121 protein-coding genes, 1 other RNA gene, 2 pseudogenes and 2 other annotated features (2 of these 126 cut by a window edge) are annotated in these 113,170 nt (G+C 46.1%); of the genes and pseudogenes, 21 read left to right on the plus strand and 103 right to left on the minus strand.

What is annotated here, in order from left to right; translation table 11 throughout:
* The 6 genes in view from yqeK to MHH91_RS13440 are tightly spaced (at most 19 nt apart) and all read right to left on the minus strand, a layout consistent with a single transcriptional unit that may run on beyond the window.
* Positions 1-116: the start of a bis(5'-nucleosyl)-tetraphosphatase (symmetrical) YqeK gene (yqeK, locus tag MHH91_RS13415; RefSeq protein ID WP_014470705.1), read on the minus strand. It extends 445 nt beyond the left edge of the window; the window shows 116 of its 561 coding nt (coding positions 1-116); it begins with the start codon at positions 114-116; the stop codon falls past the left edge of the window.
* A complete protein-coding gene (locus tag MHH91_RS13420; RefSeq protein WP_014470706.1) occupies positions 106-675 on the minus strand; it encodes a nicotinate-nucleotide adenylyltransferase in 570 nt (189 codons plus the stop codon). Before MHH91_RS13420 ends, yqeK begins: the two co-directional genes overlap by 11 nt.
* 10 nt (positions 676-685) lie before the next feature.
* Positions 686-976, minus strand: a complete 291-nt coding sequence (gene yhbY / locus MHH91_RS13425) for a ribosome assembly RNA-binding protein YhbY (RefSeq protein WP_014470707.1) — start codon at positions 974-976, stop codon at positions 686-688.
* On the minus strand, positions 970-1,812 hold the full coding sequence (gene aroE / locus MHH91_RS13430; protein ID WP_014470708.1) for a shikimate dehydrogenase: 843 nt from the start codon (positions 1,810-1,812) through the stop codon (positions 970-972). Before aroE ends, yhbY begins: the two co-directional genes overlap by 7 nt.
* A 19-nt stretch (positions 1,813-1,831) precedes the next feature.
* Positions 1,832-2,932 (minus strand): ribosome biogenesis GTPase YqeH, encoded by a 1,101-nt coding sequence (gene yqeH, locus MHH91_RS13435; RefSeq protein WP_014470709.1) that lies wholly within the window; start codon positions 2,930-2,932, stop codon positions 1,832-1,834.
* 2 nt (positions 2,933-2,934) lie between these two features.
* Positions 2,935-3,453, minus strand: a complete 519-nt coding sequence (locus tag MHH91_RS13440) for a YqeG family HAD IIIA-type phosphatase (RefSeq protein ID WP_014470710.1) — start codon at positions 3,451-3,453, stop codon at positions 2,935-2,937.
* A 358-nt stretch (positions 3,454-3,811) separates the two neighbouring features.
* Between MHH91_RS13440 and MHH91_RS13445 the strand changes: the two genes are divergently transcribed.
* The gene (locus tag MHH91_RS13445) at positions 3,812-3,952 is read left to right on the plus strand and encodes a sporulation histidine kinase inhibitor Sda (protein ID WP_003152850.1); all 141 of its coding nucleotides are present in this window, start codon (positions 3,812-3,814) and stop codon (positions 3,950-3,952) included.
* Positions 3,953-4,087: 135 nt separating this feature from the next.
* On the opposite strand, the gene MHH91_RS13450 is transcribed toward MHH91_RS13445, so the two are convergent.
* The 4 genes from MHH91_RS13450 to MHH91_RS13465 all read right to left on the minus strand — a co-directional run bounded on the left by MHH91_RS13450 (position 4,088) and on the right by MHH91_RS13465 (position 6,697).
* Positions 4,088-4,219 (minus strand): hypothetical protein, encoded by a 132-nt coding sequence (locus MHH91_RS13450; protein ID WP_014470711.1) that lies wholly within the window; start codon positions 4,217-4,219, stop codon positions 4,088-4,090.
* A 75-nt stretch (positions 4,220-4,294) separates the two neighbouring features.
* Positions 4,295-5,026 carry an SGNH/GDSL hydrolase family protein gene (locus MHH91_RS13455; protein ID WP_038462936.1) on the minus strand — a complete coding sequence of 244 codons (732 nt, stop codon included), beginning with the start codon at positions 5,024-5,026 and terminating at the stop codon, positions 4,295-4,297.
* A 69-nt stretch (positions 5,027-5,095) separates the two neighbouring features.
* A complete protein-coding gene (locus MHH91_RS13460; protein WP_014470713.1) occupies positions 5,096-5,830 on the minus strand; it encodes a polysaccharide deacetylase family protein in 735 nt (244 codons plus the stop codon).
* Between the two features lie 114 nt (positions 5,831-5,944).
* Positions 5,945-6,697 (minus strand): peptidoglycan recognition protein family protein, encoded by a 753-nt coding sequence (locus tag MHH91_RS13465; protein WP_014470714.1) that lies wholly within the window; start codon positions 6,695-6,697, stop codon positions 5,945-5,947.
* A 111-nt stretch (positions 6,698-6,808) separates the two neighbouring features.
* Between MHH91_RS13465 and MHH91_RS13470 the strand changes: the two genes are divergently transcribed.
* Complete coding sequence (locus MHH91_RS13470; RefSeq protein WP_014470715.1) at positions 6,809-7,435, plus strand: TVP38/TMEM64 family protein; 627 nt, start codon at positions 6,809-6,811, stop codon at positions 7,433-7,435.
* Positions 7,436-7,450: 15 nt separating this feature from the next.
* On the opposite strand, the gene MHH91_RS13475 is transcribed toward MHH91_RS13470, so the two are convergent.
* Together MHH91_RS13475 and MHH91_RS13480 are read right to left on the minus strand one after the other, a co-directional pair.
* Positions 7,451-7,966: a GNAT family N-acetyltransferase gene (locus MHH91_RS13475; protein ID WP_014470716.1), complete on the minus strand. Its 516-nt coding sequence runs from the start codon at positions 7,964-7,966 to the stop codon at positions 7,451-7,453.
* On the minus strand, positions 7,897-9,147 hold the full coding sequence (locus tag MHH91_RS13480) for an MFS transporter (protein ID WP_014470717.1): 1,251 nt from the start codon (positions 9,145-9,147) through the stop codon (positions 7,897-7,899). Before MHH91_RS13480 ends, MHH91_RS13475 begins: the two co-directional genes overlap by 70 nt.
* Before the next feature lie 455 nt (positions 9,148-9,602).
* Between MHH91_RS13480 and sigK the strand changes: the two genes are divergently transcribed.
* From sigK to MHH91_RS13500, 4 genes and pseudogenes are all read left to right on the plus strand, one after another.
* Positions 9,603-10,331: an RNA polymerase sporulation sigma factor SigK gene (gene sigK / locus MHH91_RS13485; protein WP_014472115.1), complete on the plus strand. Its 729-nt coding sequence runs from the start codon at positions 9,603-9,605 to the stop codon at positions 10,329-10,331.
* A 422-nt stretch (positions 10,332-10,753) separates the two neighbouring features.
* Entirely contained in the window at positions 10,754-11,596 is an 843-nt protein-coding gene (locus MHH91_RS13490) for a sialate O-acetylesterase (protein ID WP_014470721.1), read from the plus strand.
* Complete coding sequence (locus MHH91_RS13495; protein WP_038462939.1) at positions 11,593-12,120, plus strand: PadR family transcriptional regulator; 528 nt, start codon at positions 11,593-11,595, stop codon at positions 12,118-12,120. The genes MHH91_RS13490 and MHH91_RS13495 overlap by 4 nt, the downstream gene beginning before the upstream one ends.
* A 340-nt stretch (positions 12,121-12,460) precedes the next feature.
* Positions 12,461-12,670, plus strand: a pseudogene (locus MHH91_RS13500) (sigma factor-like helix-turn-helix DNA-binding protein); the annotation flags it as partial.
* Between the two features lie 280 nt (positions 12,671-12,950).
* On the opposite strand, the gene MHH91_RS13505 reads toward MHH91_RS13500, so the two are convergent.
* The 8 genes and pseudogenes from MHH91_RS13505 to MHH91_RS13535 all read right to left on the minus strand — a co-directional run bounded on the left by MHH91_RS13505 (position 12,951) and on the right by MHH91_RS13535 (position 18,778).
* On the minus strand, positions 12,951-13,487 hold the full coding sequence (locus MHH91_RS13505) for an ATP-binding protein (RefSeq protein WP_014470724.1): 537 nt from the start codon (positions 13,485-13,487) through the stop codon (positions 12,951-12,953).
* Positions 13,488-13,959: 472 nt separating this feature from the next.
* Positions 13,960-14,160: a hypothetical protein gene (locus tag MHH91_RS13510; RefSeq protein WP_014470725.1), complete on the minus strand. Its 201-nt coding sequence runs from the start codon at positions 14,158-14,160 to the stop codon at positions 13,960-13,962.
* A 98-nt stretch (positions 14,161-14,258) separates the two neighbouring features.
* On the minus strand, positions 14,259-15,635 hold the full coding sequence (tet, locus tag MHH91_RS13515; protein ID WP_014472119.1) for a Tet(L)/Tet(K)/Tet(45) family tetracycline efflux MFS transporter: 1,377 nt from the start codon (positions 15,633-15,635) through the stop codon (positions 14,259-14,261).
* A 33-nt stretch (positions 15,636-15,668) separates the two neighbouring features.
* Entirely contained in the window at positions 15,669-15,731 is a 63-nt protein-coding gene (locus MHH91_RS20845; RefSeq protein WP_151907782.1) for a tetracycline resistance efflux system leader peptide, read from the minus strand.
* A 169-nt stretch (positions 15,732-15,900) separates the two neighbouring features.
* Positions 15,901-16,095 (minus strand): annotated as a pseudogene (locus tag MHH91_RS13520) (hypothetical protein); the annotation flags it as partial.
* Between the two features lie 196 nt (positions 16,096-16,291).
* Positions 16,292-16,792, minus strand: a complete 501-nt coding sequence (locus MHH91_RS13525) for a DinB family protein (protein ID WP_014470728.1) — start codon at positions 16,790-16,792, stop codon at positions 16,292-16,294.
* Positions 16,793-17,127: 335 nt separating this feature from the next.
* Positions 17,128-17,931: a Cof-type HAD-IIB family hydrolase gene (locus tag MHH91_RS13530; protein ID WP_014470729.1), complete on the minus strand. Its 804-nt coding sequence runs from the start codon at positions 17,929-17,931 to the stop codon at positions 17,128-17,130.
* Between the two features lie 34 nt (positions 17,932-17,965).
* Entirely contained in the window at positions 17,966-18,778 is an 813-nt protein-coding gene (locus MHH91_RS13535) for a Cof-type HAD-IIB family hydrolase (protein ID WP_014470730.1), read from the minus strand.
* A 202-nt stretch (positions 18,779-18,980) separates the two neighbouring features.
* Here MHH91_RS13535 and MHH91_RS13540 point away from each other — a divergent pair, with 202 nt between their 5' ends.
* On the plus strand, positions 18,981-19,697 hold the full coding sequence (locus MHH91_RS13540; protein ID WP_014472122.1) for a MurR/RpiR family transcriptional regulator: 717 nt from the start codon (positions 18,981-18,983) through the stop codon (positions 19,695-19,697).
* A 134-nt stretch (positions 19,698-19,831) separates the two neighbouring features.
* On the opposite strand, the gene manA is transcribed toward MHH91_RS13540, so the two are convergent.
* The 6 genes from manA to MHH91_RS13570 form a co-directional block, all read right to left on the minus strand.
* Positions 19,832-20,779: a mannose-6-phosphate isomerase, class I gene (gene manA, locus MHH91_RS13545; protein ID WP_014470732.1), complete on the minus strand. Its 948-nt coding sequence runs from the start codon at positions 20,777-20,779 to the stop codon at positions 19,832-19,834.
* 14 nt (positions 20,780-20,793) lie between these two features.
* Entirely contained in the window at positions 20,794-22,749 is a 1,956-nt protein-coding gene (locus tag MHH91_RS13550; RefSeq protein WP_014470733.1) for a fructose-specific PTS transporter subunit EIIC, read from the minus strand.
* A gap of 152 nt (positions 22,750-22,901) precedes the next feature.
* A complete protein-coding gene (locus tag MHH91_RS13555; RefSeq protein WP_014472123.1) occupies positions 22,902-24,854 on the minus strand; it encodes a BglG family transcription antiterminator in 1,953 nt (650 codons plus the stop codon).
* A gap of 216 nt (positions 24,855-25,070) precedes the next feature.
* The gene (locus MHH91_RS13560; protein ID WP_014472125.1) at positions 25,071-25,988 is read right to left on the minus strand and encodes an MBL fold metallo-hydrolase; all 918 of its coding nucleotides are present in this window, start codon (positions 25,986-25,988) and stop codon (positions 25,071-25,073) included.
* A gap of 46 nt (positions 25,989-26,034) precedes the next feature.
* Positions 26,035-26,517 (minus strand): Cys-tRNA(Pro) deacylase, encoded by a 483-nt coding sequence (gene ybaK / locus MHH91_RS13565; protein ID WP_014470736.1) that lies wholly within the window; start codon positions 26,515-26,517, stop codon positions 26,035-26,037.
* Positions 26,518-26,910: 393 nt separating this feature from the next.
* Positions 26,911-27,810 (minus strand): LysR family transcriptional regulator, encoded by a 900-nt coding sequence (locus MHH91_RS13570; protein WP_014470737.1) that lies wholly within the window; start codon positions 27,808-27,810, stop codon positions 26,911-26,913.
* Positions 27,811-27,933: 123 nt separating this feature from the next.
* Here MHH91_RS13570 and MHH91_RS13575 point away from each other — a divergent pair, with 123 nt between their 5' ends.
* Positions 27,934-29,139, plus strand: coding sequence for an MFS transporter (locus MHH91_RS13575; RefSeq protein ID WP_014470738.1), 1,206 nt, complete (start codon positions 27,934-27,936; stop codon positions 29,137-29,139).
* Between the two features lie 155 nt (positions 29,140-29,294).
* Here MHH91_RS13575 and MHH91_RS13580 read toward each other — a convergent pair whose 3' ends face one another.
* The 7 genes from MHH91_RS13580 to MHH91_RS13610 all read right to left on the minus strand — a co-directional run bounded on the left by MHH91_RS13580 (position 29,295) and on the right by MHH91_RS13610 (position 36,256).
* Positions 29,295-32,456: a bifunctional cytochrome P450/NADPH--P450 reductase gene (locus MHH91_RS13580; protein WP_014470739.1), complete on the minus strand. Its 3,162-nt coding sequence runs from the start codon at positions 32,454-32,456 to the stop codon at positions 29,295-29,297.
* A gap of 27 nt (positions 32,457-32,483) precedes the next feature.
* The gene (locus MHH91_RS13585) at positions 32,484-33,050 is read right to left on the minus strand and encodes a TetR/AcrR family transcriptional regulator (protein ID WP_014472129.1); all 567 of its coding nucleotides are present in this window, start codon (positions 33,048-33,050) and stop codon (positions 32,484-32,486) included.
* A 205-nt stretch (positions 33,051-33,255) separates the two neighbouring features.
* Positions 33,256-33,795: a class I SAM-dependent methyltransferase gene (locus MHH91_RS13590; protein ID WP_014470741.1), complete on the minus strand. Its 540-nt coding sequence runs from the start codon at positions 33,793-33,795 to the stop codon at positions 33,256-33,258.
* 172 nt (positions 33,796-33,967) lie between these two features.
* Positions 33,968-34,123, minus strand: coding sequence for a hypothetical protein (locus MHH91_RS13595; protein ID WP_007408227.1), 156 nt, complete (start codon positions 34,121-34,123; stop codon positions 33,968-33,970).
* Between the two features lie 169 nt (positions 34,124-34,292).
* Positions 34,293-34,433, minus strand: coding sequence for a YrzI family small protein (locus tag MHH91_RS13600; protein ID WP_003152787.1), 141 nt, complete (start codon positions 34,431-34,433; stop codon positions 34,293-34,295).
* 389 nt (positions 34,434-34,822) lie between these two features.
* A complete protein-coding gene (locus MHH91_RS13605) occupies positions 34,823-35,623 on the minus strand; it encodes a formate/nitrite transporter family protein (protein WP_014470742.1) in 801 nt (266 codons plus the stop codon).
* Positions 35,624-35,887: 264 nt separating this feature from the next.
* Positions 35,888-36,256, minus strand: a complete 369-nt coding sequence (locus MHH91_RS13610) for a DUF2294 domain-containing protein (RefSeq protein WP_014470743.1) — start codon at positions 36,254-36,256, stop codon at positions 35,888-35,890.
* Positions 36,257-36,562: 306 nt separating this feature from the next.
* Here MHH91_RS13610 and fdhF point away from each other — a divergent pair, with 306 nt between their 5' ends.
* Both fdhF and MHH91_RS13620 read left to right on the plus strand, forming a co-directional pair.
* Entirely contained in the window at positions 36,563-39,505 is a 2,943-nt protein-coding gene (gene fdhF, locus MHH91_RS13615; protein ID WP_014470744.1) for a formate dehydrogenase subunit alpha, read from the plus strand.
* Between the two features lie 17 nt (positions 39,506-39,522).
* On the plus strand, positions 39,523-40,014 hold the full coding sequence (locus MHH91_RS13620; RefSeq protein WP_014470745.1) for a DUF1641 domain-containing protein: 492 nt from the start codon (positions 39,523-39,525) through the stop codon (positions 40,012-40,014).
* Positions 40,015-40,053: 39 nt separating this feature from the next.
* Here MHH91_RS13620 and MHH91_RS13625 read toward each other — a convergent pair whose 3' ends face one another.
* The 5 genes from MHH91_RS13625 to MHH91_RS13645 all read right to left on the minus strand — a co-directional run bounded on the left by MHH91_RS13625 (position 40,054) and on the right by MHH91_RS13645 (position 43,838).
* Positions 40,054-40,284 carry a YrhC family protein gene (locus tag MHH91_RS13625; protein WP_014470746.1) on the minus strand — a complete coding sequence of 77 codons (231 nt, stop codon included), beginning with the start codon at positions 40,282-40,284 and terminating at the stop codon, positions 40,054-40,056.
* Between the two features lie 83 nt (positions 40,285-40,367).
* Positions 40,368-41,510 carry a bifunctional cystathionine gamma-lyase/homocysteine desulfhydrase gene (locus tag MHH91_RS13630; protein WP_014470747.1) on the minus strand — a complete coding sequence of 381 codons (1,143 nt, stop codon included), beginning with the start codon at positions 41,508-41,510 and terminating at the stop codon, positions 40,368-40,370.
* A gap of 1 nt (position 41,511) precedes the next feature.
* Positions 41,512-42,435, minus strand: a complete 924-nt coding sequence (locus MHH91_RS13635) for an O-acetylserine dependent cystathionine beta-synthase (protein WP_014470748.1) — start codon at positions 42,433-42,435, stop codon at positions 41,512-41,514.
* Positions 42,436-42,480: 45 nt separating this feature from the next.
* Entirely contained in the window at positions 42,481-43,176 is a 696-nt protein-coding gene (gene mtnN, locus MHH91_RS13640; protein WP_014470749.1) for a 5'-methylthioadenosine/S-adenosylhomocysteine nucleosidase, read from the minus strand.
* A gap of 20 nt (positions 43,177-43,196) precedes the next feature.
* Positions 43,197-43,838: a class I SAM-dependent methyltransferase gene (locus tag MHH91_RS13645; protein WP_014470750.1), complete on the minus strand. Its 642-nt coding sequence runs from the start codon at positions 43,836-43,838 to the stop codon at positions 43,197-43,199.
* A gap of 183 nt (positions 43,839-44,021) precedes the next feature.
* On the opposite strand from MHH91_RS13645, the gene MHH91_RS13650 reads away from it, so the two are divergent.
* Positions 44,022-44,225, plus strand: a complete 204-nt coding sequence (locus MHH91_RS13650) for a YrzA family protein (RefSeq protein WP_014470751.1) — start codon at positions 44,022-44,024, stop codon at positions 44,223-44,225.
* Positions 44,226-44,264: 39 nt separating this feature from the next.
* On the opposite strand, the gene MHH91_RS13655 is transcribed toward MHH91_RS13650, so the two are convergent.
* The 13 genes from MHH91_RS13655 to MHH91_RS13715 form a co-directional block, all read right to left on the minus strand.
* Positions 44,265-44,981 carry a YrrS family protein gene (locus tag MHH91_RS13655; protein ID WP_014470752.1) on the minus strand — a complete coding sequence of 239 codons (717 nt, stop codon included), beginning with the start codon at positions 44,979-44,981 and terminating at the stop codon, positions 44,265-44,267.
* A 69-nt stretch (positions 44,982-45,050) separates the two neighbouring features.
* Positions 45,051-46,799, minus strand: a complete 1,749-nt coding sequence (locus MHH91_RS13660; RefSeq protein ID WP_038462948.1) for a peptidoglycan D,D-transpeptidase FtsI family protein — start codon at positions 46,797-46,799, stop codon at positions 45,051-45,053.
* A 52-nt stretch (positions 46,800-46,851) separates the two neighbouring features.
* Positions 46,852-47,325 carry a transcription elongation factor GreA gene (gene greA / locus MHH91_RS13665; protein ID WP_014470754.1) on the minus strand — a complete coding sequence of 158 codons (474 nt, stop codon included), beginning with the start codon at positions 47,323-47,325 and terminating at the stop codon, positions 46,852-46,854.
* 253 nt (positions 47,326-47,578) lie between these two features.
* Positions 47,579-48,214 (minus strand): uridine kinase, encoded by a 636-nt coding sequence (udk, locus tag MHH91_RS13670; protein ID WP_003152763.1) that lies wholly within the window; start codon positions 48,212-48,214, stop codon positions 47,579-47,581.
* A 6-nt stretch (positions 48,215-48,220) separates the two neighbouring features.
* Entirely contained in the window at positions 48,221-49,489 is a 1,269-nt protein-coding gene (locus MHH91_RS13675) for a peptidase U32 family protein (protein WP_014470755.1), read from the minus strand.
* A gap of 17 nt (positions 49,490-49,506) precedes the next feature.
* Entirely contained in the window at positions 49,507-50,436 is a 930-nt protein-coding gene (locus MHH91_RS13680) for a peptidase U32 family protein (RefSeq protein WP_014470756.1), read from the minus strand.
* Between the two features lie 6 nt (positions 50,437-50,442).
* Complete coding sequence (locus tag MHH91_RS13685; protein WP_014470757.1) at positions 50,443-51,096, minus strand: O-methyltransferase; 654 nt, start codon at positions 51,094-51,096, stop codon at positions 50,443-50,445.
* Positions 51,097-51,247: 151 nt separating this feature from the next.
* A complete protein-coding gene (gene mltG, locus MHH91_RS13690) occupies positions 51,248-52,339 on the minus strand; it encodes an endolytic transglycosylase MltG (protein ID WP_014470758.1) in 1,092 nt (363 codons plus the stop codon).
* Between the two features lie 109 nt (positions 52,340-52,448).
* Positions 52,449-52,730: a DUF1292 domain-containing protein gene (locus tag MHH91_RS13695; protein WP_003152751.1), complete on the minus strand. Its 282-nt coding sequence runs from the start codon at positions 52,728-52,730 to the stop codon at positions 52,449-52,451.
* Positions 52,731-52,742: 12 nt separating this feature from the next.
* Positions 52,743-53,159 (minus strand): Holliday junction resolvase RuvX, encoded by a 417-nt coding sequence (gene ruvX / locus MHH91_RS13700; RefSeq protein WP_014470759.1) that lies wholly within the window; start codon positions 53,157-53,159, stop codon positions 52,743-52,745.
* Between the two features lie 8 nt (positions 53,160-53,167).
* Positions 53,168-53,434, minus strand: a complete 267-nt coding sequence (locus MHH91_RS13705; protein ID WP_003152749.1) for an IreB family regulatory phosphoprotein — start codon at positions 53,432-53,434, stop codon at positions 53,168-53,170.
* Between the two features lie 84 nt (positions 53,435-53,518).
* Positions 53,519-56,155: an alanine--tRNA ligase gene (alaS, locus tag MHH91_RS13710; RefSeq protein ID WP_014470760.1), complete on the minus strand. Its 2,637-nt coding sequence runs from the start codon at positions 56,153-56,155 to the stop codon at positions 53,519-53,521.
* 331 nt (positions 56,156-56,486) lie between these two features.
* A complete protein-coding gene (locus MHH91_RS13715; protein WP_014472136.1) occupies positions 56,487-57,548 on the minus strand; it encodes an AI-2E family transporter in 1,062 nt (353 codons plus the stop codon).
* Between the two features lie 216 nt (positions 57,549-57,764).
* Here MHH91_RS13715 and MHH91_RS13720 point away from each other — a divergent pair, with 216 nt between their 5' ends.
* Genes MHH91_RS13720 through MHH91_RS13735 form a run of 4 tightly spaced genes read left to right on the plus strand, consistent with a single transcriptional unit; the run spans position 57,765 to position 60,724 of the window.
* Positions 57,765-58,493 carry an amino acid ABC transporter ATP-binding protein gene (locus MHH91_RS13720; RefSeq protein ID WP_014470762.1) on the plus strand — a complete coding sequence of 243 codons (729 nt, stop codon included), beginning with the start codon at positions 57,765-57,767 and terminating at the stop codon, positions 58,491-58,493.
* A 20-nt stretch (positions 58,494-58,513) separates the two neighbouring features.
* The gene (locus MHH91_RS13725; protein WP_014470763.1) at positions 58,514-59,341 is read left to right on the plus strand and encodes a transporter substrate-binding domain-containing protein; all 828 of its coding nucleotides are present in this window, start codon (positions 58,514-58,516) and stop codon (positions 59,339-59,341) included.
* 57 nt (positions 59,342-59,398) lie between these two features.
* Positions 59,399-60,049, plus strand: coding sequence for an amino acid ABC transporter permease (locus MHH91_RS13730; protein ID WP_014470764.1), 651 nt, complete (start codon positions 59,399-59,401; stop codon positions 60,047-60,049).
* A gap of 18 nt (positions 60,050-60,067) precedes the next feature.
* Positions 60,068-60,724, plus strand: a complete 657-nt coding sequence (locus MHH91_RS13735) for an amino acid ABC transporter permease (protein ID WP_014470765.1) — start codon at positions 60,068-60,070, stop codon at positions 60,722-60,724.
* Between the two features lie 33 nt (positions 60,725-60,757).
* Here the strand turns inward: MHH91_RS13735 and MHH91_RS13740 are convergent, their stop codons facing one another.
* The 8 genes from MHH91_RS13740 to cymR form a co-directional block, all read right to left on the minus strand.
* Positions 60,758-60,889 carry a YrzQ family protein gene (locus tag MHH91_RS13740; RefSeq protein WP_003152741.1) on the minus strand — a complete coding sequence of 44 codons (132 nt, stop codon included), beginning with the start codon at positions 60,887-60,889 and terminating at the stop codon, positions 60,758-60,760.
* A gap of 21 nt (positions 60,890-60,910) precedes the next feature.
* Complete coding sequence (locus MHH91_RS13745) at positions 60,911-61,102, minus strand: hypothetical protein (protein ID WP_003152738.1); 192 nt, start codon at positions 61,100-61,102, stop codon at positions 60,911-60,913.
* Positions 61,103-61,114: 12 nt separating this feature from the next.
* Entirely contained in the window at positions 61,115-61,573 is a 459-nt protein-coding gene (locus MHH91_RS13750) for a PRC-barrel domain-containing protein (protein ID WP_014470766.1), read from the minus strand.
* A 110-nt stretch (positions 61,574-61,683) separates the two neighbouring features.
* On the minus strand, positions 61,684-64,062 hold the full coding sequence (gene recD2, locus MHH91_RS13755) for an SF1B family DNA helicase RecD2 (protein WP_014470767.1): 2,379 nt from the start codon (positions 64,060-64,062) through the stop codon (positions 61,684-61,686).
* A gap of 18 nt (positions 64,063-64,080) precedes the next feature.
* Positions 64,081-64,701 carry a tetratricopeptide repeat protein gene (locus MHH91_RS13760; RefSeq protein WP_088030693.1) on the minus strand — a complete coding sequence of 207 codons (621 nt, stop codon included), beginning with the start codon at positions 64,699-64,701 and terminating at the stop codon, positions 64,081-64,083.
* 87 nt (positions 64,702-64,788) lie between these two features.
* Complete coding sequence (gene mnmA, locus MHH91_RS13765) at positions 64,789-65,904, minus strand: tRNA 2-thiouridine(34) synthase MnmA (RefSeq protein WP_013353020.1); 1,116 nt, start codon at positions 65,902-65,904, stop codon at positions 64,789-64,791.
* 36 nt (positions 65,905-65,940) lie between these two features.
* Positions 65,941-67,080, minus strand: coding sequence for a cysteine desulfurase family protein (locus tag MHH91_RS13770; RefSeq protein ID WP_013353021.1), 1,140 nt, complete (start codon positions 67,078-67,080; stop codon positions 65,941-65,943).
* Between the two features lie 18 nt (positions 67,081-67,098).
* Positions 67,099-67,515, minus strand: coding sequence for a cysteine metabolism transcriptional regulator CymR (gene cymR, locus MHH91_RS13775; protein ID WP_013353022.1), 417 nt, complete (start codon positions 67,513-67,515; stop codon positions 67,099-67,101).
* 194 nt (positions 67,516-67,709) lie between these two features.
* Here cymR and MHH91_RS13780 point away from each other — a divergent pair, with 194 nt between their 5' ends.
* Entirely contained in the window at positions 67,710-68,978 is a 1,269-nt protein-coding gene (locus MHH91_RS13780; protein ID WP_013353023.1) for a replication-associated recombination protein A, read from the plus strand.
* 117 nt (positions 68,979-69,095) lie between these two features.
* On the opposite strand, the gene MHH91_RS13785 is transcribed toward MHH91_RS13780, so the two are convergent.
* From MHH91_RS13785 to MHH91_RS13805, 5 genes are all read right to left on the minus strand, one after another.
* On the minus strand, positions 69,096-69,860 hold the full coding sequence (locus tag MHH91_RS13785; RefSeq protein WP_013353024.1) for a tRNA threonylcarbamoyladenosine dehydratase: 765 nt from the start codon (positions 69,858-69,860) through the stop codon (positions 69,096-69,098).
* Positions 69,861-69,931: 71 nt separating this feature from the next.
* Positions 69,932-70,124: non-coding RNA, 6S RNA (gene ssrS / locus MHH91_RS13790), on the minus strand.
* A gap of 62 nt (positions 70,125-70,186) precedes the next feature.
* Complete coding sequence (gene aspS / locus MHH91_RS13795) at positions 70,187-71,965, minus strand: aspartate--tRNA ligase (protein ID WP_013353025.1); 1,779 nt, start codon at positions 71,963-71,965, stop codon at positions 70,187-70,189.
* Positions 71,966-71,979: 14 nt separating this feature from the next.
* Complete coding sequence (hisS, locus tag MHH91_RS13800; RefSeq protein WP_013353026.1) at positions 71,980-73,254, minus strand: histidine--tRNA ligase; 1,275 nt, start codon at positions 73,252-73,254, stop codon at positions 71,980-71,982.
* A gap of 74 nt (positions 73,255-73,328) precedes the next feature.
* Positions 73,329-73,573, minus strand: a binding site (T-box leader).
* A 60-nt stretch (positions 73,574-73,633) separates the two neighbouring features.
* Positions 73,634-73,804 (minus strand): YrzK family protein, encoded by a 171-nt coding sequence (locus MHH91_RS13805; RefSeq protein WP_014470770.1) that lies wholly within the window; start codon positions 73,802-73,804, stop codon positions 73,634-73,636.
* A gap of 130 nt (positions 73,805-73,934) precedes the next feature.
* Between MHH91_RS13805 and MHH91_RS13810 the strand changes: the two genes are divergently transcribed.
* A complete protein-coding gene (locus MHH91_RS13810) occupies positions 73,935-75,488 on the plus strand; it encodes an SH3 domain-containing protein (protein ID WP_014470771.1) in 1,554 nt (517 codons plus the stop codon).
* Positions 75,489-75,516: 28 nt separating this feature from the next.
* On the opposite strand, the gene dtd is transcribed toward MHH91_RS13810, so the two are convergent.
* From dtd to MHH91_RS13850, 8 genes are all read right to left on the minus strand, one after another.
* Complete coding sequence (gene dtd, locus MHH91_RS13815; RefSeq protein ID WP_014472138.1) at positions 75,517-75,960, minus strand: D-aminoacyl-tRNA deacylase; 444 nt, start codon at positions 75,958-75,960, stop codon at positions 75,517-75,519.
* A 12-nt stretch (positions 75,961-75,972) separates the two neighbouring features.
* Positions 75,973-78,177 (minus strand): GTP diphosphokinase, encoded by a 2,205-nt coding sequence (gene relA / locus MHH91_RS13820; protein WP_014472139.1) that lies wholly within the window; start codon positions 78,175-78,177, stop codon positions 75,973-75,975.
* 158 nt (positions 78,178-78,335) lie between these two features.
* Positions 78,336-78,848 (minus strand): adenine phosphoribosyltransferase, encoded by a 513-nt coding sequence (locus MHH91_RS13825; RefSeq protein WP_013353031.1) that lies wholly within the window; start codon positions 78,846-78,848, stop codon positions 78,336-78,338.
* 5 nt (positions 78,849-78,853) lie between these two features.
* Entirely contained in the window at positions 78,854-81,211 is a 2,358-nt protein-coding gene (gene recJ / locus MHH91_RS13830; protein ID WP_014472140.1) for a single-stranded-DNA-specific exonuclease RecJ, read from the minus strand.
* A gap of 55 nt (positions 81,212-81,266) precedes the next feature.
* On the minus strand, positions 81,267-81,593 hold the full coding sequence (locus tag MHH91_RS13835) for a LapA family protein (RefSeq protein ID WP_013353033.1): 327 nt from the start codon (positions 81,591-81,593) through the stop codon (positions 81,267-81,269).
* Positions 81,594-81,656: 63 nt separating this feature from the next.
* Positions 81,657-82,154 carry a cation:proton antiporter regulatory subunit gene (locus MHH91_RS13840; protein WP_013353034.1) on the minus strand — a complete coding sequence of 166 codons (498 nt, stop codon included), beginning with the start codon at positions 82,152-82,154 and terminating at the stop codon, positions 81,657-81,659.
* Between the two features lie 130 nt (positions 82,155-82,284).
* Positions 82,285-84,504 (minus strand): protein translocase subunit SecDF, encoded by a 2,220-nt coding sequence (secDF, locus tag MHH91_RS13845; RefSeq protein ID WP_013353035.1) that lies wholly within the window; start codon positions 84,502-84,504, stop codon positions 82,285-82,287.
* A 36-nt stretch (positions 84,505-84,540) separates the two neighbouring features.
* The gene (locus tag MHH91_RS13850; RefSeq protein ID WP_013353036.1) at positions 84,541-84,837 is read right to left on the minus strand and encodes a post-transcriptional regulator; all 297 of its coding nucleotides are present in this window, start codon (positions 84,835-84,837) and stop codon (positions 84,541-84,543) included.
* A 114-nt stretch (positions 84,838-84,951) separates the two neighbouring features.
* On the opposite strand from MHH91_RS13850, the gene spoVB reads away from it, so the two are divergent.
* A complete protein-coding gene (spoVB, locus tag MHH91_RS13855; protein ID WP_014472141.1) occupies positions 84,952-86,508 on the plus strand; it encodes a stage V sporulation protein B in 1,557 nt (518 codons plus the stop codon).
* Between the two features lie 7 nt (positions 86,509-86,515).
* Here the strand turns inward: spoVB and MHH91_RS13860 are convergent, their stop codons facing one another.
* Positions 86,516-87,172: a DUF421 domain-containing protein gene (locus tag MHH91_RS13860; RefSeq protein ID WP_013353038.1), complete on the minus strand. Its 657-nt coding sequence runs from the start codon at positions 87,170-87,172 to the stop codon at positions 86,516-86,518.
* A gap of 166 nt (positions 87,173-87,338) precedes the next feature.
* Between MHH91_RS13860 and MHH91_RS13865 the strand changes: the two genes are divergently transcribed.
* Positions 87,339-87,725: a TIGR04086 family membrane protein gene (locus MHH91_RS13865; RefSeq protein WP_013353039.1), complete on the plus strand. Its 387-nt coding sequence runs from the start codon at positions 87,339-87,341 to the stop codon at positions 87,723-87,725.
* A gap of 52 nt (positions 87,726-87,777) precedes the next feature.
* On the opposite strand, the gene yajC is transcribed toward MHH91_RS13865, so the two are convergent.
* The 13 genes from yajC to nadB form a co-directional block, all read right to left on the minus strand.
* Positions 87,778-88,038: a preprotein translocase subunit YajC gene (gene yajC, locus MHH91_RS13870; protein WP_003152695.1), complete on the minus strand. Its 261-nt coding sequence runs from the start codon at positions 88,036-88,038 to the stop codon at positions 87,778-87,780.
* Between the two features lie 31 nt (positions 88,039-88,069).
* Entirely contained in the window at positions 88,070-89,215 is a 1,146-nt protein-coding gene (gene tgt, locus MHH91_RS13875) for a tRNA guanosine(34) transglycosylase Tgt (RefSeq protein WP_014472142.1), read from the minus strand.
* Positions 89,216-89,242: 27 nt separating this feature from the next.
* The gene (gene queA / locus MHH91_RS13880; RefSeq protein ID WP_013353041.1) at positions 89,243-90,271 is read right to left on the minus strand and encodes a tRNA preQ1(34) S-adenosylmethionine ribosyltransferase-isomerase QueA; all 1,029 of its coding nucleotides are present in this window, start codon (positions 90,269-90,271) and stop codon (positions 89,243-89,245) included.
* A gap of 25 nt (positions 90,272-90,296) precedes the next feature.
* Complete coding sequence (locus tag MHH91_RS13885; RefSeq protein ID WP_013353042.1) at positions 90,297-90,497, minus strand: DUF2905 domain-containing protein; 201 nt, start codon at positions 90,495-90,497, stop codon at positions 90,297-90,299.
* A complete protein-coding gene (ruvB, locus tag MHH91_RS13890; protein ID WP_013353043.1) occupies positions 90,490-91,494 on the minus strand; it encodes a Holliday junction branch migration DNA helicase RuvB in 1,005 nt (334 codons plus the stop codon). Before ruvB ends, MHH91_RS13885 begins: the two co-directional genes overlap by 8 nt.
* Before the next feature lie 10 nt (positions 91,495-91,504).
* On the minus strand, positions 91,505-92,110 hold the full coding sequence (ruvA, locus tag MHH91_RS13895; protein ID WP_003152683.1) for a Holliday junction branch migration protein RuvA: 606 nt from the start codon (positions 92,108-92,110) through the stop codon (positions 91,505-91,507).
* A 134-nt stretch (positions 92,111-92,244) separates the two neighbouring features.
* Positions 92,245-92,721, minus strand: coding sequence for an intercompartmental signaling factor BofC (locus tag MHH91_RS13900; RefSeq protein WP_038463270.1), 477 nt, complete (start codon positions 92,719-92,721; stop codon positions 92,245-92,247).
* A 165-nt stretch (positions 92,722-92,886) separates the two neighbouring features.
* A complete protein-coding gene (locus tag MHH91_RS20850) occupies positions 92,887-93,006 on the minus strand; it encodes a hypothetical protein (protein ID WP_014470775.1) in 120 nt (39 codons plus the stop codon).
* A gap of 124 nt (positions 93,007-93,130) precedes the next feature.
* The gene (locus MHH91_RS13905) at positions 93,131-93,724 is read right to left on the minus strand and encodes a YhcN/YlaJ family sporulation lipoprotein (RefSeq protein ID WP_014470776.1); all 594 of its coding nucleotides are present in this window, start codon (positions 93,722-93,724) and stop codon (positions 93,131-93,133) included.
* A 148-nt stretch (positions 93,725-93,872) separates the two neighbouring features.
* The gene (gene safA / locus MHH91_RS13910) at positions 93,873-95,024 is read right to left on the minus strand and encodes a spore coat assembly protein SafA (protein ID WP_014470777.1); all 1,152 of its coding nucleotides are present in this window, start codon (positions 95,022-95,024) and stop codon (positions 93,873-93,875) included.
* Between the two features lie 126 nt (positions 95,025-95,150).
* A complete protein-coding gene (gene nadA / locus MHH91_RS13915) occupies positions 95,151-96,254 on the minus strand; it encodes a quinolinate synthase NadA (RefSeq protein ID WP_340978117.1) in 1,104 nt (367 codons plus the stop codon).
* Positions 96,254-97,102, minus strand: coding sequence for a carboxylating nicotinate-nucleotide diphosphorylase (nadC, locus tag MHH91_RS13920; protein WP_014472144.1), 849 nt, complete (start codon positions 97,100-97,102; stop codon positions 96,254-96,256). Before nadC ends, nadA begins: the two co-directional genes overlap by 1 nt.
* Entirely contained in the window at positions 97,099-98,649 is a 1,551-nt protein-coding gene (gene nadB, locus MHH91_RS13925) for an L-aspartate oxidase (protein WP_014472145.1), read from the minus strand. Before nadB ends, nadC begins: the two co-directional genes overlap by 4 nt.
* A gap of 105 nt (positions 98,650-98,754) precedes the next feature.
* Between nadB and MHH91_RS13930 the strand changes: the two genes are divergently transcribed.
* Both MHH91_RS13930 and MHH91_RS13935 read left to right on the plus strand, forming a co-directional pair.
* On the plus strand, positions 98,755-99,906 hold the full coding sequence (locus MHH91_RS13930) for an IscS subfamily cysteine desulfurase (RefSeq protein ID WP_013353051.1): 1,152 nt from the start codon (positions 98,755-98,757) through the stop codon (positions 99,904-99,906).
* Positions 99,903-100,445 (plus strand): transcription repressor NadR, encoded by a 543-nt coding sequence (locus tag MHH91_RS13935; RefSeq protein WP_013353052.1) that lies wholly within the window; start codon positions 99,903-99,905, stop codon positions 100,443-100,445. Before MHH91_RS13930 ends, MHH91_RS13935 begins: the two co-directional genes overlap by 4 nt.
* 26 nt (positions 100,446-100,471) lie before the next feature.
* On the opposite strand, the gene pheA is transcribed toward MHH91_RS13935, so the two are convergent.
* The 17 genes from pheA to MHH91_RS14020 all read right to left on the minus strand — a co-directional run.
* Positions 100,472-101,329 carry a prephenate dehydratase gene (gene pheA / locus MHH91_RS13940; protein WP_013353053.1) on the minus strand — a complete coding sequence of 286 codons (858 nt, stop codon included), beginning with the start codon at positions 101,327-101,329 and terminating at the stop codon, positions 100,472-100,474.
* A 15-nt stretch (positions 101,330-101,344) separates the two neighbouring features.
* Entirely contained in the window at positions 101,345-101,788 is a 444-nt protein-coding gene (thrR, locus tag MHH91_RS13945) for a transcriptional regulator ThrR (protein ID WP_007408173.1), read from the minus strand.
* A 53-nt stretch (positions 101,789-101,841) separates the two neighbouring features.
* Positions 101,842-103,128 (minus strand): GTPase ObgE, encoded by a 1,287-nt coding sequence (gene obgE, locus MHH91_RS13950; RefSeq protein ID WP_013353054.1) that lies wholly within the window; start codon positions 103,126-103,128, stop codon positions 101,842-101,844.
* A 31-nt stretch (positions 103,129-103,159) separates the two neighbouring features.
* Entirely contained in the window at positions 103,160-103,738 is a 579-nt protein-coding gene (locus tag MHH91_RS13955) for a sporulation initiation phosphotransferase B (RefSeq protein ID WP_013353055.1), read from the minus strand.
* A 316-nt stretch (positions 103,739-104,054) separates the two neighbouring features.
* Positions 104,055-104,339 carry a 50S ribosomal protein L27 gene (gene rpmA / locus MHH91_RS13960; RefSeq protein ID WP_003152662.1) on the minus strand — a complete coding sequence of 95 codons (285 nt, stop codon included), beginning with the start codon at positions 104,337-104,339 and terminating at the stop codon, positions 104,055-104,057.
* Between the two features lie 12 nt (positions 104,340-104,351).
* Entirely contained in the window at positions 104,352-104,693 is a 342-nt protein-coding gene (locus MHH91_RS13965; RefSeq protein WP_038462961.1) for a ribosomal-processing cysteine protease Prp, read from the minus strand.
* Positions 104,694-104,695: 2 nt separating this feature from the next.
* Positions 104,696-105,004, minus strand: a complete 309-nt coding sequence (gene rplU / locus MHH91_RS13970) for a 50S ribosomal protein L21 (protein ID WP_003152660.1) — start codon at positions 105,002-105,004, stop codon at positions 104,696-104,698.
* 13 nt (positions 105,005-105,017) lie between these two features.
* Positions 105,018-105,091, minus strand: a sequence feature (ribosomal protein L21 leader region).
* A 58-nt stretch (positions 105,092-105,149) separates the two neighbouring features.
* Positions 105,150-106,016, minus strand: a complete 867-nt coding sequence (locus tag MHH91_RS13975; RefSeq protein ID WP_013353057.1) for a site-2 protease family protein — start codon at positions 106,014-106,016, stop codon at positions 105,150-105,152.
* Positions 106,009-106,812, minus strand: a complete 804-nt coding sequence (locus MHH91_RS13980) for a M23 family metallopeptidase (protein ID WP_013353058.1) — start codon at positions 106,810-106,812, stop codon at positions 106,009-106,011. The genes MHH91_RS13975 and MHH91_RS13980 overlap by 8 nt, the downstream gene beginning before the upstream one ends.
* Positions 106,813-106,940: 128 nt before the next feature.
* On the minus strand, positions 106,941-107,744 hold the full coding sequence (gene minD / locus MHH91_RS13985; RefSeq protein ID WP_003152655.1) for a septum site-determining protein MinD: 804 nt from the start codon (positions 107,742-107,744) through the stop codon (positions 106,941-106,943).
* 2 nt (positions 107,745-107,746) lie between these two features.
* Positions 107,747-108,427, minus strand: coding sequence for a septum site-determining protein MinC (gene minC / locus MHH91_RS13990; protein WP_013353059.1), 681 nt, complete (start codon positions 108,425-108,427; stop codon positions 107,747-107,749).
* Between the two features lie 53 nt (positions 108,428-108,480).
* Complete coding sequence (gene mreD, locus MHH91_RS13995) at positions 108,481-108,999, minus strand: rod shape-determining protein MreD (protein WP_014470782.1); 519 nt, start codon at positions 108,997-108,999, stop codon at positions 108,481-108,483.
* Positions 108,996-109,859 carry a rod shape-determining protein MreC gene (gene mreC / locus MHH91_RS14000; RefSeq protein WP_013353061.1) on the minus strand — a complete coding sequence of 288 codons (864 nt, stop codon included), beginning with the start codon at positions 109,857-109,859 and terminating at the stop codon, positions 108,996-108,998. The genes mreD and mreC overlap by 4 nt, the downstream gene beginning before the upstream one ends.
* A gap of 30 nt (positions 109,860-109,889) precedes the next feature.
* Entirely contained in the window at positions 109,890-110,903 is a 1,014-nt protein-coding gene (gene mreB / locus MHH91_RS14005; RefSeq protein WP_013353062.1) for a cell shape-determining protein MreB, read from the minus strand.
* A gap of 91 nt (positions 110,904-110,994) precedes the next feature.
* The gene (gene radC, locus MHH91_RS14010; protein ID WP_013353063.1) at positions 110,995-111,690 is read right to left on the minus strand and encodes a RadC family protein; all 696 of its coding nucleotides are present in this window, start codon (positions 111,688-111,690) and stop codon (positions 110,995-110,997) included.
* A 31-nt stretch (positions 111,691-111,721) separates the two neighbouring features.
* Entirely contained in the window at positions 111,722-112,291 is a 570-nt protein-coding gene (locus MHH91_RS14015) for a Maf family protein (protein WP_013353064.1), read from the minus strand.
* 141 nt (positions 112,292-112,432) lie between these two features.
* On the minus strand, positions 112,433-113,170 hold the 3' portion of the coding sequence (locus tag MHH91_RS14020; RefSeq protein ID WP_013353065.1) for an SPOR domain-containing protein. It continues 264 nt past the right edge of the window; 738 of the gene's 1,002 nt are visible here — the last part of the coding sequence; its start codon lies off the right edge, out of view; the stop codon is at positions 112,433-112,435.

Here is a 113,170-nt window from a genome sequence, read left to right on the forward strand (position 1 = left end):
TCTGCCCCGAACCGGCCTGCGAGAATAACCGCCGTATCTGTCACGCCGATTGTGTGGATATAGCGATGCTCGGTCAGCTGTTCTTTGACGCAGGCAAGTGCTTCCTCACGATTCATATAAATCATTCTCCTCTATATACTGCCTCACTTCATCCGGCATTAAGTATTGCGTCGGTTTTTTTGCTTTCAGACGTTCTCTCAGCATCGTTGACGAAACGCCAAACTCCGGAACGTCAGCAAAAAGCAGCGGGTACGGGGTCTCAATATGATACCCCGGACGCCGCACTCCGATAAATTGAATGAGCTTGAGCAGTTCGTCCAGTTTGTACCATTTCGGCAGATATTCAATCATATCCGCCCCGATAATAAAGAAAAGCTTGTCGTTCGGGTGCCGCTCCTTCAGTAAACGGACGGTATCATAGGTATAAGAAGGACCTTCCCGCTCCATTTCCGCCAGCTCAAGCTTAAAGCCGGGATTAGAGCTGATGGCAAGCCTCAGCATCTCCACCCGGCGCCGGCTGTCGGTAAAGTCTTCATTCTGCTTATGCGGGGGGATTTGATTCGGCATAAACCAAACCTCATCGAGCTCCGCCTGATGAAGGACTTCATTAGCCATCAGAAGATGACCGTTGTGCGGAGGGTCAAATGTGCCCCCGAATATTCCGATTTTCCTCATGTCAACCACCTTACGGAAGCTCGATTTGTTTATTTTCCTTTGATTCCTTATACAATACGATCGTATTTCCGATTGTCTGCACCAAATGTGCACGGCTGCCTTTCACAAGGGCTGCCGCGACATCATTTTTATCGTCTTCGCAGTTTTGAAGCACACTGACTTTGATCAGCTCTCTTGCTTCCAATGCCTCTGCAATCTGTTTCACCATGTTTTCGTTGACTCCGCCTTTTCCTACTTGAAAAATAGGCGTTAAATGATGCGCTTTTGAACGCAAAAACCGTTTTTGTTTTCCTGTTAACATTGTGTTCCTCCTAGTTTTCCTTCAACAATTGTTCTCATCAAGCCGCTGTCAGGCTCTTGTTCCGTCCACAGCTTGAAAGCCAAAGCGGCCTGTTCTACAAACATGCCGATGCCGTCAAGGGTTGTTAAGCCTCTTTTTTCAGCTTCTTTTAAAAACGCCGTTTGAATCGGGTTGTATACGATATCACAAACAATGGCGCCCGTTTTGGCCCGTTCCAATGAGAGCGGCACGGCATCCGTGTTCGGATACATGCCGACAGATGTTGTATGAATAATGACGTCATATTGCTCAAGCTGATTTTCAGCTTCTTCTAATGTGAGGGCGCGTTTCTGCTGAAAAGAGGGAGCGGCCGCAATCAGGCTTTCTGCTTTTTCCGGCGTGCGGTTGCAAACGTCAAATTGTTTCGGCTCTTTGCGGACAATCGTCGTAAAAATCGCTCTTGCCGCCCCTCCTGCTCCTATCATTAAGATGGAGAGCTCTGATATGGGTTTGTCCAATACTTTGACCAATGATTTATAAAATCCATCTCCGTCAGTATTATACCCGATGAGCCTGTCTCCCTCTCTTTTGACGGTATTTACGGCTCCGAGTACTTTCGCGCTTTCATCTATTTCATCCAAATGCTCCATGATCGCGACTTTATGCGGGACTGTGACGTTAATTCCGCAGATGCCAAGCGCCTTGATTCCGTTAACGGCGTCCTTGAGGTTGTGAGGTTCTACCTGAAACGCAAAATACTGCCCGTTGATGTTCTTATCTTTTAAAGCCGCGTTATGAATATCGGGTGACATTGAATGCCCGATCGGATTTCCGATTACTCCGTACAATTGTTTCATGCTCCCTCTCCCCTTCTCTCTATATTAATGATCGGCGGACAAATACGTGTACGCCTTTCGGAGCGTATGCCGTTATTTTTTTATCTGCGTTCTGCACCGTGACCCAGCCGAGACCGGAAAAAACGATATCCGTCTTTCCTTCTTTAATCGTAAACGTGTGGGCCGTAAGCTCCGGAAATTCATCCAAATGATCTTTTCCGGGCGGGGTGAGCAGTTCACCCGCATGCTTTTCGTATAAGGCGTCAGCATTTTCAAGCTTTGTTCTGTGAATCATCAATTCATTCGGCATATAGCAGACAAACGCCGATTTATCGCCTGAAACATAATCAAAACGTGCGAGCCCGCCGAAGTAAAGCGTTTGTTTCTCATTCAGCTGAAAAGTGCGCGGCTTCAGTTCTTTTTTCGGTGTCAGCACCTTTAAGTCACGCTTGTCCACGTAATGCGCCATCTGGTGATGGTTAATGATTCCCGGTGTGTCATAAAGCGCAGATCCGTCATCAAGCGGGATTTCAATTGCATCAAGCGTCGTCCCCGGAAATTGAGAGGTAGTAATAATATTCTCTTCCCCTGAGACCTCTTTAATAATCCGGTTGATAAACGTTGATTTCCCGACATTCGTACAGCCCACCACATACACATCGCGGCCTTCGCGGTAATGTTCAATGGCGTCAATGACTTCTTTCATTCCTTGTCCGCGGGAAGCGCTGATTAAAAAGACATCAAGAGGTTTTAAGCCGTATTCTTTCGCTTCGCGTTTCATCCATTGAACGAGGCGTTCCCGTTTTACGGATTTCGGAAGGATATCGGCCTTATTGCCGACAAGAATGATCGGATTACCGCCGACAAAGCGGTTCAGTCCGTTTATCCAGCTTCCGTTAAAATCAAAAATATCAACGACTTTGACAATAAGAGAGTCAGTATCGCCGATTGTGTGCAAGATATTTAAAAAGTCATCATCCGTTAATGAAACATCTTGAATTTCATTGTAGTTTTTCAGTCTGAAGCAACGCTGGCAGATGACATTCTCTTTTGTGAGGGATGCCTTTGGCGCATACCCGAGACCTTGTTTATCTTCGGTCTGGATCGTTACTCCGCAGCCGATGCAAACAACCTTTTCCATTTCTAATCCTCCCACTGAATATGGCCTTTACGTTTCAAAGAACTCAATATTCTCCGTTCAATCCGGCGGTTAAAGCGCGTCATGACCCCGTCAGAGGAAGCGACAGGCACGACGAGGATCGTATGATACCCATGTCTGTTTCCGCCAAGAACGTCAGTAAGCAGCTGGTCGCCAATGACCACACAGTCTTCTTTTTTCAGATCCATGCTGCTGACGGCTCTTTTAAAGGCGCGCCCCATCGGTTTTCTTGCCTTATAAATAAACGGTATGCCAAGCGGCTCCGAGAATAATTTCACTCTTCGTTCATTATTATTGGAGACGATCGTAACTTTAATGCCGTGCTCCTTCATTTCTTCGAACCACTCGATTAATCGAGGTGTCGCACTCGGTCTGTCCCACTCCACAAGCGTGTTGTCAAGGTCAGTGATAATACCTTTCACATTGCGCTCCTTGAGCTTTTCCGGTGTGATATGAAATATATTTTTCACAAATTCGTCAGGTAAAAAAAACTTTTTTAACAAAACCCGCACCCTTCCCTTTTCTTTCTATCATCTATATGTCGAAATCTGTCAGATTTAAAAATAAAGTCGGACTGAGCAAAAAAATTTCGACAAAAATTAGGTTTCTTCACCAGTTGTGGATAAAATTACACACATTATCCACTCTTATTACATCCGGATTTATCCAAATTATAAACAAGATACTAACAAGTTATCCACTTGTGAGTGTGGATAACAGAACGATTGTTCTTATTTGTATTTCATGGTAGATTAAAGATAACCTCACCATGATTGAAACGCAACCTTCATCATATGCTTGCGTCTGATGATTGATTACAATTATTAAGGAGGTGCCACTCCCATTAATTGGGTCCCCGGCATGAGAAAGCTTTCTGATGAATTACTAATAGAATCTTATTTCAAAGCCAATGAAATGAATTTGAGCCGTGAATTTATCGAGTTAATTGAAAACGAAATCAAAAGAAGATCGCTCGGACACATTATTTCCGTTTCTTCTTAAACAGAAAAAATTTTCCGGGCGAATTTCCTTTTTTTACTCAGATGACTGATATTATATCACTTCGGTTATGCGCTTTACTACCACTTTCAACAAAAAACACCCCTAAAATAGAGGTGTTTAAGAGGACGGCTGTTATTATTTGAACCAATACAGACCGCCCAGAACGAGAAAAACGACGAGCAGGACGACAAAAAATGCGTACCAGTACCCCGCATTCACCCGAGGAGGCGGGCATACAGGATATTGCGGAGGGAAACCGCCGTTCATAGCATATCGCCTCCAAAAAGATGTTTTTCTACAGCCTATGATGCAGGAGCAAAACGGCTTAGGCAGCTGACAGCGTCAGCGTTCCAAAACCCGCCCATTTTTTATGCCTTCAATTAAGATTCTGGCCCCTTTTGGCGTCATGTGATTTCCGGAAGGATCAATCAGTCCGGATTGGATCAGCGCCCGGTCTGTAGCTTTGCCGCCGTCCGCGCGTATAAAGTGTTTCCAGTTATCCACCAGAGGCACTTTTAACTCTTTTGCAACCTGTCTTGTAATGCCGTTATAGGAATTATGCCATTTCCTCGCTCCGCCTTTTTCTTTAAAGGCTGAGGCCTTATATCTTGAATAGTAATAGAGATGATGCGTTCCGTTTCCTTCTATAACCGGGATGCACGTCATTAAGATCGGCTTTATGCCGTGTTTTCGGCTTTCGTTTATAAAATAAGTCAGGTTTTCTTTAAACCTTTTCTTTGATACTCGCGGCTGATCTCCCGTCAAAATGCCCGCATCATTTGTTCCGAACATGATAAATAAATATTGGGGCTTACGGTCAATCACGTCGCTTTGAAAGCGCAGGCGCGCATCTTCAGTCGTCTGGCCGCCTATTCCCGCATTCACAACCGTAAGACGGCCGCGTTCCGTTGTTTTTAAAATGTTTACCCACTGCTGCGCCTTTGGATAATCACGATAATCCCAATTGGAACCGCGCGTATTGCTGTCGCCGAACGCGACAACACTTTTCTCTTTGCCTGCGGCGCATCCCGATAACAGACAGGTTATCGTAATAAAAAGAACAGCAAACTTCATTTTCTCTCCCCCCAAACCTTACATCCTATGGTACACATCTCTTTTGCGGCTTTCAACGCGGCGCTCTCTTTAATGAATATGAAAAGGGCCGGATTCCTGTCCGATCAAATCCGAAACCTTAACAAATGTGTAGCCCTGTTTTTTCAGCTGGGGAATGATTTCTTTCAAAGCCTCAACCGTCTGGCGCCGGTTTCCTCCTCCGTCATGCAGAAGAATGATATCTCCATCCCTGGCATGTGAGACAACATGCCTGACGATTTTTCCTTTTCCGGGCCTTTTCCAGTCCATCGGATCTTGGTTCCATGACCACATGATGATAAAGTAGCCCTCTTTTAAAATGCCTTTGAAAGCCGTATGATTCAGCGATCCTCCCGGCGGGCGGAATAACTTGTCCCCTTCCGGCTGAAGCGATCTGATATGCTGCGCGGAGCTGTGAAGCTCTTTTAAAATTTCTTTGCGTTTCAGCCGGTGAAAATAAACATGGTTCATCGTATGGTTGCCGATTTCATGCCCTTCTTCAATGATGCGCTTTGCCGTAATAGGGTATTTGTCTATACGGTTCCCGATACAAAAAAAGGTTGCTTTAACATTGTGCTGTTTCAACACGTCTAACACAGCCTCCGTATAGACAGGATGGGGACCGTCATCGAAGGTTAAAGATAGTTTCTTTTTTTCAGACCTTATATCCCAGTACACGTTTCCCGTCTTCTCCATGTCACTTCTTTTTAATGATTTCGCATCGGCGGACACGGCAGTGAGACTCGCGAGGACGCATATCATGATGATCAGATGAAAGCATCTCAACGTTTACACCTCCAGTAAACACTACTGTTAACGTGTCCCCTTTTTTAAAAATCATTCTGCACATTAAGTTATGTACATCACCCGCTTCTGCTGTAAGAAGCAGGTGATACTGATTTATGACAGCACCGCTTCCAGCTTGTCTTTTGTTTTCGGACCGTAAATCCCGTCAGCCTGCAAACCATTCATTGTTTGAAAACGTTTTACGGCATTGGCCGTTTTCGGTCCGTATATTCCGTCGATTCCATGATTTTTCGCATGTTTATCAGGATAAAAATAAGCGGCGGCAAGGGCTCTTTGCACTTGAGTCACCTTTTCGCCCTTTGTATAAGGGGTCGTCAGTTTAATGATTCCTGAAGGCAGCGGGTAGATTTTAGGCGCCTTATTTGCAGAGTCGTCAGTGCCGGTTATGCCTTTTTTAAAGGATTCCCAGCTGTTCAGCAGCCTGTCGGGGCAATTCTTTCCTGACCATTTTTTATGGGGAACGACGCGGTCAAGAGGTATATGATAATCTTTCATGAGCTTTTTAATGAGCCATTGCGCATTTTTCACTGCCTTATCAAAATCACCGTCAGCGTTTTCACAAATTTCAATTCCGATTGACTTCCGATTTCCTGTCCCATTTGTTCCGTCACCGGCATGCCAGCCGTTCTCATTAAGCGGCAAATGCTGATAAATCTCAGAATCATCCACCGTAAAGTGCCAGCTGACGGCAGTATCCGGCTGTTTCACATAATTTGCATGCATCTTCGCGTCTGCGCCCTTGTCCGTGTTGGACGTATTATGAATGGTAATATAGTCCGGATTCATGGCATATCCCGGCCGATTGCCGTTTGATTTCGGTATCAGGTCTTTTTTTATGGATACCATTTTATCCCCTCCCCTATTAAATAATGCAGAAACACGCTTATCGGACAGCCTGTTTTAATAGAAGGAGATAGATTTGTGCTGTATACTATTTGAAAAGAGGTGAACGTGCAAATGATAAAAAAAGGATTCAGTCTTGCCGTCATCATTGCTGTCGTGATGATCGGCTTTATGCAAAAAGACGTCTGGCTCGGCATGATTCGGGGAGGCGGAATGTACGCCGTCCTTATGAGTATCCTGCTGGTTGCAGCAGACGTATTTTTTCCGATTGTTCCATTCGCCATTATCGCGGCCTTAAATGGAGCGGTTTTTGGGATTGTAAACGGGGTGTGGATTACACTGTCCGGCGCGATGCTCGGAACAATGGCATTGTTTTTTCTCGTCCGTTACGGATTCAGAGACTGGGCCAGAAAAAAGCTGCGTGCTTACCCGGCCGCAGCCCAATATGAAGATTCATTTCATCAGCACGCGTTTACGGCGGTGCTTTTCGGGCGGCTGATTCCGATTATTCCGTCGCTTGCCATGAATACCGTCTGCGGGCTGAGTAACATACGATGGCTGATCTTTTTTTCCGCGTCAGCGCTCGGCAAAATTCCGAACATTGTGATCGTGACGGTCGCAGGCGCTTCATTTACAAGCAACAAACTGCTGTCTTTCGGGATTTACGGAATGTATATGCTCGTGTTAATGGCAGTCATTTATAAAAAGTTTCCCGGTCTTTTAAAAACAACGAAAAAATGAAGCGAGTACCGCCCCCTATTCCGGCGGTACGGCTCCTCTCATTCTGAGAACCTTTCCGTTCAATTTCGAACCGACCGCTTCCAGGTTTTTCTTTTTGTAAAATGAGAGGGCCGTTTTATTGTCCGGAGAAACTCTGAAATGATATTCCGAAACACCGTTCGTTCTGAAAAACTGATTCGCGTATTGATGGAGCTTCGTTCCGCACCCCCTTCCCCTCTGCTGCTCAGTAATATAGTAAAGGTGCACATAACCGATTTTTTGATTACCGTACGATTTGACGGAGGCTTCAAGCTGTCCGATCGGCTGCCCGTTATGAAAAAGCAGCATAAAACCGTCGGGAAAGCATTTGATTTGGGATGACAGCCATCTGAGATATTCATCCTTATTAAATTGAGCCGCCGTGCCAAAGCTGACGAGAAACGAATCTTCCCGAAATGAAACGGCCGTCTCTTTATGTTTGTTTAAATTGATTGATCCGCTTGAAATACATCGGGTGTCCTCCTTTTTGAGGCCGCAATTAAGAATGAGCATAAAACAGCTGCCAACATCAGCATAACGGCAGCGCCTGTGATGACGATATGGCGGATGGAAGAACTGACTGCCGCCGCTCCGAACACGGCCGTTATCAATATAATGAAGCCGGCTTCAACTAATGAATAAAAGCTCCCCACCCTCCCCATGATGTCCACCGGAACATTCTTTTGATAAAACGTCAGAAATCCCGTATTGGCGAATGCCAGGAAAAAAGCCAGAAAGAAAAATCCGAAAGCAGCCGTCCAAAAACCATCAGAAAGCGCATAAATCATATATCCGGCAGCTGTGAATAAAGAGCCCATTCCCATCAATAAAGAAGCCGGTATTTTTTTATTAAACAACACATTGACAAGCGCCCCTGCAATAACGCCCGCCCCAGACACACTGACAAGAAAACCGTAATCAGCATCAGTCAGCTGAAGAACCTCTTTTGCAAAAGCGACTTCAAGCGAATCAAGCGCAGACAACATAACGGTCATGACCAGACTGAATAAAAAATAAATGATCATGACGTTTCGCGCCGTTCGGCTGAAGCGATATACGAGCTTCCAGTCTTCTTTGTACACTGCAAAAGAAAGCTTCTGTCTGGGAGAATGTACATGAGGTTCATTTTCAAGGTTTGGCAGCATCATTGTGATAATACCGGAAAGCATTAAAGCTGCCGTATTCACCCAAATCGCAAAAATCGGCGTGCCGATGATAAAAAGCAGCCCAGTCGCAGCCGGTCCGAGGAGAAAAGCCCCTGATTCCAGCAACGCCCTGAGTGAATTGAATTGTTTTCTCCTTTCGGCCGGGATAAGCATCGTCACGTACGCCATGGAACATGGACGAAACATCGCATTGGCCATTTGAATCAAAAACACGATACAATAAACGGAAAACAGAGACCGTGCAGTAAACATCAGCGGCAGAACGGCAATGAATGCAGCCCGGATGAAATCAAGCGACATCATCATATTCCGTTTGTTCCACCGGTCGATGATGCTGCCCGCCCAGCCATTTGTCATCAAAACAGCCGCGGGCCTGATTAAATAGAGAATGGAAACGGCAAAAGCAGATCCCGTTTCTTTTAAGACAATGAGATTAAGAGACAAAAAATAAATCCATTCTCCAATGTTTGCTATCCCGATTCCGGTTAACAAAAGCACCGGGTACCGCCAAGACTTCCGGTTTTTCATCATATCCCCCCTCAAAAATAAAAAAACGCCCTCAAGACAATGAAGTCTTGAGGACGGGAAACAGCCCGCTATGCCACCTCAATTCGGTTTGGTGCCGGCCTTGCCGGGTACAAAGCTTACTCTGTAACAGGAGTATCTGCCGCATCATCCTCGTTTTGCATGATTCCGATGCGAAGCTAAGAGGTTTGTTTCAACACATCCATTCATACTCCTTCCCAGCTCCCGGAGCTCTCTGTCATGAATGATATCTGCCTACTCTTCTCTTCAGCGCTTTTTGCGTATATTCTTTTCGCTCTTACTTTTTTTAACAATATACAGGCTCAATCAAAAAAAATCAAGAGGCCTTCAGAAATAAAACCTGCCTTTGATTAATTTCCCTGTACAGACACAGACAGCCTGACTGCCACATACAGTTACATATAGGCTTTTGCCTACATAACTTTGTGGAGGTGAGGATGGTGACAGGTGTTTTTGCAGCGCTCGGGTTTATTGTGAAAGAACTCGTGTTTTTAGTATCATACGTGAAAAATAATGCCTTTCCACAACCGCTCTCAAATAATGAGGAGAAAAAATACTTAGACCTTATGGCTGAAGGAGATGAACACGCCCGCAATATGCTGATCGAACATAATCTCCGTTTGGTCGCCCATATTGTAAAAAAATTCGAAAACACGGGAGAAGACGCAGAAGATCTGATCTCCATCGGTACAATCGGGCTGATTAAAGGAATTGAAAGCTATTCAGCAGGAAAAGGCACGAAGCTTGCCACCTATGCCGCACGATGTATTGAGAATGAAATTTTAATGCATCTGCGCGCCTTGAAAAAAACGAAAAAAGACGTCTCCCTTCACGATCCGATCGGCCAGGATAAAGAAGGGAATGAAATAAGCCGGATCGATGTCCTCAAGTCGGAAAGTGAGGATGTGATTGACACCATTCAGCTCAACATGGAGCTTGAAAAGGTCAAAAAATATATCGACATTTTAGACGACCGCGAAAAAGAAGTCATCGTCGGCCGCTTCGGACTTGATTTAAAAAAAGAAAAAACGCAGCGCGAGATCGCAAAGGAGCTCGGCATTTCAAGGAGCTATGTCTCCCGGATTGAAAAACGCGCATTGATGAAGATGTTTCATGAGTTTTACCGGGCGGAGAAAGAGAAGCGGAAAAAGGCGAAGGGAAAGTGAGCGAAAAGCCGGATCTGACATTCCGGCTTTTTCTGTTTTTTATTATGTCAGTCATGGTGGCGGTGTTATTAAGAAACTCTTCCACACTCAATCTTCCATCATTGAACGTACTTCCTATGAAAAATGATTTTGAACCTCATAGGAACCCTTACAAGACAGGGTTTTTGTTGTTTTTTTTCATTATTCATCTCAAAAAAACCATAAAAATAAGGAGTGACATATTAGTCATGTCTAATATGTATCACTCCATTAGTTCTTGTTCAATAATCCCACCCGATTGTGGAAGATCGTTATTAAAAATTTTCAATGTTAGTTTGATTTTCATACATACTAATAAAATCTTATTTAAACTTTACAAGACAAGCTGAATTGACTATAGTCTAATTAGACTAAAATATTGATGCAAAGAAGTGAAAAATTAGATGATAAAGTCTTTTTTAATGTTGGGGCAGTCGAATATGGCGGGCCGTGGATTTTTGAATGAAGTAGATCCTATCTATAATGAAAAAATAAAAATGCTGCGCAATGGACAGTGGCAGATGATGACAGAGCCGATTAATTACGACCGTCCGGTTTCCGGCGTTGGCCTGGCGGCATCTTTTGCAGATGCATGGTCGAAAGCTCATCCCGATGAAGAAATTGGCTTGATCCCTTGTGCGGAAGGCGGCAGTTCATTGAATGACTGGCATCCGGAAGGCATCCTTTTTCAGCATGCTTTGTCCGAAGCCCGCTTCGCCCTCAGGTCCAGTCAAATTTGTGGAATCCTTTGGCACCAGGGTGAGAGTGACAGTTATCGTTCGCTACATGAAACTTATTACGAGAAATTAACTCTTATCATCGAGACGCTAAGAAACGAGTTGAAACTTGATGAGGTACCGTTGATTATTGGAGGGCTTGGTGACTTTCTTGGGAAGACTGGTTTTGGACAGCACGCGACTGAATTTCGACAGGTTAATGAACAATTGCTGCATTTTGCTAATGAACAACAGAATTGTTATTTTGTTACTGCAACAGGTTTGACTGCGAATCCTGATGGCATTCATTTAGACGCAGCTTCACAACGCAAATTCGGTTACCGCTATTTCGAGGCTTTTTCGAAAAAGCGCCATATCCTGAAACCCATTTCGGGAGAGGAGCAATCACTGAAAGTGAATGGTGACTATTCTAAAACAGAACAGATTTACCTTCATAGTATGGATTTGGCTTCGGGTAAAATCACGTACGCGGAATTTGAGGCGCGGATGGCGAAGGTGATGAAATCATAATTCCCTTACTTATCCTTGGCTTGTTAATCCAAAACCCCGGAGCTCACGGCTATGAACTTCTGGCCTTAATGGAAAAACGTCATTACAAATACATTGTTAACTTCACGAAAGGTTCATTTTATTACAATCTGCAGCAACTTGAAGAAAAGTGTTTGATTGAACAGATTCAGCAGAAACCCTCAACCAGCGGGCGTGAAATCCGTAACTTTAAAGTCACAGAAGCGGGAAGGGCAGAATTCGAAAAATTAATGATCAAATACGGCACCAAATCGGAATATGTGAACCTGCAATTTTATGGGGCGTTACTCTTTGCCGATGAATTCGACAAAAATAAATTACTGGATCTGATTCAATCACAAATCGACCAGACTAAAGCTAGAATCGAGCTCCTTGATGAATACCTGTCCATCACTCAAGAAATTCCCGGCACAATCAATTATTTTCGCCGTATGAATGAAAATTCCCGTTCACATCACTTGGTTAATTTAGAGTGGTTCGAAAAATTGAAAGCAGAAATAGAGTGACTATTGCATAATAAATATAAAACCTGTGTCGCAGATATCCAGTAACATCATTGATACAGGTTTTATACTCCTTCTTTAATTAAACCAGTAATAGGGTTGTCAACACTTGCCCCCAACAAGAGCAAGTGAATCATCTGCTGTGTGTTCTTCTTTTTCAATCCTTCGTATTAATAGTATTCAAGTAAGTCAACTGATTTTTCTCCTTCTTCCGCTATTGAACAAGCAGTGAAGGTGAACATCGTTCTCGACATAAACTAAAATTTTTTATATACCTCTGCGTAAACAACTTTCAATTGATTGATATTAAACCCCTCCAATTGGACGTTTTTCCTATGAAAAAGACCGCGAAAAAGAAGTGATCGTCGGCCGCTTCGGGCTTGATTTAAAAAAAGAAAAAACGCAACGCGGGATCGCGAAGGAGCTCGGCATTTCAAGGAGCTATGTCTCCCGGATTGAAAAACGCGCATTGATGAAGATGTTTCCGGTAACTTTTTTTAAAGATATTTGTTTGGATTCAAAAAATTCCAAAAATATATTTATATACTCCTAGCAACGCTCGCTTTAACCAATTATTGTAACCCCCCATGTTTACAGAGCTGATTAATAAACTATACGAGGGATAAACGGATAAAGCCTTCCCCTTCTTTCTGAGGAGAAAATATTAAAAGGCGGAAAGCCCTTCTCGTTATGAGAGGGCTTTTTAATACGGAGAACTCACCGAAGAACAAATCACTTGTCTGTTGTGGGATACTGCCGAAAATAAATCACTTCACAACAGACAAACTGACATTTGGATTTATTTTCTGGTTCAGTTATCTCCATCCGTTAGTTTAATTAGAATTCAGATAATCCAAGACACGATCAACTCTTTCATTGACTGAGTAATCTCCTTCAATTTTTAACAATGGACAAGATAAATCTGCCATCCAATGTTCGTGTAAAGCTCTACTTCTAACTTCCATTCCAGCATTATCATATAAAGAAGCCCACTCTAAAAATGTTTTTGATTGTTCATATTTACTGCCGCCGGCTAACACTTCGTTTCCATAACGCTGAAATTCCCTATGCCTTAATCTCTCAAGCCGTATATCTTGCGGAACCCATAAGAAGATGACAAGGTCAAAATAACTTTTTAGATCATCGCCCCAGCCGCACACTGCGCCAGAAAGAATCCATTTCTCATTGATTGTCAAGTCTTTTTCAAGCAGCTTTCTTCTTTTAGGAATTTCTCTTTTTTTAGTGAATTTATCTGTCCAATAGTAATCATCAGTATCAAGATGCGTATGAGGCAAATGCTTTGATAATGCAACACCCAATGTTGAAGTTCCGACTCCAGAGGCTCCCAGTATGTGAATATTTTTTTTCATAGTTCCCTCTCCTTATGAAGCAACGAAACTCCCTGTCCGCTGCACAAGGTTCTTACTATTATTTTAACATAAATCCCCAAAAACCTTTGCTTTGATAGGGAATCCAGATGCGTGTTAAAACCCATACTGCTTACGAAAACAGTCCTTATTAAATCGTGATTTCCCTATAATATTTAACGAATCAAATTTTAGATTACCGTCTGTAAGTTTTTTTCATCTCGAGGTATATGACCTGAAAACTGAGTTTTACCGGGCGGAAAAGGAGATGCGGAAGAAATCGAAGGGAAAATAATGTCATAGAAGCAGGTCTGAAATTCCCGCTTCTTTTCATTCCGCTAATCCCTTAATAATCGGTGCAGGCAATGTCCGCCGGCGCAATATCCATCAGAGTCGCCAAGCTCCGTCCTTTAATGGCTCCATATTATTTATCATTTATTAACCATCACACAGAATGATTAACTTTCTCTCCGACCTATTTTATATCCTCATACACTTTCTCAAAAGTCTCGATCGGCAGTGAAAACTTGGTTGTTTTCTCGTTACGATAATTGATCACGATCTCAATTTGATTATTTTTTTGTTCAAACTCAATAAGCGCATTCTCCCTTTTATCTCTGATTGAAATGATACAATTTCCATTTTTCTTTTCCTTTTTCTTATAAATGTAATTCACCTTAACTCTCCTTTCGTTGATCGACAAAAGGTTTCTGAATAAGGAAGCTCCTCAAAAAAAGGATCTAAACTTTTATCAAGTTTGATCCTTTTCCCTTTTTAGTCATTTCTCCGTGAACGTTTATAGACATTCATGGTTACCAGCCAGCTCATAACGATGATTCCTGCAAAAAGAATCAGCATATTACTGTACAAATAAGCGGAATGATCAGCGTTAACAGGCAGCAGCATTTGATCCAGCAAGCGGATTGATAATAAACCGCCTGTCATCGCAATGCCCGTTCCCTCTGATAAAAAGCTCGTAAAATTTAGCAGACTCATTCCGACGCCGGCTTCCTTTTGTTTCAAACTGCCAGACACAATTGTAGATATAACCGTTTTTGTGAAGGAGAGCCCCCCAAAAACAAAAACGATTATAACGGTCATGAGCCAGGGTGTGGCATCTATAAAAAAGGCAGCGATTAAAAAACTGGAAGACATCAATACAATTCCAATGGTCAGCACATACAAAGAACCTTTCCGATCAACAAGCCATCCTCCAATGTAACCGAAGATGATGACGCTCATCGTTCCGGGAAACATAATCCCGCTTCCAATTGCCGCAGTACTTAAATGGTGAACATCTTTCATCATATAAGGAACCATAGACACAAATCCTGCTGCAGTGCCGAATATCAGTCCGCCGCAAAGGACGCCAATCATAAACAAGACATTTTTCCCCAGTGCAGGGTCAACAAAAGGTTCTTGAGTTTTCCTAATATGTTTTACAAATATCAGGAAAGCTAGAATACTGATGATCAGAAAAGATAGTCTATATGATGTCGTAAACAGCATAAAAAACACGACACCTGCAGACATTAATATAATCCCCGTCATATCAAAGCGCCCGCTGATTCTTTCTTCCTTTTCCAGCAGTTTCATCAGGAATGGAACAGTAATCATTGTTGCTGTTGGAATAAGCAGCAAATATGACCAATGAATATAATGAGCGATCATTCCGCCAATAGCTGGTCCGACACCTTCCCCCATTGCCACCAAAGACCCGATCAGACCAAATGCTTTCCCCCTGTTTTCTTTCGGAATATAGCGCACTACTGCAACCATCACAAGAGCCGGGAATGCGGCAGCACCAGCCCCTTGAATAAACCGTGCCAGAATGAGGACAGGAAAGAAAGAGTGTCCGACAAATCCAATGATCGATCCGAAGCCATTTACCATAATCCCAAATAGGAGCAGCTTTTTGATCCCCAGCTGATCTGATAACTTTCCATACAGAGCAGTTCCGATGGAAAAGGTTAACATAAAGGCTGTGTTTACCCAGTTTGCACTCGCCGGCAGTTTATGAAAATCGTTGGCGATATCAGGTAATGAGACGTTCAAAACCATTTCATTTAATACGCTGAAAAATGACAGAACACAAAGCCAAATGAACACTTGATTGTGCCGTAAAGTTGACTGTGAATAAGGCGTATTCACAATTTCCCCTCCATTAATGAGGGCAGACGCAGTTTATAGGGCCATTGATACGCTTCCCTCTTTTAATTGCACCCTGTTCTTTTTTTTACACTTCATACATAACTCCCCCTGCATTGATTGATATATCTTATTATATACAGACTAAGGTATAGAACAATAAGGCTCGAGTGCGAAAAAAAGAAAAATCCTCAATCCGATATTATGAAACATTGCGACACACACCCGCTGTATGAACAAGATGACCAAACATCAAATACTGTTATATTTAAAATGTACAGTACCAAAAAACCGCAATTTCATTTGCTGTTGAAAAATTGGAATAAAGCATTGCATCGACCGCTCCTATGACAAAGTTATTTTTGGCATAAAAATGACAAGCTGAAACATAAGGTTCAGCAAATATCTCCTCTGTATATGTCCAAACATTGTTTTCAAATGAAGGGATAATTCTCCCTGAAACATATTGAATCGAGTCATTTTAGTTATCATAATAATCACCTTCCTGCATTTACTGACCTCACTTTACATCTTTTGAACTGTACTGATTAATTCGTCTGCATGTCATGGACACCGGTTTAACAACTTTAAGACTAAAACAAAAAAGATACCAACATCGATTGGTATCATCTATTCATTCGAGCCCTTACAACAAAAGCCTATTTCGGAGCGTCCAAACCAAATGTTATCCATTCCTCTTTTGCCGGACCATAAATACCCGGAACAGTTAAACCTGCTTGTCTCATAAGGACAGTCATTTGTCCTCGGTGGTGACTTTGATGTTGAATTAAAAACATCAAAAGTGAACCATTTGGCAATTGCTGACCAATAAAGTTGATACATTCTTGCAGGGTATTGTCAGTCCATTGCGTTTTTAACGCCTGTACAAATGCATTACTGGCTTGATGATAGCTGTCAGCTATAAACTGAGCAGAAGCGGGAACAGGATAATCTTCAGCTGGGGCATGAAACGTTAAGTTGGTGTTTGAGGTAATGATGTGAATAGCAGCAACAGTATGCCAAGCAATACGGCCTAAAGTCCAATGTTGTGAAGTGATTTCTTGTTTAAGTGATTCATCAGTCAGCTGATTCAGCAGTTTCTGTGTCGCACCGGCTTCGAACTCCCAAGATTTCAAAAAATGGTCTAAGGTTTGAAACACAAAAATCCTCCTTCCTTTTTTGTTTTTCTATGTATCTACAGTTCAATTATAGTGTTTCGTTTAGTTAAAAAGAACAGAACTTTATACCAACATGATTTAAGAAAAAAGGCTTTGCCTCAGTTTCAAATGCTTAGAAAGTTTCCGCTGATGGAGCTCCTGATGGTGATGTGACAGATTTTAAAAGGATATAATTGAGGAGTGAATCTTCATAAAGAAAAAACGATAAATTCCTGTTACAGGACGAACGAGATCCAGAATATGAATAAGTTTGAAGATAAAGAATAATTAACTCTGCTCCAGCGTATACAAAAATGCTTGTTCATACCCCTGCTTTCTCATTGTTTCTGCAGCGCTAATATTCTCATAATCGTGTGCATGACGCTGCTTTCCTCATTTGATTTGATGACAAAGTGCGCCGCATCTTTTATTTCGTCAATGGCGTTCTTGACCGCAAAGCTGTAGGATGCCGCTTCCATCAACTCTCTGTCATTGCGGCCGTCTCCGAATGCCATTGTCTCATCAGGCGAAACTCCTAATAATCGCTGCAGTTCTTGTACTGTTGTTCCTTTATGTATTCCGATATTTGAAATGTCGATCCAGGTATCTTCTGATGCTACGATATAAAACTGGTGAAAAAATTCATGCAGCTTTTCTCTCGTTTCCGGGCAGTTGCCGTGAGGGTCATGAACCGTAATTTTGATAAAGTCGTCTTTTATCTCAGTAAAATCAGCTATTTTCGTTACATGTGCATAAGAGGCATTTACATATCTCATTTCACTTTCAGACAAGTTTTCTTTTACCATCGCGCCTTTTTTTGTGCATGCAATAATGCTGTGCCCGCAGCTGATTTTTTCTAAAGCCTCTATAATTGACAGTCCCGCTTTATTGCTGATCAAAGATTCATATACAAATTTGCCGTTCTTTTTCATACGTGTGGCACTGTCTCCTAAAATCCAAAAATCTTTCGCATCTTCTCCGAACAACGCTTCAACCCTTTCACACTGCTTTCCGGTACAGATGGCGAAGGCGACACGCTGTTCCTCCATTACTTTTTTTGTCTTTTCAAATAACGTTCTGTCAAAGCTGCCTTGATTATTTAAAAACGTGCCGTCTAAATCCGTAATGACTAATTTAATCATCGTTCAGCACCTCCGCAGTTGAACCCTGTCTCTTTCAGACAAAAGGTTTTTCATATTTTAGAATGGAATCAATCGCGTTTAAGACCCCTTCTTCGTTATTTGATTGCGTGATATGCGCGGCAGCCTGTTTAATGCTTTCTTGAGCGTTATCCATTGCGACTCCGTATTTCACAGCGGACACCATCTCCAGGTCATTACCGCTGTCTCCAAAGGCCGCGCATTCTTCATTATTGATTCCCCATTGTTCCTGAAGAAGCTGAATCCCGCTTGCTTTATGAAGCCCGGGTATGATCAGATCTATGTCACCGTGTCCGCTTGATACAGGCGTCACAAAAGATCCGATGGTGCTTTTCAAATGGCTCAGCAGTGCGGAACAATGTTCGGCGGGAAAGCTGACGGAAAATTTAAAGATGTCATCATTGATGTTTTCAAAATGCGGCACCCTTTTTAACACATAATAATACTTACTGGCATGCAGATATTCATCTTCACTGGCATTTTCATGAATATACGCGCTTTTTTTCCCGCAGACAATGACGTTTTTCACTTCATACTGCTCTAAAGCACGGATTACTGCTTTTATTGTGTCTTCAGACATTTTACCCGCGAATAATTCTTTTCCGGCATTCACGACGAGAGCGCCATTTTCGGCAACGAAAGCAATTTCATTCCCGATTTCCGGAAAGAAGGATATAAGCTGCGCATATTGGTTTCCGCTCGCTACGGCAAAATGAATTCCCCGTGCTTTTAATTCACGATACTGGTTCATAAAACGCTCTTTGTTATATGCCATTTCATCATTCAGAAACGTTCCGTCCATATCAACCGCTATCAGTTTAATACTCATATCGTCCTCCTTTTTTCAGCCGCTCCCATTCAAATAATGCGTATGAACGAATTATATCCGCAGTTGATCCGTGACGTAAACGTTTGACGACGCCTTGTTTTGAATGACACAAAAAGTGATTTGTCACATGAATATAACACTATGTAATATGTTACGATTAGATGTACGGTCACTATTCTCATAAAAAGGAGAATCCCCCTGCATGTTCACACACGAAATGATTGCTTCATTTAACGAGCTTGAAACTTCTTTATACAATTACATCTGCCAAAACAGCGAGAAAGCCGTCTATATGCGAATCCGTGAATTGGCAGATGAAACCCACGTATCTACGGCTTCTATATTACGTTTCTGCAAAAAAATAAACTGCGAAGGATTTTCGGAGTTTAAGGTCAAGCTCAAAATGTATGCTGAAGCTGATAAAAAAACAACTTTAAAGAGCTCCCATCATTCCGTTACCGAGTTTTTTGAAAGAACAGTAAGCGGTGACATGGAAGAAAAGCTGAAGGAAGCAGCCGCCCTTGTGGCCGATGCAGAAAACGTCATTTTTATCGGAGTGGGCAGTTCAGGAATTCTTGCCGAATACGGAGCCAGATATTTTTCATGCTTAGGGAAACTTTCAATGTATATTAAAGATCCTTACTTTCCGGTCCATTCCCATTTCCGCCATAACAGCATAACAATCGCTCTGTCGGTTTCAGGTGAAGGCCATTCTACGGTGACTCACCTGAATCAGCTGAAGCAAGAAGGCAGCCGGGTCATCAGTATTACAAATCATAAACATTCAACCATTGCCAAAATGTCCGATGTGAATCTGTCATATTACGTGACGGAAGAATGGGTTGAAAATGCGAAAATCACCACCCAAATCCCCGTTATGTACATACTTGAATCTATGGCTCGGAAATATACAAATTGAGAGATTAAATCTTGAGCACCGATGCGCTATGGGAATCTTTCGTGGTTAATCATCATGAAACATATTTAGCTGCCGACACTTCCGTAAATACCGTTAAGAAACCCCTCTCTGATGGCAGAGAAGGGTTTTGAAAATTACAGATGAGACACGATACATTCTGAATGTCCCGTAAGTTTATATTCTCCCAAACCGGAAGGCAGGAGAATATGATCACCTTTTTTAAAGTGATGTTCTTGCTCGCCGGTAACCATCATTCCTGCGCCTTCGATTACACTGACAAGAAGGAAGGGATGATTCTGGAATAGATTTGCTTCACCTTTTACATCCCACTTTTCGACTGAAAAATAAGGACATTCTATTAATATAGCTGCGAGCAGATCATCCGTTTGTTTATATTGAACAGTCGGCCGTTCACGGAATGATGGAACGTCTATGACTTCTGCACTTTTTTCCAAATGGAGCTCGCGCGGCCTGCCGTCTGCATCCTTTCTTCCGTAATCATATAATCTGTAAGTCGTATCTGAATTTTGCTGCGTTTCTAAAATGAGTGTGCCCTTCCCGATCGCGTGAACTGTGCCGCTTGGAACAAAGAAGAAGTCTCCCGGCTTTACCTTAACTCTGTTCAGGAGCCTGTCCCATTCTCCGCGCTCAATCATGGATACCAGCTCTTCTTTTGTTGTTGCATTGTGGCCGAAAATAATCTCCGCATCTTTTTCACAATCAATGATATACCAGCATTCGGTTTTTCCAAGTTCTCCGTTCTCGTGCATTTTGGCAAAGTCATCATTCGGATGCACCTGAACCGACAGGTCTTGGGCTGCATCTAAAATTTTTGTAAGAAGAGGAAAACGGTCCCCTTCAAGGTATCCGAATAAATCTCTGTGATGCTCCCATAATTCACCGAGCGTACATCCTTTATACCTTCCGTTTTGCACTGTGCTCTGCCCATTTTGATGAGCGGCGAATGCCCAGCACTCCCCTGTCCGCTCTGACGGAATATTATAGTGAAAAGCACGCAAGGCGGTGCCTCCCCACATTCTTTCTTTGAAAACCGGTTTGAAAAATATCGGTTCAATTGACATGATCATCCCCCGCTTTATTCGATTTCATCCAGAAGCTCAAACGCCTCTTCTTTTGTCTGTACGGAGAGCAGCCTTTTCCGATAGTTGTCATCCATCAGTTTTCGGGATAACATCTGCAATATTTTCAAATGCTGATTTCCGCCGCTTTCTTTCGGTACGGCAATCATAAAAATCAGTTTTGCATCGGATCCATCCAGGCTGTTCCAGTCAACACCTGAACGCTTTATCCCGAATGCGACACTCGGTGTTCTGACGGCTTCAGACTTTCCGTGCGGAATTGCGATATTCATACCTATCGCTGTGGTTCCCTGCTGTTCACGGCTCAAAATTGCTTGTTTAAATCCGCTGTCAGAAAGCAGCATGCCTTTACGGGACAATTTCTGAATCATTTCATCGATAATGTCATCCCTGGTTTCTCCGGTTAAATGCGGTTCAATCAGGTCTGTGCTGATAATGTCAGTTAATTTGCTGATGTCAGTCATCCCGCCTTTTTGACTGGCCTGAGATTGTTCCTCGGTTTCTTTTGCCGCTGCAGCTGTATTTGGTTCGGCAGCCGGCGGAGCTTCCCCGGGCACGGGGGATTTCGCCATATCTTTTTTCAGTACATTAACCAACAGAGCGGTGACAAGAGAACCTGCTGTTACAGCGATAAAAAACATTAATACATGATCAACTGCCCCAAGCACGGCAACTATAGGGCCGCCGTGTGCCACTCTGTCTCCCACATGGCCGATCATCGCGATCACCGAGCCGGTCATAGAACCCGCCATAATACTCGGGATTACACGAAGGGGGTCTTGGGCTGCAAATGGAATAGCTCCTTCCGTGATACCGAAAAGGCCCATTGTAAATGAAGCCTTTCCCATTTCTCTTTCTGATGCGGCGAATTTTCTTTTTCCTAAAAACGTCGCAATTCCAAGCCCTATCGGCGGTATACAGATGGCAACGGCAATCGGCCCCATAATTTCATAATTTCCTTCTCCGATCATTGCCGATCCGAAAAGAAACGCCACCTTGTTTACGGGACCGCCCATATCAAAGGAGATCATCGCTCCCAAAATCAATGCCAGGAGAATTGAGCTCGAACCTTTCATTCCCGCCAGCCAAACCGTTAAAGATGCGAAAATTTGAGCTACGGGGGCACCGATCAAAAATACAAACGCCAAACCGACAATCAGTGAAGCAAACACCGGAATAATAATGATCGGCATAATCGGCTGGATAGCTTTTGGGACTTTACATTTTTTGATTCCAAGCGCCGCATACCCCGCCAAAAACCCGGCAATGATTCCTCCGAGAAATCCTGCGCCGCTTGCGCTGTCGTAAAAGCTTCCGGATGCCGCAATATATCCGCCGATCATTCCGGGGACCAGCCCTGGCTTATCGGCGATGCTGAACGCGATATATCCGGCTAAAATCGGGATCATGAATGAAAAAGAAGCACTGCCGATCTGTTCAATCGTTTTCCAAAAAGACTCATCCGGAATGACTAAGCCCTTTGGTGTTTTTTCTCCTCCAAGCGTTAATGCAACCGCTATCAATAAACCGCCGACTACAATAAAGGGGACCATAAAAGAAACGCCGTTCATTAAATGGCGGTAAATCGGGTTTTGTTTTTTTCCCTGCTGACTTCCAGATTCAGCTTTTGAAGCTGATTGATAGACGGGCACTTCACCGCTCAGTGCTTTTTGAATTAATTCTTCCGGTTTGCGGATGCCGTCCTGAACTCCGACAGCGAGCAGCTTTTTTCCTGTGAACCGGTCTTTATTCACCGAACGATCCGCAGCGATAATGATTGCGTCTGCTTCCCGGATGTCCTCTTCAGTCAGCTTATTTTCCACCCCGATTCCGCCCTGGGTTTCCACTTTGATCTGAACGCCTAATCTGCCGGCTGCTTTTTGCAAATTTTCGGCAGCCATATACGTATGGGCAATGCCGTTCGGACATGATGTAATCGCTAACAGTTTCATATAAATCCTCCTCTGCCGTTTGAATATCAAGATCTTGTCTCAACTTTATACTGAATTCATACCTTAATTAGCGCGTTTTTTTACCATAAGTTCCGGAAATAACGGCATTTTTCCCTATAAACAGAAAAAAAGCAGGGAGCCATTCCCTGCTTTTAATAGTTTAAATAAGATAAAAACGTCATCACATTTTTTTCTTCCGTCAGTTTTTGAATCAATGCCGGCTGCTCGCTGAGATAGGAAAGCTCACTGAATAATTGCTTTACCATGTTTTGATCCTCATGTTTGACGGCAAGCATAAAAACGAGCGACACTTTTTCCGTCCCCCATTCAATCGGCTCTTTTAAAGTGGCGATTGCAATGGCTGATTGTTTGATATATTTGGAGTTAGCGTGAGGAATGGCAATACCCGCCCCGATATTTGTCGCCGACATTTTTTCTCTCATTACTGCATGAATGCCATACTCTTTTTCTACATAGCCTTTCTCATACAAAGCACGTGCCAGCTGTTCAATGACCTGATAGCGGTGCTCTGTCTCTTGCTGTAAAAAAACGAGAAACGGAGTCGTATCATTCAGCATTTTGAACGTTTTTTGCTCCCGGCGGTGCGATGTATCAAGCTGTCCAATAAATGCGCTGAGCTTTTTTTCATCAGCAGGCTCCAAAAGCGGTGAAACGACAATATGAGGGTTCGTTACATTTCCAAGTTCTATCGTAGAAATGACGAAATCTATCTCTTTATGCTTTTTGATATACTCTGCCAGCTCCGCTTTTGCGATGCAGTCTATTACGGTAATGTCATGAAATTTCCGTTCAATTTTAGTCCGCAGCAATTGTGACATACCAATGCCCATATGGCAGACGATGATCGCCCTTTTATGGCTGTCACTGCTTCGGCGCAGACGCTCGATCGCTGCCTGAAAATGCAGCGTCAAATATGCCGCCTCTTCTTCAGGAATATAAAGATCAAATGTTTGATTGATGTCTTCCAAGACGTCGATGATAAGATGAAACAAATAAGGGTACATTTTTTTGATGTCGTTAAGCATGGGGTTTGAAACAGAGAGATCATAGCTCAGCCGCTTCAGCACCGGATCGAGATGGATGTTCAATCCGTTGATCAATTCTTGGTCTTTATGGAAATCCAGCATTTTCAGCTCTGAAACACGATTGATTAAATGCCTGACGACTTTGGGAAGCTCGGAATCTTCAAGATCAAGCTTCTTTTCTTGCTGCAATGGATAGCGGACTTTCCCGCCTATAATATGTAAAGTTAAATAGACGGCTTCTTCCTCAGGAAACCGGATGGCAAATACCGGCTCAAGCCGTTTTAAACAAGCCCGTGTCCATTCATATTCTTTCTTCTTTTTTACTGCGTCCAGCTGTCTTGCAGAAATCGCGATCGGCTGCTTCATTTTGATCCGGCGGATTGTCAGCAATGTATGCAGCAGCAAACTTTCAAATGTTTCATCCGTGAAATAGATAGAATGGGTTTTTTGTAATAATTTAATTTCTTTTCTCACAAAATCCGCTTCATGGCTTAAGAACTTACTTTTTATAAATTGGCTTGTAAACTCCGTATTATCAGTCAAATCCGAAATTCGCGCCAATGCTTTTCTTTTATTTTTTTCGTCCCCTTCAATCTTTAATCCGAGGCGCTGTTTAGAAACCAGCGTGAGGCCAAATCGCTTCAGCCACTTTTCAACCGCATTTACATCCTTTTTAATGGATGCTCTGTTCACAAAGTGCTGCGCGGCTAATTCTTTTGCAGAAACAGGCTTTGAATTCATTAATAAATCATAAGCAATGTGAAGTATTCTTTCTTCATCGGTCTTATGCCTGCAAGTGAAATGCTCATTATACATTTGCCGGCTTAACCATGACCTTTCCTGTTCTGATATATGTAAATAGACGCCTAATCCGGGTTTTCGGATCAGCTGAGCGTGAGAATGTTCATTCAGGAAATCCTCAATCGTTTTCAAATCATTCCTGATCGTCTTTTCAGAACATCGGACCCTGTCTGCGAAATCTTGCACAACTAAGCAGTCATCAGGTTCAGATAACAACAGATACAAAATCTCTTTCTGTCTTGAATTCATGTCTTTCATCTGTTTTTCTATCCTTCCTGTCCGTTTCCGCTTGAACAATTGTGATAGTATAAATATACTGCGCATACGAAACCGTTTACATTATATAGCGGAACAAAAGAGTAAAAAGTTTTGTTTTTTACCGCAGCTTCCGGAAAAATCATGTTTTATACAGTCATTGGACGACAAAACACCAATCGTTTTTAAACGATTGGTGTCGGCAGTGAAAATCTGCTGTTACAGCCAAAATGTTTCTCCGAGCGCTAATGCTTTCAGCTTTTGCGGATGTAACGCAAGACGGGTCCATTCCCTGTGCAGTCTGCTTAATGCTTCCGGTCCTGTATCATCAGCAAGCCGGAATGCTCCGTAATGCATGGGAATGAAGCTGTCAGCCTTCAGCTCCAAAAACGCTTTCACGGCGTCTTCCGGATTGATATGTGACACTTTCATAAACCATTCCGGTTCGTACGCTCCGATCGGCATCAGAGCCGCCTTAATATGAAACCTTTCTCCGATTTCTTTGAAACCATCGAAATAGCCTGTATCTCCTGCAAAATAGATGGATTCGCCGTTTTCGCTTTCAATGACCCACCCTCCCCAATGAGAGGTATCGGTATCCCAGAGCGTTCTCCGTGTCCAGTGCTGGGCCGGAACAAATGATATGTTCACTCCCCGCACCTCAAAACGATCCCACCAATTCATTTCATAGACCTTTTTGCAGCCTTTTTTTAACAACAGCTTTTTCAGTCCCGCTGGCACGTAAAAATCCGGGTTTCCTCGCAGTTTTTTTATACTCGGAAAATCAAGATGGTCATAATGCCCGTGTGAAATGAGCACGGCATCAATATCAGGCAGTTCGCTCAACTCATATCCCGGCTCTGTCAGCCGTTTTTGAAAACCCTTCCGCCGCGCCCATACAGGGTCGGTCATGATGTTAAGCCCCTGTGTTTGGATCAGAAATGAGGAATGGCCGATCCATGTAATGGCCGTTTCCGTGCGATTGACGGCAACCTCGTGAACATCCCTATTGGCCGCTTTCGGAATGTGCTCGCTTAAATCTTTTATTTTCTCTCTTCGTTCTTTCATCCATCTCAACATGTCCCTGAATCCATTTTCATTCTTCACGCCATTCAAGTTTTCGTATCTTTTTTTCATTATCATTCTCCCTTGAAACGTGTATTTCACTGGATTTATCGGGCATTTATACAATATCTGCAAATGCTGCCCGGCTTGCTTCGGCTAAATGTTGAGGCGCTAATTTCAGCTGCATTCCGATTTTCCCCGCACTGACAATCATAAACTCCAGTGTTTCGGAGGATTTATCAATAAAAGTCGGAAACCATTTTTTCATGCCGATCGGGGAGCAGCCGCCTCGCATATAGCCGGTCACGCCTAAAAGGTCCTTCACGGCAATCATTTCCACTTTCTTCTCACCCACTGCCTTTGCAGCCTTTTTCAGATCCAGTTCTTTTGAAACGGGAACAACAAAAACGTAATAACGTTCTGTTCCTGCCGAGGCCACTAAGGTTTTATAAACATTTTCGGCAGAATATCCGATTTTCTCCGAAACGGAAAGGCCGTCTGCGGGCTGTCCCCCTTCTGTTTTGTAACCTAAAAGCTCATAGGGAATGTTTTGCTGTTCAATGATACGGACAGCATTTGTTTTAACCGTTTTTTTCGCCATGGTGTTCCTCCGTTATCCGTATTTCTTTCTGCTTTATATCAATAGTAACACCAGTTTCGTCACCTCTTCTACTGACACGTATTTGCAATGCTGGATTTTCAGAAGAAAGATGTTACAAAGGTAGTGAATGATCATTCGCTCAAAAAGAAGGGATTCTCTTTGCTGTTTTAAAAAAAGAATGCTTTTGGGAAGATCAATGACATTCATTTGGCTAACGGGCCGATACAGTTTCTGTCGGTGAAATGGAATGTGTACAGTTGATTTATATGTAAGCACAAAAACAAAGGCAGGGATGCCGGCTGAAGAACTTCATCAGCAGCTGTTTCCCTGCAAGTATCCCATTACATTTTTTTCGAAGGGCAATGGGATTTAAAGCATATTGTGACTTCGATTTTACGAGACTGACGGCGCATTTCGTGTTTTGTAATACTCAAGTGCAAACTGTTTAAAACGCTCCGCAGCCGGAGAGAGATCATGGTTTTTTAACTGGGCTAACGCAATGGTGCGTTCGCATTGGTAATCTGCCACCGGAAGAAAAACGACCGGAAAATATTGATGCTCCGCGGTTTTCGGCAGCACTGCAGCTCCAAGGCCGGCGGCGGTCAGCCCTAATATGGTCGATACTTCCTCCCCTTCAAATGCGAGATGCGGGTGTATATTCAAATCCCGGCACATCAGATCAAACATATACCTCAGCCCGTATCCCGGTTTAAATCCGACAAAATCCTCGTCCTGCATTTCTTTCATTTGAATGCTTTTTTTCCCTGCAAGCGGGTGAGTTTCAGGAAGCACCGCATAAAGAGGCTCTTTCTCCAGCACCGTCCATTGTAAAAGCTCGCTGGGAAGCGGCGGTGAGCTGAGACAGATATCCGCATCTCCCGTTTCCACCATTTTGCGAAGCGTTTCATTTGCGCCTTGGTAGAGCCTGAAAGTCACGTTTGGATATTGCTTTTTAAATTCGGCAATCAGCTGAGGCATTAAGCGCAAACCGAGCGTATGAAGAAATGATACGGATATTTCGCCGTGCTCCAGGCTCATATTCTTTTTCACTTGTTCAACGCCTTCATTTAAAGCGCGTCTCGCTTGTTTTGCTTTTAGTAAGAACTGCTCTCCGTGCCTTGTCAGCCGGACTGCTTTCGTCTCTCTGTAAAATAACGGCGCGCCTAATTCTTCTTCGAGCCTGATAATCGATCGGCTTAATGCCGGCTGAGAAATCATCCTTTCTTTGGCCGCATTTGTGAAATGCTGATGTTTTGCCGCCGCAATGAAGTTGTCAATTTGATGAAGCTCCATTTCTCCTTCTCCCCTTCTTTCATAACCTACACGCATTAATTCCATAGTTATTATAAATTAGACACATTGAAATGAAAAGCGTACGATACATATATAACCAACAGTGAGAAAAGAGGGACATTCATGACGTTTATACAGCCTCATACAAAGGCTTACAGAAAGGCCAGCCTGGCTCTGTTTATCAGCGGCTTCGTGACATTCGCCACCCTTTACACGACACAGCCGCTTTTGCCTTTGTTTTCGGAAGAGTTTCATATTTCCGCTGCGGCTGCGAGCTTAACTTTATCCATCTCAACAGCCGTTTTGGCATTTTCATTATTGGCCGCCGCTTCGTTATCTGACGATTTCGGCAGAAAAAAATTAATGGTGCTTTCATTAACAGCCACTTCTGTTTTAGGTCTGTTAACAGCATTCAGTCCGGCTTTTCCGGCGCTTTTGGCGATGAGGGGTCTGCTCGGTATTTTTCTGGCGGGCGTTCCGGCTGTCGCCATGACGTATGTAGGCGAGGAGTTTGATCCGAAGGGCCTCGGGAAAATGATGGGCCTGTATATCAGCGGCACAAGCATCGGAGGAATGAGCGGCAGGCTGTTAACGGGGCTTCTGACCGATTTATTCGGCTGGCGGCCGGCGCTTGCCATCATCGGTATTCTTTCTATTGTATTAAGCTATTTGTTTTGGCGCTTGCTTCCGGCTCCGCGTCATTCATCTCAGCGGCATGCGGGCTTAAAAGCGGCATGTAAGGAATACGGAGCTGTCATACACCGTAAACGGCTGCTTTTGTTAATTTCTCTGGGGTTTATATTAATGGGGAGTTTTGTCACATTATATAATTATATCGGTTTTCATTTAATGGCCGCTCCTTATCATTTGTCGCAGACTGTGATCGGTTTTATTTTTATTGTCTACCTCGCGGGAACGTTCAGCTCAGTCTATATGGGGAAAAAAGCGGACCTTTACGGAAGCGCAAAAATGATAAAGATTGCGATTTTTGTTATGCTGGCCGGCGCAGCGGTGACACTTCTGCCTCAGCTTGCACTTAAAATCGCGGGGATTGCCGTCTTTACCTTCGGGTTCTTCGGCGCACATTCGATTGCAAGCGCCTGGGTCGGCCGCGCAGCCGGTAACCATCGCGCACAAGCCTCTTCATTATATCTGCTTGCATATTATATCGGTTCAAGCGTGGCTGGTTCTTGCGGCGGTTTCTTTTGGACGCATTTTCATTGGATCGGCATCATTTCTTTTATTTCGGTTTTATTGCTGTTGTCTTATCCGGTTTTATTTTTGGCGGAATTAAAAAAAAGAAAACATAGCCGCCTGCATATAAATTAATAAAAACATTAAATGTTTGTGTCTTTTGTCCGATAATAAAAATAAGGCCGGCACGATACTCCCTATAACTATTCCTTTTGATTCAGTAGATTTCAAATATCGTGCCGGCTTTCTTCCATTATATGACGGTCATCAGTTGTGACCTCACGCTTCTGTTACACACCTGCCCACACATCTTTCGCATATCTTCCTTCCGCCTGCAGCTGTTCAAGCCAACTCAAGGAAACTTTCGAATCAGTGTTATGCACCTTTTCATACGCCTGCAGCAGGACATTTTCCACGGCCGGAGCCATTTTGCTTCCGTCACCGCATATATAGAGATGGCCGCCTTGGTCAAGAAGCGCAATAATCTGTGCGGCCTCACGAAGCAGGACATCCTGTACGTATACTTTACAGTCCTGATCTAACCTTGAATACGCCCGATGCACGGTGACAAGGCCTGTTTTCTCCGCCTGATCGAATTCATCTTTGTAGAGATCATCTTCTTCAGGATGTCTGCAGCCAAAGTATAAATGAGCTTCCCCCAGGCTGTTACCGGACATTTTTTCGGCAGCCCGCGCCTGGATAAATCCCCTGAACGGCGCGATTCCAGTGCCCGCTCCGACCATAATGAGAGGCGTTTTCGTATTTTCAGGCAGTGCAAAACCGGATTGCGGTGAGCGGATGAAACAGACGGCATGATCGCCATTCTGTAATCCGGCTAAGTAGTTCGAAGCAACACCGCGATATTCTCCCCGGCCGCTCCAAGCCGGAGCCGTTACAACGCCGACTGTGATACTGAGTTCCCCGCTGTTTGCCTTCGGTGAGCTTGAGATTGAATAATAGCGCGCCTTTAAGGACGGCAAAAGTTCTAAAAAGCGCTCGAACGGCAATTCACATGCCGGATAATCTTCCAGCAGATCCAGCATGGTCATTCGTTTTTTCAGCACGTTTTCTTTATATGCCGTTTCATCAGAATAAAGATGCTCCAATTCTTTTTGGTGCGGCGGGCACACGGTATGTGCGGCAAGTTCTCGAAGCTGGGCTCTCGTGGCCGGTTCCTGCAGTTCTACATATGACGCCAAAAGCTCCAGTGCATTAACCGGCCGGTCCATCGGCAGATGAGGTAAATGCCGTCCGCTGATTTTAAAGTGCTGATTCGGATCGAGAGCGAACCGGTGAATGACGCGGCTGATCAGTTCCCCGCTGTTTTGCGGAAGCACCCCGAGATGGTCTCCTTCCTGATAAGTTTCTGTTTCCGGGAGACGCAGCTCAATGTGCCGGACTGATCGCGTGCTGCTTTCGGTATGAAGCTCTTTGTTTGTGATGACTTCCGCCTCAAACGCTTTGTACGTTTTGGCAATCGGCGTCTCAGCTGCTTCACTTACATATTCTATTGATAGCTGTGATTTGTTTTGCTGTTCGGGAGCGGCTTCTATATGAAAAGCCTTGATGATGTCCTGCCAAAATGAATCTTCCCAAGCTTCCTGACTGTACTCAAAATCATCGGCATTGTCACCCTCTCCGATAGAGGTAAGCCGTGTTGCTCCTTTTTCTTCAAGCACTTTGTCTATAAGACGGGGAATCTTCTGGTAGGTGGCGGCCCAATTGCGGTCTCCGCAGCCGAAGACGGCGTAAGAAACACCCTTTAATTCCTGATCTTCAAGAGTTTCCATCCACTTGACAAAACCCGCCGCGTTATCAGGCGGCGCCCCGTTGTAAGAAGCCGTTACAATCACGACAGCGCCTTTTACAGGCAATTTCCCGGCATAATCATCGAGCGGCCCGGTTTCAGTTGAAAAGCCTTTGCTTCTTCCGATGTCAGCCAGCTCTTCCGCAATTCCTTCCGCAGTTCCTAAATTTGATCCGTAAAGGATGAGAAGCGGGGTTCCGTGGGACGGTATTTCTTTCGTTTCTTCTTTGTGATCGCTTCCTTCAGCTTTATGGTTCTGTGCGGTCTGCCGATTGGACACGTCCTTGTTTTTCACCCGGATTTTAAAATCGCCGGGCTTAATGGTTAAAGCTTCTTTAATCGTAAGCTCATAATCAGAATGATCAATCAGTTCAAAATGCTTAAGGACAAGACCGAGCACCATCGTCGCTTCCTGAAGGGCAAACTGCATCCCGATGCAGGCGCGCTGTCCGTTTCCGAACGGCTTATACGCATCAGCCGGAATGGCCGCGGGATCACTGAACCTTTCAGGGCGGAATAACTCGGCATCTTCTCCCCACGCGCTTTTATCACGGTGCAGCTGCGGAGTCAGAATCGTCACGGGCTGTCCTTTCTCAATCGGATATTTCCCGCCGAGAACCGTATCTTCCTTCGCGTACAGAGAAAATGCCGGGGCAGTCGGATAAAGCCGCAATGTTTCGTTTAACACCATGCGGATATAGGTCAGCTGCTGAATCTGCTTATATTCAGGGGTTTCTCCCGTCAGCACCCGTTCGGCTTCCTGAACGGCTTTTTCCAATTTATCTTTATTTTTCAGCAGGCAGTATATCGCAAAAGAAAGCAGCCCGCTTGTCGTTTCATGCCCAGCGATCAAAAAGGTAATAATTTGATAGCGGATATTTTCATCATCCAGCCTTTCACCCGTTACAGGGTCTTTGGCTTCAAGCATCAATGCCAAAAGATCAGACAGATTCTCATCCGGATTTTCCCTCCGCTCAGCAATGATCCGGTCTACAAGCGCATTCATCTCTTCAATATCCTGCTGGAACTGATGTCTCGTTTTGATCATCAGCTTGTCCTGCAGGCTGTGCCGTTGAGATTGGCGCATGGCCTCCTGCAGCGCACGAAGCATGCTTGTGATAAAAGGATGCTGTGTGTCGCGGTAAAAGCTGTTAAAGCGGTAATGAAATCCGCACAGGCCGATGGTATCCAGCGTCAGGCGCGTCATATCTTCAGCGACGTCAATTTCTTCATTCGGATTTAATCTGCTCCACTTCTGCACGAGCTGCATGGCAATATCAAGCATCATTGAATGATAGCCTTTCATTGCTTTCTGACTGAAGCTCGGCAATAAAATCCGATGCGCTTTCTGCCAATTCTTTTCGTTTGTCCAGCTCGTAAATAATCCGTCACCGCCAAATTCACGGACTTTCAGCAAAGCTTTGCCGAGGTTTTTGTCAAATCGCTTCTCATCACAGACTTCTGCTGCGAGCTCGCGGCCTGATACGAAGACCCCGACAGAGCTCGGGAATTCAAAACGAAAGATCGGGCCGTATTCCTCCGCTATTTTCCAAAGCGATTGTGAAAGCTTTTCTTTTTCCAAGTGAGGGAGATTTTTCAGAGGGCCGTATGTTTTCGGCTGCGGTATTGCGCTTAGCTGTTTCATATAGATCTTCCTTCCTTCGGCGAATAATTAATGAGTTCTGATGGCATCCCAAGAGCATTGCTCCAATTCTTTCAGAAACGGTTTCGTTATCTCGACGCTTCCCGCCCGGACAAGCTGATAGAGTTTAAGATATGCCCCGAGCAAAATCGCCATCAGCACATTGGACGGCAGGCTGCGGAGCACGCCTTCAGACTTGCCGCGCTGAAAAAAGACGTCAAGCATCTGTGTTAATTCATCAAGAAGCTTACGGCTCGTTTCATTCAGAAAGTAGGCGTCCTTATTCGTTTCAAGAAAAAACAATGCATACTCGCTTTCCTCTGTAAAATCAATCAGACAATAAAAAAGATGATGAAACCCTTCTCTTACAGATATTTTTGAAAAATCGGTTTTGACCTTTTTCATAAAACGCTGGGCGCTTTCCTGATACAGCACATTTACAAGTGATTCTTTACTGTCAAAGTAACGGTAAATGGTGCCGGTTCCGACATCCGCCTGAGCGGCAATCATCGGAATTGTCGTCGCGTCAAATCCTCTTTCGGTAAACAAAGTAAGCGACGCTTTCATAATGAGTTCAACCTTGTTTGAAGCTGTCATCCAATCCCCTTTCAAAAGCGGAATGAATATTCATTCCGTTTGTTCAAATTTTAAAATGTACGGACATCTGATAACCATTGTATAAGAAAAAAACTTTTTTTAATATAAAATATGTGTGAAATAACCGAAAATAAGGAAAAATGCCCAATTTAACAAAAAGAGCTGCAGTGACTTAAGCAGCTCTTTTTATTTCCCGAGAAATATTCTATTTAATGGCAGTAATAAAATGGAATGAATCTCTGCTGACAACTGAAATGTCTCTGAAATGCTGATCACGCAGCACCTGAATCACATCATTTTCACTCATCCGCGAAGGCTTCAAAACGATGTAAAAACACCCGTCAATCTGAAGAACGCGGTACACTTCTTTACATGCAATCCGGTAATCGCTGACTGTTTCAGCAGTATGTAAAGAGAAGACTTTATGAAAGCTGCGGTCGTGGAACGGAATGCTTTCAGGCCGCCCCTGCTGAATGTTTCCGAGCCCGGCCTTAATGGCCGAACGGTTTGCGCGCTGTGTTTTCCGTATTTTACGTTTAGATCTTTCTATACTTTTAAGACTGCCCTTTTCAAGCTGTCCGATGATTTGTTTAAACATTGAGCCGTTTCCTGTTCCGATTTCCAGAATGCGGTCGTATTCCTGTATATCCATCATGATTTGTCGAATGACCGGTTGTGCCGGTTCTGATTTAGCAAAGTATTTCGCGCGCATTCGTTTTAATGCTGAAGATGTATGTTGCAACATTGTATAACACCCGCTTTTCTATTCCTGTGATTTATTATTCAGAAATAATATTACCTCCTATTAGTACGAGGTGCTAACTAGACGCAGTTCTCTTCATCAACGTTTCGATTTATTTGAAATTTATTTTAGATTTCATAAAAAAAAGACGGAAAACGTATGTTTTCCGTCTGCTCTAGTACCAATAATACGGTGCGATATATCTTGTCTGCCGGGAAAGGGCCGCCATTCTCTGACGGCGGTACGGGTTGCCGTAGCCGTGTTTAAATGAATGGGGCATTGACGCATACCCGTGTCCAATGGATGGAATTCTGTTCTGACCGCCCTGCATGCTATCACCCGCTTACCAGTTTTTCTTTACCATGGTATGCAGGCCGTCTGCGCCGTGACAGAAAAATTTTCGCTAAACCTGGTCCTTCTCCATAGTGTAATGATTCAGCAGTTCAATTCTGAACATGATGATCTCCTCCTTCTCCTCCATTTTGGCTCTTCGTGTTCATTCAGTTCATATAAAAATGTTTCAGCTGACGTTCTTTCGCTTCATTGTAAAACTCTTCGACCTGTTGTTCTCGTTCGTACTCTTCCGCACTTTTAAAACGCTTTGAAATGGTCAGTGTTAAAAAGAAAAGATTGATGGTCATTATCGCTCACCCCCTTTCAATATCCGCACAAGCGAAAATAACCCGCAGCAAACTTCAGATGCGCTGCGGGCAGACTAAATCCGCAGACAAAAGAAGCCGATGCTTCTTTCCCTGCGGGGAGCTGCGAATGTCCTGATACTCCGAAATTAACGTGCTTGACAGGCAGAGGTTAAGGAAGGACACGAACTCTTCCACAGGCTGAATCGATTCAATTTTGGATTTTGCTTACCGTTTAACATTGTCATGTGACTCAACCTCCCTTTGCTTTTTTCTTACTTTGTAAGTATATCCACCGACTTCCAATTTGTAAACATTTTTTTCAAGATTTGGACGGAAAATGTGCTTGAATTCCGCTATAATTGTCCATGTTTTCCGGCATCTTTCTTACCTCAGGACACTCTTTTCATTCCTTGTTTATTCTGATCCTTTTTTGAATATGCAATAAAATAAATAAGGCCGACAAACACTGCGCCGCCGATCACATTCCCGATAAAGGCCGGAATGAGATTAAGAATCAGATCCCCCCATGAAAAAGAGCCTGCAAAAATTGCGGCCGGAATGATAAACATATTCGCGACAACGTGCTGAAAACCAATTGCGACAAACGCCATTATCGGAAACCATATACCCGCGATTTTACCGGCTCCGTCTTCTGCGCCGAAAGAAAGCCAAACGGCTAAACAGACAAGCCAGTTGCAGCCAATCGCCGAAACAATGACTTTTCCAAACGGCATATCCAATTTGCCTTGTGCGACTGCAATCGTTTTTTCCAAATACGGGCCTGTTTCGGTTAATCCGACTATATGTCCGAAAAAGTAAGCGACAAACAGCGCGCCGACAAGATTCATCAGCGTCACGATGACCCAGTTTTTCACTAATGAACCGGCTGATATTCTTCTGGAAAACAGCGCCATGGATACTGACATCATATTTCCCGTAATCAGCTCCGCCCCGGCAAGAACGACGAGCACCAGTCCGACAGGAAACACGGCCGCGCCGATTAAACTCGACAAACTGCCCCATTCTTTCGGAAGATCTCCGATGACACGAATATCAAGCAAATAACCGAGCGCGATAAACGCTCCTCCCAAAAATCCTAGTACAACCAATGCTGAAAGCGGTGAATGCACTTTTTTTACCCCTGCTTCGACCGCAAGCTCCGCTATTTCGTCCGGTTTACGAAACGCCATAATAACCCCTCCATTTATCAATTCATCCGGCAGTTTCAAAAGGCGCCCAACAAAAAAGGCAGCATTCAAATAACCCGTCTGAAAACGGGGATTGAATGCTGCCTAACTTGTATGCATACCCATACAACAATATCAAGCAGAATAAAAATATGCGTTATAGAACATGTACAGATCATGCACACATTCCATAAAAAATCGTCCTTTAGCCACTGCTGGCAGTTCATATCATATCAAATGTGACAATTTCGTGTCAATTAAATATTATCAGTTCTTGATTTCTTCTTTATGCTCCTCAATGGAGCGGTCAAATACAAACACGGATACAGCAATATTTTCCTCTATTTTAATATCTGAAAACAGGTGCACGAGCTTTGCTCCGATAAGCTCTTCCATTCCGTCAGGCGTTTGTTTTGAATACAGCTCCTGAATTAAGCTGGTCCGCGCGGCGTGAACCATTTCCCTTCCTTCAGGCGTGCGTGCGATAAACTGCTCACTTGCGCTTAAATTGCCGTAAAGCGTAGATACCGCCATGTTATCTACAAAGACGGTGTGAATTCGTTCCGGCCCTTTTCCAAATAATTCTTTGCGCAATTTCCGGATAATATCGTTAAATTCATGAATCTTTTTAGACATATTGTCCCCCTCCGATTTTAGCCTATGAAAGACATTCCCGGTTCCCCTTTGTGACATTTCACCTGGTTAAAGTTTTCCTTTCGTATTGTATTATAATAAATATCACCTTATAATAAAAGCAGTGAAGATGGATTCGTAATAGGAAACGTGTTATGAGTCTATCGTTTTATACAGATAGGATTGGTCTGTTAGTAAGACTTGCTAGTGAACTATTCCGCCATGCGTATTTTTACCGATCTCCGGACAGGAGGCCGGTATCTATGTGCATGGCTTTTTTCGAGTTTAAAAGATGGAGGGGAATTGGAAGTGACAGACGTTCAGTCTATCCGTGTCAAAATTGACGGCACAGAGTATGAAGCACCAGAGGGGACTAAGATTTTAGATATTTTAAATCAAAACGGAATTGAGATTCCGCAAATATGCCATGTACCTGAAGTAGATCCGATTCAAACATGTGACACCTGTATTGTTGAAGTAAACGGGAAATTGCAGCGCTCTTGTTTTACGGCTGCAGAAAATGGAATGTCCATCTCGCTTACATCAGGTAGGGTAAAAGAAGCTCAGACGGAGGCCATGGACCGCCTGCTCGAGAATCACCTGCTTTACTGTACGGTATGCGATAACAACAACGGAAACTGCACACTGCATAATACAGCGGAAATGATGGGGATTGAGCATCAGAAATATCCGTATACGCCGAAAGACGATTCAAAGTGCGCGGTTGATATGTCTCATCCGTTTTACCGCTATGATCCGAACCAATGCATCGCCTGCGGCCAATGTGTTGAAGTGTGCCAAAACCTTCAGGTGAATGAAACTCTTTCAATTGATTGGGAGCGCGACCGCCCGCGGGTCATTTGGGACGAAGGCGTCGCCATTAATGAATCTTCCTGCGTCAGCTGCGGCCAGTGTGTCACTGTCTGCCCTTGTAACGCACTGATGGAAAAATCAATGCTCGGCCAAGCCGGTTTTATGACAGGAATCAAAGAAGATGTCATGGAACCGATGATTGATTTAGTGAAAAATGTTGAACCCGACTACACAAGCATCTTCGCCGTGTCAGAAGTAGAAGCGGCAATGCGCGATAAACGGACGAGAAAAACAAAAACCGTCTGCACGTTCTGCGGCGTCGGCTGCTCTTTTGAAGTATGGACAAAAGGACGTGACATCCTTAAAATTCAGCCTGTTTCCGATGCTCCGGTTAACGCGATTTCCACTTGTGTGAAAGGGAAATTCGGCTGGGACTTCGTGAATTCGGAAGAACGGATTACAAAACCGCTCATCCGGAAAAACGGCGCATTCGTTGAATCGTCATGGGAAGAGGCTCTTGACCTTGTCGCTTCAAGACTCGGCTCGATCAAGGCTGAGCATGGTAACGGTTCTGTCGGTTTTATTTCTTCTTCTAAAATTACGAATGAAGACAACTATGTCATCCAAAAATTAGCGCGCCAAGTATTTGAAACCAACAACGTGGATAACTGTTCACGCTACTGCCAGTCACCGGCAACGGACGGCTTATTCCGCACCGTCGGTATGGGCGGTGACGCCGGCACAATTAAAGATATCGCAAAAGCGGGCCTCGTGCTCATCGTCGGCGCCAATCCGGCGGAAGGACACCCGGTTCTCGCCACACGCGTGAAACGCGCGCATAAGCTGCACGGACAAAAATTAATTGTTGCCGATCTGCGCAGAAATGAAATGGCTGAACGGTCCGACCTCTTTATCAGCCCGAAACAAGGGACTGACCAGGTCTGGCTCATGGCAGTGACGAAATATATGATTGACCAAGGCTGGCATGACCAAGCGTTTATTGATGAAAACGTGAATTACTTTGATGATTATAAAGAAACGCTGAAAAAATATACATTAGAATACGCGGAGCGAATCACCGGACTTTCTCAAGATACGATCATCCGCATTGCCGAAATGATCCGTGATGCAGACGGCACTTGTGTTCTTTGGGGTATGGGCGTTACCCAAAATACAGGCGGGTCTGATACATCAGCGGCGATTTCCAACCTGCTGCTTGCCACAGGGAACTACCGCCGCCCGGGTGCCGGAGCTTATCCGCTGCGGGGACATAACAACGTTCAAGGCGCTTGCGATATGGGAACTTTGCCGGGCTGGCTTCCGGGATATCAGCATATTACCGATGATGCGGCACGGGCTAAATTCGAAAAAGCTTACGGTGTCGAAATTGACGGCAAGCCGGGCCTTGATAATATTGAAATGCTCCATGCGATTGAAGAAGGAAGCATGAAAGCCATGTATCTTGTCGGTGAAGACATGGCGCTCGTCGATTCAAACGCCAACCATGTTCATGACATTTTATCCAGCCTTGATTTCTTTGTTGTGCAGGATATTTTCCTTTCAAGAACGGCGCAATACGCGGATGTCATCCTGCCTGCGGTTCCATCTCTTGAAAAAGACGGAACATTTACAAACACAGAGCGGCGTGTGCAAAGATTGTATCAGGCGCTTCCGACACTTGGCGATGCAAAACCCGACTGGTGGATTATTCAGGAAGTAGCCAATCGTTTAGGCGCTGATTGGAATTACACGCACCCAAGCGATATTTTCTCAGAAATGGCGAGCCTTTCTCCGCTTTTCGGAAAAGCAAGCTACGACGTTCTTAGCGGCTGGAACAGCTTCCTATGGGGAAGCTTTACGGGAGAAAGCACTCCGCTTCTTTATGAAGACGGCTTTAACTTCCCTGACAAAAAGGCCCGTTTTGCGCTGAGCGACTGGGTGGAGCCTGCCGTATTCCCTGAAGAATATGACCTGCACATTAACAACGGGCGGATGCTTGAACATTTCCACGAAGGAAATATGACAAACAAATCGAAAGGCATACAGTCTAAAGTGCCTGACGTATTTGTTGAAGTATCGCCGGAGCTCGCAGCTGAACGAGGAATTTGCGACGGAACAATGATCCGTCTTGTCTCTCCTTTTGGAGCGGTTAAATTAAACGCGCTTGTAACAGACCGAGTCCGTGCAAACGAACTTTATCTGCCGATGAACTCTACAGATAAAGATTCGGCGATTAATTTCCTGACCGGGCCCGCGTATGATTCACGGACACATACGCCTGCCTATAAGCAGACAAAAGTCCGCATGGAAGTGCTCGGTTCCTGTGATACTCCGCCGCTTCCGAAAACGAATCCGCGGAACAAAAAACGCCACCCGCAAAACGGTGTGGAAGCGCAGCGAAAATGGAACCGTCCGGGCTATGTGCACTTAACTGATTAAGGAAAGGAGGAAGCATTATGGCAAGCCCAATTACTGAAATTCATAAAGAAACAAAAACAGAGGAACAGCTGAAAGCCGAAAAGCTGGAAGAGCTGAAGACGCTTCTTGCAGAAAATGAAGAAGCCGTCGCGAAAACGATGTCTATTATGGCAGAGCTGAATGGCTTGGGGATTTTTGATGCCGCCGGCTATATGCTCCAGGCGAAAGAGGAAATTGCCAAAATCGCACTCGGACAGATTTCCCGGGAACCTGTCACAAATCTTCTGAATACGATGATGGCCGCGGGAGGCGCGCTGTCAAAAGCCGATCCCGAATTTATGGGCAGACTTTTAGAGAGCGTCATGGCCGGAACGGATCAGGCGCAAAGCTTTTTAAAAGAAGACCGGAAAGTCAGTATGTTTGAACTGATGAAAGCCGCCGGTGACCCTGATATTAACCGCGCGCTCGGCTTCGGGCTGCAGTTTTTAAAAGGAATGGGAAAAGAATTACGAAAAACTCCAACTGAATAAGAAACGAAAAAAGCCATTGTCAAAAGACAATGGCTTTTTTTATTCATCGGCCTCGTCCAGCCTCTTTTTATAAATAAGTGAACGGTCAACGCAGAAATAAGCGCCCGCTAAAAATACACAATCGGTTACAAACATCAGCATTTTCTGGCCTGCAGTCAGCCCTTGTCCGGGAAGAACCGCGCCGATATAAATGAAGGTGCTGACTGCAAGCAGAATAAATGCGTAATGCTTAAAATCTTCTATTAATGATTTCAGTCTTTTCTTCTCCATATAAGGTCACCTGCCAGTTTTATAGTCTAACAACATTATAATATAAGCTGACAGCCGACAGAGAATGTAAATCTATCCAATCTTTATAAAAGTGAATCAAGCGCCTGTTTCACATCCGCCGTTAAATCCTCAGTGTCCTCAATACCGACTGAGATCCGTACGAGCCCGTCCGTAATGCCGAGTGCAAGCCGGCGGTCGCGCGGAATCGAAGCGTGTGTCATTCTGGACGGCACGGAGATTAGGCTTTCAACCGCTCCTAAGCTTTCCGCGATCGTAAACAGGTTCAATTTTTCTAAAAATGCGTCGACACGTTCGCTGCTGCCGATATCAAAGGAAATCATTCCGCCGAAACCGGAGCTTTGCGCTTTTGTCAGCTCATGGCCCGGGTGTTTCGGTGATCCCGGATAGTAGAGCGTCTGAACGGCATCATGCGCTTCAAGCAGCTCGGCGATCTTTCCGGCGCTGTGATTGATGGCGTCCATTCTGAGTCCAAGCGTTTTAATCCCTCTCATCAACAGCCATGAATCCTGCGGTCCTAAAACGCCGCCCGTTGAGTTTTGCACATAATGAAGCTTTTCGCCGAGCTCTTTATCAGCCGTTACGACTAAGCCGCCGACGACATCACTGTGGCCGCCAAGATATTTTGTCGCACTGTGCAGCACGATGTCAGCGCCGAAGCTGAGCGGCTGCTGGAAATACGGCGTATAAAACGTATTGTCGACAATGAGCAATACGCCCGCTTCTTTTGCGATGTCAGACATCAATTTGAGATCAGTCACTTTCAAAAGCGGATTTGTCGGTGTTTCGATATAAATGGCTTTCGTATTCGGACGGATGGCTTTTTGGACTTTTTCTTTACTGCTCGTATCCACAAAATCCGCTTCAATGCCGAAACGGTTCAGCACACCTGTCATCACCCGGTAAGTGCCGCCGTATACATCGTCCGTCAAAATAACATGATCCCCGCTGTCAAACAGCATCATGACGGCCGTAATCGCAGCCATTCCTGAGCCGAACGCATATCCCGCCGCGCCGCCTTCAAGCTCTGTAATTAAACTTTCAAGAGCCGTCCGCGTCGGATTGGCCGTTCTTGAGTATTCATAGCCCGTGTGCTCGCCCGCTTTCGGCTGCTGGTATGTGCTTACTTGATAAATCGGTACGGAAACCGCTCCGGTTTTTTCATCTCCCGTAATTCCTCCGTGCACCATCAGCGTTTTTTTCTTCATCTTACTGACCTCCTTGGAAAATATTCTTGCTTATATAACGATCGCTGCCATCAGGGAAAATAGTGACGATATTTGACCCGGCGGGCGCTTTTTTCGCTTCCTCAAGCGCCGCATACAGAGCCGCCCCTGATGAGCTGCCGATTAAGAGCCCTTCTTTTTCGGCCGCTTCTCTGACGAACGAAAATGCCTTATCGTCCTCTACTGTATAAATGGCGTCAAAATGGCTCTCGTCCATATAATCCGGGATAAACTCCATGCCGATGCCTTCTGTTTTATGGGCATGCGGTTCTCCGCCGTTCAGGATGGAGCCTTCCGGTTCAACGATAACCGTTTTGACGGCAGGATTTTTTTCTTTTAAATAAGCTGCCGTGCCGGCAAAGGTGCCGCCAGAACCCGCTCCGGCGACAAAAGCGTGGATATTGCCGCCGAGTGCGTTCCATATTTCAGGTCCGAGCGTTTTATAGTAAGTCAATGGATTTACTCGGTTTTTAAATTGCAAAACAGCATAAGAATTACTGATTTCTCTCTCCAGCTCAAGCGCTTTTCGGATGGCTCCCTGCATGCCTTCTTCTCTCGGCGTGTGCACGATGTCAGCTCCGAGTGCTTTCATAATCTGCTGCTTTTCCCTGCTGAAATGCTCCGGGACGCAAAAAACGGCGCGAAGCTGATGCTTTCTGGCGCACAGAGCGAGTCCGATTCCGGTGTTTCCGGCAGTCGCTTCAATGATAACGCCGCCCGCTTTTACTTTTCCCGTGCGAAGCGCATCCTCAATGAGCATCTCGCCCAGCCTGTCTTTAATGCTTCCGCCCGGATTCATCATCTCAAGCTTAGCATAAACCGCCGTTCCCTCCGGTATATCAAAATGCTTGAGGCGAAGCAGCGGTGTATTTCCGATCAGCTCTGTAATGTCTGTTATCACGTTCAACATACGTCCTCCCCCTGAAAGCGGGGGAGAACGAGAATCCCCCGCTTAGTGAATTCGTTTGATGACATTCAGGACAAGCTCAGTTGAATGAACGGCAGCCTGTTCTAAAAATTTATCAAATGAAACGTCAGATTCTTTTCCGGCAATGTCAGATAAAGCTCTGATGACAACAAAAGGCGTTTTGAACTGGTGGCACACCTGTGCGACAGCCGCCGCCTCCATCTCAACCGCGTACAAATCCGCAAACTTGGCGCGCACGTCTTCAACCCGCTTCGGATCATTCATAAAAGAATCTCCCGTTGCAATAGTGCCTTTGGCGACTTGAATGCCGTTCAGCTCAGAAACCGCTTCCTCAGTAATGCTGATCAGCTTTTCATCAGCTTTGTATGCTGCCGGAAGACCGGGCACCTGTCCGTATTCATAGTCAAACGCCGTCACATCCACGTCATGGTGGCTGACATCTGTTGAGATGACGACGTCGCCTACATTCAATGTATGATGAAATCCGCCCGCTGAGCCTGTGTTAATCACATAATCAGGTTTGAAACGGTCAAGCAGAAGCGTCGTGCTGATCGCCGCGTTGACTTTTCCGATGCCTGATTTGAGCAATATAACTTCGACGCCTTCATAGCTGCCCGTCGTAAACTCACAGTGCGCGATCATCTCTTGTTTTGCGTCTTTCAGTTTGCTTCTTAAAATCGTAACTTCCTCTTCCATTGCTCCGATGACTGCCAGTTTCATTTATACACAATCCCTTCGATTTACCGTTTAATCGCCTCCATTATCCAGACAAAGTCATTTTGCTGCGTAAATCGCGCGGCAAACCCCTCAGTTGAAAAGATGTTTTTCATTGTCCCGAGTGTCGGATAATGTTCCGTCTTTAAATCGTCCGCTAATTGATGATAGCCGTTTCGGCTTGCTTTTTTTATAGCTTCATCGTATGCTTCTTGATCTTTAAAGACGGTATCGGCAAACACTATTTTATCATGCTTCTGAAGAATTGTGCCATACTGCTTTACAGCCGTTTGCTTTTCTTCATCGGTTAAATGATGAAAGGCGTACGAGCTGACGATGGTATCTATTTGAAAAGGCGGAGCGGGAAACTCCAGAAAATCCCCGTCACTGAACACGGCTCTGTCAGAAAGCTTGTCAGCTGCCAGTTTTCTCATTGACGGAGACGGTTCTACACCAAACACCTTTTTTTTCGCGGCGGCTAATTTCGCCGTCAAATTCCCAGTGCCCGGTCCGAACTCTAAAACGTTTGAACCTGAAAGTGCGACGATGCTGTCCAGAATATTGTCATATCCTTTAAAAACATCGGCATATTGTTTGTCAGCCCCGTGCACCGTGGCGTCATAAGTCGCTGCCCAATCTTCGAATAAAGGAATAAATTCACGGCCCATATTTTTCACTCTCCATAATTTATAATTCCTATGAGTATAGTATGGATTAATCGTGGAACAGTTCCTATCCTATCACAAAAAAGAACGAAAGGGTACTAAAATACTCTGGGATTATTGCGCAATTACGGCAGAAAGGCTTATACTTTCATTGACTCAGAAGAAAAATCAGGAGGATCTGTACTGATGAACTTTCAATTGGATTTAATAAAAGATAAAGTAGAATTTTTCGAAGCGGCATCTTTGCAGGAGCTTGAAAAGAAAATAAACGTTCAGGTTGAAAACAACCAGGCGATTATGCTTCGCGTCCGTTCTGTATCTCATCAGGTGACGGCCGTTGACGGCAGAATCCTTTACAGCGCGTCGGTGCATTTTTCCGCTGACGTATGACAGAAAAAAGCAGCTGACTCTTCAGCTGCTTTTTTGCGGTTATTTTAATGTTTCTACTTTTGTCGGCTTCCAGCCTTTTTTGTCTTGCCAAGTGATGGTAACCTGATACTTTTTGCCGTTCGTTTTGTCTAAAATTTTACCCTTCGCATCTTGCGGGCTTCCATTGTTTCCGAGCCACAGCACTGTCATGTGATCTTTTGACACGCCGGTTGCGTAAGAGATGGCGTCGAGCATTTCAGACCAGTCTTCAGAGCTTGAATCATACGTCGCCGTATGTTCTCCCGTCTGCTTTGTGCCGACCGCTTTCCATTTTGAGTTAACAATTGTTTTATCGACATTGCTGGATGAGCCGCCCTCTGTTATTTCTGCTCCTTTAAAAGGATCGCTTGAATCAGAGTCTTTTTTGCTGCTGTCATCACTTTTAGATGAATCATCATCTTTTTTGCTGTCAGAGTCTGAAGATGAATCAGATGTGTTCTTATCCTGTTTATCTTTTTTGTCATCGTCTGACGCCGTATCTTTTTTGCTGTCTTTTATGTCTTCATCTGATGTCTGCTTCGTCTTGCCTGATGCAGGTGTTTCCTGCTTTTGGCTCGTGTCCGCTTTTTCGCTCACGTCGCTGGACGGGCTGTTGATGAAGAGGCTGACTGCAACGACGACAATAAGAATAGATACGATAGCAATTAAAATGTTAAGCACCATATTTGCTTTTCTGCGCTTATCACGGTTTTCAAAACGAGATTGTTTATTGCTCAATCATTCTGCACTCCTTTATCCCTCTTGCTCAGCATATATTTTAACATGGGCTGAGCGGTTGTTCTATGTCTAGTTTGTTTCATTTTCATGTACCTTTTTAACAATATCATAAAACACTGTATTTGTCAGAGCCTTATCCCCCGGCGTGTCCATGTGCAGCACCACGAGAGCGTATTTCGGCTTGTCCGCGGGAAAGTATCCCGCAAACCATTTGTGGTAAAGCGTCTGTTTTTCTTGTGTGAACATTCCCGTCTGGGCCGTTCCGGATTTGCCCGCCACCGCATACGGCAGATCCTGAAATCTCCTGCCGGTTCCTTTCGGTGAAGTAACGACTTCTCTGAGAATTTTTTGAAGCTGCTGCGCCGTATATTTATCGATGCTTTTCCCCTTCAGCGGCTGATCTTTGAATGACGCCATCGTCGTTCCATTTTTGTATTCGATTTTGTCTGCGATTTTGACTTGTTTTTTTTCACCGCCGCGTGCGATCGTTGCCATCATATTGGCGACTTCAAGAGGCGTGACTTTCACGTTTTTCTGCCCGATCGCCGTCTGTGCGACTGCTCTTTTTACGGTTTTGTCTTTGGCATCTCCCCAAATGACGCCGCTTTTTTCATTATACAATTGCCTGAATCCGTCTTCCCGGTACAGCTTGCCTTCCCAGCCCGCCCGCTGTGTGAGACCGAGCTTCTCCGCCATGTTTTCAATAACGGAGTCATCTTTTTTGACCAATTTTTCCGCAAGACTTGTAAACGTATAATTGCAGCTTTGGGCAAAGCTCTCTCCAAAACTGAGCGTGCCTTTGTCGTCACCCGGCTCTCCGTACAGGTTGAGACTGCAGTTAAAGGAAGTGCTCGGCTTCACTTCATTTTGTTCAATTGCGGCTGCGGCGATCACCGTTTTAAACACTGATCCCGGATATATCGGCGTCAGCATGTAATTTTGCAGAGTCTGCTGCTTTGACATGTCGGCGTCAGGCTTTGATACCATACCGAGCACACTGCTTTTTTCAATGTCTAAAAGGACGGCTCCCCCCTTTTTTAACCCGCGGTCTTTCAATACATCTTCCATTGCTTTTTGAATATTGCGGTCGATGGAGGTTTTGACTTGCAGCGGATAAAACGCGTTTGCTTCAGCCGTATATTTGACGTCCATTCCGAATAAAGGGTTTCCCCTTCCGTCGACATGATACAAAAGTTTTGTGTCCTGATCCGCTAGTAAAAACTCATCAAACGTCCGCTCCATCCCGCTTGTCCCGATTTTTGCCGTGATCGGCAGTTCCTTGCGGCCGGGGTATTTCTTTTTCAAAAGCTCCGGGTCCTGGTTTGTCGCGCCCAGCAGATGGGCGGCTATGTTTGTTTCTTTGCTGTCTTTCATATATACGCCGTAAATGCCGGGATATTTCAAAGAATTGATATTTGATACGGATTGTTTCGTCAGATGTTTGATTTTTTTGCTGTTTAGGATCACCGGTTTTTTCGCCTCCGTGAGCAGCTGCCTGAGCTCCTCCTGTTTCATTCCGAGAATGGCGGATACCCGGTCAACCGGCCAATCCTGAGTCACGAGAAAGGGAAACAGAACGACGGCCGGCTGCTTTTTTCCGGTCAGCTCTTCGCCGTTCCGATCAAGAAAAGAGCCGCGTCCGTCTGAAATAAGGACTTCTTCAGTCCGCTGCTTGACGCTTTCCTGAATCAGATTAATATTAGATTTTGAAAAAGATTCTGTAAAAAACAGCTGAATTTCAGCAAGTCTGGCAAGCAGAAAGAAAAATACGAGCAGAAAACAAATAACGGCCGCTTTCAGCCTTTTTGATACGATCATAAAAAACACCTCATCCACATTTTGGACGAGGTGTTTCATTGTTAAACGGATCTTATGAAATTTTCACAATTTTCACGAGCATTTCTCCGCCCGGCGTCTGAACTGTGACTTCTTCGTCCACTTTTCTGCCGAGCAGGCTTTTGGCGATTGGCGAGTCGTTTGAAATTTTCCCTTCAAACGGATCAGCTTCAGCGCTTCCGACAATCGTGTAAGATTCTTCTTCACCGTCAGGCAATTCGATGAATGATACGGTTTTTCCCAAACCGACAACATTTGAACCGCCGTCGTCCTCGATGATTTTCGCATTGCGGATCATGTTTTCAAGCGTCGTGATACGCCCTTCCACAAATGCCTGTTCTTCTTTTGCAGAATCATACTCAGAGTTCTCTGACAGATCCCCGAAGCTTCGTGCGATTTTAATGCGTTCTACTACTTCTTTACGTTTAACCGTTTTCAATTGCTCTAATTCTTGTTCAAGTTTTTGTTTTCCTTCTTGAGTCATCGGAAAAACTTTTTCTTGTGCCATGTTCCTTCACTCCTTGGTGGTTGTCCCTCAACAATAACGTGTGATTATGTATGAGAGCATAAACGAAAAAATCAAGAATGAGAACACAGGGCAGTCCTCGTTCTTCTCTCCCATATAGGTACTGTTTATCTTAAACTGAATGTGTGTTTTCTGCAAATGTTTCGGTTTATAAACAGGGAAAGAAGGGAACTGTCTCATTCCCTTCCAGCCTATACATAATATGGTCTGAGTTATTTATGTCTATGCTATGGTATTACAAAATTGCATTTTGTTCAAGGATCGTTTGAATCTTCGTGACCATCAGATCGATAGCGACGTGATTTTGGCCGCCTTCCGGAATAATGATGTCCGCGTAGCGTTTCGTCGGCTCAACAAACTGATTATGCATCGGCCTCACGACGGAGACATACTGCTCGATGACAGAATCAATAGAACGGCCTCTTTCGTTAATATCTCTCATAATCCGTCTGATGATACGGAGATCCGCGTCCGTGTCGACATAAAGTTTCATATCCATGAGGTCGCGAAGCCTTTTATCTTCAAGAACGAGAATGCCTTCAAGAATAATGACATCCTTCGGCTCGACCGGAATGGTTTCCTCAGAACGCGTATGCAGTTTATAATCATAAATCGGCTTTTCTATCGGCCGATAATTCAAAAGCTCTTGAATATGCTCGATTAAATAGTCATTATCAAATGCGAGCGGATGATCGTAGTTTGTGTTCAGCCTTTCTTCAAACGGAAGATGGCTTTGGTCTTTATAATAAAGGTCTTGCTGGATCATTAAAATCGAGTGTCCTTTAAACTGTTCGTAGATGGAACGTGTGACGCTTGTTTTTCCTGATCCGGAACCTCCTGCGATGCCTATAACTACAGGACTCTTACCCATTGGTGATTACTTCCCCTTTCTCATCATGTTGCTCGGATAAATCTTTTTGTCTACCTTAAATGTAACGATTTGCAGGGGATGGCGGGCAGCATCAAGCTCGTTTCCGTCTTCGTCCCAAATAGTGCCGATGGTGAATGTGAAATTATCGATTTCGGGACCGAAAAATTCCACTTCGTCACCTTGTTTAAAGAAATTGCGCTGCTGGAGCGTCACCATTTGAGTTTCCTCGTTATATGCGAGCACGAGACCGGCAAAATCAAATGTTGTTTTCTTTCCGTGTTCGCCGAACATCTGCTCTTCAAAACCGGGCGTGCCTTCAAAGAAAGCAGGCGCAGTATCCCGGTTTGCACATTTGTCCAGCTCATCAAGCCATTCTTTTTGAATGACAAAGTTTTCAGGATCAGCGCAGTATGCGTCGATGACTTTGCGATACACGCTGACAACCGTCGCCACGTAATGAATCGATTTCATCCGGCCTTCAATTTTCAGGCTGTCGATGCCCATCTCGATCATTTGCGGAATGGATTCAATCAATTTTAAATCTTTCGGGCTCATCGCAAATGGAGCGTCGTCTTCGCCGTAGAGCGCGACCGCGTTCGCACCGTCTGTCTGATACAGGTCATAATCCCAGCGGCAGGACTGACAGCAGCCGCCGCGGTTGGAATCACGGGCCGTCATGTGATTGCTCAGCACGCATCGGCCAGAATAAGCGATACACATGGCTCCATGGATAAAGGTTTCGATTTCAATATCCACCTTTTCCTTCATTTCTTTAATTTCCAGTCCGCTCGTTTCGCGGGCAAGCACCACGCGGTCAAGCCCTTCTTCTTTCCAGAACTGCACCGCTTTCCAGTTTGAAAGGGACTGCTGGGTGCTGAGATGAATTTCCACATCCGGGGCCACTCTCCGGCATGTTTCAATAATCAGCGGATCAGCGACGATAATTCCGGCAACTTTCGCGTCTCCCAACGCTTTTAAGTATTCTTCCAGACCGTCCATGTTTTCATTATGGGCAAAAATGTTTGTTGTCACATATATTTTCGCCCCGTATTTTTTGGCAAATTCTACGCCCTCTGCGATTTCTTCTATAGAGAAGTTATCCGCATTTGAGCGGAGTCCGTATTCCTGTCCTCCGATAAAAACCGCGTCCGCTCCGTAATGAACGGCAATTTTTAATTTTTCAAGGTTTCCTGCCGGAGCAAGGAGTTCAGGTTTTTTCGTAATGACGCGTTTTCCGTTTACGACTTTGGAAATGGTTTGATTTACGGCTGTCATCCGTTGCATCCTCCTTTTTAATAGACCGTTTCTTTAAAGAAGAATCCTGTGTCGATGCTTCTGTTCACAGGCTGAATGCTTTCAATCCGTTCTATCCAGCTCTCTTTTTTCTCTTCATATGTCTCCCGGCTGCCGAAGCACAGATCGATTGCTTCTCTGTACATGCGGGTTACTTCAATTAAGTATTCAGGAGACTTCAAGACTCCGTCGATTTTGAAAGAATCAATGCCGGCTTCCATCAGATCCTCTAACTCATCAATCATGCACACATCGTTCGGGCTCATGATGTGCGTGCCGTTTTCGTCTTCAAAAATCGGGTATTTATTGCCCCGTTCCTTGTCATGCAGAAACATGCCCGCTTCTTTTTTCTTCTGTTCGATGTCCATGACTTTTCCTTGGTATTCGAAGTAATGGCCCACTAACGAACGCTTGGATTGGAACATGCAGGTCATACCGTGGATTTGAATTTCAATTTCCACTTCGGCGTTTTCTTTTATGTCAATGATGCTGTCCATATTTAATTCCTTAGCCAGCACTGCACGCCGTGCGCCTTTGCGTCCCCAGTAATTGCAGGAATAGTAGTTGGTTCCCGTTGTTTCCGTGCTCCAGTGGAGTTTGAGCCCGGGAGCCGCTTCCCGCGCCGCCATTAAAACGGCCGGGTCGCCGAAAACAGCCGCATCAACGCCGGCTTCCTGCAAAAAGGCAAGATAGCCGTTCAGCTCGTCCACTTTTTCATTGTGAAAAATAGCATTGACAGCAGCGTACACTTTCGCACCTTCTTGGTGAGCTGTCTTTACGGCTTCTTTTATATCTTCTCTTGAAAATTCTCCGGCCAGTCTCAGGCCGTATCTTTGTTCTCCGACTAACAGCGCCGTTGCGCCCGCTTGAATGAGCGGAAGAATATCCTGTACGGAAGTCGGAGTCACCAAAAGTTCAGGTTTTTTCATGATCATTCACCTCTTCTTTTTACTGATGGCGATGCCGTCTCCGACCGGCAGTATAACCGTTTGATAGTCAGAGCGGTTCATCAGCCATTGGTTATATTGATCAATTTTTTCAACAAGCTTCCGTTTTCTTTTCGGCTCAATTTCCGAGTGATCTTGTGCCACCAGTCCTTTAAACAGGACGTTGTCCGTGAAAATGACGCCATCCGGCGCAAGCATCGGTTCATAGAGCTCAAAAAAGTTCGTGTACTGGCCTTTGGCCGCATCGATAAAAATGGCATCATAAGGAGCCGTGACACGAACTGACTCAGAAAGTGTCAGCGCATCCCCGTACAGTACGTGAATCCGATTTTCCATTTCAAAGTCTTTTATATTGTTCACAGCTTCTTCATAGCGTTTGTCGTCCCGTTCAATCGTGTAAATATTCGCATCCGGAAGCTCAAGCGCCATCCGTATGGCGGAATACCCGATTGCCGTGCCGATTTCCAATATGTTTTTCGCCTGTTGAATCGACAGCATTTGAAGCAGCACTTCAATGCCCGCTTCTTCCATAATCGGAACATGGTGCTCTTTTGCATAGGCTTCAAGCTTTTTCACTTTATCAGGCCGAGGCTTCAGCATCGCGTTTATATACTCGTTTATTTGTTCATACCGATCATTCACGGCAAACAGCCTCCGTTCTAAAAAGGAGTGCCCCTGACGAATCCGCGGGGACACTCTCTTAAGACACTTCTTTATTCATAAGTAAACAACCCGATATATTTTATCATAAAACCTTTCAGAATGGAATAAAAGGAGAGCTTTTGCCCCCCTTTTATTCACTGTCTTTTTTGGAAATATACTTTTCCTTCGCTTTATTATGATCTTTTAATGTTTTCGTGAAAACGACCTCGCCGTTTGATTTTGCCAGGAAATAGAGATAATCCGTTTTGTCAGGATTGAGAGCCGCTTCCCATGATGAATCCCCGGCATTTGCAATCGGTCCCGGCGGCAGCCCCTTATTCTTATACGTATTATACGGAGAATCAATTTTCAGGTCTTTGTAGTAGACACGGCTTTTATGCTTGCCGGCCGCATATAAAACCGTCGGGTCAGTCTGCAGCGGCATTTTTTCTGCAAGCCTATTGTAAAAAACGCTTGCGATTTTGTGACGGTCGGCTTTGGCGGTGGCTTCCTCTTCGATAAGCGATGCCATCGTCAGAGCGTTATGGACGGAAAGTTTCTTTTTTTCCAGTTCTGATTTATAGGTTTCAATACGGGTGTTTGTTTCCTGAACCATTGCCGTCAAAATCTTGTCAAGCGATGCATCCGGATCATTAAACGGATATGTAGCCGGATACAGATAGCCTTCAAGCGGATGCTTAAGCTTCTTGTTTGAAAGAGCGTCCGTTATCGTATCAGGAAACTTGTTTTTCAGTTTGTTAATAAATGTTTTGTCGTCCAGTTTCGCCATGATCTCTTCTTTTGAATATGATGTTTCGTTTGCGATCGCATCAGCAATCTGTGTAAGCTGTTTTCCTTCAGGAACGGTGATCTGAAAGGCATATCCCGCAGATCCCGCGGTCAGTTTTTTAATAATCGCATCCGCGTCCATTCCTTTATTCAGATGGTAAAATCCGGCCTGAAATCCGGAAGCGCCTTTATACTTCACATACAGCTGAAATGCTTTTTTGCTTTTGATGACATGCTGATCCTCAAGAATCTCAGCGATTGCCGAAACCGAAGAACCGCTTGGAATATTAATGTTGACTGTCGTTTTGCTGCCTTCGTCAACCGGAGACAGCAGTGATTTTCCATAGAAAAAAGCACCGCAAATGATGATAAAAAGAGCGATCACGGAGGACAGTATTATCGTCGTTTTTTTGTTTTTACGCAGAAATGAATTTTTAGTCTGATTGATAGTCATACAAGTATTTTCCTCCCAACAGCTCTTATACTACATGATTCATGCGCATTCGGCAATTTATTACAAAAAAAGCCGAAGCGGCATATGCGCTCCGGCTTTTTTGTTCATTTTATTCTTCGTCTTCTTCCGCTAAAAACGTGTTCAGCGTTTCTTCGATCATTTCCCACTCTTCATCAGTTTCAATCGGCATCAGTTCGCCGTCTTCACCGTTTTCATTCGGCTCGAAGCTTGAAGCGTGAATTTCGATTTCATCATCGTCCTGAGCATCAATCGGATAATAAAGTACGTAAGATTTGTTGAATGTGTCGTTTTCAAATGTGAACAGCACTTCGCAAAGCTGTTCGTTGCCTTGATCATCGACAATCGTAATGTGTTTTTCGCCGTGTTCCATTTCTTTCACCTCTTAGTTTAGACTGTCCAGAAACCCTTGAAGTATCATGACAGCCGCCATTTTATCAATGACTTTTTTTCGTTTTTGCCTGCTGACGTCAGCCGCGATCAGCATTTTTTCAGCCGCCATCGTCGTCAGACGCTCGTCCCACAGCACAACAGGGACATTGTACGCTGTTTCAAGCAGTTTCGCAAATGTTTGGCTGGCTTCGCCTCTCGGACCGATCGTCCCGTTCATGTTTTTCGGAAAACCGAGTACGATCTTCTCTACATTATAGTCTTTCATCAGCTCGGATAAACGGTCCAGACCGTAATCTCCTTCAGCCTCGTTTATTTTTATCGTCTCAATGCCCTGAGCGGTCCAGCCCATTTCATCGCTTAAAGCTACGCCGAGTGTCTTCGTTCCCAGATCAAGTCCCAATATTCTCATGAATGTATTTACGCCTCTTTATGCTGTTCTAGATAGGATTTTACCAATTCCTCAATTAATTCGTCACGTTCCAATTTGCGAATTAAGTTCCGGGCGTCGCGATGCCTAGGAATGTATGCAGGATCTCCTGACAGCAAGTATCCGACAATCTGGTTGATAGGATTGTATCCTTTTTCCTGAAGCGCATCATACACCGTAATCAGCACTTCTTCGACGTTTGTTTCAGCAGAATCATCGGAGAAATTAAATTTCATCGTTTTATCAAACGAGCTCACCGTTTTGCACCTCTTTCCCAAATTCGCAGGCAAAGTTCAGCCTGAGGTCCTCATCTTATCATCATTCTACACTAGTTGAAAGGATTATAAAACGGATTTTATCCAATCTTCCGCAGAAGTGAGCGCCTCTTCCAATTTCTCAGGCTGCTTTCCGCCGGCCTGCGCCATGTCCGGACGGCCTCCGCCTCCGCCTCCGCAGACTTCAGCCGCTTGTTTGACCATTTTGCCGGCGTGAAGGCCTTTTTCGATCAGGTCTTTTGTTACGCCTGCTGACAGGTTGACTTTGTCATTTTGCACGGCACCGAGAATGATAACCGCAGAACCGAGCTTCGCCTTCAGGTCATCCACCATTGTGCGAAGGTGGTTCATGTCTTTCGCGTTCACTTTTTCAGCCAGCACTTTTACACCGCCGATGTCTTTTACTTTAGACAGAATGGCTCCGGCTTCCACATTGCCGAGTTTGCTTAGCAATGATTCATTTTCTCGTTGCGCTTCTTTCAGCTCCGCTTGAAGAGACTGGATCCGCTTCGGCACGTCTTTTACGTTTGTTTTCAGCTCATCCGCAGCATGCTGCAAAAGGCTGAGCTGGCTGTTCATTTCCTGATACGCGCCTTTTCCTGTTACGGCTTCGATTCTTCGCGTACCTGCGCCGATCCCTGATTCGGATACGATTTTAAACAGGCCGATTTCAGCCGTATTCGTGACATGGCATCCGCCGCAAAGCTCAAGGCTGTAATCGCCGACTTGTACGACACGGACGATATCGCCGTATTTCTCGCCGAACAGAGCCATTGCGCCCATTTCTTTTGCTTCATTGATCGGTTTTAAGTCAATCGCCACCGGAATGCTCGCCCAGATCTTTTCGTTGACGATTCCTTCAATGCGCTCAAGTTCCTCTTTAGTCACTTGGCCGAAGTGAGAGAAGTCAAAACGAAGACGATTTTCGGTAACAAGTGAACCCGCTTGGTTGACATGTGTGCCGAGAACGTCTTTCAGCGCCTGGTGCAAAAGGTGGGTTGCCGTGTGGTTTTTCACCACGCCGCTTCTCATTTGATCCTCTACTTCAGCCGTCACGCTTGCCCCTTTTTGAATCGTGCCGCTATCCACTGTGCCCTCGTGTACATGCTGGCCGTTCGGAGCTTTTTTCACATCTTTAATGGTTACGACAGCCTGCGCGCTTCTCAGCACCCCTCTGTCACCGATCTGTCCGCCGCTTTCAGCATAGAAAGGCGTCTCATCAAGAAGAATCTGAACGGTATCCCCTTCATGAGCCTCGCTGATTAATTGTCCGTCATGAAGAAGCTCGATCACCTTGGCTTCAGCTTTTGTGGCACTGTAGCCGACAAACGTGCTTTCTGCGGTAATGTCGCGTAATGCGCCGCCCTGCACCTGCATGCTTCCTACATCTTGGCGCGCATTTCTCGCCCGTTCACGCTGTTTCTCCATTTCGGCTTCAAAGCCTTTATGGTCAACCTTCATTTGTTCATCTTCCGCGTATTCCTCCGTCAATTCAACTGGGAATCCGTACGTATCGTACAGTTTGAATACGTCTTTTCCGGAGATGATGCCGCTGCCGTTTTCTTTCTCTTTCTTTATCACGTCAGATAAAATCGCCAAACCTTCGTTCAATGTTTCATGGAAGCGCTCTTCCTCCGTTTTGATGACTTTGGCGATAAACTCTTGCTTTTCTTTTACCTCCGGATAAAAAGCGTCCATAATTCCTGCAACGGTCGGTACTAACTCGTACATAAACGGACGGCTGATACCGATTGTTTTCGCGTATCGCACAGCCCGGCGCAAGAGGCGTCTCAGTACATACCCGCGCCCTTCGTTTGACGGCAGCGCTCCGTCGCTTACCGCAAATGCGACCGTTCTGATATGATCGGCAATCACTTTAAAGGCCGTATCCTTCACCGCATCCTTTCCGTAAGCATCTCCGGAAATGCGCTCTGCCGCTTCAATAATCGGCATAAACAAATCAGTGTCAAAGTTTGTCGGAACATTCTGGATAACGGAGACCATCCGTTCAAGCCCCATGCCCGTATCAATGTTTTTCTTCGGAAGCGGTGTGTACGTGCCGTCCGGATTGTGGTTAAACTCTGAGAATACCAGGTTCCACACTTCAAGATAACGGTCATTTTCGCCGCCCGGATACAATTCAGAATCTGACGGGTCATTGCCGTATTTCTCGCCGCGGTCATAGAAAATTTCCGTATTCGGTCCGCTCGGGCCTTCGCCGATATCCCAGAAGTTCCCTTCCAGACGGATGATTCTTTCTTCCGGGACGCCGATTTTTTCCGCCCATAACGTATAGGCTTCTTCATCCTCCGGGTGAACCGTTACGGACAGGAGCTCCGGATCAAAGCCGATCCACTTTTCGCTCGTTAAAAACTCCCATGCCCACGTGATCGCTTCTTCTTTAAAATAATCACCGATGGAAAAGTTTCCGAGCATCTCAAAGAACGTATGGTGGCGCGCCGTTTTCCCCACATTTTCAATGTCATTTGTGCGGATTGATTTTTGCGCGTTTACAATTCTCGGATTCTCCGGCACAACGCGCCCGTCAAAGTATTTTTTCAGCGTCGCAACGCCGCTGTTGATCCACAATAAAGACGGATCTTCATGCGGAACCAATGAAGCGCTCGGTTCAACAGCATGGCCTTTTTCTTTAAAGAAATCTAAAAACATTTGACGCACTTCAGCAGATGTTAAGTGTTTCATCTATATTCCTCCTTATCACTACCCGAAATTCTCTTTTGCGACAGCAAAAAAGCTCTCTCCCTATGCAAACCATGCGTTCACACAGGGACGAGAGCTGTCTCGCGGTACCACCCTGATTACAGGCCGAAAAAGACCCGTCACCTTTCATCCCGTAACGCAGGACTGCGGCAGCCTTTAACTGCACTCAGGATTAGCTTCGGCCAATCTTCTGCTGAAGCTCCTTTCAGCGTATCGGAGCTTCTCTCTTAAACAGGGCTTCGGCGTACTCATATCCGTCACTCGAGATTCGTATGTATTCTACTCGAAATTATAGACAAGCAGAACCCGAATGTCAATGTTCCGTCCTGATCCGCAAAAAGTGAATGGCCGTCACTTTTAAAACGGCTGCTGCCGGAACGGCGAGAATCATGCCGGGAATCCCCGCAAGCTCTCCTCCGGCAAGAAGTGCAAGCATAATCACGACGGGATGCATTCTGAGGCTTCGCCCGACAATGAGCGGACTCAAAATATTCCCTTCTATAAATTGAAGAATAAAAATCGTGATAATCACGATGATCACAGCCTTTGCAGAAAGCGCCAGCGCAAGGAGCAGCGCCGGAACAGCGCCGATAAACGGACCGAAATACGGTATGACATTCGTAATGCCGATGACAAGGCCCAAGATCAGCGGATAAGGAAGGCCGAACATCCAAAAAGAACAGCCTGCTATTAACCCGAGCAAAAAACAAACGAGAAGCTGTCCGCGGATGTAATCTCCGAGGGAATCGTCCACATCCCGCAGAAATTCACTCCCCCTTTTTCTCCAGGACTTCGGCGTCAAATACCAGACCGTCTTTTTCATGGCGTCTATATCCTTCACCATATAGAAAACGAGAAAAGGAATCGTCGCCGCAATCAGGATATAATCAAACACGAAACGGATGCTTCTGATCGTGCTCTCAATCGTTCCGGCAAGGAACGTTTCTGTCTGCTGAATCATTTTGTCCATCCGGTGGTGCATGCCGTCAGGCCAATGATCCGTATGATTGTGCAGATGCCTCAGCATGCTGTTGTAGTTTTCAGCAAGCCCGGGAATGCTCTCAGACAGATCCTGCAGCTGTTCAATTAAAACAGGAACTCCTTTATAAACCCCCCAGCCGATTCCGCCGAAAAACAGGAAATAAATCAGAAGCAGGCTTAAAGTTCTAGGCATCCCTTTCCCATGAAGCCATTCAGTAATCGGAAGTAAAAGATAAGCAATAAATACTGCGATGAATATAGGAATAAAGAGAGATTTTATAACAAGCCATATGGGTGCCCATAACATATCGAGCATACAAAAGACATACACTGTTAACAAAACGAGCAGACATACAGCCGTCCACATTAAGAGCTGCAGCGGTTTTTGAAGCATGACGTTTCACCTCTTGCTTTATCTTTTGACAGAAAGCCGGAATTATTCCCGTTTCATAAAGTCCGCCTTATGACGCAGATCTCTTGACGGAAATAATTATCTGAAATTACAAAAAAGTTTGAATATAAATCATAAAAATCTGAATAATTATCATAGCATGAAGTTAATTCGAAAACTTATTAGTCTATATGACATGTTTTTCTTAGGAGGATTGCCATGATCTCATTTCAGGATGTAAATAAGCATTACGGACATTTTCACGTGCTGAAGAACATTAATCTGCACATTAAAAAAGGGGAAGTCGTCGTTATCATCGGACCTTCAGGATCGGGAAAAAGCACGCTTCTCCGCTGCATCAATCAGCTGGAAACGGTTGATGAAGGCGCCTTGACGGTAAATGGCGCCGACATCCATGACAAGAAAACGGATATGAATAAAGTCCGCCGCAACATCGGTATGGTGTTTCAGCATTTTCATCTGTATCCGCACAAAACCGTGCTGCAAAACATCATGCTCGCACCGATCAAAGTGCTCAAACAATCAAAAGAAGAAGCAAAAGAAACGGCCTTATATTATTTGAAAAAAGTCGGTATACCGGACAAAGCGGACGCCTATCCTTCACAGCTTTCAGGCGGCCAGCAGCAGCGTGTGGCCATTGCCAGAGGGCTTGCGATGAAGCCTGAGGTGATGCTGTTTGATGAACCGACATCCGCGCTTGATCCGGAAATGATCGGGGAAGTGCTGGATGTCATGAAAACACTCGCAAAAGAAGGCATGACCATGGTAGTCGTCACCCATGAAATGGGATTCGCCAAAGAAGTGGCAGACCGCATCGTATTTATCGACGGGGGATCTATCTTGGAAGAAGCTGCACCGGCTGAGTTTTACGCAAGCCCTCGTGAAGAGAGGGCGCGTTTATTCTTAAGCCGTATTTTAAATCACTGAAAAGAAACGGGGGAACGATTATGTCACGCGTAACAAAATGGTTATCTGTCGGTTTGATATCTCTGCTGGCCGTCTTTATGCTGGCCGCCTGCGGAGGGAAAGAAACGGCCGGCGATTCAAAGGGTACGGGAAAAGACACGTTAGCCTCAATTAAAGACAGAGACAAGATTATCTTCGGCGTCAAAACCGATACAAGATTATTCGGACTGAAAAATCCGAGCTCCGGCGATATTGAAGGCTTTGATATTGATATTGCCAAACAGATCGCAAAAGATATTCTGGGGGATGAGAAAAAAGCGGAGTTTAAGGAAGTGACGTCGAAAACGAGAATTCCGATGCTGCAAAACGGAGATATCGATGCCATCACGGCCACAATGACGATAACGGATGAGCGGAAAAAAGAAGTTGATTTCTCAGACGTTTATTTTGAAGCCGGGCAATCCCTGCTCGTCAAAAAAGGAAGCAGCATCAAAAGCACCGAAGACCTCAAAAAAGGTTCAAAAGTGTTGGCGGTAAAAGGCTCCACTTCCTCACAAAACATCAGAGAAAAAGCGCCTGACGCCTCCGTTCTGGAATTTGAAAATTACGCCGAAGCGTTTACCGCGCTCAAGGCGGGACAGGGAGATGCGCTCACAACTGATAATGCGATTTTATACGGCATGGCGGATGAAAATAAACAATATCAGCTGACAGGCGGCACATTCACCGATGAGCCTTACGGAATCGCCGTCAAAAAAGGCCAATCCGGACTCGTCAAGGAAATCAACGCTTCTTTGAAAAAAATGAAAGCTGACGGCAGGTATGGAAAAATCTATAAAAAATGGATCAAAGAAGAACCGGCAAAATAGAACGGACCGCGGGGTGAGCAGGCATGCTCATCCCCGTTTTATAAGGAGTGACATGGCATGAACTTTTCAATTTTAATGGAAAACTTCGATATGTACATGGACGGTTTCCTGCACACATTGCTTGCGAGCTTCATCGCGCTGGCAGGCAGCTTCGCGCTGGGCGTTCTGATCGCAGTCATGAGAATCACGGCTTTCAAACCCATCCAATGGATCGGGACTGCGTATGTGGAATTTATCCGGAACATTCCGCTTCTCCTCATCACCTTCGTATTTTATTTCGGACTTCCGAACGCCGGACTGAGACTGGACGGCTTTCAGGCGGGGACGATTGCGCTGACGATATATACGTCCGCTTTTATCGCAGAAGCCATCAGAGCCGGAATTCAGACTGTCTCCAAGGGCCAAATGGAAGCGGCCAGATCGTCAGGCTTCACCTACAGTCAGGCGATGAGATACGTGATTCTCCCTCAGGCCGTTAAAATCGTGATTCCCCCGCTCGGAAACCAATTTCTCAACCTTGTCAAAAACTCATCAATACTCGGAGTGGTGGCGGGACTGGATTTGATGTATCAGGCGGATCTCGTTTCCTCAAGCACTCTCGTCGTGTTTGATGTCTATATCTTTGTCGCGCTTTTTTATTTGATGTTAACAATACCGCTCAGCATCGGAGTTCACTATTTGGAAAGACGCCTCGGGAAAAGTTATTAAAAAAGGAGAGTGAAAAACATGGATTTTAGCGGCGCCTATACATCGGATCATCTGCTGTTTTTATGGAACGGCTTTTTGATCACACTTTATGTTGCGCTCATTTCCATTATTCTCAGTTTTATTTTCGGGCTTGCCGCCGGCACTTTGCGCTATGCGAAAATCCCCGCCGTCTCAGGCGTTATAGCCGCAATTGTCGAAACCATCCGTAATCTGCCGCTGTTATTAATCATTTTCTTTACGTTTTTTGCCCTCCCGGAAATCGGCATCAAACTGGAAATTACCGCGGCCGCCATCACGGCGCTTACGATTTTTGAATCGGCCATGCTGTCAGAAATCATCAGAAGCGGTTTGCAATCCGTTGAAAAAGGACAGATTGAAGCGGCGCGGTCTTCAGGGCTGACATATACGCAGACTCTTTTTCTCGTCGTGATGCCGCAGGCGCTCAGGCGTATGGTCCCTCCGATTGTGAGCCAGTTCATTTCTTTATTAAAGGATACGTCACTTGCGGTCGTAATCGCTCTGCCCGAACTGATTCATAACGCGCAGATTTTAAACGGACAAAGCGCTGACGGAGGGTATTTTTTTCCGATCTTTCTGCTGGCGGCCCTGATGTATTTCGCGGTCAATTACAGCCTGTCTCTTGCAGCCAGACGGCTGGAAGCGAGACAAACGTAAAAAGGATACTTCCGAAGAAGTATCCTTTTTCACTTAAAACATTTTCATGACTCGTCTTCTCATCCGTTTCATACCTTTTTTATTCAGCATATCGGACTGAGAAGCCATACGATACATAACGGCTCCTGCTCCTAAAGCCAATAGAGAGGTCATTGTTCTGCCCATCGCGCGTATCTCCTTTCAACATTAAAAATTGATACTGCGTTCGTCTTCAGAAAACAAATCATCAAGACTGCTTAACGTGCCGTCTTCCTCTACTTGATGTGTCGCAATTTTGCCTTTGGCCACCGTCAGCTCAATAAAGCAGCCCCAGCAATAGTATTGGTTTACGCCGATTTTGCCGATATCTTTACTTTTGCAGTTCGGACATACAAGCACAGACTACACCTCTTATCCGTTCAGGACGATACCGTCTTTCCCCGCTTCAATAAGCGTATCGGCGGCCCGGCGCACTTGGCGTCTGCCTGCCAGATCTGAAAAGAAACCGTCCGTGAGTTCATATGCTACGATTATGCCCTTGTCCAAACAAAAGTATACATCTTCCAGCAAACCGAACATTTCACCATCAGGCGATTTCACCGGCTGCATCTTAATCTGTTCAAAGGTGAAACAGCTCTTCGGCAAAGGCTGCAAATGAGCTTCGGCGGCAGCTACGGCTTCTTGATCCATCTCTTTTATATCACTGGCTGCTAAAAAAAGATGGCGGTTGTGAAACAGGCGTTTCTGCTCCAGCACAAAACCGAGAAACCGGCCGTCAAGAGAGAAACACACATCCGAAATCATCCCGAGGCTGCGCCGGTTGTGTTCGTCATAAACTGTTCGTCCTTCAGCTGCATGGCATGTTCTCAAAGTGTGATCAACCACCTTTTGTTGAACACGTATAGGTTTTGCCGAGAAGCCGGGCGCCATACTTTGAAATGACTTCCACAATAAAACCCGGCGTATGTGCCGGGTTTTATTTACGCTTTTTCTTCCATAAAGTCAAACGGCGTAATGCCTTCCATTCCGATGTTGGCATCATATACACTGAACGGCAGTTCTTTTTGCAGAGCGGCCAGTTCTGCATCCATCTCTTCAGTCTGCTCTGTGAGCCTGTTTTTAAGCGACGTCTGTCTGACGGTGGCATCATTGTTTTTGACGCCCCATTCAAGCGCTTCTTCTTCTCCGCAAAGGATCAGAAATTTCTTGGCCCTTGTAATGGCGGTATAAAGGAGATTTCTCCTAAGCATTCGATAGTAGCCTTTGACAACAGGCAGGACGACAATCGGAAATTCACTTCCCTGAGACTTGTGGATGGAACAGCAGTAAGCATGGGTAAACTGGCTGAAATCCTTTTTCGTAAAGGTGATTTCATTACCGTCAAACGAGACGACGACCATGTCTTCTTTTTCCGTATTTTCTTTGGCATAAAAAATGGACACGATTTCGCCGATATCACCGTTAAACACATTGTTTTCCGGCTGGTTGACAAGCTGCAATATTTTATCGCCCGTCCTGTAGACGACATCTCCGAATTTCAGCTCCCGCCTTTTTTCTTTCGGCGGATTCATGATGTCTTGAAGAAGTATATTCAGCTCGTTAATTCCCGCTTTTCCCCTGTACATCGGCGCAAGCACTTGAATATCTCTGGAGGTATATCCCTTCTTTAACGCGTTTGAAACGACTTGATCGACGACTTCTTTAATCTGTGCAGAATTACAGCGGATAAATGAGCGGTCTTTTGTCGGCGCGGTCAGTCCTTTTGGAAGCAATCCTTTTTTCATATCATGAGCAAGTTCGACGATGGATGACCCTTCCGCCTGACGGTAAATATCTGTCAGGCGCACTGTCGGCAGCACCTCAGAAGCCAAAAGGTCTCTCAGCACCTGCCCCGGCCCCACGGAAGGAAGCTGATCTTCATCACCGACGACGATGAGCTGAATGTGCTTAGGGAGCGCCTTAAACAAATGGCTGGCGAGCCAAATATCGAGCATACTCGCTTCGTCTATAATGATCAGTTTCCCTTCAATCGGCTGATCTTCATTGTAGGTAAAGCCTTCAGCGCCATTCCAGCCGAGCAGCCTGTGAATCGTAACAGCAGGCAGACCCGTAGATTCGCTCATCCGTTTTGCGGCTCTTCCGGTCGGCGCGGCAAGCAGCACCGGAAACGCCTCGTCTTTTTTATAATCACCGGGATCAAGCGATACGCCGTGGAGTTCACTGTATAATTCCACGATTCCTTTGATAACGGTCGTTTTTCCCGTACCCGGTCCTCCGGTCAGTAAAAGCATCGGCGACGACAGCGCTTTTTGAATGGCATCCTTTTGGCTCGGAGCGTATTGAACTTTCATCCGTTCTTCCAGTTCGCCGAGCGCAAGCAGAAATTCCGATTCAGGAAATTGATCGGCATACTCCGTCTGAGCCGCAATGTCGAGCACGCGTTTTGCGACATTTTGTTCCGCGTAAAACAAAGACGGAAAATAGCAGCGGTCTCCTTCTATGACGATGTCCTTACTCTCTCCGAGGGCGATGATGCCGTCAGCCGCATCCATTTCCGTGACGCGGCCTCCGTCAGCTGACTGATTCAGTAGCGTTTGCGTATTGATAATCAGCTGCTTTGTGTCTATGTAAGTATGACCTTCTGAAAGGCAGGTCGATTCAATCGTATATAAGATCGCCGCTTTGATCCGCTCGGGATGGTTCCCTGACAGACCCATTTTTCCGCCCAGCTCGTCGGCTTTTACAAAGCCGATGCCTTCCACGTCCTTTACAAGCTGATAAGGATTCTCCTGAATTTTCTCAAGGGTTTCCGTTTCGTAAGCTTGATAAATTTTCATGGAAAGCTGAGGTCCGAAACCGTATTGGTTAAGAGAAATCATAATCTGCTCCAGCCCCTGATGCCGCTGCAGCTCTCCGGCAAGCTTATCCGCTTTCTTTTTGGACATTTTCGGCACATCGTAAAGCACCGACGCATCAGCCAGAATTTTATTCAGCGCGCCGTCTCCAAGCTTTTTGACGATTTCTTCCGCCGTTTTTTTTCCGATTCCTTCAAACAGATCACTTGATAAATAGTGAATGATCCCTTCTTTGGTGGTCGGAATTTCTTTTTTAAAGTGTTCAGCCTGGAATTGCAGGCCGAACTTGGGATGTGTGGCGGTTTTTCCGTAAAATGTGTAAGTCTCATCTTCTTGCAGCAGAGGGAAGTAGCCCGTTACGGATACGACCTTGTCTTCGATCGCCTCAGACGTTTCTGCAACCTTGACCTTCAGCACTGTATACAGGTTGGTGTCATTGTGGTAAATGACCGTATGAATAACGCCTTTTACATACGGTTGTTCCTCGATTTTCAGCTGATCCACGAGCCTTCCCTCCTTCCGTTATGACTGGGTGATAAGCTGTTTTGCATGAAGCGCAAGCATATGATCAGGCTGTATGCCGATTGCGCCTTCAAGCATCTCAAGCGCCTTTTCACGATTTTCTTTGTAGGCGTAAGCGACTCCGGCATTATAAAATGCGTCCGCGTGGCTTGGGTCCTGCTCGATCACCGTCTCAAACTGCGCCAATGCTTCATCCAGCATGTCTTCGTTTGCGAGACACATTCCGAACTGGAACCGCGCTTCCGTATCGTTTTCGTTCAATTCAACGGCCCGCTGCAAATACGGCAGCGCAAGCTTCGGCTGCTCTAATTTAACGAGAACGGTTCCCAGCATATAAAACAAGTCTCCGTTTTCCATACCGGAGCGAAGCGCTTTTTCAAACATATCCTTCGCTTCAGAAAACGATTCCTTCATCACATATACGTTTCCCGCTCCGTAATAAGCGGCTGCCGCTGAATTGTCCAATTCAAGCGCTCTGTTGTAAAAAGCAAGCGCGCGTTCGAGTTCGTTTACAGAAGAAAGCAGGTTCGCAAAGTTGATATACGGCACCGGATCTTGGCCGTTTTCCTCAATCGCTTTCGTAAAAGCCTCTGCCGCTTTTTCAAAATCGCCCTCCTGCATGGCGTCGATTCCGATTTTATTATAATCCATTTTTAACTTCCTTTCGCTAAAAAACCTCAACATGCGAGTTGAGGTTTTTTACATGTGTTATACGTACCACAATTTTGTTCCGTCTTTATAAACGTCATCAATCGTTCCGCCGCCGAGGCACTCTTCTCCGTCATAAAAAACGACGGCTTGTCCCGGCGTTACAGCACGGACCTGCCCGTCAAAAATGATTTCCGCTTCGTCAGCACCCGTCATTTTCACCGTAACTTTGTGATCTTCCTGACGGTAGCGGAATTTCGCCGTGCATGTCATTTCGCCGCCGTCCATCAAACCCGGACGCGTCCAGCTGATATTTGTCGCCGTAATTTTATCAGAATACAGAAGCGGGTTATGGAATCCCTGATCAACATACAGAATGTTTTTTTCAAGATCTTTACCGACGGCGAACCACGGCTCGCCGCTTCCGCCGATTCCAAGACCGTGGCGCTGTCCGATCGTATAATACATCAGTCCGTCATGACGGCCTTTTACTTCCCCGTCCATTGTCATCATATCGCCCGGCTGAGCAGGGAGATATTGGCTGAGAAACGTTTTGAAGTTGCGTTCGCCGATAAAGCAGATTCCCGTGCTGTCTTTTTTCGCCGCTGTCGCAAGTTCTGCTTCTTTGGCAATTTCCCGCACGCGGCTTTTTTGCAGATCACCGATCGGGAACATGACTTTACTGAGCTGTTCCTGATTGAGCTGATTCAGAAAATAAGTCTGATCCTTGTTTTCATCCAGGCCGCGAAGCATGCGCACTGTATCTCCGCTTCGGTCCACGCGGGCGTAATGGCCTGTCGCGAGGTAATCCGCGCCGAGTGATAAAGCATGATCCAAGAAAGCCTTAAACTTAATTTCTTTATTGCACATGACATCCGGATTTGGAGTTCTTCCGGCTTTATATTCATCAAGGAAATATTGAAATACCTTTTCCCAGTATTGCTTTTCAAAATTGACGGCATAATACGGGATTCCGATCTGGTTGCAGACCCGGATGACGTCTTCATAATCTTCCGTCGCCGTGCAAAATCCGTTTTCGTCCGTATCATCCCAGTTTTTCATAAAGATTCCGATTACATCGTAGCCCTGCTCCTTCAGCAGAAGGGCCGCCACGGAAGAGTCCACGCCGCCGGACATGCCGACTACGACTCTTGTATCCTCCGGCCGTTTTTCCATTTGCATTCACTCCATTAAAAACGTAAGTCCGCCGTTTTAAGCAAGCCGTTTGACGACGGCGGCAAGCTTTTCGGCGGCTGTTTCGATTTGTTCCGCCGTATTGCCGAGGCCGAAGCTGAGGCGGATTGACGAGGTCAGCCTGCCGCTCTCACTTCCGAACATGGCCGTAAGAACATGAGACGGAAGAACGGACCCCGCCGTACACGCAGATCCGCTTGAGACGGCAATGCCTTCCATATCAAGATTGACCAGCAGCGATTCCACCGGCACACCGGGAAAGTAAAGGTTTAAAATATGCGGCAGGCAGTTCTCGGCATCTCCGTTCACCTCCGCTGTGACGCCGGCTTTTTCCAGCGTGCTCATGATGATGTTTTTAAACTCCTTAAACATCGCTGTTTTCTCTTCCCGCTCACGGTTTGAAAGAACGACCGCTTCCTTTAAGCCGGCAATGCCCGGTACATTTTCCGTACCCGCGCGCCGCTTTCGTTCCTGCTCGCCCCCGAGAAGAATCGGTGACAGCTTCACCTCTTGATTTACATATAAAAAGCCTGTCCCTTTTGGCCCGTTAAGCTTGTGACCGGAAACAGACAGCATGTCAATTCTGCTTTTTTTCACATCGATCGGTATATAACCGAATGCCTGGACGGCATCTGTGTGAAAATAGGCCTGATGCCCGCTTAACAGCTCTCCGATTTCGTCAATCGGCTGAATGGTTCCGACTTCGTTATTGCCATACATGACGGTAACAAGGATTGTATCATCACGGAGCGCTTCTTTCACCTGATTTGCACTGATCCGTCCTGAAGGGCCCGGGATGAGGTATGTCACCTCAAAACCGTCTTCTTCCAGCTTTTCGCAGGCGTGTAATACGGCATGATGCTCAATAGCGGTCGTGATAATGTGTTTCCCTTCATTCTTCCGGGCGGCAGCCGTGCCGAGAATCGCTAAATTATCAGCCTCCGTGCCGCCGCTTGTGAAAATGATTTCCTGTTCTTTCGCACTGATTTCACGCGCGATGTCCGCTCTCGCTTCGTCGACCCATTTCCGGGACTCTCTTCCGAATGAATGAATGCTTGACGGATTGCCGAAGCTGCCGAAGAAATGAGGCTTCATTTTTTCGAGCACACGCTCATCCATCGGGGAAGTCGCGGCGTGATCTAAATAAATCCGTTCCATTGTCTTTACACCTCTGGTTTAAATATAGAACATATAAGCTTCCTGCTCGCCGTCCGTGTAGCTCGCAAGGTCTTCTAACGTCGTACTGTCCAGCACGTCTTTTACGGCGTCGCGGATGCGGATCCATAACTCCCGCTTGGCAGGCTCTTCATCCTCAAGCACTTCTACCGGGCTGATCGGCCCTTCCAGCACTCTGATAATATCTCCGGCCGTTATCTCTTCAGGCTGGCCGCCGAGCACATAACCGCCGTAAGCGCCTCTGATGCTTTTTACGAGTCCCGCGTTTCTGAGCGGTGATACAAGCTGTTCCAAGTAATGCTCAGAGAGGCTGTTTGTTTGGGCGATGCTTTTGAGCGACGTCGGACCTTCTCCGTGCTTTTTCGCCAATTCAATCATAATGGTGAGCCCGTATCTTCCCTTTGTCGATATTTTCAATATGAACACCCCAGTCAATTCTAATTGTTAATTTATACAAGTAAATGGATATGAATAATCAGTTTAGTATCTTATAGACCAACTGTTATTATAACATAACTTATCCTAATTTTCATTGAAACACGGGGCCCGCCGCAATTCGCTTTTCTAATCGGCCGTTTTCCGTTACCCTGTATATGTAAGGAGAGATGTTCATGAAACCATTGGCGTATCGGATGCGGCCTGCCAATATCGAAGACATTATCGGCCAGGAACATTTGGTCAAAGAAGATAAAATCATCGGCAGAATGGTGCGCGCAAAGCACCTATCATCCATGATCCTGTACGGACCGCCAGGCATCGGAAAAACGTCCATCGCCACAGCGATCGCAGGATCGACAAGCATCGCATTCAGAAAATTGAATGCCGTCATTCATAATAAAAAAGACATGGAAATTGTCGTACAGGAAGCGAAAATGTCAGGTCAGGTCATCTTAATACTTGATGAAGTGCACAGGCTTGATAAGGGGAAGCAGGATTTTCTCCTGCCCTATTTAGAAAACGGCATGATTATTTTAATCGGCGCGACGACCGCCAATCCTTATCATGCCATTAACCCGGCCATCAGAAGCCGTACCCAGATATTCGAACTCGAACCGTTAACACCGGATCTGATCAAGCAGGCATTGAGAAGAGCGCTCACAGATGAACACCGGGGACTCGGTTCCTACAGCGTTTCGGTGGACGACGAAGCGATGGATCATTTCGCGCAAGGGTGTGGAGGAGACGTCCGTTCCGCTTTGAACGCACTGGAGCTTGCCGTGCTTTCCACAAAGGAATCAAGTGACGGCACGATCCGCATTACGCGGGAAACAGCGGAAGAATGTCTGCAGAAAAAAAGCTATACCCATGATAAAGACGGAGATGCGCATTATGACGTCTTATCCGCATTCCAAAAATCAATCCGCGGCTCAGACGCAAACGCCGCACTTCATTATTTAGCCCGACTGATCGAAGCCGGCGATCTTGAAAGCATTTCAAGAAGACTTCTCGTAATCGCCTATGAAGATATCGGCCTTGCAAGCCCGCAGGCAGGCCCCCGGGTGCTGAGCGCGATTCAGACCGCAGAGCGGATCGGCTTTCCCGAAGCGAGAATTCCGCTGGCGAATGCGGTAATCGAATTATGCCTTTCGCCAAAATCAAACTCCGCCATCTCAGCCGTTGATGAAGCGCTCAAAGATATCAGATCGGGTAAAATCGGCGATGTGCCGAAACATTTAAAAGACGCCCACTATAAAGGAGCCCAAGAGCTCGGACGCGGAATCGGCTATCAATATCCTCACGATTTCGAAAACGGATGGGTCGAACAGCAATATTTGCCTGAACCGTTAAAAAACAAACAATACTATAAACCGAAACAAACGGGGAAATTTGAAGCCGCCATAAAGCAAGTGTATGAAAAACTGCTGAAACAGAAAAAATAATCGGACAAGGACACCCAATGTGTTCTTGTCTTTTTTTTATACCGGCCGGCCATTCGTGTGAACGGCGGCTTTATTCAAATAAAAAACAGCCTTTCCTGAAGAAGGCTGTTTTTCTTTTTATTTATCTTTGACCCGTTTAATGTCAATATCCTTTAAGAGCTCCATAATGACATGTCCGCCCATAATCAGACCGGCCACTGACGGAACCCAGGCGTTGGAAGACGGCGGCATTTGCGCTTTGCGGATTTTCGCTTCGTCATTCCCGACTTCTTTTCTGACATCTTCACGGATGACGATCGGGCTTTCATCAGAAAAAATGACCTGAACGCCTTTTTTAATGCCCTCTTTGCGAAGCCTAGTACGGACGACTTTGGCAATCGGATCAGTATGGGTTTTTGAAATATCAGCAATCTGAAAGCGTGTCGGGTCTGTTTTATTCGCCGCTCCCATGCTTGAAATCAGCGGCACATTCCGTTTCAGACATTCTTTCATCAGATGAATTTTATAATGTATCGTATCCGACGCGTCAATGACGTAATCGAGCGGATACTCAAAGAACTGCTCATACGTCTCTTCCGTATAAAACATTTTCAAGGCGACGACGTCACAATCCGGATTTATATCTGCGATCCGCGCTTTCATCAAGTCCGTTTTCGGCTGCCCCACCGTTGACAAGAGAGCATGCAGCTGGCGGTTTACGTTTGTAATGTCAACATCATCTTTATCGACAAGCACGATCCGTCCCACTCCGGACCTCGCCAATGCTTCGGCTGCGAATGAACCGACTCCGCCGACGCCGAGAACGGCCACCGTGCTGTTTTTTAACGTGTCCAGCCCTTCTTTTCCAATCGCTAGCTCATTTCTGGAAAACTGATGTAACAAGAACCTCACTCCACATTCTGGTTTTATAAACTCGGCTTGTCAAAAAGCCGCTGGTTTTAACGCACAAAAAATAAAGTCCCAATTGTGCCGTTGCAGCTTTCCTTCGTTTTGAACCCGCTCTCAGCAGGTGGGTGCCCTTTTTTAAACTTTGTAAGTCCCCTTTACCGAATGAAAAGAGGCATGTACGCCATTTAAAAATACGGGCTCCCAAATCAAAAAAATGTTCGGTCAAAACTAGGTGTACAACTAACACATCAGGACTTTATTTAACTTGTCAAAATCATATCACAGCAGTTTTTGATTTTCAAGAAACAAACTGCTGATCTTTACTGTTTCACTTTTCTTTTGACAGAAAGGTGAAGTTCTTCAAGCTGGGCGTCGCTCACTTCGCCGGGCGCTTCCGTAAGAAGACAGCTTGCGCTTGCCGTTTTCGGGAAAGCGATCGTATCTCTTAAGTTTGTGCGGCCCGCAAGAAGCATAACCAAACGGTCTAAGCCGAGCGCAATTCCGCCGTGCGGAGGAGCGCCGTATTCAAAAGCTTCGAGAAGGTATCCAAACTCCTCCTCCGCTTCTTCTTTTGTAAAGCCGAGAAGCCCGAACATTTTTTCCTGAACGTCTTTCTCAAAAATACGGATTGAGCCTCCGCCGAGTTCATAGCCGTTTAAGACAAGGTCGTAAGCCTGCGCTTTCATATCCTCAGGCGCCGTTTCAATCAGGTCAAGATCTTCACGGACAGGCATTGTAAACGGATGGTGAGCCGCATAGAAACGGCCTTCTTCCTCGTCATGCTCCAGTAACGGCCAGTCCACAACCCACAGGAAGTTGAAGAGGCTTTCGTCAATCAGGCCGCGTTCTTTACCGAGCTTTAAGCGAAGCGCGCCGAGGGATTGGGCCACAACCTCAAACTTATCAGCGCCGAACAGGAGCAGGTCGCCTTCAGAAGCATCAAGCGCTTCTGCCAGTTTTGCCTGCTTCTCATTATCAAAGAATTTCGCGATCGGACCTTTTACGCCGTCAGCTTCAACTTTGACCCAAGCGAGACCTTTCGCGCCGTAATTTCCGGCAAAAACGCCGAGCGCATCAATATCTTTTCTGGAGTAGTCGCCGGCAGCGCCTTTGACATTGATCGCTTTTACAACACCGCCGTTGGCAACGGCTGATGAGAACACTTTAAACTCAGTATCTTTCACAATGTCTGATACGTCCGTCAGCAGCATGCCGAAGCGTGTGTCAGGCTTGTCGGAGCCGTAGCTGTTCATCGCTTCTTCATATGTCATTCGCGGAAGCGGCAGCGATACTTCGACGCCTTTTGTTTCGAGCATGACTTTCGCCATCATCTTTTCGGCCAGAGCCATGATGTCTTCTTGACTCATAAAGGACATTTCGATATCGATCTGCGTAAATTCCGGCTGGCGGTCGGCACGCAGGTCTTCATCGCGGAAACAGCGGGCCACTTGATAATACCGTTCAAAGCCCGACACCATCAGAAGCTGTTTAAAAATCTGCGGCGATTGCGGAAGAGCGTAAAATTCCCCTTCATGCACCCGGCTCGGCACTAAGTAATCACGGGCGCCTTCCGGAGAGCTTTTCGTTAAAATCGGTGTTTCAATATCAAGAAATCCGTTTTCATCCAAGAAATGGCGGATGGATTTTGTGACTTGATGGCGCATTTGCAATGTTTGAAACATCGCCGGGCGGCGCAAATCCAAATAGCGGTGTTTTAACCGGACGTCTTCAGAAACGTCAGCCGCTTGGTCACTGATCGGAAACGGCGGCGTTTTCGCCGTGCTGAGCACCGTCACTGCTTCAGCTTTGATTTCAATTTTACCGGTTTTCAGGTTGGGATTCACCGTGCCTTCTTCACGGGCAGAAACCGTGCCTTCAATATCAAGCACATATTCATTTCTGATTGCTTCTGCCGCGGCAAGGGCTTCTTTCGAGACGTCAGGATTGAACACGACTTGCACAATACCCGAACGGTCGCGCAAATCAATAAAAATCAAGCCGCCGAGATCGCGCCGTTTCTGCACCCATCCTTTCAGTTTGACGGTTTCGCCAATCGCTTTTTCAGTTATTTCGCCACAATAATAGGTTCTTCCAAACATAGCGTTCCTCTCCTTCACTGCTTTTGATCTGCCTTTAACACTTGTATCAGCTCGTCTAACACCACTTCACGCTGCTCTCCTGTTTCCGCATCTTTTACATTGATTTTATTTTGGGCGAGTTCATCTTCCCCTAAAATCGCAATAAAGCGTGCGCCGAGACGGTCAGCCGTTTTGAATTGGCCCTTCATTTTTTTGTTTTCATAATCGATTTCACTTGAGATGCCAGCTTCTCTCAGTTTGTACACGAGAGAAACGGAATAATCCTTCGCTTTTTCTCCGAGCGTCACGATGTAGCAGTCAATCCCCTGATTGACAGGAAGCTCTGTTTTCTCAGCGTCAATGGCTGCCAGCAGACGTTCGATGCTCATCGCAAATCCGATACCCGGCGCTTCCGGTCCGCCGATCTGTTCGACAAGCCCGTCATAGCGGCCGCCTCCGGCAAGGGTTGTAATCGCTCCGAAGCCTTCCGCATTGCTCATGATTTCAAAAGCGGTATGGTTGTAGTAATCAAGCCCTCTCACAAGGTTCGGATCAATTTCAAACGGAATGCCGAGCGCCGTGATGTACTGCTGCACCTTTTGGAAATATGCGGCTGATTCTTCATTTAAGTAATCAAGAATTGACGGAGCCGTTTTCATCAGCTCATGCTCTCTGTCTTTTTTGCAATCAAGAATTCTGAGCGGGTTTGTGTGCAGCCGCGACTGGCAGTCTGAGCAAAATTCTCCGATACGCGGTTCAAAATGTTTGACGAGCGCTTCCCGGTAGGCTTTGCGGCTGTCCTGGTCGCCCAGGCTGTTCAGAACAAGCTTGACATTTTTCAAACCGGCTTTACGGTAAATACTCATTGCAAGCGCGATGACTTCTGCATCCACGGCCGGATCTTTGGAGCCGATCGCTTCAATTCCGAATTGATAGAATTGACGGAAGCGTCCCGTCTGCGGACGTTCGTAACGGAACATCGGTCCGACATAATACAGCTTCGTCGGCTGCACCGGATTTGCAAATAATTTATTTTCATTGAACGCGCGGACTGCAGCGGCCGTTCCTTCCGGCCGAAGCGTCAGGCTTCTCCCTTTACGGTCTTCAAAAGTGTACATTTCTTTCTGTACGATATCTGTAGACTCACCGACGCCTCTTGCGAATAATTCCGTATGTTCGAAGATCGGCGTGCGGATTTCTTTATATTGATAAGTGCGGCACGTCTCTCTCATAATTTGTTCGACGAACTGCCATCTGTCTGATTCACCCGGCAGTATGTCCTGTGTGCCTCTTGGAATGTGATATGCCATGTTACAGGCCTCCTTAATGTCTTTCTTCATTAAAACATGAAATAAAAAAACTCCCGCCCCTACTATACATGTATAGTAGGGACGAGAGTTATACCCGTGGTGCCACCCTAGTTGGAATGCCGAAGCATCCCCGCTCTGACCGTTAACGCAGGTTCACGTCCGCTGCCTAATGACTGATGCCCTTTTCCGGCAAAGCGTTCAGCAGGGAACCTCCGGAGTGTTGTTTCGAGAAAGATGCAGTGCGGATCCGCTTTCAGCCTGGGACGGTTCCTCTCTTCTCCATGCATTCTGACCTACTCTTCTCCATTATCGGTTCAAAATCGTTATCATGACTTATGTACATCAATTTCTATTATAATAATGGGATTGCACGCCCCTGTCAAGTTTTATTCCGTCTGTTTTTCCTTGCGACCGCTTCTTTCGATAAGAGACCGAACTCCGTTGCCGTCTCTTCAAGAAAACCGTCCTTCTCTCTATCGCTCTGATCACTGAAGTGAAGATTTCCTTCCGCATCGTGCAGCGCGCGTCCCATTTTTGGTTGAAATTTCATGATTTGCACACCTTTTCGCTGTATTTATGACTAGTATAAACAAACTATTTTATTTTTATTTAACATTCAGCAAGGAAAATGCGATATTATACAAGAATGTATTTTAGTTAGTTCAGAAAGGAGGACAGCCATGAGTAAGAGAACTCTTGTTCTTATTTTATGCGGCGTCATCATCACAGCGCTTCTTCCGTCATTCCACACCGCAGTCGCCGCAGAGGGAGAAGCGGTCATCGCGACAGACAAGATCAATGTCAGAGGCGGTCCCGGCCTGAGCTACGAAATTAAGGCTGAAGTAAAAAAAGGGGAAAGATACCCCATCCTCAAGGAAGAGGGAGACTGGGTGCAGCTTCAGCTGAGCCCCGGTAAAACCGGATGGGTCGTTTCCTGGCTGATATCAAAAACAGCCGGAGGAGCAGACAATGCATCCGCAAAAAGCGGAACGGTCACTTCCACTGACCCTGACCTCCGCATCAGAAAAGGCCCGGGGACATCATATGAAGTCATCGGCAAGTTTCCGCAAGGCGCACATGCATCCATGCTGGACAAGAACAGCGGATGGGTGAACATTTCTTATCAAGGCACAACCGGATGGGTTTCTTCCGAATACGTCACCGCGGACAGCGGCGGATCGGATACGAAAGCAAATTCGTCCCAAAGCGGTTCAAAGAACGGGACCGTCGGCGTTTCTTCATTGAATGTCAGAAGTGCAGCGTCACATGATTCAGCCATTATGACTAAATTATCACGCGGAACAAAGGTTTCCATCTTAAGCGAAGATCACGGCTGGCTGAAAATTGAAGCAAACGGGCAAAGAGGCTGGGCAGCAAGCCACTACATCATAAAGGATTCTGACTCATCGGACAGCGCGGCCGGTTCGGGAGACAGCTCAGACACCTCGAAAAAAGCGTATATCGTTTACGGCGGCACCAACTTAAGGAGCTCAGCCTCGACTTCCGCTTCTATCGTAAAAAGAGCGGATAAAGGCGCAGCCTATCCGATTGTCGGCTCAAGCGGCAAATGGTATGAAGTCCGGCTAGAAAACGGACAAACAGCATATGTGGCAAACTGGGTCGTGCAAACGTCTAAAAGCGGTGAAGAAACAGGAGAAGCACCTTCTCCCAACACGTCAGGCGGCAGCGGCTCACTTAAAAATAAAACGATCGTCGTTGATCCCGGACACGGAGGTAAAGACAGCGGAACGATCGGCTACTCCGGAAAGTTTGAAAAAAACGTAACGATTAAAACCGCTAAGCTGCTGGCCGGGAAATTGAGAGCGGCCGGTGCAAACGTGTATATCACAAGGCAGGATGATACATTTATCAGCCTGCAGGCCAGGGTTTCAACCTCCCATTACAGGAATGCGGATGCCTTTATCAGCATCCACTATGACAGCTATGCCGATACGTCAACAAGAGGAAGCACCGCTTATTATTACAGTCCGTCTAAGGACCGGCAGCTTGCCTCAGACGTCCATTCTGAAGTAGTGAAGCGTTCGCCTATCCCCGATCGCGGCGTACTGTTTGGAGATTATTACGTCCTGAGAGAAAATAAACGGCCTGCCATGCTGTATGAGCTCGGCTATCTCAGTCAACCGCAAGAAGAAACAATCATACATAGCGGCTCTTACCAGGAAAAAGTGACAGACGGAATTGAAAGCGGATTGGAACATTATTTTCAATCATAAAAAAAAAGCTGCCAAACGGCAGCTTTTTTTATTGTTTAGAATCCATAATCAATGTAATGGGCCCGGAATTTGTCAGCTGAACATCCATCATGGCCCCGAATATTCCGGTTTCCACTTTGACTCCTTTTTCCCGAAGAAGTTCGTTCCACTTTTCATAAAGGAGCAGAGCCTGATCCGGTTTCGCCGCATTCATAAAATTCGGGCGTCTCCCTTTCTTCGTTTCGCCGTAAAGCGTAAACTGGGAAACTGATAAAATCTCTCCGCCCGTATCCAAAAGCGATAAATTCATCTTGCCGCTCTCGTCATCAAAAATCCGGAGATTCACGATTTTATCGGCCAAGTAGGCGGCATCTTCCTCTGTATCTTCATGAGTGACGCCGACAAGCGCCATAATGCCGGGTCCGATCCGGCCGGCGACAGCGCCGTCAACTGTCACACTTGCATCTGTTACACGCTGAACAACTAATTTCATAGCAAGCTCCTTTTAGTTCATTACCCGGCGGACTGAATATATGTCTCTGATCTGCTTAATCCGCTCGACCACTTTGTGCAGATGATTGATGTTTTGAATAAAAATCGCCATATGAATCGTAGCGACTTTATTGCGGTCGGATTTGCCCGAGACAGACGAGATGTTGGTTTTCGTTTCGTTTACGGCCTGAAGCACTTCATTTAACAGCCCGAGACGGTCATACCCCAGAATCTCAATCTCAACGTTATATTCTTTGCGTCTTTGAACTTGTGATTCATGCTCCCATTCAACAGGGATCAATCGTTCCTGCGCTTCATTCGTTTTTACGTTCGGACAGTCATCACGGTGAACGGATACACCGCGCCCTTTTGTAATAAAACCGACAATATGATCGCCTGGCACCGGGTTGCAGCATTTCGACAAACGGACGAGAAGGTTGTCGATGCCTTTCACGCGCACACCCGCTTCCCGTTTTCTCCCTTGCGGATACTGTTTCGGCTCGGAAGTGACTTCCTGAACGATTTTTTCCTGCTCTTCCTGATCACGCAGCTTCCGTTCTTTTTCGGTGAGCCTGTTTGCCACCTGCAAAGCGGTAATCCCGTTATACCCGACCGCCGCGTACATATCCTCTTCATTTGAGAAATTGAACTTGTCGGCAACCTTTTGAAGGTTTTCGAGCGTTAAAACTTCCTTCACTTCAAAATCAAGATTTTTAATTTCTTTTTCGACCAGCTCACGGCCTTTTTCGACATTTTCTTCACGGCGCTGTTTCTTGAAGAATTGGCGGATTTTGTGTTTCGCCTGTGACGTCTGTGCGAGTTTGATCCAGTCTTGACTCGGACCGTATGAATGCTTGGACGTCAGGATTTCGACAATGTCGCCCGTCCGGAGCTTATGGTCAAGCGTCACCATTTTCCCGTTCACTTTCGCTCCGATGGTTTTGTTGCCGATCTCGGAGTGAATCCTGTAGGAAAAATCAATCGGTACAGAGCCTGACGGCAGTTCAATGACATCGCCTTTTGGCGTAAATACGTATACCATGTCAGAAAATAAATCGATTTTCAGCGATTCCATAAATTCTTCCGCATCGGTAGATTCGTTTTGGAATTCCAGAATTTCGCGGAACCAGGACAGTTTTTTCTCAAATGTCGCTTCTTCGTTTGCAGCCTTGCCTTCTTTATATGCCCAGTGTGCAGCCACCCCGTATTCAGCGATCTCATGCATCTCAAACGTTCTGATCTGCACTTCCAGCGGATCGCCTTTAGGCCCGATTACTGTCGTATGCAGGGACTGATACATATTCGGCTTAGGCATCGCAATATAATCTTTGAATCTGCCCGGCATCGGCTTCCAGCACGTATGAATAATGCCGAGTACGGCGTAGCAGTCTTTAATGCTTCCGACAAGAATACGGACGGCGAGCAGATCATATATTTCATTAAACTGTTTATTTTGCAGCGCCATCTTGCGGTAAATGCTGTAGATGTGCTTCGGACGGCCTGAAAAGTCCGCTTTGATATTCACTTCTTCGACGCGTTTTTTCACTTCATTGACAACCTCATCGACATAAAGTTCGCGTTCCGCGCGCTTTTTCTTCATGAGGTTAACGATTCTGTAATATTGCTGAGGATTCAAATAACGGAGAGCGGTGTCTTCAAGCTCCCATTTGATTTTAGAAATCCCGAGCCGATGGGCCAGCGGAGCGAAAATTTCCAGCGTCTCATTTGAAATTCTCCGCTGCTTTTCCTGCGGAAGATGCTTTAACGTCCGCATATTATGAAGGCGATCCGCCAGCTTGATCAATATGACTCTGATATCCTGAGCCATAGCGACAAACATTTTTCGATGGTTTTCCGCCTGCTGCTCCTCTTGAGATTTATACTTAATTTTACCGAGCTTCGTTACACCGTCGACAAGCATCGCCACTTCTTCAGAAAATGCTTCCTTCAGGTCATCGAGGGTGACATCCGTGTCCTCGACCACGTCATGCAGAAATCCGCCCGCAATCGTGGAAGGGTCCATTTCCAGATCGACGAGGATTCCCGCCACCTGAATCGGATGAATGATGTACGGCTCACCTGATTTGCGATACTGTTCGCGATGCGCGTCTTGCGCATACAGATAAGCTTTCTCAACAAACGCAATCTGCTCCTCCGGCAGATAAGTGCGCGCTTTATCTATTACTTGCTCGGCAGTCAATACTTGTTCGTTCGCCATGGAATCACCTTTTTTAAATGTAAACTGTATTAGTTTATTATCAAGAAAAAAACGAGAGATGTAAAGGGCAGAAGTTCAAAACACCTAAAGAATCTGTCAGGATGATGAAATAATAGGAAAAAAGCACCCTGACACGAGTGCTTTTTTCCATATGCGGTTTAATATTTCATTAGTGTTAAAATATCGTAATCGTCAAGCTTTGCTCTGCCGTCAAGGTAAGAAAGCTCAATTAAAAACGCAATACCGGCTACGACGCCGCCAAGCTCTTCCACAAGCTTAATCGTTGCTTCGATCGTTCCGCCTGTTGCCAATAAGTCATCAGTAATCAGAACGCGCTGTCCCGGCAGGATCGCATCTTTATGAATGGTCAGTACGTCTTTGCCGTACTCCAAACCGTAATCGACTTTAATGACCTCACGCGGAAGTTTTCCTTCTTTCCGAACCGGCGCAAAGCCGACTCCGAGCGCATATGCGACCGGACAGCCGATAATGAAGCCGCGCGCTTCGGGCCCGACAACTAAATCAATTTCTTTTTCTTTTGCATATTCAACAATTTGGTCAGTCGCGTAACGGTATACGTCGCCCTTGTCCATCAATGTCGTAATATCTTTAAATTGCACGCCTTCTTTCGGGTAATCGGGCACAATTGTTACGTATTTTTTAAGATCCATCTGTTCTATGTCCTCCTCGTACTTTCATAAGCCTCTGAACCTTGGTTCATCAGCTTATTCAGCCATTCCTTCAGCTCATGGGCTGCGGAATAATTGAGCTTCTGGTCTAATTCCATCAGCTGCTGTTTTACCTGATAGGTTTGCGAATCTGCGAGGTCGCGTTTTTTCGCGCCGCTCACGACAGACAGCACACCATCTTCTATTTTAACAAAACCGAGATCAAAAAACACCTTTGTCATGAAATTGATTGTGTCAATTGACCATCCTCTGTGTCTCGCAAGCTCTGAACCATGCTTGCCTAAGTTAAAAGTGCCCCTTTTCAAGAGAAATGCGTAAAACCACTTGAAGTCATTCCGCGATGGAAATGAGGACAGGAAATGTTCTTCATGATTAATAAAAACAAAATAAATCCGTTCCGGCTTCTTCCCGTCAAGCAAACGCTGGAGGCGGTCCGCTGATGGCGGCACATCCAGAAAAACGGCATACTTTCCGTCAAGCGGAAGAGCTTCTGCTTCGGATTCCGACGTGATCTCAGCCAGCTCACCCGAAAGCTCGGCACGGAGCTTTCGGGCGGTTTTTTCGTTAAAGCTGATGAGCACCCGTTTTTCCTTAGGCAGCGCAGTGACCGTATCTTCCCACATCCGCTTGCCCCTGATATCAAAAAGCTGCCATTCCGGCACCGCAGCATCTTTAATCATCAGCTGGGGTTTCTTTCTGTTGTTCCATTCATTAATAGACATCTCGCCGACAATGGAAATCGTTGATCCGGGAACAATCCCGGCTTCAAGCTCTCCTTTGTTAAAGCCGACGCAGTCGAGAGCGGCGGAATCATTTTTCACCGTCATTTTCACGTGATTTTTATTTGCTCCGATCAGGCGCACCTCATCAAGCACGGCGTTTTCCACCATCACATGAGGTTTAGGGTTTAGCATGCCGAACGGCGACAGCATATTCAATTCTGTAATGCTTTCAACGGTGATGTCTTCGACGCCGCAGACAAGATCAACCTCCTGAACGGGGATAAAATCCTCTTCGGTAAGGGTTTCTTCAGCCATTTGATTCAGCCGATCCCTTAAATCCGCCACATCTTCAGCCTTCAAAGTCATTCCTGCGGCCATCGGATGTCCGCCGAAATGAGGAAGAATGTCTCTGCACTGTGACAGGCTCGTAAAAAGGTTAAAGCCTCTGATGCTTCGCGCCGACCCTTTGGCGATTCCCTGCTCCTCATCCATCCCCAGCACAACAGCGGGCCGGTAAAAGCGTTCAGCCAGCTTCGATGCGACAATACCGACAACTCCCGGATTCCAGCCGGCTTTTGCCACGACAATGGCAGAAGGGTTTCCGCCTTGCTGCTGAACCATTTCAACAGCCTCTTCGGTCATGGTTTTCACCATTTTCTGCCGCTCTTTATTCAGCCGGTCAATATCCGAAGCCAGCTCCTCCGCTTCAAACTGGTCATCGGTCATCAACAGGTGCACCGCGGGATCAGCCTGTTCTATTCTTCCGACGGCATTCAGCCTCGGTGCGACCTGAAACCCGATCGTTTCCTCATCGGCTTGTCCGATATCTCCGCCGGAAAGCTTAATCAGAGCTTTGAGACCCGGCCGATTTGTCGTCCGAAGCCTTTCGATTCCAAGCGACGCTATTAATCTGTTTTCATCATGCAGCGGCACCAGATCAGCAACCGTACCGATCGCCGCCAAGTCCAGCATAGCTTCCGGCAAAGAACCCGTAAGCGCGTGGGCAAGCTTAAACGCCACACCGACGCCGGCCAATTCTTTAAACGGATAGCTGCAGCCCGGCTGCTTCGGGTGGATAATCGCAAATACGTCAGGAAGCTCGGGTCCCGGCTCATGGTGGTCGGTAATAATGACGTCTAAACCGAGCTCTTTTGCGACTTCGGCTTCATGAACGGCGGCGATACCCGTATCCACTGTAATGATGAGCGAAAATCCCCGCTCTTTTATGGAGCGGAAAGCTTGTTCATTCGGGCCGTAGCCTTCTGTGAAACGGTCGGGAATATAAAAGTCAACGTTCGCTGACAGCTGTCTGAGCGCCGTCTGCATCACTGACGTGCTTGTAACGCCGTCTGCATCGTAATCTCCGTAAATCATAATCGGTTCCCCGCGGGAAACCGCCAGCTTTATCCGATCAACTGCTTCCCGCATTCCCTTTAATTCATACGGGTCATAAAAGTCTGCATCCTTTGTATGTAAAAACAGCCTTGCACTTTCGGCAGTATCAAAACCTCTTTTTACAAGCAGCGATGCCACAAGAGGTGTTATGTCCAATTGTTCTGTGAGTGATTTGACCTTTTCCTTATCCGGCTGCTGGATTTCCCAGCGCATTTTTGACGCTAACATAAATTCACCCCTCAACCACCCTATTATACTAGAGCGGACTGAGGGGTTTCAAATGTTATTCTGATCCTTTTTTCTCTTCCAGCATTTCTTCCGGCGGAGCGGCTGGTTTTCTGACGTCCGGATCAGCCGGCAATTCAGCAGCGGATCTGTTTTCTTTCCGCAGCATTTTAATTTCACGCTTCAGCTTCATCACTTGAAATATACCGGCTGAAAACACGATCAGCGCCCCCATTAACACAGAGCCTAAAATGACTAAAATCAGCGGCCATTCAGCGGTTCCGAACAGATAATCAACCTCAACCGCCCGCACGTTAATGACAGCAAAAATGGCGACAATCAGAGTAAATAATAAAGCGAATATAATAGTCCATTGTTTATTCATGCGTCAGCCCCCAATTATTAATTCTTATCTTTTCCCTCATTTTCCTGCGGGTAAACCCCGGGCTCAGGACATCCGGGCCGTTAACTGCTCACGAACCAGCTTTTTCAATCCGCTTCTTTCCCCAGATAAGACGAGGGTGTCCCCTTCTTCAATCACGGTATCAAAGGCGGGAGTCAGCTGTTTTTGCCGGTTTTTCTTCACGATCGCAATTACCTGAACGCCGTATTGTTCCTTGATATCCAAATCTCCGATTGTGCGGCTGACAGCCGGCGCATGAGATTCGGCTTTAAACCACTCAATGACGAGGTCGTCAAGCGCAACTTCCACAGATTCCAGCGCTTTCGGTTTATACGTCATCCCCCCTAAAATAGCGGAGATCTGCCTCGCCTCTTCATCGTTAAATTCAACGGATGCCAAGCACTCGTCATGATCATCCTCATCGAAGTAATAGAGCTCTCTTCTGCCGTCATCATGAAGAATAATACTGATTTTATCGCGATTTTTCGTAATGACTTCGACTTTCTGGCCGATGCCCGGAAGCTCCGACTCACGAACGTTCATAAGAACCCTCCTACATGTTTTTACAGTGATGATTGATTATGTAAGCGTATGTCATTATAGCAAATGCAGGTTTTAAGTTCAATGCAGCTTGAAAAAACAGGCTGTCTTCTGCAAGACAGCCTGTTTCCCATTACTCTTCGATTGATTTTTTCGATTTAAATTCTTTTCCTTTCCATACAAGCCACATCTGTGCGGCGATGTAAAGAGAAGAATAAACACCCGTCAATAAACCTATCAATAAGGCGACGGAGAAGTTTGTAATTGACGATGACCCTAAAATGAGCAGCACGACGACAACAATCACTACGGTTAAGACCGTATTAATCGAGCGTGTAAAGGTTTGCTGCAAGCTCAGATTCACGATGTGTTCCAGATCGGCAAATGACTTCGGCTTGCGCTTTTTCATCTGCTCGCGTATCCGGTCAAATGTAACGATCGTATCATTTATCGAGTAACCGATAATGGTGAGCACAGCGGCGATAAAGGTGACGTCGACCTCCAGCCTTGTAATGCTGAAAAACGCGACGATAAAGAAAGCGTCATACAGCAGGGATACAATTGCGGCGACAGCCATTCTGTACTCAAAACGTATTGACACGTAAATAATGATGCCGATTGATGCAATTGCCACGGCATATAAGGCATTACGGGCCAGCTCTTTTCCGACTGTCGGCGATACCGTGCTGACATTCGGTTCAGCTCCGTATTTGTCCTTAAAGTACGTTTTGATTTCAGCGATCTTTTCTTTAGATGGCTCTCCGACAAACCGGGCCGCGGCGACATGGTTCTCTTTACCTGAGAGCACTACGTTTTCCGGGTCCATGCCGAGAGAGTCAAAGTCTTTTTCAACCTGCTGCGCCGTCAAGGCATGATTGCTCTGCACGTCAATCCGCGCGCCGCTTGCAAAATCGATTCCCAGGTTGAGTTTAAAGATCAGTAAGATGATAATTCCCGCAATAGTCACAGCACTTGAGAAAATAAAGAAGTATTTTCGTTTGCTCGTGAAATCCCATTTTTGGAACGCCGTATGCGGTTCAGTATTTTCATCTGTTTTCTGGATGTCCATAATATGTTTTTTCTTGACGCCGAACCAGCCTTTTTTCCGGTCAAGCCATCTGCTTTCCACAAGAAGGGAGAGCAGGAATCTTGAAAGGAAGACAGCTGTAATAAAGCTTGTCAGAATTGACAAAATCAGCATCGTCGCAAACCCTTTTACAGAGCTTGTCCCGAAAATAAAGAGCACGACCGCTGCGATGATCGTTGTGATATTCGCATCGAAAATCGTCGCAAATGACCGTCTGTTCCCTGAACGGAAAGCCGAGCGGACGGATTTTCCGAGTTTCAGCTCTTCTTTTATCCGTTCATAGGTGATGATATTGGCGTCAACCGCCATCCCTACACCCAAAATGAGGGCCGCGATACCCGGAAGTGTCAGCACCGCCTGCATCCAGTCAAACACTTGAAGCGTAATATACACATATACAGAAAGCGTGATAACCGCAATGAGACCCGGCAGTCTGTAATAAAGCAGCATAAATAAGAAAACAAGTGCAATCCCGATGATGCCGGCCTCTACCGTATCATGTAAAGCCTGCTGTCCGAATTGCGCCCCTACTGAAGTAGAGTATTTTTCGGTCAGTTTCACAGGCAGCGCGCCCGCGTTTAAAATATTGGCCAAGTCCTTTGCTTTTTGAACGGTGAACTGGCCTTCAATTGTGACATCCTTCGTATTTAATTCCTGGCTCACATTCGGAGCGGATACATATTTCGGATGTTTTTTGCCGACTTCTTTTTTAAATGAATCGCCTTTTTGATAATCAAGCCAGATGACGAGCTGATTATTAGGCGCCATTTTCTTGACTTTTTTCGTCACTTCTCCGAACTTGTCCGCATCCTTCAGCTTCACGCTGACAATCGGTTCGTTCGTCGTCGGATCGAAAGTTTGCTTCGCGCCGTTTTCAACGAGATCAGAGCCGTTTAAGAGCTCTTTATCATTCGTGTCCCTGAACGAGAGCTGCGCTTCCGTTGACAGAATTTCGCGCGCCCTGTTCTGATTCGTGACGCCCGCCAGCTGTACGCGGATGCGGTTGTTCCCTTCAATCTGAATGTTCGGCTCGCTTACGCCGAGAACGTTAGCCCGGCGGTTCAGCGCCTGCACCGTGCTGACAAGCACGTCTTTTGTGATTTTATCGCCTTTTTTGACGGGCTGCACATCGTACAGAACTTCAAACCCGCCGCGTAAATCCAATCCTAACGTAATATTTTTGGCAGCCGGCTTTGTAAAATACCCCAGCCCTGTGCCGATCAATAATACGATCAGGAAAAACGCAATCAAGCGTCCTTTTTTCATTATGTATTTCCTCCTTAAACCTATGCCGTCAAATCATTATCTCAGCAGTTCATCCAAAGCTTCCTGACCTTCATCGCTTTCCAGCCAATTAGACGACTTAAAAGCTTCGACGGTTGCATAGTTCATAAAATCGCCAATTTTAACTGATAAAATATCGCCGGCCAATTTATACAGCGGCAGTTCCGTTTTCTGTTTCCACTTTTTATGTATGAGGTATGACCATAAACTCTCATGTTCAACATCATCGTATCCGAGGATTTTGAACTCTTCAAGTTTACTGTACAAAAAAGGCCGCAAATGATCTTTATACATTTCGGCGGGATGTTTCTCCACTGGGCGCTCGCTCCTTTTTCCCTTTTTCTCGAAGACTTGTCATGCTCGGACGACATCGGCGCATATCCTTATTGTATATGATTCCAGGTAGTTTGAGAAGGCAGGGGTTGTAAAATGGCAAAACAGACTTTTTTAAGGGGCACTCTTATTCTCATCACAGCCGGGATGATTACAAGAATGCTCGGCTTTGTCAACCGGGTGGTCATCGCCCGGTTTATCGGTGAAGAAGGGGTCGGATTGTACATGATGGCTGCCCCGACATTTTTCTTGGCCACCACTTTGACCCAATTCGGCCTCCCTGTTGCCATCAGCAAGCTTGTCGCTGAAGCAAGCGCCCGGGGGGACCGGGAAAAAATGAAACATATTTTAGTGATGTCGCTTACCATCACCGGGATATTAAGTCTCATCTTTACGCCGCTGTTTTTATGCTTTGCGCCGATTATGGCCGAAACGATGCTGACTGATCAACGCACGGTTTACCCGCTTTTGGCGATTACGCCCGTCGTGCCGATTATCGCAATCTCCAGCGTGCTGCGCGGTTATTTTCAAGGCAGGCAGAATATGAACCCGCTGGCGTTTTCCCAAGTGCTTGAACAAATTGTGCGGATTTCACTTGTCGCGGTCTGCACGACGGTGTTTCTGCCGTACGGAATTGAATATGCCGCGGCCGGAGCCATGATTTCGTCTGTCATCGGGGAGCTCGCCTCTCTTATTTATTTATTCATTTGTTTCAAGGCCAAAAAAACAATCAGAATCAGAAAACAATTTTTCAAGTCGATTGCAAATGGAAAAGAAACCTTCCGCCAGCTGATGAGCGTGTCGCTTCCGACAACCGGAAGCCGCTTCATCGGAAACTTGTCTTGGTTTTTTGAACCTATTGTCGTCGCGCAGAGCCTTGCGATTGCAGGAGTGGCCACCGCTGCTGCCACCAGCCAGTACGGGGAGCTGACCGGTTTTGCCATGACGGTTTTGACGCTGCCCAGCTTTATAACCTATTCTCTGTCAACAGCGCTTGTTCCTGCGATCAGTGAAGGAATGGAGCAAAAAAAGCTGCAAGTTGTCGAATACCGTCTGGAACAGGCGATGAGGCTGTGTCTTTTAAGCGGGGGCATTTCAGTGGTTATTTTATTCTCTTTCGCTGATGAGCTGATGTCCGTCATGTACGGATCAACGAATGCAGCGGTATTTATTAAAGTGATGGCGCCGTTTTTTCTGCTTTATTATTTTCAGGGGCCCCTTCAAGCGGTGCTGCAGGCGCTTAATTTAGCCGGGGCCGCCATGATGAACAGTTTTATCGGCGCCGCTGTTAAAACAGGCCTTATTTTTGTGCTGGCGACCAGGCCTTCGCTCGGCATTATGGGCTCGGCATTGGCGATTGTGACGGGAATGGTCCTCGTCACCCTGCTGCATGCGGCCACTGTAAGCAAAGTGCTCCCGATCAGCATTAAAATAAAAGAATACGCGCTCTGCTTTGCCGTCATATTCATTTGCGGCTATGTGAGCCGCATTATAAAGCACGCCGTTCATTTTTCAGGGTCAGAGGCTGTTAATCTCACAGGATGGATTGCAATGACCGTGATACTGTACATTGTGCTTCTGCTGATATTCAGGCTGATTAAAAGGGAGGAGCTGATCCGGATTCCGGTCATCGGCCGGTTTGTGATGCGGTGAGTCCGGTTTAAGGCTCCCCTTTTTCATTTTTGATATCAATAAAAAAAGCCCCGTCTGTAAACGTGCAGAATGATATTTCCGAAAGATCGCGATATCCTCTTTTTGCTAAATTTTTTTCGAGCCAGTGTTTGTCTTTCCCGATTCTGTCTAAATGCTCGTTTTGAACGACTCCATCGACAATGAGCGGGGTTTCCAGCTGCTTATCCTTATTGTTTTTCTTTTTGACGATTGACAGTTTTCCTGATGACTCTAAAACGGCGTATGACACGTCAGAAATTCTTTCGATGTTATTTTCCCTCAGCTGCATCAGAAGGTCGTCAAAATTGTAGCGCTGTGATCTCATCGCCCGTTCGTCGATTTTTCCCTGTTTAATGATAGTGGTTGGCTTGCCGTCAAGCAGCTGCCGTATTTTTTGGCTTTTGAGCGAGACAAAAGCAAGGCTTACCTGAATAATCATTAAAATGACAATCGGCACAATGGTATGCAAAAGCTGATCCTCTACATTTTCAATTGCCAAAACCGCTATTTCAGCAATCATAATGGAAACGACAAAATCCAAAATGCTCAGCTCTCCGATTTCCCGCTTTCCCATCAGCCTGAAAATCACAAGAATGATGATGTAAAGCACTATTGTACGAAACGTAATAATGAAAATATCTCCCATATCGCACCTCCAACGGTCATAGCATTTGCCATCCGCTCTGTTTTATGTAAGAAATGAGCTGAACATGATGCTTTTACGTCTAATCCGAACATTCAGAGAATACATTTAGAAAAAGACAGGCTCCGGCTTGTCATATGTCAGGCCGCAGGGCGGGGAGGAGATAAAAATGGAAGAAACAAAACAAGTGGGAAAAGGCGTCTTGTACGGCTTAGTAGCTATCTTTGCAGTGATGCTGCTGACGAGTTTGGCGATTTCACTGTTACTGACGGTCACCTCAATGGAAGAGTCATCTTTCAGCTGGCTGATCACCGCGCTTTCTTTTCTATCTTTATTTGCGGGCGGTTTTATTTCCGGCGGCAAAGCGAAAGAAAAAGGCTGGATGATCGGAGCGTTAACCGCCGTTTGTTTCTCGTTAATCATCTTGCTGTTTCAATATTTAGGGTTCGGAAAAACGTTTACATCCGGGCAGCTTTTGTTTCACCTCGGCTTTTTGGGAGTCAGTATGCTGGGCGGGATTTTCGGAGTGAATTTGAAAGGAAGCAGATCAGCGTAATAAAAAAAAGAGCGGATTCTCCGCTCTTTTTTAGTATGTATGAGCTTCGCTGTTACTCAGCGGAAGCTTCTCTGATTGCGCGGCGGTCAAAAGTTAAACGGGTGTTATCACCTGTTTTAATGACGACCTTGCTCTCATCAATTGAATCAACAGTGCCGTGCAATCCTCCGATTGTCACCACTGAATCTCCTTTTTTCAGCTCTTCCTGCATCTGGCGTACAGCCTTCTGCTGCTTTTGCTGCGGACGGATGAGCAGGAAATAAAGCACTGCAAACATTAAAATAATAGGAACGATTGTACCTAAAGTACCCATCTGTTTCCCTCCTTTCAAAAATGGTTTTTATTTAGAAGCTTTTCGCATTTGGCTTATTATAGCCGTAACGCTCAAAGAACTCTTCTCGGAAATCACCAAGACGATCCTCCCGGATAGCTTGTCTGACCTGCTCCATTAAGTGTAACAGAAAATGAAGGTTATGGTAAGTTGTTAATCGAATTCCAAACGTTTCATTACAGCGGATCAAATGTCTGATGTAAGCGCGGGAGTAATTTTTGCATGTATGGCAGCTGCACTCTTCGTCAATCGGACGGAAATCGCGCTCATATTTGGCATTTTTCATATTCAGGCGCCCTTCACTCGTGAACACCGTGCCGTTTCGGGCAATCCGGGTCGGCAGCACGCAGTCAAACATATCAACGCCGCGGATGGCGCCGTCAATTAAGGCATCCGGTGAACCCACACCCATTAAATATCTCGGCTTGTCCTTCGGTAAAAGCGGAGTTGTAAACTCAAGCACTCTGTTCATGACGTGCTTCGGCTCGCCGACAGATAATCCGCCTATGGCATAGCCCGGAAAATCAAGCGAAACCAAGTCTTTGGCACTTTGTGTCCGCAAGTCTTCGTACTCTCCGCCCTGTACGATTCCGAACAGCCCCTGCTCATCAGAGCGTCCGTGCGCCTTCAGGCAGCGTTCGGCCCAGCGGCTGGTCCGTTCCACAGAGCGCTTCATGTAATCATACTCTGCCGGGTACGGAGGGCATTCATCAAACGCCATCATGATATCGGAACCGAGGGCGTTTTGAATTTCCATCGCTTTTTCCGGAGATAAAAACAGCTTGTCTCCGTTTAAGTGATTGCGGAAATGAACGCCTTCTTCTTCTATATTACGAAACTTACTTAATGAAAAGACCTGAAAACCGCCGGAATCCGTTAAAATCGCGCGGTCCCAGTTCATAAACTGATGAAGCCCGCCTGCTTCTTTTACGATGTCATGTCCCGGGCGGAGCCATAAATGGTACGTATTGCTTAAAATAATACCCGCATCCATAGATTTCAGCTCGTCCGGAGACATCGTCTTCACCGTAGCAAGCGTGCCGACCGGCATAAATACAGGCGTCTCAAAGGAGCCGTGGGGCGTATGAACTCTGCCCAGACGCGCTCCCGTTTGTTTGCATTCCTTTATAAATTCATAACGTATCGGTTGTTCAGCCATTTTGTATGAGGCCTCCTGTCATTCAAATTAGATAATCAGCATGGCGTCGCCAAAGCTGAAGAAACGATATTCCTCTTCTACCGCATGACGGTAGGCGGAAAGCACATGCTCTCTGCCGGCAAGCGCAGAAACAAGCATGATAAGCGAGGATTTCGGCAGATGAAAATTAGTGATCATGCCGTCAATCGCTTTAAATTCATATCCCGGATAAATGAAGATGGACGTCCAGCCGCTTGAAGCGGTGAATACGCCGTCATGCTCGCCGGCAATGGTTTCAAGGGTGCGCGTTGATGTCGTTCCGACCGACACGATGCGTCCGCCCGCCTTTCTGACCTCATTTAAAGAGGCGGCGGTTTCTTCCGTCATTTCATAAAATTCCGCATGCATGTTATGCTCTTCCACATCATCCGCACTGACTGGGCGGAAAGTGCCGAGCCCCACGTGAAGGGTGATAAATTCAATCCGCACGCCCTTTTGCTTCAGCTCGTCCAGGATCTCTTCCGTAAAATGAAGTCCGGCCGTCGGGGCGGCGGCAGAACCGATTTCTTTTGAAAAGACGGTCTGATACCGCTCTTTATCATCAAGCTGCTCTTTAATATAAGGAGGCAGCGGCATTTCACCGAGAGATTCAAGCACTTCATAAAAAATCCCGTCGTACCGGAATTTTATTTTTCGGCCGCCATGATCAAGCTCCTCCGTACAGACCGCTGTCAGCCGGCCGTCGCCAAATGTCAGAATCGTACCTTTTCTTACGCGTTTCGCCGGCTTTACGAGCGTTTCCCATGTATCGTTTTCTTCCTGTTTTAATAAAAGGAGCTCCACTTTCGCTCCCGTATCTTCTTTTGTGCCGAATAATCTGGCGGGCAGCACACGGGTATTGTTCAAAACGAGACAATCCCCTTCTTTAAAAAAGCTGACAATCTCTTTAAATGAACTGTCCGTCAGTCCGCCCGTCTGTTTGTCAAGCACCATCAGCCGCGATGCGTCACGCTCTTTCAGCGGCACTTGGGCAATGAGGCGTTCAGGCAGTTCAAAATCAAATAAATCGACTTTCATCATTTCACCTTTATTCTGTCTATTGTTATTTCATTCTGCCGAAAAAATTGAGCAGAATGGATAGTATCACACTGATCACAATACAAGTGACAACGGGAAAGAAAAATGTGACATTTCCCTTCTTAACGAAAATATCTCCGGGCAGCCTTCCGACAAAGTGCCAGACTGCGCCGACAATAAGCAAAACAGCACCGAGAACCATGAGAATCTTCGGAAATTCAGTCACAGGCGGGTGCCTCCAATCGAAAATGCTCATACACAGCCGGGGTCACGACCCGTCCTCTCGGCGTCCTTTGGAGAAATCCGATCTGAAGCAGATACGGTTCGTACACATCCTCTATTGTATGCGGTTCTTCACCGATTGTCGCGGAAATCGTATCAAGGCCGACGGGACCGCCGCTGAATTTTTCAATCATGCCCATCAGCAGCTTATGGTCAATATGGTCAAGGCCGAGTGCGTCGACTTGAAGACGTTCGAGCGCGTCGTGAGCGATTTCTTCCGTGATGCGGCTGTCACCTAGCACTTGGGCAAAATCTCTCACCCTTCTGAGAAGCCGGTTTGCAACCCGCGGCGTTCCCCTTGACCGTCTGGCGATTTCCAAAGCCGGGGCTTCTTCGATTTCAACTTCGAATACTTCAGCCGTTCTTGACACGATATCTGTCAGTTCTTCCTGCGTATAGTATTCAAGGCGGGACAGCACCCCGAACCGGTCTCTGAGCGGCGCGGTCAATAAGCCGACCCTGGTCGTCGCTCCTACCAGCGTAAAAGGCGGAAGGTCAAGGCGGACGGAGCGGGCGGACGGGCCTTTTCCAATAACGATATCAAGGCAGAAGTCCTCCATCGCCGGGTACAGCACTTCTTCGATTGACCGGTTCAGTCTGTGAATTTCGTCTATAAACAGCACATCCCCGGGTTCGAGCGCCGTCAGAATGGCTGCCAAGTCTCCCGGTCTTTCGATAGCGGGGCCTGACGTCGTCCGCATCTCCACACCCATCTCATTGGCCACGATAGACGCGAGCGTTGTTTTTCCGAGACCCGGAGGCCCGTATAAAAGAACGTGGTCAAGCGTTTCCTGCCTCATTTTCGCCGCATCGATAAACACGCGCAGATTTTCTTTTACCTTCTGCTGCCCGATGTACTGGGCGAGGTTCTGCGGCCTGAGGCTTTGCTCGATTATTGATTCATGGCTGTCTGCTTCACTTGAAACGAGCCGTTCATCCATGAACATCACCTTACTTTAATAATTTTTGCAATGCTTTTTTCACATATTGGTCTGTTGAAAGCGCCGTTTCCTCTTTTAAGTGAGGAAGCACTTTTTTAATTTCTTTTTCGGCGTAGCCGAGTACCCTGAGCGCTTCAAGCGCCTCATCAAGCGCCGTTTCAGCCTCTTGTTTTTCAATGCGCGCTTCATGATTGAACAGGTTGTCAATCATTTCAGGCACGACATCGGCCAGTTTGCCTTTCAAATCAAGAATAATCTGCCGTGCCGTTTTTTTGCCCACACCAGGAAATTTCACCAAAAAGGCTTCATCTTCCTGTTCGATCGCTTCGATGACGGCTCCCGGATCACCGGAACCGAGAATGGCGAGCGCCCCTTTCGGACCGATGCCGGTGACATTCAGCAGCTTTGTGAAAAGCGCTTTTTCTTCCCGGGTTGAAAAGCCATACAAAGAAAAGGCGTCTTCTTTTATATGATGATACGTAAAAATGGTCTCTTGATTGCTTACCTTATAAATAAACGGATTCGGAGTGAAGACCTGATAGCCGATCCCGCCGTTTTCAATCACGATGTATTGGGGCGATACGTAATCAATCGTCCCCTTCACGAATTCAATCACACCTATTCACCTCTTTGACTGCTTATCATTGTAACACAAAAACAGCCAAAGTCTTATAGAAAAGTTAACGTATGTTCGCTTTGACACTTTTCATTCAGAAAAAAAAGACATGTGTAACATGTCTTGCGTCAAAGTCAGCCGCTGTAAGTCTTAATATGATCGATCACGCTCTCAAACTCCGCTTTTGTCCTGTACGGTATACCGTGTTCCAAGTGCTTTTGCAATCGGCTTTCCAGCCGCTCTAAATCAATCTGAAAGAAAGACTGGATCGGTTCCGCCAGCGATCCGGGACGGCCGTGAAAAGTGGAAATGACGCCCCCGTCTGTGACACCGATATAACCGTTTACTTTACTGAGCGGAGAAATATCATCAACATGCTTACGGAAAAGGACGAAGCCTTTTTTTTGCTCAACGAGCGTCCAGCCGGCATATGCGGCCCAAAAGTCCTCCATCGCCAAAACGGTTTCATCCGTATGCTCAATGCCGACATCACCGTCCAGATAGACCTTCTCCAGCTGGACATGCACCCGAAGCGGCCCGTAATGCTCAACCTCTGCCCCGTATGCGGCGTTTCCTCCGCAAATCAGGACTGCTGCTGATAAGATAAGCATAATCAAAAGACGCACACCGCAAATTCGTTTCACCAATAACACCTCTTTATTCAATCAAACTCTTGATGCTAGTTTGACCAAAGATGCCGGTGCTTAATCGTTTTCTTTCTATTGTCTGTTTCAGCCGAAAAAAACAGCCCTCCAAACGGAAGGCTGCCCCGATGATTAAGCCCGGCTGGCTGAAATCAGTTTCATTTGTCCGGGCGTCAGTTTGAGGCGGTATCCTCTTACAGTCAGATACACAGTTTTTGTCCCGCTGCTATTGTCATGCTCTGTTTTTTTCATCCCGGCCCCTCCGTTACGTTTTATATTGTTTTTATGATAACAGCGCAATATAAATAGCGTTTTAAAAATATGTAAAGAAATGATGAAAAAATACTGCCGGATGGAATCATCCGGCAGTCTAAGTCTAACGGCTGTTTTTGTTCATGTCTTGAAGCTTCGTAAAAGTCGCGTTATCGGTAAACACTTGAATTGTGCGGCCGTCCGCGAATTTTTTGGCTGCATGCTTGACATGTTTATCATCATTTTTTGTAAATGGATGATTTGTTCTGACAGCAATGACGACTCTCGTGTCAGTCACGATAACCTGACTGTCCTGTACGCCTTTTACTTTCTTCACGCGGTTTGCAATTTTTGCCGCCATTCTGATGTTTTCGGCATTGTCGTACCCATTATAAGACATCGCGGCCGGCGGCGTATTGACGTTGCGGCCGTTGTATGTGCCGTCCGTTGTTAACGGAACCCCGTTATTCGGCGTATTTTGGTAAGACACGTTTGTCGTATTTCGGCGGCCGTTTCGGTTTTCCATCATTTCAGAAACAGGTCCTTGATGGTCCATGCCGTACTGGCGTCTGCCGTTATCATTATCATTTGAATAATACCCGACCGGACGTGTTGTCTGATTGTAGCGTCCGTCATTCATGGCATTATTTGCTCCGCATGCCGTTAAGCTTGCCGTCACGGCTAAAACGCCTGCGATCGTCATCAATTTTTTGCCCAATGGAAAAACCCCCCGTGGATTCATCGCTGTGTGAGCGTTTTTTCGCTCATGTTTAGGATGTGCGGCCGACGGCGGGTTTAAGCTTGTCAGTTATGACCATTCCACATTTGGACATAAAAAAGGGAACGACATACATCGTTCCGAAACATCAATCTTCTTCTTCCTCCGGCCGTCCGAATACTTGATTTGGACTCGGCTGATTAGGCGAGACATTGGGATTTGCTCCGCCGTAAGGCATAAAATATCCGGCATTTGCCCCCACATTCGGAAATGGCTGCACAGGCATATTTGCGTGATGATGATGAGACCCGTGGTGATGATGGTGATGATGTGAATTATCATGACAGCCGCAATCATCATCCTTATATTTTCCATCGTGATGAGGCGCGTTTGCGTGATGTGACGGATATCCGCCGTAATACGGCATGTGAGCGTACGAAGCACCTCCGAAACCGCCATAATGCTCTGCGTTTTCATGAGCCTGGTTTTCATATTCACCATAACCGCCAAATCCCGGATGGAATCCGTACGAATATGGCATCGGCATTACCGGAAAGCCTCCAAAACCGCCGAAACCGCCGCCTACCGGGAAGAACGGGTGGCATAATCCCGAACCCGGCAGCATCGGCGTCACCGGAACCGGACAAGGACAAGGCATGCACGGCATCGGGTAATGCATAAACGGTTCAACGGCCGGCATATTCGGAAACGGGACATTCGGAATGTTTGGCATATTCGGCAGATGATAAGCGGCGTTTTCTTCTTCCATCTTTCCGACTTCAGGCGCCTTTGGCATATTCGGGTAATTCGCGTTTTCCATGTTGATCATTGCCTCCTGTTGTGGAATGTTATTGTCATACTCCTTCTCTTTCGGCTCGACAAAATGAGTCACCGGTTCCTCCGGCTTAGGAGGCGACCACGGCTGAAACAGCTGATTGGACGGATAATGTTGATTCATATCAGCTTCCGGCAGCACATTTTCATGTTTTTCAGGGATCGGCGGCACATACGGAATTGACGGCTTTGGTTCTTCCGCTATGGTGTCTTCGATGTCCACAACTGATTTCGGTTTTTCTTTAGCATATGGATGCTCATGCTTATGCGCAGACGTTCCGAAGTTTGCTTTTGGTTCTTTTCTGACCGGAACGGCTTCTGAAGGCACCTTTATCTTCATTCCAGGCATAATTAAGTCTGGATTGCTTAGCTGATTATTCAATTTTTTTAATTCTTCAAAATCAACTCCGTATTTTTCAGCTATTTTCCAGAGCGAATCGCCTTTTTGAACGATATGAATTTTCAACGTTTTCCCCTCCTATGCACAAAACGTGAACGGTACATTTGTCATTACAATACGTTTCTTCACACTATATGCAGGCGAGCTGGGCATGATGATAAAAAATTTGGAAAGGAGGGGAGTTTTTTATTTTTACGTATGGCTCAGCATTCTGTTTAAAGCACGAAGCGCTTCTGTCCGAACCGCTTTCGGCACTTTAATGACACCTTTCGGCTCGCCTTTTTTAAGCTGCTCAAGCGACCACAACAAATGCGGAAGGTCAATTCTGTTCATTGTCAGACACGGACACATATCCGGATTCAGTGATTCAATCTGTTTATCCGGATGCGAGTGAATGAGGCGCTGAACAAGATTCATTTCCGTGCCGATTGCCCACTTGCTTCCCGGTTCAGCCTGTTCAATCGTATCAATAATGTATTTGGTAGATCCGCTGTCGTCACTGAGCGAGACCACTTCCCGCGAACATTCGGGATGAACGATAATACGGATGTCAGCATCCCGCTGCCGCAGCTGAGAGATATTTTCCGCTGTAAACTTTTCATGTACGGAGCAATGTCCTTTCCAAAGGATGACCTTAATATTTTCCGGGTGATCAGTAAGCAAACGGTTCTGCGTCGGGTCCCATACGGCCATTTCTGTCAGCGGAATGCCGAGGTCATAAGCTGTATTTCTGCCTAAATGCTGATCCGGCAAAAATAAAATTCTTTCTTTTTGTTTAAAAGCCCATTTCAGCACGCTCCTGGCATTCGAAGAGGTGACGGTCGCCCCGCCGTGCCGTCCGACGAATGCTTTAATTTCCGCCGTCGAGTTAACATATGTTAACGGAATGATGGTGTTACCGTACAGCTCTTGAAGCTCTTTCCATGCTTTGTCCGTCTGCTGTATATCTGCCATATCAGCCATCGAGCACCCGGCGCGCATGTCGGGCAAAATGACGGTTTGGTTATCATCGGTCAGCATATCAGCCGTTTCCGCCATAAAATGCACGCCGCAAAACACAATGTATTCCGCATCTTTATTTTTTTCGGCCACTTGGGCAAGCTGCAGGGAGTCACCAGCCGTATCGGCGAATTGTATGACTTCATCTTTTTGATAGTGATGTCCCGGAATGAACAGGCGCTTTCCGAAGGACCGTTTAATTTCGGCGACCCGCTTCTCCATTTCACGGGTGCTCATGTTTTTATAATGGCTCGGCATCATTTCATCTGATGCAGTTAACACGTCAAAAATAGACATTATGAAAAATCCCCCTGTTCTGTCGCGACATCCATGCTGATATCGGCGCTTTTTACTGAATGAGTCAGAAATCCCAGTGAAATATAGTGTACGCCTGTTCCTCTATAATCGGGCAATGTGTCCAGCGTTATGCCGCCGGATGCTTCCGTTTTGATATGGCCCGGTGTCATGCCTGCAAAACGCCGGACGGTCTCTGGCGGGCAGTTGTCAAACATAATAACGTCTGCGCCTGCGTCTATTGCCTCCAGCAGCTGTTGTTCGGTTTCAATTTCCACTTCTGCCGCAAGCATCTGCCCCGCCGCTTTTCGCGCCCGCTCCATCGCCGCTTTTATCGATCCGCAGGCGGCAATATGATTATCTTTAATCATGATGCCGTCATATAAGCCGAAGCGATGATTACAGCCGCCTCCGATTCGGACCGCGTATTTTTCCAGCATTCTGAGCCCGGGTGTCGTTTTTCTCGTATCGCAAAGCTTAATGGACGGATCATCAAGACGCCTTTTGGCCTCATCCGTCATTGTCGCAATGCCTGACATTCTTTGGATAAGATTCAGAATGACCCGTTCTCCCGTTAGAAGAGCCGCCGCCGGGCCTTCTATTTCAGCGAGCACGTCTTCTTTTTTCATCCGCTCTCCGTCTTTTTTCAGGGAACGGATGCGGATGTCATTGTGTAAAAGCCCCCATCCTTCACGGATAACGGCTTCCCCGGCAAACACGCCGTCCGTTTTTGCGATGATCTTCGCCTTACAATGCTCATCAGAAAAAATCGCTTGTGACGTCACATCACCCGTTCCGATATCTTCCTGAAAAAAACGTGTCAGCATTTGTTTCAGCTGCAGAATGTTCATATTTCCCCAATCCCTTCGTTTTTTCTGATAACTGTTCCTGATGTTGAATGAATGATTTGTTTTCCGTGCCACTTTTTCTCTGCCCCGGGAAAATCAGCGCGATAATGAGCGCCTCTGCTTTCTTCCCGGATAAGAGCAGAGGACACGACGAGTTGTGCAGTCTGCCATAAGCAGGATAGTTCGGCTTGTTCTATTGTGATATCCTTCACATTTATATGATGCACAGATACTTTGTTAAGCCAGGATGCCAGCGCCTGCATGTTTTCTTTCTCCCTGATGATGCCGGCTCCGCTTGTCATTTTGGCTTGGAGCATGTGAAGCGTTGTATCCGGCACTTGTAAGATGACGTCAGATTTCTTCGAAGCTTTTTGATATCGTCCATTTAATGGCGTTTGCGTGATATGTTCAGCACATCTTTGTCCGCTTGCCAGCGCTTCCAGAAGTGAGTTGCTCGCAAGGCGGTTTGCCCCGTGCAAACCTGTACAGGCGGTCTCGCCAATGGCATAAAGATCAGGCACAGACGTTTTTCCCCATGTATCGGCTCTTACTCCTCCCATTAAAAAATGCATTCCCGGAGCTACGGGAATTCCGCTTTCAATATCAACACCCGCTGATTTACAAATGCCTGATATGGTCGGAAAGCGTTTGTTAAAGTCAGCTATGCGGCTGCAATTCATAAAAACGGGGTTTTCTTTCATTATTTCTTCAAAAATCGCCCGTGACACGACATCCCGCGGCGCCAAATCTTCAAGTGCGTGTCTGCCCGCCATGATCCTGCGGCCGGAGCGATCCGTTAAATATCCGCCTTCTCCCCTCACTGCTTCAGAAATCAGCCCGTACGCAGTCCCGCTTTTCACAAGGAGGGTCGGGTGAAATTGGGTGAACTCCATATCTGTGATCTCGGCTCCCGCACGAAAGGCAAGAGTGATGCCGTCGCCCGTTATGGAGGAATCATTTGTGTGATACTGATACAGACTGCCGCAGCCGCCTGATGCCAGCACTACACAATCTGCTCTTCTGTAAGAAACTGAACCTGAAGCATCCTTTACGGCAACGCCTGCGCACCGTCCGTGTTCAATCAAAAGATCAACCGCCGTTTCGTGTTCAATGATCCGGATTCCGTCCCTCAGCTGCTGAAGCAGAAACCCGACCAAAATCCGCCCGGTTGCGTCTCCCCCGGCGTGAAGAATCCTTCTTTTGGAATGAGCGCCTTCCCTGCCGAGACAAAACGTTCCGTCTGATTTCATATCAAATGGAAATTGATCTTCTATCAGCCTGTTTATCATACTTTGTCCGCTTTGCAGCAAATGCCGCACGGCTGTCACGTCATTGTGCCCGCATCCCGCATACAGTGTATCGTTTACATGGGATTCAATGGAGTCATCTGTTGCGTATGAAACGGCAATCCCGCCTTGAGCATAATGCGAATTGCTGTTCGTTACGTTTCTTTTCGTAATGACGGTCACTTGGTATGACGGAGGAAATGAAGAAGCACAGGCGAGGGCCGCCGTCCCCGAACCAATGATGATAATTGTTTTTTCAGACATACATCACCCTCCTGTTTTATTTACACCTGTCTTGACACCTATATTTACACAACGATAAAATAAACTCAAGCTTTTTTTAACAGAAACGGATAGGAGACGGCCTGTATGATTTATCTTGATTACGCGGCGGGAACGCCATTAAGCAAAGAAGCCGCTGAAGTCTTTCAGCAGCTCAGTACAGAGGTATACGGAAATGCAAGCAGCCTTCATGACGCCGGGGGAAGAGCGGCGGATGTGCTGGAATATTGCAGACAGTCTGCAGGAAGATTGATCGGCGGTGCGGCAGACGGCATTTATTTTACAAGCGGCGGCACGGAAGCGAACATTCTGGCCGTCCAATCATTGCTGCATGGTCTCCCCGCAGGCAAAAAACATTTTATTACGACCGCAATGGAGCACCATTCGATCCATAATGCCGCGGCGTTTTTAGCTGATCAGGGCATTGACGTCACTGTCATTTATCCCGACAAAAACGGCCTTATAACCGAGGACATTCTTGCGGCTCATGTGCGTCCTGACACGGGGCTCGTTTCCATACAGCACGCCAATTCAGAAACCGGCCTCATCCAGCCTGTGGAACGTCTGGCCGCTTTTCTCCATCAGAGAAACATTTTTCTTCATTGCGATTGTGTTCAAAGTTTCGGCAAACTGCCGATTGATGCGGATCAGGCGGGAATCGACGCCCTTTCCGTCTCCGGCCATAAAGTATACGGCCCGAAAGGCACCGGGGCTGTTTACATTCGGCCCGGCATCAGCTGGAAGCCGGTTTATCCGCATACCGTGCATGAAAACGGGTTCAGGCCCGGTACGGTGAATGTGCCGGCTATCGGCGCTTTTACCGCGGCTGCGGAGTATGCGGTGAAACACATGGAGAAACACCGTGAGCACGCTGACAGGCTGAGGAATTATTTTTATGAACAAATTCGGCTGCAGGGCCTTCCCATTTCATTTTCGGAGGAAGAAACCGGCGGTGAATGCCTGCCCCACATCATCGGGTGTTTTTTTCACTCCTTTGAAGGACAATATGTTATGTTAGAATGTAATCGTAACGATATTTGCATCTCAACCGGGAGCGCATGTTCCGCAGGCAGTCAAGGCCCTTCTTCAGCTATGAAGGCGCTGAGGAAAACCGAACGGGAAGCGCGGCAGTTTTTCCGGATCTCATTCGGAAATGAAACAACATGTGAACAGCTTGATATGCTGATACATACATTAACGGCGCTATGGGAGCAAAAGAAAGGAGAATCAGCAATTTGACAGAAGGAACGAAGCTCACGGGGGCGAAAAGACGCGACATGCTGCTTCTTTGGCTGAAAGAAGCCGGCTCACCATTAACAGGGGGCGAATTGGCCAAAAAAGCAAATGTCTCAAGACAGGTGATCGTGCAGGACATATCACTCTTGAAAGCAAAAAACGAGCCGATTATCGCAACAAGCCAAGGCTATTTATACATCAGCATGAACGCCGGCAGCGAAAATCATGTTGAACGGATTGTTGCCTGTCTGCATGGCCCGGAGCGAACGGAAGAAGAGCTTGAACTCATTGTCGATGAAGGTGTCACCATAAAGGACGTCATCATTGAACACCCCGTATACGGCGATTTAACCGCCGCCATAAGAGTGAGCACACGGAAAGAAGTCAAACAATTCATGAACCACATTAACTCGACAAATGCCGCGTACCTTTCACAACTGACCGAAGGCGTGCATCTCCATACGTTAAGCGCACCGACAAAAGAGCGGATTGACCAAGCATGCCAAGCGCTGGATGAGGCAGGGATATTAATAAAAGATTAAAAAAAAGCCCTCTGAAAGGGCTTTTTTTATATGGAATAGGATTGATATGTTCCCAGAAGCTTGACCCGGCAGCCGAGGGCTTCCATCTCTTGAACGGCACCGGGAATCAGCACCTGATCCATCGCCTGTTCAATATCAATAATAAAGAAATAGTTGCCGAGACCCGTTTTTGTCGGGCGCGATTCGATCTTTGATAAATTAAGGTTTCTCCATGAAAAAGCGGACAGCACCCTGTGCAGCGCGCCTGATTGGTCATCTTGGGGAAGCGTCACCATCATCGTCGTTTTCGGCCGTGAAGACAGTTTCGCACTCACTTCAAATGATACGTCTTTTTCAGGTGAAAGAATGACAAATCTCGTGTGGTTATCCTGATAATCCTGAATGTCCCGCCTCACGATGCTCAATCCGTATGTAGCGGCCGCCATTTCATTTGCAATCACGCCGATCGGAAGTTCCGGGTGCTCACTCACATACTTAGCAGCCGCACCGGTTGACTTCGCATACTCATAAGGAACGGCCGAAAAATGCCGGTGAAGAAATTTGTGGCATTGCGCAATCGCATGTGAATGAGAATAAATTTTCTCAAGCTGTTTCCACTCATTTTCTTTCGAAGGGTGAACGAGCAGGTGCTGGTGGATCGGCAGCGTCATTTCCCCCACGATCGCAAGGGGCTGCTCATGAATTAAGTAGTCAATCGTTAAGTTAACAGAGCCCTCCAGCGCGTTTTCCAAGGGAACAAACGCAAGATCAACTTCTCCCGCGACCGCCGCATCCATGCATGCCGGTATTGTATGATAAGGTGCTTGTGTCACGCTGTTTTGAAAGCAGGAACTGACTGCTAGATGTGTAAATGTGGCTTCTGGCCCTAAATAACCGACTTTCATGTTTCTCTTCTCTCCTTACGCGCCTGACCCTAAGATCTCAACTTTTTCTATAAAATCAAATTTTCTCAGTTTATTCATTAACGTATGAATGTTTTCTTCCATTGCGGACGTGCTGATTGAGAGCGTGACATTTGCCCTGCCCTGAAGCGGAATCGTCTGGTGAATGGAAAGCACGTTGCTTCCTGAGTCAGCTACCGCCTGCAAAAGCTGTGATAATGCGCCTGACCGATCCTCCAAATGAAAGAAAAGTGTGATTATTTGTTCTTTAACCATGGTGTAAAAAGGGAAAACCGCATCTCGGTATTTGTAAAAAGCGCTTCTGCTTAAATCGACTTTCTGCACGGCATCTGCAACTGATTCAGCCTTTTTTCTGTCCAGCAGCTTTTTGACTTCAAGGGTTTTCCGCATCGCATCAGGCAGAACGTCTTCACGCACTAAATAAAATGTCTCTTCTTTCACCTGCACCCCTCCCTCTTACATCAGAGAGCCTGCATCGCAAGCTCTCCGTCTTTTTAATCAATAAATTCAAATTCAAATTCAAGAAGCCGGATGATATCGCCATCTTTAGCACCGCGTTCTCTGAGCGCTTCATCAACGCCCATTCCGCGCATCTGTCTTGCAAAACGCTTGACGGATTCGTCACGGGAGAAGTCAGTCATTTTAAAGAGGCGTTCCAGGCTGTCACCTGAAAGCACAAATGCACCGTCCGGATCACGGGTAATGTTAAATGGAATTTCTTCGTCTTCCATCGTGTACATCACGCGGTTTTCCGCCAGCTCTTCTTCATCATAGAGCGGGAATTCAGGCGTTGTTTCCAGCTGGTTGGCGACTTCAAACAGAAGATCGCGAAGCCCTTCTCTTGTCACCGCGCTGATCGGGAAGACTGGGTGGTCATCCTGAAGCTTTTCTTTAAACGCTTTAAGATTTTCAGTCGCCTCAGGCATGTCCATTTTATTCGCAACGATAATTTGCGGACGCTCCGTCAGCCGCAGGTTATATTCACTGAGCTCCTGATTAATGGTCACATAATCCTCATACGGATCACGGCCTTCCATCGCTGACATGTCAATGACGTGAACGATGACACGCGTCCGTTCGATATGACGGAGAAATTGGTGGCCTAAGCCGACCCCTTCGTGCGCCCCTTCAATCAGGCCGGGCAGATCCGCCATGACGAAGCTTCTTCCGTCATCTGTTTCCACCATGCCCAGATTCGGAACAAGCGTTGTAAAATGATAATCGGCGATTTTCGGCTTTGCTGATGAAACGACAGACAGAAGCGTAGATTTTCCGACGCTCGGGAAGCCGACGAGACCTACGTCTGCAAGCACCTTCAGTTCAAGCACGATATAGCGCTCTTTTCCGGGCTCTCCGTGCTCTGACAGCTGCGGTGCCGGGTTGGCCGGTGTCGCAAAGCGGGTATTCCCGCGTCCGCCGCGTCCGCCTTTTGCGATGACGGCGCGCTGTCCGTGTTCAGTCAGATCGGCAATGACCTGTTTTGTGTCGTCATCTGTCACGACTGTACCGGGCGGAACTTTAACAACCATATCTTCCGCGTTTCTGCCGTGCTGATTTTTAGACATGCCGTGCTCGCCGCGTATCGCTTTGAAATGCCGCTGATACCGGAAGTCCATAAGCGTGCGCAGTCCTTCGTCCACCTCAAAAATGACGTCGCCTCCATTGCCTCCGTCACCGCCGGCAGGACCGCCTTTCGGCACGTATTTTTCACGGCGGAACGCAACCATTCCGTTACCGCCGTCGCCGCCTTTTACATATACTTTCACCTGATCTACAAACATAATATCCTCCGTTCTAAACCGTAAAAAACCGCTAGTTCATTCCAATTTCGGCCACACATTCATGGCCGGTCAGCTCAAATTGCATGACATCAAAGTCCTCATACCGCGATTTGCGAAATTCATCAAACACATCTGCATTAGCAATCGTTCCATGAAAATCGAGATATACAATAAGCTGTCTGTCAGGGTGATCCGTCTGCAGCGATACGGTCAGATGATTTTCACTTTCATTGCTTACCGCCAGCCCGAACAGATGAAACAGTTTTCTCATCAGGTTCGACAGCTTTTGATCATATGCCGATAAATCTTTTATTTCTCCGAGCACTTCGTATTCGAGCCTCATATAACGGGACTTCCAATTAAATGTCAAAAAGTCAAACGCCAAGTGCGGGGTTTTCAGGTTTGAGAGCTTTGATTCGTGTTTTGCATCTATGACCATTTCGTCAATTATTTCAACGACCCTGTCATACTTCTGCAAACTTAAGTTTCCTTTTATCAGCTGCAGCTTATTCATCCAATCATGACGGAAATGACCCATTAATTGGATCAGCTCATTGATCAGAGCCGCCTCGCTTACAGGTTCTTCTTGTTTCTTCGATACATCCTTCATTTTCGCACTCCCAATCGTTTAATTTCTTTTTAGGAGTCTTGATAAGTGTGTACTATGAATTATAACAGAGAAGGCTTTGTTAGAAAAACACTTGTTTTTCCTGGTTCATCATGTTCCTTTTTCGGATCGCATGCATGCGGATGCCAGGCAGAAACATTTTTGGTATCACTGCTTGGGGAACATATCCAGTGGGTATGAGAAGCTGATGTCCTCATTCAAGGCGGGGTTCACTCACGCGTCCTCTGCTTTTCATTCTTGATGTTACTCCGCTTACTGCAAAAAAAACTCCAGTCAACGACCGGAGTTTTTTGTGTCATTATTGAGCTACAGGATATACGCTCACTTTTTTGCGGTCACGTCCGAAACGTTCGAATTTAACAGTTCCGTCGATTTTAGCAAAAAGAGTGTCATCTCCTCCGCGGCCCACGTTTTCACCTGGGTAGATTTTCGTTCCGCGTTGACGGTAAAGGATAGATCCGCCTGTTACGAATTGACCGTCTGCACGTTTAGCGCCTAAACGTTTAGATTCAGAGTCACGTCCGTTCTTTGTAGAACCTACACCTTTTTTAGAAGCGAAAAACTGAAGATCTAATCTAAGCATGTAACTCACCTCCTATATTTGGTTTGCAGTCAACCGTAAGTGTTCACTGTAATCCCGTTCGATCGTTTCAAGAGAAACAATCATGCCTTCAATCAGCAGCTGCGCTTTTTGCAAAGCTTCCTGATCAGCGGATTCAGGGAATTCAAAGTAGAAATAACCCCCGTCCTCGCCTATATCAAGAATCGGTTCGAGAGGAGCCAGCGCGATAACCGCATTGACCGCTCCGAAAACGACAGCCGTGACCCCGGCGCATACGAGATCTCGTCCATGTTCAGCAAAATCGGCATGTCCCGTCATTTCAAAGGACAAAATGCCCCCGTCATTCCGGGATCTTCGAATTGTTGCCTCAATCATGCTTACGCGTTGATTTTTTCGATTGTCAATTTAGTATAAGGCTGACGATGACCTTGTTTTTTATGAACATTTTTCTTTGGCTTGTAACGGAAAACGGTGATTTTTTTCGCACGGCCTTGTTTTTCAACTTTAGCTGTAACTGTCGCGCCTGCAACTGTTGGGTTGCCGACTTTCACGCTGTCTCCGCCAACAAACAATACGTCTTCAAACGTCACTGTTTCACCTGCTTCAGCAGCAAGTTTTTCGATGTAAACAGTTTGACCTTCTTCAACTTTGATTTGTTTTCCGCCTGTTTTAATGATTGCGTACATTCTCTGCACCTCCTATTAGACTAAGACTCGCCAGCAACAGGGGGCTTTAAAGCTCTTATCACCTGTCCCGAGCGGTTGTAGCATTGGTGCTACATCCATAACATTAAAAAATATATCAGAACCAAAAGGATATGTCAATCTATTTCTAGTAAGGCAGCAGCAGGTCTTCCATGGAGGAATCTGTCCGTTTATCGGCAAAATATGCATGAAGCACTTCATTTTCATCAAGCTGGCTGAGCTTCTCGCCGGCTTTTTCAATGATAATGGGATGTTTGCAGCCCCGTTTGAATTCAGCCATGACATGCTTTACTTTGGCATCGGCCGCGACCGTCAAAGGATGCAGCATGGCGACATCGCGGTTTTTGCCGTAATATCTCTCTAAAAGAAACCTCAGCTGAATATAATGCCGCTTTCGGTATTCATCCCATAAGGAAGCCGCGAGAAAGACGAACAGCACCCATGCACTGACCTGCAGGGGGACGGCCAGTACAATCCAGCCGCAGAGCAAAAGCGCGGAAACGGCCGAAGTCTGCAGGCTGAGGAGATGCGCTTTTTGAAAAGCCATTTGTTTAGAAAAGTATAAGAACACGAACTTTCCGCCGTCAAGCGGCCAGATCGGCAACAGATTGATCAAAAGAATGGAGAGATTATAAAAGGTAAACATCTCAAATGTCTGCTGACTTGCAAAGCCGGAGATGAAAAGGAGCCAGGCTGCCGCCTGAAGCCACACGTGCTGAAGCGGGCCCGCCAGAATGACAGCAAATTCTTCTTTCAGCGGCCGGTTTCCGTGCTCTTCCACCTCAACCGTCCCGCCGAAAGGGAGCAAAAAGACGCGTTTAATGCGCCACGAAAAAAACACAGCCAGAGCAGCATGCCCCAGCTCATGAACGGATACGACCAGCAAAAGACACAAGAGCGCTTTGATGTGCCCCGTCAGAAAACCAAGCCCCATGATAATCCAAAGAAAAGGATGGACATGAATTTTGAAAAGAAGGCTGAGCCATTTATTCATCAAATGTGATCACCTGGATCGGATCTATGAATTTATCGCCATCCTGAATCGCGAAATAGTACTGGCCTTTACCTTTATCGCTGAGCTTGATCGAACCGATCTTTTTCCCTTTATCGATAAAGTCATACAATGATACGTTAACATCTTTGAGCCGGCCGTAAATGCTGCTGGTATTGTCGGCATGCTGCACCTTAACCGTCAGCCCTGTTTTTTTATCTTTGCTCACTTCCATAATGTACCCTTCTTTTACGCTGTCAATGGCTTCACTGGCCGTTTCGACAACGACGCCTTCTCCGTTATTTTGAAAGTTCTGCTGGATTTTCCCCGCGGCAGGAACGGCCATCTCCTGGCTGACCGCCACCTGACCGTCTTTCTTTTTTGTTCCCGGAGTGAGAAATGCGAGCGGGTTTCCGAAGGAGGATACAAACCAATTGTTTACGGCAGCAAACTGAAATTCTTTTTGAAAAGTCTGTGCGATCGCCGGTTTGATCTGACTCAGCGGCTGTTTGTCAGTTTTATAGGCGATAGCGGAAACCAGCACGAGACAGGCGGCCAGCAGGCATTTTAAAATAATAGAATTAGCGCTGATCAATGGATGCCGTCCGTTGAATTCGGGCGGATGTTCCGTTTGATATTCATAGTTCGGAAGAAGCCCGTGCTTTTCCTGCTCCTTGGACGTCTGCCATGCGGGAGGCTTCTGCGTCTGGGCGTTATGCACGAAAGTCCGTTTTGATTCTGGGCGCGGTTTTCTCCTTTTGGCCAGTCTTTTTCTAATTTCATCAGCTCTGTGACTCATCGCTATCATCCTTTGCAATCGTTGGGTTTGTACATCCTATGCCTTGTCCATTGCAAATATGCGCCCTGTTGAAAAACAAAAAAGACCTGATAAGCTGGGCTTCATCAGATCTTTGTATTCTAGTATATTTATGATCGCACGCCGAAAAATGACTTAATTTTCGCCATCATCCCTTTTTGCTGCTCTTCAAGCACCTGCAAAGGAACGGATTCTCCTAAAATGCGCCGGGCGATATTGCGGTAAGCAATGCTGGCGCGGTTTTTGGAATTCATGGCAATCGGTTCGCCGATATTTGAAGCTCTGATCACTTCATCATCGTCAGCAACGATCCCGAGGAGATCAATAGACAGATGATGAACAACCTCATCCACATCCATCGTATCACCGTTTTTCACCAGGTGATTTCTGATGCGGTTGACGATGAGGCGCGGCGGTTCGATATCTTCCTGCTCCAAAAGTCCGATAATGCGGTCAGCGTCCCGCACTGCTGATATTTCCGGCGTCGTCACCACAATCGCCTTATCAGCTCCGGAAACGGCATTTTTATAGCCTTGTTCAATTCCGGCCGGACAATCAATAATGACGTAATCAAATTCCTGCTTAAGCTCCTGCACAAGCGATTTGATCTGCTCAGGGACAACAGCCGTTTTGTCGCTTGTCTGGGCAGCCGGCATTAAATGAAGCAGATCATCAAAACGTTTGTCTTTGACAAGCGCCTGATGCGTCTTGCATCTGCCTTCAATTACATCTACTAAGTCGTAAATAATTCTGTTTTCAAGACCCATTACGACATCAAGGTTGCGCAGTCCGATATCTGTGTCTACCAAACAGACGCGCTTCCCTAAAATGGCTAAGGCGGTACCGAGGTTTGCAGATGTTGTTGTTTTACCTACTCCGCCTTTTCCCGAAGTTATTACGATAGCCTCACCCAATTTCACATTCCTCCCTCAAGCCTTGTTAGATCAGGTCTTAAATGAGCCAATTGCTGAAGGCGTTCAATGACCATATTTCCGTCAGTATCTAAATAAGCACATTCCATGTCGTTCCCTTTTTGAATGTGGTCTGGGGAGCGATTTAACACGTGATTGATCCTCAATTGTGTCGGCATCATTTCGGATGCGGCGATCACAGCCCGGTTATTTCCGTTATAACCCGCATGGGCAATCCCTTTTAATGAACCGAGAACAAATATATTTCCTCCGGCTCTGATCGTACCGCCGGGATTCACATCTCCGATTAAAAGCAAATCTCCCGTGACATGAAGCACCTGACCTGAACGGACAATTTTAGAAACAGAAACAATTTCCTGCTCCTCTTTCATCCGCTTCGCTTCTTCTTTGGCGATGACTTCACTGTCAATTGAATGCACGACTAAATCTTTCTTTGACGCGATCAGTTCAGTAAGCTGCTCTGCCTGTTCCTGATACAGATACCGATGCCCGAGTTTAATATGAACACTGATTTTTTGGCCTTTGCCATCAGTATATTGTTCAATTGACAGCATATTTTGAAGACCATCAAGTAGCTCATCAAAAGAACACGCATCATCAAGATGTAATGTTAAGCCGTTTTTTGTTCCTTTTATTGTTACATATTGCTGCTTTTTGGTCTTCATCAATGTTCACCTCAACAACATACTCTTTTCGTCAAAAAAAGATAAAATCCTTTTTACTCATCTCTTAATTCTTTCTTCAGACTTATATAAAACAGCCTAAAGGGCAGGACTAATATAATGGCTCCCGCAATATTCAGCACAGCAGTCGGCAAAAACCGCTGAATGACAAAATCGTTAAACGTCATTGTACCGCTGCGGATTAACGTCTGAATGCCGTAGACGTAAAATTCAAGCACACATACGCTCAGCACAGCGACCAGAATGACCATCAGGGCGTTTGTCTGCAACACCTTAAACGCTTTGGCCGCCAGGTAGCATAAACCGGCAAAACCAAACATATAAACGCCTAAAACACCCGTATAATTGATGTCATAAAGGAGTCCGAAAATGAAACCGTAGATCACCGCATGCTTTTGGTTGATATAAGCGGACATAAAAATCAGCGCGAGCAAAAGAAAGTGCGGAACGACCTGCTGCTCGTCGGAAACGAACGGAAAATGCACCAGATCTGTATAGATGCTTTCCGCACAAAAGACCACAATCATAATCAAAGGGAGAAGGAAACGTTTCACGATCCTTCCTCCCCTGTTGCTACGCTTCGGTTCACGACGATGACATGGTCGAGATCATACAGATCCGCAGCCGGTTTAACGTAAGCGATTTTCGTCAGGCCGTACGCATCCGATTCTACATCTGTTACTTCACCGACCGTCAGCCCTTGAGGAAATACGCCGCCCGTTCCGGAGGTTTCCACAAGGTCGCCTTTTTTCACTTCACGTTTGTCATCCGGTTCAAGGATGGTCATTTTGAGAGTCTGCTTCTTTTTGTCATACCCCTCAATTAAACCGTAGCCTTTGCTTCCCTTTTTGCCGGAGATTTTGGTGGCCACTCTGTTATTGCGGTCAACATCGCTCAGCAGCTGAACGGCGGATGTGAAACTGTTGAGTCCGCTGCTTTTGATCTTCCCGACAAGCGCACCCTTTTCGTTTGTGACAGCCATGTCCTTGGCCACTTTCTGCTTCGTTCCCTTATTGATCATGATCTGCTTGTACCATTGATCAGGATTTCTGGCGATAACGGTCGCTAAAATCGGTTCATAGTCGGAAATCGACTTGACATGCCCGAGTTCATCACGCAGCTTCTTGTTTTCATCTTTGAGTTCTTGGAGCTTCGCTTCATATTGCGTCTGTCCGTCCAGCTTTTGTCTTAAGCGTTCGTTTTCTTTGTACGTGTTTTTCAGGTCTTTTATGTCCCCGAAGAACCCTGCAAAATATTCGGCAGGCGTGTGAAAAATATTTTGAAATACTCCCGTCGTATCACCGATCAGCTTTTCAGGCCAGGTGGTATTACGGCCGTTCTTCAGCGAGAATCCAATCATAGCCACCAATATGATAATACACAGAAGTAATAGCATTAACCGTTTATTCGGCATCGTGATACACCTCTTCTATTTAACTCCTGATTATCTTGTTTTTCCTTTGAAAAGATGGATGTGCTCCAGTGCTTTTCCCGTGCCGATCGCAACACAATCCAGCGGATCTTCAGCGATAAGAACAGGCATTTTCGTTTCGTCGCTGATGACCTTGTCGAGATTGCGGAGCAGGGCGCCTCCCCCTGTTAACACAATACCTCTGTCCATAATGTCAGCGGCCAGCTCAGGCGGTGTTTTTTCAAGCGTGCTCTTCACCGCGTCAACAATTGAGAGAACTGTATCACGTAGCGCATTTGCAATTTCAGTTGCCGTAATTTCGATCGTTTTCGGCAGACCTGTCAGGAGATCGCGGCCGCGGATTTCCATTGACGTATTTTCTTCACCGGTTTCCGCTGAGCCGATTTCCATTTTAATGGCTTCCGCAGTACGGTCACCGATCATCAGATTATATGTTTTTCTGATATAGCTGATGATTGAGTCGTCCATTTCGTCACCGGCTACGCGGATTGACTGAGACGTGACAATGCCTCCTAAAGAAATGATCGCCACTTCAGTTGTTCCGCCGCCGATATCAACGACCATGCTGCCCGTCGGCTCCCATACCGGAAGATTCGCGCCGATTGCTGCCGCAAACGGTTCTTCAATCGGATAAGCGTCACGTGCGCCAGCTTGTCTTGTCGCGTCGATAACCGCCCGTTCTTCAACGGCAGTAATACCTGACGGCACACACACCATAACGTACGGCTTTCTCGCAAACAATCCTTTATTTTTCACAGCCTGATTAATGTAGTATTTCATCATTGTCGCAGTTGTTTCATAATCAGCGATAACGCCGTCTTTCATCGGACGGAGCGCAACCACGTTGCCCGGAGTTCTTCCGATCATGTTTTTAGCATCGTTACCGACCGCAACGATTGATTTCGTATCCGTTTGCAGAGCAACCACTGACGGCTCTCTCACTACGATTCCTTTACCTTTAACAAACACAAGCGTATTCGCAGTTCCCAAATCTATACCAAGGTCTCTTGTACCAATTCCGAACATATGTATGTATCTTCCTTTCTTAAAGCAAAAATACCCTAAAGGGAAAAACTCATAAAATCTATTATATCTTAAATCAACGAAAAAAAAAGTGTTACAAATATCCTTTTTCCTTTAAACTCACAAATTTTTTGTCACCAATGACCAAATGATCCAGCAACTCGATGCCGATTAAATTTCCGCACTCAAAAAGCCGTCTAGTTACTTCTATATCTTCCCTGCTCGGTGTGGGATCTCCTGAAGGATGATTGTGAACGCAAATGAAGGACGCGGCGGATCGTTTGAAAGCTTCTTTAAACACCTCCCGCGGGTGGACAATAGATGAATTCAGACTTCCGATAAAAATGGTGCGTTTATGAATGACTTGATTTTTGGTATTTAAATATAAACAGACAAAATGCTCTTGGGATAAAAAGCGCATATCCTCCATCACATACTTCGCCCCGTCTTCGGGAGAACGGATGACGCAATGCTCTCCGGCGGATGTCTTATGAATACGGCTCCCCAGCTCAATTGCAGCAAGGATCTGAACGGCTTTCACCGTGCCGATTCCGGGGATGCTGGAAAGCTCCTGGGCAGAAGCGCCTTTTAACAGGCGCAGCCCGTCAAACGTCCGCAGCAGCCGGTGAGAGAGATTCATGACGGACTCATGTTTCGTTCCCGTCCTCAGCAGAATGGCGAGCAATTCATTGTTAGAAAGATGTTCGGCCCCGCAATGCAGAAGCCGCTCTCTCGGTTTTTCTTTTTCGGGGAAATCTCTTAATTTTAACGGCAGATCACGGATGATCAACCCCTCCTTGTTCCCCTTCCCGGTTTGAACATCAAGCTTTTATATTAAATTCTTTCAGGGCTCTCATTGTTTTAGCGACAGGCAGCCCGACGACAGAATAGAAATCACCGTCTATTTTTTTCACTAAAAGCGCGCCTTTTCCTTGGATGCCGTATGCACCTGCTTTATCCATCGGTTCTTTTGTTTCAATGTAGAGCTGTATTTCGTCTTCACTGAGCGGCCAAAATGTCACTTCCGTCTTGTCACAGAACGTTTCTTTCCGGTCATGCGTCTGAATGCTGACCGCCGTAATGACTTGATGGCTTCGGCCGGAAAGCCTCCGCAGCATGTGTGCCGCTTCTTCTCTGTCACGCGGTTTGCCGAGGCATTCACCGTCTATGCACACCATCGTGTCAGCCCCGATAACGACTGCATCGGGATTTTCGGCCAATACAGCACCGGCTTTTTGCTCGGCCAAACATTGGACGTTTTCTTCCGGCGAAAGGTTTCGATTTAATTTTTCATCTGTGCGGCTCGCAATAATGCTGTAAGGAATCTGAAGAAGATTAAGGAGTTCTTTTCTTCGCGGAGATTGTGATGCGAGTATTAAGCGTTTTGTCATGATTGTCATCCTTTCAGGGTTTGCTTAAGAAAAAAAGATACTCGTCTATCCTACCAAATCAAGTGGACAACCACAATTTCAGAAAAATAACTTTTTGATGACAAAATAAAAAATCCCGCCGCATGACGGGAGAAAGAAATATTATTTTACAATGCTTAAAAGCTCTTTCTGGGCTTTCCAGCCGGATTCGGAACCGGACGTTTCCAGTTCTTTCAGCGCTTGAAGGACGGCCTCTTTCTGCTTTTTGTCAGCGGCGGCTGCGCCGTCTGCCGCTTTGGCTGCTTCAGCCACATCTGATTTTGAAATATCTTTGCCGGTAATTGCTTTGGCCGAGAGCTCAGATGCTAGTTTAAAAGAGTCTTCCAAGCCTGAATCGACCGCAAAGCTGAGCTCTTTTCCGCCCCATGCCTCAAAATCATGGTCTATCAGCGCCTGACCCAATTGCTGTGATAAGCTTTTTTCCGCTGCAAGACCGGCGATCACGTATGTGTATCCGTCTTCTTTTGCCAGAGAGACGGCCGAGTAACCTTTTTCAGTCAGCTGGTCAACGAGCGTTTGCGCTCCTTTTTCTGATGAAAATTTACCGGCCTGCACCGCATATGTTTTATAGTTTCCCTCTGACTCTTCCGCATTTCCTGTGGCGCTTGTTTCTTGCTTGTCTTTTGATACATCTCCCGCTTTCACCGTCTGCCCTTGTGAACCTTTGTCGGCGGAAGCTGGAGCAGCGGCTTCTTTACTTCCCGACATATTTAAGGCGACGAGGCCGAGCCCGGTGCCTAAAACAGCCGCAACGGCAATTGTCGTGACCGCTTTTTTTACGGGAGAAGACGGCTGCTTCTTTTTCGGAAAATGAGGGCCTGTGTTTTTCTTTTGATATGG

Source organism: Bacillus sp. FSL K6-2819 (genome assembly GCF_038008305.1).
Taxonomy (GTDB): domain Bacteria; phylum Bacillota; class Bacilli; order Bacillales; family Bacillaceae; genus Bacillus; species Bacillus amyloliquefaciens.

What these genes read in the sequence shown, in the direction of transcription:
- MHH91_RS13420 (WP_014470706.1), bottom strand. Translation starts at nt 675, where the DNA reads ATGAGGAAAATCGGAATATTCGGGGGCACATTTGACCCTCCGCACAAC.
- yhbY (WP_014470707.1), bottom strand. Translation starts at nt 976, where the DNA reads ATGTTAACAGGAAAACAAAAACGGTTTTTGCGTTCAAAAGCGCATCAT.
- aroE (WP_014470708.1), bottom strand. Translation starts at nt 1,812, where the DNA reads ATGAAACAATTGTACGGAGTAATCGGAAATCCGATCGGGCATTCAATG.
- yqeH (WP_014470709.1), bottom strand. Translation starts at nt 2,932, where the DNA reads ATGGAAAAGGTTGTTTGCATCGGCTGCGGAGTAACGATCCAGACCGAA.
- MHH91_RS13445 (WP_003152850.1), top strand. Translation starts at nt 3,812, where the DNA reads ATGAGAAAGCTTTCTGATGAATTACTAATAGAATCTTATTTCAAAGCC.
- MHH91_RS13450 (WP_014470711.1), bottom strand. Translation starts at nt 4,219, where the DNA reads ATGAACGGCGGTTTCCCTCCGCAATATCCTGTATGCCCGCCTCCTCGG.
- MHH91_RS13455 (WP_038462936.1), bottom strand. Translation starts at nt 5,026, where the DNA reads ATGAAGTTTGCTGTTCTTTTTATTACGATAACCTGTCTGTTATCGGGA.
- MHH91_RS13465 (WP_014470714.1), bottom strand. Translation starts at nt 6,697, where the DNA reads ATGGTATCCATAAAAAAAGACCTGATACCGAAATCAAACGGCAATCGG.
- MHH91_RS13470 (WP_014470715.1), top strand. Translation starts at nt 6,809, where the DNA reads ATGATAAAAAAAGGATTCAGTCTTGCCGTCATCATTGCTGTCGTGATG.
- MHH91_RS13475 (WP_014470716.1), bottom strand. Translation starts at nt 7,966, where the DNA reads ATGCTCATTCTTAATTGCGGCCTCAAAAAGGAGGACACCCGATGTATT.
- MHH91_RS13480 (WP_014470717.1), bottom strand. Translation starts at nt 9,147, where the DNA reads ATGAAAAACCGGAAGTCTTGGCGGTACCCGGTGCTTTTGTTAACCGGA.
- sigK (WP_014472115.1), top strand. Translation starts at nt 9,603, where the DNA reads ATGGTGACAGGTGTTTTTGCAGCGCTCGGGTTTATTGTGAAAGAACTC.
- MHH91_RS13490 (WP_014470721.1), top strand. Translation starts at nt 10,754, where the DNA reads ATGATAAAGTCTTTTTTAATGTTGGGGCAGTCGAATATGGCGGGCCGT.
- MHH91_RS13505 (WP_014470724.1), bottom strand. Translation starts at nt 13,487, where the DNA reads ATGAAAAAAAATATTCACATACTGGGAGCCTCTGGAGTCGGAACTTCA.
- MHH91_RS13530 (WP_014470729.1), bottom strand. Translation starts at nt 17,931, where the DNA reads ATGATTAAATTAGTCATTACGGATTTAGACGGCACGTTTTTAAATAAT.
- MHH91_RS13535 (WP_014470730.1), bottom strand. Translation starts at nt 18,778, where the DNA reads ATGAGTATTAAACTGATAGCGGTTGATATGGACGGAACGTTTCTGAAT.
- MHH91_RS13540 (WP_014472122.1), top strand. Translation starts at nt 18,981, where the DNA reads ATGTTCACACACGAAATGATTGCTTCATTTAACGAGCTTGAAACTTCT.
- manA (WP_014470732.1), bottom strand. Translation starts at nt 20,779, where the DNA reads ATGTCAATTGAACCGATATTTTTCAAACCGGTTTTCAAAGAAAGAATG.
- MHH91_RS13550 (WP_014470733.1), bottom strand. Translation starts at nt 22,749, where the DNA reads ATGAAACTGTTAGCGATTACATCATGTCCGAACGGCATTGCCCATACG.
- MHH91_RS13555 (WP_014472123.1), bottom strand. Translation starts at nt 24,854, where the DNA reads ATGAAAGACATGAATTCAAGACAGAAAGAGATTTTGTATCTGTTGTTA.
- MHH91_RS13560 (WP_014472125.1), bottom strand. Translation starts at nt 25,988, where the DNA reads ATGAAAAAAAGATACGAAAACTTGAATGGCGTGAAGAATGAAAATGGA.
- ybaK (WP_014470736.1), bottom strand. Translation starts at nt 26,517, where the DNA reads ATGGCGAAAAAAACGGTTAAAACAAATGCTGTCCGTATCATTGAACAG.
- MHH91_RS13570 (WP_014470737.1), bottom strand. Translation starts at nt 27,810, where the DNA reads ATGGAGCTTCATCAAATTGACAACTTCATTGCGGCGGCAAAACATCAG.
- MHH91_RS13575 (WP_014470738.1), top strand. Translation starts at nt 27,934, where the DNA reads ATGACGTTTATACAGCCTCATACAAAGGCTTACAGAAAGGCCAGCCTG.
- MHH91_RS13580 (WP_014470739.1), bottom strand. Translation starts at nt 32,456, where the DNA reads ATGAAACAGCTAAGCGCAATACCGCAGCCGAAAACATACGGCCCTCTG.
- MHH91_RS13585 (WP_014472129.1), bottom strand. Translation starts at nt 33,050, where the DNA reads ATGACAGCTTCAAACAAGGTTGAACTCATTATGAAAGCGTCGCTTACT.
- MHH91_RS13590 (WP_014470741.1), bottom strand. Translation starts at nt 33,795, where the DNA reads ATGTTGCAACATACATCTTCAGCATTAAAACGAATGCGCGCGAAATAC.
- MHH91_RS13595 (WP_007408227.1), bottom strand. Translation starts at nt 34,123, where the DNA reads ATGCAGGGCGGTCAGAACAGAATTCCATCCATTGGACACGGGTATGCG.
- MHH91_RS13600 (WP_003152787.1), bottom strand. Translation starts at nt 34,433, where the DNA reads ATGACCATCAATCTTTTCTTTTTAACACTGACCATTTCAAAGCGTTTT.
- MHH91_RS13605 (WP_014470742.1), bottom strand. Translation starts at nt 35,623, where the DNA reads ATGGCGTTTCGTAAACCGGACGAAATAGCGGAGCTTGCGGTCGAAGCA.
- MHH91_RS13610 (WP_014470743.1), bottom strand. Translation starts at nt 36,256, where the DNA reads ATGTCTAAAAAGATTCATGAATTTAACGATATTATCCGGAAATTGCGC.
- MHH91_RS13620 (WP_014470745.1), top strand. Translation starts at nt 39,523, where the DNA reads ATGGCAAGCCCAATTACTGAAATTCATAAAGAAACAAAAACAGAGGAA.
- MHH91_RS13625 (WP_014470746.1), bottom strand. Translation starts at nt 40,284, where the DNA reads ATGGAGAAGAAAAGACTGAAATCATTAATAGAAGATTTTAAGCATTAC.
- MHH91_RS13630 (WP_014470747.1), bottom strand. Translation starts at nt 41,510, where the DNA reads ATGAAGAAAAAAACGCTGATGGTGCACGGAGGAATTACGGGAGATGAA.
- mtnN (WP_014470749.1), bottom strand. Translation starts at nt 43,176, where the DNA reads ATGAAACTGGCAGTCATCGGAGCAATGGAAGAGGAAGTTACGATTTTA.
- MHH91_RS13645 (WP_014470750.1), bottom strand. Translation starts at nt 43,838, where the DNA reads ATGGGCCGTGAATTTATTCCTTTATTCGAAGATTGGGCAGCGACTTAT.
- MHH91_RS13650 (WP_014470751.1), top strand. Translation starts at nt 44,022, where the DNA reads ATGAACTTTCAATTGGATTTAATAAAAGATAAAGTAGAATTTTTCGAA.
- MHH91_RS13660 (WP_038462948.1), bottom strand. Translation starts at nt 46,799, where the DNA reads ATGATCGTATCAAAAAGGCTGAAAGCGGCCGTTATTTGTTTTCTGCTC.
- greA (WP_014470754.1), bottom strand. Translation starts at nt 47,325, where the DNA reads ATGGCACAAGAAAAAGTTTTTCCGATGACTCAAGAAGGAAAACAAAAA.
- udk (WP_003152763.1), bottom strand. Translation starts at nt 48,214, where the DNA reads ATGGGTAAGAGTCCTGTAGTTATAGGCATCGCAGGAGGTTCCGGATCA.
- MHH91_RS13675 (WP_014470755.1), bottom strand. Translation starts at nt 49,489, where the DNA reads ATGACAGCCGTAAATCAAACCATTTCCAAAGTCGTAAACGGAAAACGC.
- MHH91_RS13680 (WP_014470756.1), bottom strand. Translation starts at nt 50,436, where the DNA reads ATGAAAAAACCTGAACTTTTGGTGACTCCGACTTCCGTACAGGATATT.
- mltG (WP_014470758.1), bottom strand. Translation starts at nt 52,339, where the DNA reads ATGACTATCAATCAGACTAAAAATTCATTTCTGCGTAAAAACAAAAAA.
- MHH91_RS13695 (WP_003152751.1), bottom strand. Translation starts at nt 52,730, where the DNA reads ATGGAACACGGCGAAAAACACATTACGATTGTCGATGATCAAGGCAAC.
- ruvX (WP_014470759.1), bottom strand. Translation starts at nt 53,159, where the DNA reads ATGAGAATATTGGGACTTGATCTGGGAACGAAGACACTCGGCGTAGCT.
- alaS (WP_014470760.1), bottom strand. Translation starts at nt 56,155, where the DNA reads ATGAAACACTTAACATCTGCTGAAGTGCGTCAAATGTTTTTAGATTTC.
- MHH91_RS13715 (WP_014472136.1), bottom strand. Translation starts at nt 57,548, where the DNA reads ATGCTTCAAAAACCGCTGCAGCTCTTAATGTGGACGGCTGTATGTCTG.
- MHH91_RS13720 (WP_014470762.1), top strand. Translation starts at nt 57,765, where the DNA reads ATGATCTCATTTCAGGATGTAAATAAGCATTACGGACATTTTCACGTG.
- MHH91_RS13725 (WP_014470763.1), top strand. Translation starts at nt 58,514, where the DNA reads ATGTCACGCGTAACAAAATGGTTATCTGTCGGTTTGATATCTCTGCTG.
- MHH91_RS13730 (WP_014470764.1), top strand. Translation starts at nt 59,399, where the DNA reads ATGAACTTTTCAATTTTAATGGAAAACTTCGATATGTACATGGACGGT.
- MHH91_RS13735 (WP_014470765.1), top strand. Translation starts at nt 60,068, where the DNA reads ATGGATTTTAGCGGCGCCTATACATCGGATCATCTGCTGTTTTTATGG.
- MHH91_RS13740 (WP_003152741.1), bottom strand. Translation starts at nt 60,889, where the DNA reads ATGGGCAGAACAATGACCTCTCTATTGGCTTTAGGAGCAGGAGCCGTT.
- MHH91_RS13760 (WP_088030693.1), bottom strand. Translation starts at nt 64,701, where the DNA reads ATGCAGGAGGGCGATTTTGAAAAAGCGGCAGAGGCTTTTACGAAAGCG.
- mnmA (WP_013353020.1), bottom strand. Translation starts at nt 65,904, where the DNA reads ATGGAAAAACGGCCGGAGGATACAAGAGTCGTAGTCGGCATGTCCGGC.
- MHH91_RS13770 (WP_013353021.1), bottom strand. Translation starts at nt 67,080, where the DNA reads ATGGAACGGATTTATTTAGATCACGCCGCGACTTCCCCGATGGATGAG.
- MHH91_RS13780 (WP_013353023.1), top strand. Translation starts at nt 67,710, where the DNA reads ATGAAACCATTGGCGTATCGGATGCGGCCTGCCAATATCGAAGACATT.
- aspS (WP_013353025.1), bottom strand. Translation starts at nt 71,965, where the DNA reads ATGTTTGGAAGAACCTATTATTGTGGCGAAATAACTGAAAAAGCGATT.
- hisS (WP_013353026.1), bottom strand. Translation starts at nt 73,254, where the DNA reads ATGGCATATCACATTCCAAGAGGCACACAGGACATACTGCCGGGTGAA.
- MHH91_RS13805 (WP_014470770.1), bottom strand. Translation starts at nt 73,804, where the DNA reads ATGAAATTTCAACCAAAAATGGGACGCGCGCTGCACGATGCGGAAGGA.
- MHH91_RS13810 (WP_014470771.1), top strand. Translation starts at nt 73,935, where the DNA reads ATGAGTAAGAGAACTCTTGTTCTTATTTTATGCGGCGTCATCATCACA.
- dtd (WP_014472138.1), bottom strand. Translation starts at nt 75,960, where the DNA reads ATGAAATTAGTTGTTCAGCGTGTAACAGATGCAAGTGTGACAGTTGAC.
- relA (WP_014472139.1), bottom strand. Translation starts at nt 78,177, where the DNA reads ATGGCGAACGAACAAGTATTGACTGCCGAGCAAGTAATAGATAAAGCG.
- MHH91_RS13825 (WP_013353031.1), bottom strand. Translation starts at nt 78,848, where the DNA reads ATGGATCTTAAAAAATACGTAACAATTGTGCCCGATTACCCGAAAGAA.
- recJ (WP_014472140.1), bottom strand. Translation starts at nt 81,211, where the DNA reads ATGTTAGCGTCAAAAATGCGCTGGGAAATCCAGCAGCCGGATAAGGAA.
- MHH91_RS13835 (WP_013353033.1), bottom strand. Translation starts at nt 81,593, where the DNA reads ATGAATAAACAATGGACTATTATATTCGCTTTATTATTTACTCTGATT.
- MHH91_RS13840 (WP_013353034.1), bottom strand. Translation starts at nt 82,154, where the DNA reads ATGAACGTTCGTGAGTCGGAGCTTCCGGGCATCGGCCAGAAAGTCGAA.
- secDF (WP_013353035.1), bottom strand. Translation starts at nt 84,504, where the DNA reads ATGAAAAAAGGACGCTTGATTGCGTTTTTCCTGATCGTATTATTGATC.
- spoVB (WP_014472141.1), top strand. Translation starts at nt 84,952, where the DNA reads ATGGCAAAACAGACTTTTTTAAGGGGCACTCTTATTCTCATCACAGCC.
- MHH91_RS13860 (WP_013353038.1), bottom strand. Translation starts at nt 87,172, where the DNA reads ATGGGAGATATTTTCATTATTACGTTTCGTACAATAGTGCTTTACATC.
- MHH91_RS13865 (WP_013353039.1), top strand. Translation starts at nt 87,339, where the DNA reads ATGGAAGAAACAAAACAAGTGGGAAAAGGCGTCTTGTACGGCTTAGTA.
- yajC (WP_003152695.1), bottom strand. Translation starts at nt 88,038, where the DNA reads ATGGGTACTTTAGGTACAATCGTTCCTATTATTTTAATGTTTGCAGTG.
- tgt (WP_014472142.1), bottom strand. Translation starts at nt 89,215, where the DNA reads ATGGCTGAACAACCGATACGTTATGAATTTATAAAGGAATGCAAACAA.
- queA (WP_013353041.1), bottom strand. Translation starts at nt 90,271, where the DNA reads ATGAAAGTCGATTTATTTGATTTTGAACTGCCTGAACGCCTCATTGCC.
- ruvB (WP_013353043.1), bottom strand. Translation starts at nt 91,494, where the DNA reads ATGGATGAACGGCTCGTTTCAAGTGAAGCAGACAGCCATGAATCAATA.
- MHH91_RS13900 (WP_038463270.1), bottom strand. Translation starts at nt 92,721, where the DNA reads ATGCTTATCTTATCAGCAGCAGTCCTGATTTGCGGAGGAAACGCCGCA.
- MHH91_RS20850 (WP_014470775.1), bottom strand. Translation starts at nt 93,006, where the DNA reads ATGAAAAAAACAGAGCATGACAATAGCAGCGGGACAAAAACTGTGTAT.
- nadA (WP_340978117.1), bottom strand. Translation starts at nt 96,254, where the DNA reads ATGTCTATTTTTGACGTGTTAACTGCATCAGATGAAATGATGCCGAGC.
- nadC (WP_014472144.1), bottom strand. Translation starts at nt 97,102, where the DNA reads ATGAACATTCTGCAGCTGAAACAAATGCTGACACGTTTTTTTCAGGAA.
- nadB (WP_014472145.1), bottom strand. Translation starts at nt 98,649, where the DNA reads ATGTCTGAAAAAACAATTATCATCATTGGTTCGGGGACGGCGGCCCTC.
- MHH91_RS13930 (WP_013353051.1), top strand. Translation starts at nt 98,755, where the DNA reads ATGATTTATCTTGATTACGCGGCGGGAACGCCATTAAGCAAAGAAGCC.
- pheA (WP_013353053.1), bottom strand. Translation starts at nt 101,329, where the DNA reads ATGAAAGTCGGTTATTTAGGGCCAGAAGCCACATTTACACATCTAGCA.
- obgE (WP_013353054.1), bottom strand. Translation starts at nt 103,128, where the DNA reads ATGTTTGTAGATCAGGTGAAAGTATATGTAAAAGGCGGCGACGGCGGT.
- MHH91_RS13955 (WP_013353055.1), bottom strand. Translation starts at nt 103,738, where the DNA reads ATGAAGGATGTATCGAAGAAACAAGAAGAACCTGTAAGCGAGGCGGCT.
- rpmA (WP_003152662.1), bottom strand. Translation starts at nt 104,339, where the DNA reads ATGCTTAGATTAGATCTTCAGTTTTTCGCTTCTAAAAAAGGTGTAGGT.
- MHH91_RS13965 (WP_038462961.1), bottom strand. Translation starts at nt 104,693, where the DNA reads ATGATTGAGGCAACAATTCGAAGATCCCGGAATGACGGGGGCATTTTG.
- rplU (WP_003152660.1), bottom strand. Translation starts at nt 105,004, where the DNA reads ATGTACGCAATCATTAAAACAGGCGGAAAACAAATCAAAGTTGAAGAA.
- MHH91_RS13975 (WP_013353057.1), bottom strand. Translation starts at nt 106,016, where the DNA reads ATGAATAAATGGCTCAGCCTTCTTTTCAAAATTCATGTCCATCCTTTT.
- MHH91_RS13980 (WP_013353058.1), bottom strand. Translation starts at nt 106,812, where the DNA reads ATGAGTCACAGAGCTGATGAAATTAGAAAAAGACTGGCCAAAAGGAGA.
- minC (WP_013353059.1), bottom strand. Translation starts at nt 108,427, where the DNA reads ATGAAGACCAAAAAGCAGCAATATGTAACAATAAAAGGAACAAAAAAC.
- mreC (WP_013353061.1), bottom strand. Translation starts at nt 109,859, where the DNA reads ATGCCGAATAAACGGTTAATGCTATTACTTCTGTGTATTATCATATTG.
- mreB (WP_013353062.1), bottom strand. Translation starts at nt 110,903, where the DNA reads ATGTTCGGAATTGGTACAAGAGACCTTGGTATAGATTTGGGAACTGCG.
- MHH91_RS14015 (WP_013353064.1), bottom strand. Translation starts at nt 112,291, where the DNA reads ATGACAAAACGCTTAATACTCGCATCACAATCTCCGCGAAGAAAAGAA.